Annotated in this window: 74 protein-coding genes (1 of these 74 running past the window's edge); 30 read left to right on the forward strand and 44 right to left on the reverse strand. The window is 44.1% G+C overall.

All coding sequences use genetic code 11. The features are described from left to right. The 16 genes from I2H39_RS23625 to I2H39_RS23700 all read right to left on the reverse strand — a co-directional run. Positions 1-493: the beginning of a glycosyltransferase family 2 protein gene (locus I2H39_RS23625; protein WP_227147418.1), read on the reverse strand. Its footprint begins 518 nt before the window's first position; only the first 493 of its 1011 coding nucleotides appear in the window; it begins with the start codon at positions 491-493; its stop codon lies beyond the left edge, outside the window. Beyond that, a complete protein-coding gene (locus I2H39_RS23630) occupies positions 486-2714 on the reverse strand; it encodes a glycosyltransferase (protein WP_138309900.1) in 2229 nt (742 codons plus the stop codon). The genes I2H39_RS23625 and I2H39_RS23630 overlap by 8 nt, the downstream gene beginning before the upstream one ends. Next, the gene (locus I2H39_RS23635; protein ID WP_138309899.1) at positions 2711-3676 is read right to left on the reverse strand and encodes a glycosyltransferase family 2 protein; all 966 of its coding nucleotides are present in this window, start codon (positions 3674-3676) and stop codon (positions 2711-2713) included. Before I2H39_RS23635 ends, I2H39_RS23630 begins: the two co-directional genes overlap by 4 nt. Before the next feature lie 6 nt (positions 3677-3682). Continuing rightward, positions 3683-4636: an NAD(P)-dependent oxidoreductase gene (locus I2H39_RS23640; protein ID WP_138309898.1), complete on the reverse strand. Its 954-nt coding sequence runs from the start codon at positions 4634-4636 to the stop codon at positions 3683-3685. Between the two features lie 13 nt (positions 4637-4649). Continuing rightward, a complete protein-coding gene (locus I2H39_RS23645; protein WP_138309897.1) occupies positions 4650-5783 on the reverse strand; it encodes a class I SAM-dependent methyltransferase in 1134 nt (377 codons plus the stop codon). Beyond that, entirely contained in the window at positions 5780-6730 is a 951-nt protein-coding gene (locus I2H39_RS23650) for an NAD(P)-dependent oxidoreductase (RefSeq protein WP_195627660.1), read from the reverse strand. Before I2H39_RS23650 ends, I2H39_RS23645 begins: the two co-directional genes overlap by 4 nt. 65 nt (positions 6731-6795) lie before the next feature. After that, positions 6796-8802, reverse strand: coding sequence for a thiamine pyrophosphate-binding protein (locus I2H39_RS23655; protein WP_138309895.1), 2007 nt, complete (start codon positions 8800-8802; stop codon positions 6796-6798). A 210-nt stretch (positions 8803-9012) separates the two neighbouring features. Beyond that, positions 9013-9759, reverse strand: coding sequence for an enoyl-CoA hydratase/isomerase family protein (locus tag I2H39_RS23660; protein ID WP_138309894.1), 747 nt, complete (start codon positions 9757-9759; stop codon positions 9013-9015). Positions 9760-9799: 40 nt separating this feature from the next. Further along, a complete protein-coding gene (locus I2H39_RS23665; RefSeq protein ID WP_195627661.1) occupies positions 9800-10510 on the reverse strand; it encodes an ABC transporter ATP-binding protein in 711 nt (236 codons plus the stop codon). Beyond that, the gene (locus tag I2H39_RS23670; RefSeq protein ID WP_138309892.1) at positions 10497-11231 is read right to left on the reverse strand and encodes an ABC transporter ATP-binding protein; all 735 of its coding nucleotides are present in this window, start codon (positions 11229-11231) and stop codon (positions 10497-10499) included. The genes I2H39_RS23665 and I2H39_RS23670 overlap by 14 nt, the downstream gene beginning before the upstream one ends. A 2-nt stretch (positions 11232-11233) precedes the next feature. Further along, the gene (locus I2H39_RS23675; protein ID WP_195627662.1) at positions 11234-12262 is read right to left on the reverse strand and encodes a branched-chain amino acid ABC transporter permease; all 1029 of its coding nucleotides are present in this window, start codon (positions 12260-12262) and stop codon (positions 11234-11236) included. Then, positions 12259-13131 (reverse strand): branched-chain amino acid ABC transporter permease, encoded by an 873-nt coding sequence (locus I2H39_RS23680; protein ID WP_138309890.1) that lies wholly within the window; start codon positions 13129-13131, stop codon positions 12259-12261. Before I2H39_RS23680 ends, I2H39_RS23675 begins: the two co-directional genes overlap by 4 nt. 254 nt (positions 13132-13385) lie before the next feature. Continuing rightward, positions 13386-14708 carry an ABC transporter substrate-binding protein gene (locus I2H39_RS23685; protein WP_195627663.1) on the reverse strand — a complete coding sequence of 441 codons (1323 nt, stop codon included), beginning with the start codon at positions 14706-14708 and terminating at the stop codon, positions 13386-13388. A 53-nt stretch (positions 14709-14761) separates the two neighbouring features. Beyond that, positions 14762-15187 carry a MaoC family dehydratase gene (locus I2H39_RS23690; protein WP_195627664.1) on the reverse strand — a complete coding sequence of 142 codons (426 nt, stop codon included), beginning with the start codon at positions 15185-15187 and terminating at the stop codon, positions 14762-14764. A gap of 8 nt (positions 15188-15195) precedes the next feature. Beyond that, the gene (locus tag I2H39_RS23695; protein WP_138309887.1) at positions 15196-16236 is read right to left on the reverse strand and encodes a LacI family DNA-binding transcriptional regulator; all 1041 of its coding nucleotides are present in this window, start codon (positions 16234-16236) and stop codon (positions 15196-15198) included. 102 nt (positions 16237-16338) lie between these two features. After that, the gene (locus tag I2H39_RS23700) at positions 16339-17148 is read right to left on the reverse strand and encodes a DUF169 domain-containing protein (protein ID WP_138309886.1); all 810 of its coding nucleotides are present in this window, start codon (positions 17146-17148) and stop codon (positions 16339-16341) included. Positions 17149-17878: 730 nt separating this feature from the next. Here I2H39_RS23700 and I2H39_RS23705 point away from each other — a divergent pair. The 8 genes from I2H39_RS23705 to I2H39_RS23740 all read left to right on the forward strand — a co-directional run bounded on the left by I2H39_RS23705 (position 17879) and on the right by I2H39_RS23740 (position 27322). Next, on the forward strand, positions 17879-19375 hold the full coding sequence (locus I2H39_RS23705; RefSeq protein ID WP_178332281.1) for a class I adenylate-forming enzyme family protein: 1497 nt from the start codon (positions 17879-17881) through the stop codon (positions 19373-19375). A gap of 34 nt (positions 19376-19409) precedes the next feature. Further along, the gene (locus I2H39_RS23710) at positions 19410-20999 is read left to right on the forward strand and encodes a CoA-transferase (RefSeq protein ID WP_195627665.1); all 1590 of its coding nucleotides are present in this window, start codon (positions 19410-19412) and stop codon (positions 20997-20999) included. Positions 21000-21021: 22 nt separating this feature from the next. Further along, positions 21022-21765: a 3-oxoacyl-ACP reductase FabG gene (fabG, locus tag I2H39_RS23715; RefSeq protein WP_138309883.1), complete on the forward strand. Its 744-nt coding sequence runs from the start codon at positions 21022-21024 to the stop codon at positions 21763-21765. A gap of 52 nt (positions 21766-21817) precedes the next feature. Further along, a complete protein-coding gene (locus I2H39_RS23720; RefSeq protein WP_138309882.1) occupies positions 21818-23005 on the forward strand; it encodes a thiolase family protein in 1188 nt (395 codons plus the stop codon). Positions 23006-23034: 29 nt separating this feature from the next. Then, on the forward strand, positions 23035-24216 hold the full coding sequence (locus tag I2H39_RS23725) for a CoA transferase (protein ID WP_195627666.1): 1182 nt from the start codon (positions 23035-23037) through the stop codon (positions 24214-24216). A 272-nt stretch (positions 24217-24488) separates the two neighbouring features. Further along, on the forward strand, positions 24489-25865 hold the full coding sequence (locus tag I2H39_RS23730; protein WP_138309880.1) for a cell wall-binding protein: 1377 nt from the start codon (positions 24489-24491) through the stop codon (positions 25863-25865). A 192-nt stretch (positions 25866-26057) separates the two neighbouring features. Next, on the forward strand, positions 26058-26579 hold the full coding sequence (locus tag I2H39_RS23735) for a hypothetical protein (protein WP_195627667.1): 522 nt from the start codon (positions 26058-26060) through the stop codon (positions 26577-26579). A gap of 137 nt (positions 26580-26716) precedes the next feature. Further along, positions 26717-27322: a cytidylate kinase-like family protein gene (locus I2H39_RS23740; protein ID WP_138309878.1), complete on the forward strand. Its 606-nt coding sequence runs from the start codon at positions 26717-26719 to the stop codon at positions 27320-27322. Between the two features lie 79 nt (positions 27323-27401). Here I2H39_RS23740 and I2H39_RS23745 read toward each other — a convergent pair whose 3' ends face one another. The 15 genes from I2H39_RS23745 to I2H39_RS23810 all read right to left on the reverse strand — a co-directional run bounded on the left by I2H39_RS23745 (position 27402) and on the right by I2H39_RS23810 (position 40941). Next, positions 27402-28130 (reverse strand): LytTR family DNA-binding domain-containing protein, encoded by a 729-nt coding sequence (locus I2H39_RS23745; protein WP_138309877.1) that lies wholly within the window; start codon positions 28128-28130, stop codon positions 27402-27404. A 110-nt stretch (positions 28131-28240) separates the two neighbouring features. Further along, positions 28241-28864, reverse strand: a complete 624-nt coding sequence (locus tag I2H39_RS23750; protein ID WP_138309876.1) for an undecaprenyl diphosphate synthase family protein — start codon at positions 28862-28864, stop codon at positions 28241-28243. A 79-nt stretch (positions 28865-28943) separates the two neighbouring features. After that, positions 28944-29813, reverse strand: a complete 870-nt coding sequence (locus I2H39_RS23755) for a glycerophosphodiester phosphodiesterase family protein (protein WP_195627691.1) — start codon at positions 29811-29813, stop codon at positions 28944-28946. After that, the gene (locus I2H39_RS23760) at positions 29794-30777 is read right to left on the reverse strand and encodes a DUF1848 domain-containing protein (protein ID WP_195627668.1); all 984 of its coding nucleotides are present in this window, start codon (positions 30775-30777) and stop codon (positions 29794-29796) included. The genes I2H39_RS23755 and I2H39_RS23760 overlap by 20 nt, the downstream gene beginning before the upstream one ends. A gap of 184 nt (positions 30778-30961) precedes the next feature. Then, positions 30962-31339 (reverse strand): cupin domain-containing protein, encoded by a 378-nt coding sequence (locus I2H39_RS23765; protein ID WP_138309874.1) that lies wholly within the window; start codon positions 31337-31339, stop codon positions 30962-30964. Positions 31340-31357: 18 nt separating this feature from the next. After that, positions 31358-32359, reverse strand: coding sequence for a LacI family DNA-binding transcriptional regulator (locus tag I2H39_RS23770; protein ID WP_138309873.1), 1002 nt, complete (start codon positions 32357-32359; stop codon positions 31358-31360). 23 nt (positions 32360-32382) lie between these two features. Then, the gene (locus tag I2H39_RS23775; RefSeq protein WP_195627669.1) at positions 32383-34365 is read right to left on the reverse strand and encodes an FAD-binding protein; all 1983 of its coding nucleotides are present in this window, start codon (positions 34363-34365) and stop codon (positions 32383-32385) included. A gap of 16 nt (positions 34366-34381) precedes the next feature. Further along, positions 34382-35131: a 3-ketoacyl-ACP reductase gene (locus I2H39_RS23780; RefSeq protein WP_330641083.1), complete on the reverse strand. Its 750-nt coding sequence runs from the start codon at positions 35129-35131 to the stop codon at positions 34382-34384. A 56-nt stretch (positions 35132-35187) separates the two neighbouring features. Beyond that, complete coding sequence (locus I2H39_RS23785) at positions 35188-36456, reverse strand: TRAP transporter large permease (RefSeq protein WP_195627671.1); 1269 nt, start codon at positions 36454-36456, stop codon at positions 35188-35190. Between the two features lie 22 nt (positions 36457-36478). Next, entirely contained in the window at positions 36479-36958 is a 480-nt protein-coding gene (locus I2H39_RS23790; RefSeq protein WP_195627672.1) for a TRAP transporter small permease, read from the reverse strand. Positions 36959-37017: 59 nt separating this feature from the next. Beyond that, complete coding sequence (locus tag I2H39_RS23795) at positions 37018-38079, reverse strand: TRAP transporter substrate-binding protein (protein ID WP_195627673.1); 1062 nt, start codon at positions 38077-38079, stop codon at positions 37018-37020. A 14-nt stretch (positions 38080-38093) separates the two neighbouring features. Further along, complete coding sequence (locus tag I2H39_RS23800) at positions 38094-38993, reverse strand: hypothetical protein (RefSeq protein WP_195627674.1); 900 nt, start codon at positions 38991-38993, stop codon at positions 38094-38096. Between the two features lie 37 nt (positions 38994-39030). Beyond that, positions 39031-39177, reverse strand: coding sequence for a hypothetical protein (locus tag I2H39_RS29535; RefSeq protein ID WP_264469681.1), 147 nt, complete (start codon positions 39175-39177; stop codon positions 39031-39033). A gap of 7 nt (positions 39178-39184) precedes the next feature. Then, positions 39185-39445 carry an SDR family NAD(P)-dependent oxidoreductase gene (locus I2H39_RS29540; RefSeq protein WP_264469680.1) on the reverse strand — a complete coding sequence of 87 codons (261 nt, stop codon included), beginning with the start codon at positions 39443-39445 and terminating at the stop codon, positions 39185-39187. 212 nt (positions 39446-39657) lie between these two features. Beyond that, positions 39658-40941, reverse strand: coding sequence for a 4Fe-4S dicluster domain-containing protein (locus I2H39_RS23810; protein ID WP_195627675.1), 1284 nt, complete (start codon positions 40939-40941; stop codon positions 39658-39660). A gap of 335 nt (positions 40942-41276) precedes the next feature. Here I2H39_RS23810 and I2H39_RS23815 point away from each other — a divergent pair, with 335 nt between their 5' ends. Together I2H39_RS23815 and I2H39_RS23820 are read left to right on the forward strand one after the other, a co-directional pair. Next, on the forward strand, positions 41277-41696 hold the full coding sequence (locus I2H39_RS23815) for a sigma-70 family RNA polymerase sigma factor (protein ID WP_138309856.1): 420 nt from the start codon (positions 41277-41279) through the stop codon (positions 41694-41696). Positions 41697-41842: 146 nt separating this feature from the next. Next, entirely contained in the window at positions 41843-42607 is a 765-nt protein-coding gene (locus I2H39_RS23820) for a LytTR family DNA-binding domain-containing protein (protein ID WP_195627676.1), read from the forward strand. 142 nt (positions 42608-42749) lie between these two features. Here I2H39_RS23820 and I2H39_RS23825 read toward each other — a convergent pair whose 3' ends face one another. From I2H39_RS23825 to I2H39_RS23860, 8 genes are all read right to left on the reverse strand, one after another. Beyond that, positions 42750-44039, reverse strand: a complete 1290-nt coding sequence (locus tag I2H39_RS23825; RefSeq protein ID WP_195627677.1) for a glycoside hydrolase family protein — start codon at positions 44037-44039, stop codon at positions 42750-42752. Positions 44040-44062: 23 nt separating this feature from the next. Beyond that, positions 44063-46135, reverse strand: coding sequence for a clostripain-related cysteine peptidase (locus I2H39_RS23830; protein WP_195627678.1), 2073 nt, complete (start codon positions 46133-46135; stop codon positions 44063-44065). A gap of 153 nt (positions 46136-46288) precedes the next feature. Further along, positions 46289-49468 (reverse strand): hypothetical protein, encoded by a 3180-nt coding sequence (locus I2H39_RS23835; RefSeq protein ID WP_195627679.1) that lies wholly within the window; start codon positions 49466-49468, stop codon positions 46289-46291. A gap of 70 nt (positions 49469-49538) precedes the next feature. Continuing rightward, positions 49539-50087, reverse strand: a complete 549-nt coding sequence (locus tag I2H39_RS23840) for a hypothetical protein (protein WP_195627680.1) — start codon at positions 50085-50087, stop codon at positions 49539-49541. Between the two features lie 170 nt (positions 50088-50257). After that, a complete protein-coding gene (locus I2H39_RS23845; RefSeq protein ID WP_227147412.1) occupies positions 50258-51418 on the reverse strand; it encodes a hypothetical protein in 1161 nt (386 codons plus the stop codon). After that, the gene (locus I2H39_RS23850; RefSeq protein ID WP_195627681.1) at positions 51346-51888 is read right to left on the reverse strand and encodes a DUF4231 domain-containing protein; all 543 of its coding nucleotides are present in this window, start codon (positions 51886-51888) and stop codon (positions 51346-51348) included. The genes I2H39_RS23845 and I2H39_RS23850 overlap by 73 nt, the downstream gene beginning before the upstream one ends. Before the next feature lie 234 nt (positions 51889-52122). Continuing rightward, positions 52123-52368, reverse strand: a complete 246-nt coding sequence (locus tag I2H39_RS23855; RefSeq protein WP_138309848.1) for a spore coat protein — start codon at positions 52366-52368, stop codon at positions 52123-52125. Positions 52369-52382: 14 nt separating this feature from the next. Continuing rightward, a complete protein-coding gene (locus I2H39_RS23860) occupies positions 52383-52556 on the reverse strand; it encodes a hypothetical protein (RefSeq protein ID WP_171042667.1) in 174 nt (57 codons plus the stop codon). A 178-nt stretch (positions 52557-52734) separates the two neighbouring features. Here I2H39_RS23860 and I2H39_RS23865 point away from each other — a divergent pair, with 178 nt between their 5' ends. After that, positions 52735-53667 (forward strand): hypothetical protein, encoded by a 933-nt coding sequence (locus I2H39_RS23865; protein WP_138309847.1) that lies wholly within the window; start codon positions 52735-52737, stop codon positions 53665-53667. Between the two features lie 101 nt (positions 53668-53768). Here I2H39_RS23865 and I2H39_RS23870 read toward each other — a convergent pair whose 3' ends face one another. Both I2H39_RS23870 and I2H39_RS23875 read right to left on the reverse strand, forming a co-directional pair. Continuing rightward, positions 53769-54563, reverse strand: coding sequence for a hypothetical protein (locus I2H39_RS23870; protein ID WP_138309846.1), 795 nt, complete (start codon positions 54561-54563; stop codon positions 53769-53771). A gap of 26 nt (positions 54564-54589) precedes the next feature. Continuing rightward, on the reverse strand, positions 54590-56518 hold the full coding sequence (locus tag I2H39_RS23875; RefSeq protein ID WP_195627682.1) for a hypothetical protein: 1929 nt from the start codon (positions 56516-56518) through the stop codon (positions 54590-54592). Positions 56519-56757: 239 nt separating this feature from the next. On the opposite strand from I2H39_RS23875, the gene I2H39_RS23880 reads away from it, so the two are divergent. Continuing rightward, entirely contained in the window at positions 56758-58971 is a 2214-nt protein-coding gene (locus I2H39_RS23880) for a hypothetical protein (RefSeq protein WP_207746949.1), read from the forward strand. A gap of 146 nt (positions 58972-59117) precedes the next feature. Here the strand turns inward: I2H39_RS23880 and I2H39_RS23885 are convergent, their stop codons facing one another. Then, the gene (locus I2H39_RS23885) at positions 59118-60515 is read right to left on the reverse strand and encodes a hypothetical protein (RefSeq protein ID WP_195627684.1); all 1398 of its coding nucleotides are present in this window, start codon (positions 60513-60515) and stop codon (positions 59118-59120) included. Positions 60516-60532: 17 nt separating this feature from the next. Then, positions 60533-61951 carry a sugar transferase gene (locus tag I2H39_RS23890; RefSeq protein ID WP_195627685.1) on the reverse strand — a complete coding sequence of 473 codons (1419 nt, stop codon included), beginning with the start codon at positions 61949-61951 and terminating at the stop codon, positions 60533-60535. A 304-nt stretch (positions 61952-62255) separates the two neighbouring features. Here I2H39_RS23890 and I2H39_RS23895 point away from each other — a divergent pair, with 304 nt between their 5' ends. After that, positions 62256-63548 (forward strand): hypothetical protein, encoded by a 1293-nt coding sequence (locus tag I2H39_RS23895; protein WP_138309841.1) that lies wholly within the window; start codon positions 62256-62258, stop codon positions 63546-63548. Between the two features lie 26 nt (positions 63549-63574). Then, entirely contained in the window at positions 63575-64807 is a 1233-nt protein-coding gene (locus I2H39_RS23900) for a hypothetical protein (RefSeq protein WP_195627686.1), read from the forward strand. Between the two features lie 140 nt (positions 64808-64947). Here I2H39_RS23900 and I2H39_RS23905 read toward each other — a convergent pair whose 3' ends face one another. Further along, complete coding sequence (locus I2H39_RS23905; protein ID WP_138309839.1) at positions 64948-67461, reverse strand: YfhO family protein; 2514 nt, start codon at positions 67459-67461, stop codon at positions 64948-64950. Between the two features lie 149 nt (positions 67462-67610). On the opposite strand from I2H39_RS23905, the gene I2H39_RS23910 reads away from it, so the two are divergent. The 16 genes from I2H39_RS23910 to tnpB all read left to right on the forward strand — a co-directional run bounded on the left by I2H39_RS23910 (position 67611) and on the right by tnpB (position 85485). Next, positions 67611-68549 (forward strand): tyrosine-type recombinase/integrase, encoded by a 939-nt coding sequence (locus I2H39_RS23910; RefSeq protein ID WP_138309838.1) that lies wholly within the window; start codon positions 67611-67613, stop codon positions 68547-68549. A 763-nt stretch (positions 68550-69312) separates the two neighbouring features. Then, positions 69313-70320, forward strand: a complete 1008-nt coding sequence (locus I2H39_RS23915) for a kinase (protein ID WP_138309837.1) — start codon at positions 69313-69315, stop codon at positions 70318-70320. Between the two features lie 515 nt (positions 70321-70835). After that, positions 70836-71576 carry a WecB/TagA/CpsF family glycosyltransferase gene (locus I2H39_RS23920; protein ID WP_138309836.1) on the forward strand — a complete coding sequence of 247 codons (741 nt, stop codon included), beginning with the start codon at positions 70836-70838 and terminating at the stop codon, positions 71574-71576. Between the two features lie 9 nt (positions 71577-71585). After that, positions 71586-72554: a GDP-mannose 4,6-dehydratase gene (locus tag I2H39_RS23925; protein WP_138309835.1), complete on the forward strand. Its 969-nt coding sequence runs from the start codon at positions 71586-71588 to the stop codon at positions 72552-72554. After that, positions 72551-73753 carry a glycosyltransferase family 4 protein gene (locus I2H39_RS23930; RefSeq protein WP_138309834.1) on the forward strand — a complete coding sequence of 401 codons (1203 nt, stop codon included), beginning with the start codon at positions 72551-72553 and terminating at the stop codon, positions 73751-73753. The genes I2H39_RS23925 and I2H39_RS23930 overlap by 4 nt, the downstream gene beginning before the upstream one ends. A gap of 2 nt (positions 73754-73755) precedes the next feature. Further along, positions 73756-75117, forward strand: a complete 1362-nt coding sequence (locus I2H39_RS23935) for a hypothetical protein (RefSeq protein WP_138309833.1) — start codon at positions 73756-73758, stop codon at positions 75115-75117. Further along, a complete protein-coding gene (locus tag I2H39_RS23940) occupies positions 75083-76186 on the forward strand; it encodes a polysaccharide pyruvyl transferase family protein (RefSeq protein WP_138309832.1) in 1104 nt (367 codons plus the stop codon). The genes I2H39_RS23935 and I2H39_RS23940 overlap by 35 nt, the downstream gene beginning before the upstream one ends. A gap of 5 nt (positions 76187-76191) precedes the next feature. Further along, the gene (locus I2H39_RS23945) at positions 76192-77385 is read left to right on the forward strand and encodes a Coenzyme F420 hydrogenase/dehydrogenase, beta subunit C-terminal domain (RefSeq protein WP_138309831.1); all 1194 of its coding nucleotides are present in this window, start codon (positions 76192-76194) and stop codon (positions 77383-77385) included. Next, complete coding sequence (locus I2H39_RS23950; RefSeq protein ID WP_138309830.1) at positions 77382-78488, forward strand: NAD-dependent epimerase/dehydratase family protein; 1107 nt, start codon at positions 77382-77384, stop codon at positions 78486-78488. The genes I2H39_RS23945 and I2H39_RS23950 overlap by 4 nt, the downstream gene beginning before the upstream one ends. 4 nt (positions 78489-78492) lie before the next feature. After that, complete coding sequence (locus tag I2H39_RS23955) at positions 78493-79926, forward strand: oligosaccharide flippase family protein (RefSeq protein ID WP_195627687.1); 1434 nt, start codon at positions 78493-78495, stop codon at positions 79924-79926. 5 nt (positions 79927-79931) lie between these two features. Continuing rightward, the gene (locus I2H39_RS23960; protein WP_138309828.1) at positions 79932-80654 is read left to right on the forward strand and encodes an acyltransferase; all 723 of its coding nucleotides are present in this window, start codon (positions 79932-79934) and stop codon (positions 80652-80654) included. 27 nt (positions 80655-80681) lie between these two features. Then, positions 80682-81803, forward strand: coding sequence for an FAD-dependent oxidoreductase (locus tag I2H39_RS23965; protein WP_138309827.1), 1122 nt, complete (start codon positions 80682-80684; stop codon positions 81801-81803). 13 nt (positions 81804-81816) lie between these two features. Beyond that, complete coding sequence (locus I2H39_RS23970; RefSeq protein WP_138309826.1) at positions 81817-82758, forward strand: glycosyltransferase; 942 nt, start codon at positions 81817-81819, stop codon at positions 82756-82758. Between the two features lie 2 nt (positions 82759-82760). Then, a complete protein-coding gene (locus I2H39_RS23975; RefSeq protein WP_171042664.1) occupies positions 82761-83741 on the forward strand; it encodes a glycosyltransferase family 2 protein in 981 nt (326 codons plus the stop codon). Then, a complete protein-coding gene (locus I2H39_RS23980) occupies positions 83738-84655 on the forward strand; it encodes an NAD(P)-dependent oxidoreductase (RefSeq protein WP_138309824.1) in 918 nt (305 codons plus the stop codon). Before I2H39_RS23975 ends, I2H39_RS23980 begins: the two co-directional genes overlap by 4 nt. Before the next feature lie 647 nt (positions 84656-85302). Next, positions 85303-85485: an IS66 family insertion sequence element accessory protein TnpB gene (gene tnpB / locus I2H39_RS23985; RefSeq protein ID WP_171042663.1), complete on the forward strand. Its 183-nt coding sequence runs from the start codon at positions 85303-85305 to the stop codon at positions 85483-85485. Positions 85486-85669: the final 184 nt, after the last annotated feature.

Here is an 85669-nt window from a genome sequence, read left to right on the forward strand (position 1 = left end):
GGCAGGCCCTGTTATATTTTGCAGAGGAACGTCCCACGCCCCTCTGGTATGCCCAGCCCAGAAGGCTGTACATATCCCCTGCATCGTCCATCAGCTCCTTGTGGCAGAGCTGAATCATCTTGCAGCTGACGGAAAATATGTTTGGAGAGCGCTCCATTGCCTTAATCATTTCCCCCACATAGTGGCAGTCCGGCTCCGTGTCATTGTTAAGCAGGATTACATAGGGTGTTTTCGAAGCCCTAATCCCCACATTTACCGCCCCTGAGAACCCGGTGTTCCCGGGCAGGAAAATGGCGGGAATCCCGTGCTCCTTCAGCCACTCCACACTTCCGTCCGTGGAGCCGTTGTCCACCACCAGGATGTCAAAAGCCCGGCAAATCTGCAGGTCCAGGGCCCTGAAACAGGGCACCATGAATTTCAGCCCGTTATAATTCGGTATGATGATGGTCACTTTGCTGTGTCCCGCTTCATAATCTATTCTATGGTCACTCATGTGCTTTCGTATCGTCCTCCGGCGCAAACTGTTCGTAAGCCTTAAGGTCATAAGGCTCACCGATTTTTTCCTTCAGAAGGTCCCTGAGCGCAAAATTGGATTTGCGCAGAGTCAGGTTGGGGTTGTAATAGGGGTCGCCCTTTTTGATGATATCCGGCCATTTCCGTATAAAAAGAGCCACCTCCCGGTTAAAGCGGGCAATCTTTTCAGGCGTGTCCTCCAGCCCTCTGGACTTGGATTCATAATGGTAAAAACATGAATAAGGCGCATACACTACCAGTTTCCCCAGGGCGCGTACTTTCATGCAGTAATCAATGTCATTAAAAGCCACCGCCAGCTCCGGGCTTAATCCGCCCACCTGGTCAAAGACGGATTTCTTTGTCATAAGGCAGGCCGCTGTCACGGCGCTGTAGTCCTGGGCGCACATGGCCCTGTGGAAATAGCTGTTCTCCGCCTTGTGAAGGCCGATGAATGTGTGGCCGGCAATGCCGCCAAAGCCAATGACCACTCCGGCATGCTGTATGGTGTCATCTCCATACAGAAGCCTGGCGCCCGCAATTCCCACATCCTCCCTCTGGCAGAATCCCAGCATTTCCTTTATGCTGTCCTCCCCAATCAGCTCCGTGTCATTGTTGAGCAGCAGCAGGTATTCACCCTTAGCAAAGGAAGCCCCATAGTTATTGATGGCAGAATAGTTGAAGCCCTCCTTCCAGGTAACCACCCGGAAATTCTCATGCTCCGCCTGCATCTTATCATAGTAGGCAAAGGTTTCTTTCTGGGAACTGTTATTTTCCACAATAATAAATTCCAGGTTCTGATACGACGATTTATCCATCAGGGAACGGACGCACACATCCAGGTCCTGGCTGTGGTCCTTATTGGGAATAATGACGGACACCAGCGGTTCTCCCTGTATACGGAAGGCGGTGTGGTAAATACCGTAATCCACGCCTTTTTCCACCTTCTCCGCCTGGATTCCCATCCGTTCATAGTGGGCCATAATAGCTCTGGAGCCAGCCTCAAAGGCGTACATCTTGCTCTCCGGGTTACTGGCCGTGGAATTCTGGTGGCAGCGCCAGTGATAGAGAACCTTGGGAATATGGAATACTCCCTTTGCCGCTTCCGTACAGCGGAAAATAAAATCATAATCCTGGGCGCCGTCAAACTCCTGGCGGAACCCTCCCACCTGCTGGAGCAAATCCTGCCTTATAACAAACAGATGGCATATATAGTTGACACTGGTCAGCAAGTCCGGGTTGAAATCAGGTTTGAAATGGGGGTCAAACAACGCCTTCCCATCCATATCCAGCTTATCCTCATCCGAATAAATGACCTGACAGTCCGGATTCTCATTGATTGCCTTTACCACCTCATAAAAAGCATTGGGCGTAAGGGTATCGTCATGGTCGGCCAGGATAACAAAGTCTCCCCTGGCCATATCCAGGGCGGCATTGGTGTTGCCTGAGATTCCGCGGTTGCTTCCCAGAATCTCATAGCGCACCCGCCGGTCCCTGTCCGCGTACTTCTTAAGCACGCGCTCCAGCCCTTCTCCCCTGGGACTTCCGTCCGCAACGCATATCTCCCAGTTGGTATAGGTCTGTCCCATGATGGAGTCCAGCATTTCCCTGAGATAGCGCTCCGGGGTCTTATAGGCAGGAATGACCACTGACAGCATGGGTTCAAAATCAAATACATGCTTTCTCTGTTCCGCCAGTTCCTCGTCCGTTGGCTTTGTCAGCTCATACCACTCGCCGTAATCATAATCATTGTCAATACCCTGGAGCTTATGTTTTGATTTGACCACAAGAGCCTTAAGGCCATGCTCCTTCCAAAAGTCCATGGCCACATGGACTGTCTCCATATTCATCAGGTCCTTAAGCTTTTCCATCCGCTTATGGGCCACGCTGGCACGCTTTGCAATCAGTTCCTCATTGTATTTGATTTTTACCTGGCGTCCCTCGCAGCGAATCAGCAGGTAATAATCCTTTCCCCTCTCATAAGGGAACTGGATATCAAAACCAAAATCCCGGTCATAAACCTTCTTAAAATATATCTGGCTCACATCATCCCTGCGGGTATTTACGTGCTTGAATTTTACCGGCTGGCGCTTCTCATCCTCCACCCGGAAAGTGGCCTTGCTGTCAGGGGATTTACCGATGGCCCATCCGTTAAGTGTAATGGAATTCTCCCGGATGCGTACCACGTCTATCTTATATTTCATGCTTCCTTACCGCCCTTTTTCTCTTCCTCGTTAAAATTAATCCGTTCTTCCTCAATGACCAGCGGGCGCTTCATGACCCGCTGGTTGATGCTCATGATATACTCTCCCAGAAAGCCGATGAAAAACAGCTGCACCGACCCCAAAAACAGCATTCCGATGAGCATGGGCGCCATGCCGGCCGGAAAACGGTCCCACCAAATCAGCTTCATCACCAGGTAGACCAGGGCAATAAGCATGCTGACAACGGCGCATATGCTGCCGAAAATCGTAGCAAGGCGCAGGCCCGCCTTTGTATAGGAAGTAACACTGAGCATAGCGGCATCGTACAGACGGTAAAAATTATTGTGGGTCTTGCCGGCCCTGCGGCGCGGCTGCTCATAGGGAATCTCCTTGCGGCGGTAACCCAGCTCAGCCACGATTCCCCTGAGGAAAGGCGTGGGGTCATCCAGATTCCGCAGGACCTCGATGAATTCCCTGTCATAGAGACCGGAACCAGTGAAATGCTCAATCTGCTCCACATCCGACAATTTCTTAATGGTCTTGTAATAGCAGCTCCGGAGCCAGTACATCAGCCGGTTTTCCTTGCTGCTTGTCTTGATGCCGATGACGATTTTATATCCCTTCTCCCACTCATGGACGTATTTGGGAATCATTTCCACCGGGTCCTGGAAATCCGCCACCATCTCAATGACACAGTCTCCCGTAACCTGGAGCATGCCATAGTACGGGGAATTGAACTGCCCGAAATTCCGTGCATTGAGTATGGCCTTGATGCGGGGGTTGTCTGCGCACAGGCCCCGGATAATATCCCTGGTGCCATCCGTGGAATCATTATCAATGAATACCAGCTCGTAGTCGTACCGGGACAGCTCCCTTTCCACAATTTCCGTTACCGCCTTGCTGATAGGGCCTACATTTTCCGCTTCATTATAACAAGGAATCAATATGCTGATTTTCTTCATATCTCTCTATGCTTCTTCCTTCTCTATGGTTTCTTCGATGCCTTGGCGGAAGGTATACTGTTCCTCCCACCTGCCGCCTGTAAGTCTCTTAAGTCTGGTAATGTCAGGCCGGATAGACAGGGCGCCCTCCTTGGCCTGTACAAAGGTCCCGTACTCCAGCGTTCCCTTAAATCCCACAATCTCATGGATTTCTTCCACAAAGGAACGAAGGGGCCTGGTATCCTGGCTGGCTATGTTGACAATGGAGCTTATGAGTCTCAGGGAACCGTCCCTTTTCCAGTCAGGCGCTTCATCCGCGGCCTGCCTGTATAATTCATATACTGCCTGTACCGCATCCTCAATATACATAAAATTCCACATATGCCTGCATGCGCTTAAGGAAACCTTCTTATCCTGCCTTAAATCCCGCACCAGGGTGGATATGATGGACCAGGGATGATCCCCGTAACCGTATACGCTGAAAAACCTCAGATGGTAATAGTGAAGTCCCAGCCGGCTGCAAAGGGGAGCCGCCTTTTGATAAAACTCCCATTTTGCCTTTCCATATTCATTGATGGGACGGCAGGGAGCATCCTCCTCCATCATCCCGTCCACGGCACCGTATTCCACCCTGGAACCTGCATCCATGAACACGCGGCAGCCCAGACGCGCTGCCGCCTCCACACAGTCCAGGGAACCAGCCACATTGCGGGCCTGGACCTGGGGAGAATCTATCTCCTCCCGGTTCACACCGCCCCAGGCCATATGGAAAAAACCGTCCGCCTGTCCCACTGCCGGAACACAATCCAGCACATGTGCCAGGTCGCAGGGCACTGCATGGAGTCTCTCATGAACCGGAAGCGCTTCCATATGAAGAGAACCCGGACGCACCAGGGCGTACACCTGCGCCCCCTGTTCCAGAAACACCCTGGCCAGATTGCTCCCGATAAAACCGGTTGCCCCGGTAATTACAATGCGCATTTTCTCATCCCTCCTACACCATCTCCAGGTGGTTGGAACGCATGGCCCTGATTTCCACGTTTGTCCCAAACTTCCGGCGTATGCTGTCTGCAATCTCATCCGTATATCCGGGCGCCGTGATTATGATGGCATCCACCGGATGGTCATGAAAATAGTCCGGACCAACAATGGGAAGATGGGATGAGGGTGCAAATTTTCCCTGCTTAAAGGGAGCGGAATCTATGATATACATTGCCTTTTCCCCCAGCCTGGTGGTGGCTGCCAGGGTAAAGCCCTGGTGGCTGGCTCCCCAGACAGCCACCTTCTTATCCCATGCATCCAGATATTTCATGTAGGACTCCATCTCCCGCTTCAGATTTACATAACACTCCAGCAGGTTTTCCGCATCCATCTGCGGGCGCTTTTTCACGATAACGGACAGAGTGTCCCGGTTGATGACCTCGCACTCCTCCACCTGGAACCCGTTGCGCTCCAGCAGAGGGGTAAGAGTCTCGAAGGTATAGTAAGCCAGATGGTCCCGTATCAGCTCATAATAGCTGTTATGGTCCATGATATATTCAAAGCTGGGAACAGTAATAAGCCCCATGGCATCGTCCTCCAGATTGCGGTATATGGCCTGGAGCATGGTGCTGGGGTCGGGCTGGTGCTCCAGGAAATTAAAGGACAGGAACACGTCATACAGTCCGCCCGGGAACCGCGTATCCTCTGTCTCCGTAAATCCCTGCGTCACATTCAGTCCCTGGGCCCTGGCCAGCTCCACCAGATGGGAATCATGCTCTATGCCGTGGGCCTCCACCGGGAACTCCGACAGCACCTTTAAGAATTCTCCCTGGCCACAGCCAACCTCAATGAACTTCTTTCCCTCCAGATGATAGCTCTCAATGAGATGCTTATACTGGTATCTGCGCAGTTCCACCATGGTCCTGGAAAAACCGCCGGCCCGGATTACATCCCGGTAATAGTCCACCGGCTCACAGTCAAACTGGACCAGTCCGCAGCCCATACACTGGCATAAATCCAGGGTCAGTCCCCGGTCCTCCTTTACCCCCTGTGCATCCGGCATGTGCTGGGCCGAGGCAGGCATATTATCTAACGTAAGCAGCGGCGTCTCCCATAAAGGGGCGCCGCAGGCGATGCATCGTTTCATAGACAATTCTCCTTATACATTCCAATCATTTCCCTGATTCCATCCTCAAACGAAATCTCCTGGGCGAATCCCGCTGCTTCCTTAAGCTTTCCGGTATCCGGCACCAGGGACACCACCCCCTCTGCATTGGGAGGACGTTTTCCGTATTCATAGCTGCCCTTCCCCCCGCAGAGCCGATGCATCTGCTCGATGTAGGACTTAAGGGGACGGGTATCATCTCCTGCCACATTATACACGCCGGCCGGTACTTTGGCAAGCAGAAGCCCTGTAAGGGCCCTGGCCGCATCCCTTACATGAAGGAAATTCCACTGCTGGGTACAGGCCCCAAGCTCCATGCGCCCTTCCTTAAGGAAGGTATCCAGGCAGGTTGACACCAGGGACCAGGGGTGGTCCTCCGGGCCGTAGACACTGAATATCCTGGCGTGGACGTAATCAATGCCCAGGGCCCCGGCGGCCTGCTGCGCCCGGCGGCATACCTCCAGCTTATCCTTGCCGTATTCAGACACAGGATGACACACGATTCCCTCCCCCATAACGCCGTCCACAATGCCGTACTCGGCCTGGGAGCCGCTGAAAAGGAACCTGGTGCATCCCAGGCGGGCCGCTGTATGAAGGGAGTCCAGGGCATACCCGATGTTGCGGGCCTGTACCTGGGGGTCCTGGCGGTTGGCGCTTCCGGCGCCCTCCCAGCCCAGATGAAGCCATAGGTCCGCCTTTTTTGGGGGGATAGGGCAAAGCTCCGGGCAGGACTCCAGTTTTCCAATATCCTTCAGGGCAAACGGCAGAAAGGTGAGATTCTCCCTTTGTTCCCCTGCAAGCATTTCAAGCCGGCTGCGGCCAGGAGAATCCGGCCTTACCACTGCAAATACATGATGGCCGCCTGCCAGCAATTCTTTTGTAACAGCCTTTCCGATAAAACTGGTAGCTCCTGTTACGATTACACGCATAAATCATACTCCTTCTCATCCCAGCTGCCTTAAGGCAGGTCTGTCTATCCATATCCAGCCAGGCTCTAATCCTTTATCCTGGGAATAATCATATTCTCATCCATCTCTTCATCCGGCAGGAAGGGTGACAAATCCTCTAACGGCGGCGACACCATGGTGCCGTCAGGCAGTCTCTTCGCGGAAGACTTAGGTTCAAAGTTCTGGTCCGTGGACACAAACACCTCACAGATAACCGGTCCCTCTGCTGCCAGTGTCTTCTCCACAGCTTCTCCAAGCTGGCTGTTATGTCTGGCCGACACATAGGGGTAGCCGTAGGCCGCTGCCAGCTTATCCAGGGCCGGGAAGCTCAAATCCCCGCTGTCCACGCCGATTCCAATCAGGGGCTCGCCAAAGAAATTCTTCTGGGTCTGGCGGATGGAATGGTATCCTCCGTTATTAATCACAAATATCTTGATTCCCATTCTGTGGTGGATAATGGTCTGCAGCTCCTGAAGATTCATCTGCATGCTTCCGTCACCGGTCACAAGTATCAGGTCGTCCCCGCTCCTGTCCCCGCCCTGGCTGTAGCAGCCCTTATCCCTGGAGGCAATCCAGGCGCCGATGGCTGCAGGCAAATCATACCCCATGGAGGCGATGGCGGAGTTGGTGATGAAACGCTGGCCCTTCTTAATGATGTAGGCATGTCCACCCACCACACAGGCGGAGCCGTTTCCCACCACAGTCACCTGCCCTTCCCTCAGGCGGCTGCTGACAGCATGGATGAACGCATACACATTGGCCGGTTCCTGGTCTGTATGGTCAAAATGCCCGGGCAGAATAACAGGATATTTCTCCTTCCACATGGCGCAGGTCCGGCTCCATGTCATATCCCTCAGACCTTTTCCTCCATCAAATACCTGTCTGCGCCCGGGACAGCTGATACTCTCCGGAAGATTTCCTTCTTCCTCCGATAAAATACAATCCAGAACCAGGTCCAGCTGCGCCAGCAAATCCTTTGCATCGGCATGGACCCTCATATCGCTGTGGACCGACGGCTTCTTAAGCTCTTCCTCATCTATATCATTGACAATGACATAAGCCTCCCTGGCCCATGTCTCAAAGTTATATCCCACCTGCCGGATGCTCAGACGGCTTCCGATGGAAAGTACCAGGTCACTGTTCTGAACAGCAAAATTCCCCGGCCTGTCCCCCATGTTGCCTGCACGGCCAACGTACAGGGGGTGGGTATCATACATGATATCCTCGCTGTCCCAGCCTGTAACCACAGGAATTCCCAGCTTTTCAGCCACATCCATGAACAAATCATGGGCCCCCGCTATGCGGATGCCGTTTCCCGCATTGATGACAGGGCGCTTTGCCGCCCTTATCTTATCAATAATGGTCCGGGCAGTGGAAAGCTCTGCCTTTCCGGGCAGCACCTGGCGGTGTTCTCCCTTTCCGGCCTCATCCTCTTCAATTTTATGCCCACCGTGGTTTCCGGCCCAGCCGTCCCCTCCGGCCTCGTAATCAGCTGCGTCAAAGCCAGCCAGCTCCTCTGTCTCAACAAATGCCCCCTGGACATTCAGGGGTATATCCAGCCAGCATGGGCCCGGGCGGCCGGACCTGGCCAGATATAAGGCTTTCTCCAGACAGTAGCGGACCCGCATGGGGTCAATGACCATCTCTGAATACTTTGTCATGCAGTCAATGGCTTTACAGATATCAAATTCCTGGTCCCCCATGGCGCGGATGCCTACCCCGGACCACCTGGCCGTGGTATCGTAGCGCACCTGCCCGGACAGCACCAGCATGGGAATGGAATCCAGCCATCCCCCCACCACGCCGGTAATGGCATTGGTTCCCCCCGGACCAGTGGTTACGCACAGGGCCGCAATCCTGTTATGAATCCTGGCATAGGCCTCAGCAGCCATGGCACAAGCCTGTTCGTGATGATTATAGATACAGTGAAGCCCCTCCTGGTGCCCCAGTCCGTCATCCAGATGCATGGCTCCTCCCCCTGTCACCATAAATGCCTGGCTGATTCCCTCCTCCACCAGCTTGGCTGCTATATAATTGGAAATCTTCATTTTCATAAATTAAGGTCCCCCTTCCGGTCTATCAACTATGGAGAGTATAGCATAAAACGCCTTAAAATAATACTATATTTTCTCTTACAATAACATGGCCCTCATGCCTTTACAGAATCTCCAAAGCCTGTCCAGACAAAATGCAAGAATGCCCGAAAAACCTCAGAATCAGTTTTCGGACATTCTTAAAATCGCTCCAACATCAGGCATCTTCCATCATTTTCCCAGGAATCCTTCTATCAATGCCAGCCGGTCCGGCTGGTCAAACATCTCATGCTGGGCAAAAATCCCCAGCTTACGGCGTACGCCAACAGGAATAACCGGCTCATGAACCTGATTAAGCAGTTCCTTCATCAGTTCGACTGCCCTCGGATGATTTGCTGCAATCACTTTACCCAGGGCAATACACTCGTCAAGCAGCGCTTCCTCAGGGACCACTTTGTGAATCACTCCGCAGGGAACCAGGTCTTCCACCGGCACGGCTGCGCCGGTGTATGCCATATACCGCCCTATTTTATCCGGAACCAGAAGGTCCAGGAAATCCGCCCCTCCTATGGAACCCACAAGAATTTCAGGAAATTTGAGCACTGCCCCTTCCTCTGCAATGATAAGGTCACATGCATATGCCAGGCCTACCCCCAATCCCACGGAAAAACGGTTCAAAGCCATGATAACAGGCACACGGCAATTCTTGATGGAATCCATGATACGGCAGTCACCCTCCAGATAATGGGCAATATTTTCATGTGAAAAATCGCCGAACCCTTTTACATCACTGCCGGCAGTAAATCCCTTGGCCATGGAATGAAGTATCAGCACATGGATGTCATGATTGGCATTGACCTGGTCAATCATGTCACCAAATGCAAACTTTGCATCACGGTCCATTGCATTTACTTTTCCCCGCTGAAAATGAAGTACGCCCACATGGTCCTGTATTTCCAAATTAAATTCAATATTCATTTTCTCCTCCTATAAACCAACCAATAAACAGCGCTTTTCATTATATCCCGAGATAAGCTTCACGCACCGAGGGATTATCAAAAAGTTCCTTTGCCGCCCCCGACAGTACAATGTGGCCATTTTCAAGAACGTATCCCCTGCTGGCAATGGAAAGAGCCTGTGACAGGTTTTGTTCCACCAGCAATATCCCGATTTTTTCCTCCGCTACCTTGGAAATCAAATCAAACACTTCCTCCGTAATAATGGGCGCCAAACCAAGGGACGGTTCGTCCATGATGATGAGCCTGGGCTCCATCATCATGGCCCTGGCAATAGCCAGCATCTGCTGTTCGCCGCCGCTCAGGGAACCTGCAATCTGATTTTGTCTTTGTTTTAGTTTTGGCATCAGCTGGTAAGCATACTCAATATTTTTAGGGATGTTCTTTCGCTTGCTGCGGCAATAGGCCCCCATTGTAAGATTTTCTTTTACCGTCATCCTCCGCAGCGTCCCGCGTCCCTGAGGAATATGGGCAATCCCCAAATCCGCCAGATTATGGGTTTTCTTTGCAAGGAGGTCAATACCATCAAATATAATGGAACCGGACGTGACCGGTGATAACCCGCAGATAATGCGCAAAAGCGTTGTCTTTCCCGCTCCATTGGAGCCCACAAGCGAGACCACCTCACCACTGTCAACTTCCATACTTACATTGAAGAGCACTTTCAAATCACCATATCCTGCAGAAATATTCTTAACCTCAAGTAACGACATTGAACTTCCCCCCTCCAATATAAGCTTCGATGACCTCCGGACGCTTAAGAACCTCTGACGGCTCTCCCTCGCAGAGCAGTGAACCGTCATTCAACACAACAACACGGTTGCACAGTTTAACCACTGCCCGCATGATATGCTCGATGAAAAGAATGGTAACCCCATCATCATTAATCTGACGCACAAGTTCAAGACTCTCATCCATCTCAGCGGAATTCAATCCGGCCAAAGCCTCATCCAGCATAATAAAATCCGCCCCTGTAACCAAAATACGAGCCAGGTCCAGCCATTTACGGCGTTCAATAGGTAGTTTAGAACTCAGCATATCCTGAACTGATGCCAGTCTGGTGCGTTCCAGTACATCATTGGTTTTAGCCACAGCCTCACGGAATCCGTCCTTAAGAAGGGCAATGGACAGAACGTTGTCAAACACAGTAAGGTTTCCAAAGGGTTTGGGCGTCTGGAAAGTACGTCCCATACCCAGCCTGGACCTGTGGACAATATCCATATTCGTGGGAATCTTCTCGCCTTTAAAGTATATTTCCCCGCCGTCAACCCTATAGACCCCGGAAATAAGATTGACTGTGGTGGATTTTCCCGACCCATTGGGTCCAATGAGGCCTACCAGCTCCCCTCTTCCTATATCAAAGCTCACATGATTCACAGCATGCACACCACCGAATGATATAGAGACATCTTTTAAGCTAAGAATCGTATCCATAGTTATTTGCTCCTTTCTGTGTCAGAAGAGGATTTTCTTATATGCATTTTTGAGGCAGCATTGGACCATGTTTCTTTATCAAACAGCGAAATCAGCCCCTGCGGTCTGAGAATGACCACAATGATTAAGATTAAACCATAAAACAACTGAGTACCGCCAACACCCCCCATATTGCCCATATATGCACTTGCAAATTCAATGGCTGGAATGACGATGAAGGCTCCCAGGATTGGTCCCCATACTCTGCCCACGCCGCCTATGATGACAACTGCACCAATTCTGATTGAAAGGTCCAGTCCGCACATGGTCTGAGGCTCTATGTATCCCATGTAGCATCCGTATACCATGCCTGCAACTGAAATAATCGCTGCACTCAGCTGAAACGCATGAAGTTTTACCGCAGGCGTATCCATTCCAAGGGACTGGGCAGCGTCCTCATCCCCTTTGATTGCCCTGAGATAATACCCCATCCTAGAATTCTCCACATATTTTGTGACAAGAAGCACGATTACCAATAATAAAAGGGCAATATAATAAAACGGCTTGTCGGAACTGAATACCAGGTTCCATGGCTGTTCCCCGTTGTAGCGGACATACAGACCTGCAGAACCCCCGGTAATAGTGTTAAGGTTAAGCAATAAAACACGGAGGATTTCAGCAAATGCTATGGTAGTAATTGCAAAAAACGGTCCTCTGTAACGCAGCGTCACTTTGCCCAGAAGAGTTGCAAACCCATAAGACAAAAGTACGCCGATGGGCATGGACAAAAGGGGGGATATTCCAAAAAAGTTATAGAAAATAAGCGCAGTGTATGCGCCTATTGCCGCAAAGGCAGAATGGCACCAGGAAATCTGTCCCCCGAATCCTCCCAGAACATTCCATGACATACCAAAAGAACCATATAAAAAGCAGGTCAATATAATTGATACAATATAGTTATCTTTTATAATAGAAGGTATCAGGAAAGCCGCTGCCAAAAGAACAAGGGAGGCAATTGTCTCCGTGCGGGAAAAACTGATTTTTTTTCTCATGCCACACGTTCCCCCTTTCCAAACAAACCGGCTGGCCGGATATAAAGCACCAGAAGCAGCAGGACAAATATTCCCAGCGAGCCCATATTCGTGTCAATATAGCTGGCAACAAGGGCTTCAATAACCCCAAGCAGAATACCGCTTAAAAAAGCGCCCCTGATATCACCCAATCCCCCTAAAACCACTGCCATCAGGCCTGTGGTCCTGAACGTGGCTCCCGTACTGGACTGAATTGCATAGATAGGCGTCAGAAGCAGACCTGCAATGGATGTAAGCACGATGCCCAGAACCCATGCAATGGCAAACATATTACGTGTGTTTACTCCCAACATTTCAGACACCTCCACATTTTCCGAAGTGGCACGGATGGCCTGGCCAAACATGGTTCTGTTAAGGAGCAAATGAAAAACCAGAACAAGGGCCATGGAAGCCACAAAAGCAATCAAACGCGGAAGGCTTATGATAAACGGACCAACCATAAGGGACTTGAGCTGAATCTCCGTGGGAATGGTCAGGGGATTTGCTCCGAAAATAAGGATAACCAGGTTCTGAAAGAAAAAGGACAGGCCTACCGTTACTATGATAGCCGTGGTTTTATCGCGGTTAAGTATTGGACTGATTGTCAGTTTGAATGATGCCCATGCAATGACTGCAGAGACAACCACCGTAAAAGGAATCAGCATGTATGCATCCCATCCGGTCAGGGCATAGCCCAAGTAAGTAATGTACATCCCAACCATCAGATAAGCACCACTTGCGAAGTTAATCATACGCATAACGCCGTATATTACAGTAATACCAACGGCAATCAGGGCATACACGCCACCGGCAAATATTCCATTAATTATATTTTGAGTGAAATACCACATAGATTAATTACTCCCATCTGTTGACTGAACTGTAATGCTACAGTGTTTGTGTGAAGGGTGTTATAGTATAAGACGGCCGACGGCCAAGAATCATGATTTATACAAGAAGGCTGTATCAACTGATAGAGGCGGGATGCCTGTACCTGCCATCCGGATTGCTTTCAGATGGCAGGCCGCATATATCCCCGGCGGACAGGGTACAGGCATTCGGCTGTCTGTGCAGATTAAAGCTTAACTCAAAGCATGAAATTCATTTACTCTGAACGGTAATCAATAAATTCCCCGGAGCCAAACTCAGGCGGATACACCAGCCTTGGAGTAAGGGTACCGTCCATATCCTGCCACTGTACCACAACATTGACGGCTGATGTATTCAATCCATTCTCGTCAAATTTAATGTGGCCGTCTCCTCCCACAGGATATGCCTGGATATTGCACTCGCGTATGGCGTCACGCAGTACCGTCCTGTCCGTGGAACCGCACCGTTCAAGGGCATCCACGATAACCATACATGAATCGATGGCTCCCAGGGCATTTTCAGGCGCCCAAGGCTCACCGGAAGCTTCGCAGAAACGTTTTAAATGCTCCATCAGTTCGGGATTATCATAGTTTTGTTTCTGCTCCCAGTTAAACTCGGCCGTTGAGCACATTCCAATGACAGAGTCGCCCAACGCATCTATCATCTGGGATGTAATCATGCCCTGTCCTCCTCCCACTACAACAGGGTGGAAATTCATGGATTTCATGGTACTGAATATAAGCTTTGCATCCTGATATTGGCTAGTGGCAAACACTGCCTCTGCCCCGCTCTGTATGATTTTGGTAACTAGGGCAGATGCATCCGTAATGTCTGGAGGATACGCCTCATCAACCACAAGTTCAAGGCCTGAACCTTCAATGGTTGCGCGCACACCCTTGGCATTATTGGTACCAAACTCTGTATCCGCATAGATAAGGGCAACTTTGTCAGTATTATAGCCGTACTCATCCTTAAGCCAGTTCAAATAATCAATCTGCAGCGGTCCTATGGTAGATGATTTTGCCGCCAGTGAGAATATCCACTGGTAACCCGACTCGGTAATGACATTGGAATAGTTCATGGTTATACAGGGAACCTGGTATTTTTCAAAAAGAGGGCATAAAGCAACTGTATAATTACTTCCGTCATTGCTCATGACGGCACAGATTTCCTTGTCCTCAAGAAGGCGCTGGGTTGCAGTCTTAATCTGGGTATTGTCACTCTGTCCGTCAGCCACAACAATCTCAATCTTTGCTCCGCCCATGGATTTTATACCGCCATTGTCATTAATCCAGTCTATGTAAGATTGAGCCGCCACTTTATGCCAGTTACCGGATTGCGCACCCGCACCGGTCAGGTTCGTTATCTGGCCGATTTTAATAGTTGGGACATCCGTGCCGGCGGAATCGCTGGCTCCTTCTGTCTTCTCAGGTGCCGCCTCCGAACTGCCGGCCGCCCCCGAGGTTTTGGTATTATTTCCGGACTGCGCTCCGCAGCCTGTACCTGTCAACGCAATGATTGATGCCATCAGTATTGCTAACATTCTCTTTGGTTTCATAATCTACCTCCGTTTACTCCCTCTGCATCTTCCGCATGCAGACAAACAGTAAGTTACATAAGCTCAGGCGGAATCTCACGGGCCAGTCTTGTAACCGCCTCACCAGTCAGTACCAGCGTCCCCTTTTGATTGAAACATTCGGTCTTCATCCTCACCCGCCCCTTTTCCAGTTTCTCCACACAGGTCACCACGGCCCGTATGGTATCCCCTATATATACAGGTGAACAGAATTCCGTATATTGGGAAATATAGATGGAAGTCGGAAAGGCTCTTGTCAGAGCAGTGGAAATCAAACCGGACGTAAGTGCTCCGTGAACAATCCGCTGCCCAAATTTACTTTTTTTAGCAAACTCATCATCTGTATGCATTGGATTATTGTCACCAGAAACCGCGGAAAAAAGAAGAACATCTGCATCCGTGATTGTTTTTTCAAATGCATTACTATCACCAATGCAAAGCTTTTCGTACGTATATACCATAATTTACCTCATTCTCCAGCCAATGCGGATTCCTGCGTATACCGGGCAGTCGTACCGCGAACCACCAGGGTGGGTTCTATCATAGTACGCAGAATCTCTGTATTGCCGGGGTTCTCAATTTGCTGCAACAGTGTTTTCACGGCACAGGCACACATTTTCTTAAGATGCTGGTCAACGGTTGTAAGTTCCATTCCATACAAATCCGCATACGTAATATTATCAAAACTGATGACCGATAGCTGTTCCGGTATCTTTATTCCATGTTTTTTAGAGTAATCAATAAACCCCATAGCCATCAGGTCATTGCATATGACAATCCCGGTTGGATTTGTTTCTAAATTGCGGATATACTGTCCTGCAATTTTGACTCCGGTTTCAAACTTCAAATCTCCGTTATAAACCTGTTCCTCTTCAAATCTGATATCATAATTTTCCAGAGCCTGCTTATAACCCATAAAGCGCTGATAACCGGCTGACGACTCCATGTTTCCTGTTATGAAAGCCAGCCTCCTGTGGCCAAGTTCAATCAAATGCTTTGCAGCCATATAACCTGCCTGGAAATTATCTACCGACACAAAACTTCCGTTGAAATCCTTCAGTGTCCTGTTCACCAATACAAGAGGCATTTTGGCAGCCCGTATGTTGCTGATTGCCTGGAGCATGGAATCCCCCTTGGCTGTAATCAGCATCAGTCCTGCATATCTGGATTGTATGGCCTGGTTGATAAACTCAACTTCCTTTTCCGCTTCATAATCACTGTTAAAAGCCATTACCATATAGCCGTGCTGCCTCAGTCCCTGCTGGATATAGTACAGCAGGTCAGCATAAAAAGGATTTCGTACATCCCCAAAAACCAGGCCCACTATATTGGTCCGCCCTTTTATCATACTCTGTGCAATGGCATTGGGCCTGTAATTGACTTCCTCAATATAATCACAAATACGTTTTCTCAGTTCAGGTCCTACCCCTGCCCGATTATTTATGACCTTTGAAACTGTAGAAACAGAAACTCCTAATTCATTTGCTATATCTGTAATTGTTTTTTCCATGCCGCCCTCCACGATTTATTGAAAAGGTTTTTGTGTTTTCAAACCGTATTGTATCATGTTTCACGAAAAATGTGGAGGGAACAGCTGGAATAATCTGCGAAATCAGTCTAGTTCTCTGCGCAGGGCATTAAGATTGTAAAAAGCTCCCATTCCAGCCTGTACATCGTTTTGTATACCATAAGGAGAAGCCGGATAACGCATACCATTTCTGCTGAGATTCCTGATTCCGTCAAGCATCTTACAAATATACCGCGGCGGAAAGGCCATCAGCATCTCGTCTTCCAGGACTCCCCCAAATCTCCTTTCTCCATAACAGGGTATGGTAAAACAGGGTTTGTCAGTTACCAGCGCCCTGACCCATGAATCAGAGCAGGAACTCTCACCTACAAAACTGCTGTCAAAGCTTTCATACCCCTCATACTGCAGACCGCAGCACATGAACACAACCTGCTGCGGCGTGGCATATACCAGACATACATCCGGCTCCTTTATGCGGCCTGACACCATAGGGGATGAAGCAACCGCTTCATAATGCTTTTGAGGCAGGTAAGCAGAACGCTGATGCCGCAGAGCATCCTCTTCTGTCTTAAACCACTTCCCGGCCAGGTGGGGGGAATCCTTAAAATGGTGTCCGCTTATCAGTCCCAAAATGCCGGAGCACTGAAGGGTAGGCATATGTTCATTGGTAAACCCCACCGTATAATTCAGCCGTGTTGTCTGGGCAACCATCTGACAGGCAGTAAACATTGCCCCCGGCGTGGGAATCCGGATTTTAGGCACCGCCTCCATATCCTCCTTTTTTTCAAAGAATTTAAGGGCAGTAGGGGTGGAACGCAGCCGCAGCAGTTCAATAAGTTCCCGCGTATACTCGGGAAGCCTGGCTGAATCGTAATTACTAGTTACATCATCCATGGCAGCACCTCTTTCATTATGTAGTAAAAGAAAATAGTTTTAAAAAACGGTTCCGCTTTTGTAGCAACGTTTTCTTTAAATCCCCCCTGGTATTTATATGAAATTAGGAAAAACGTTTGCCATAGATATAATATAATCTCAGAAAAGGCATCTGTCAAGAGGAAACATGTGTGAAAAGTTTAATTTACATGCACATATTCCATTTTATTGAATAAATTGCACAATACTTTCCTCTAGAAAAAGAGATAATATGAAATTTATCCCTAAATAGCCGCTTCAAACCGCATACTTATCGTCTATTTTTTCACAATCCCACCCTATTCTCCCCTGTTATATAAAGCTGCCCATATAAATCCTCCTGCGATATCCAACCAATACATAATACAGGCCAATTCTTCTGCAAAAGTATCAAAAACCCTTATTATACAAGCATTTCCTCAGTTTTTCCCCTTCATTTCCAGCTCCTGACGCGATAAATTCAAGTTGTCTATTGACAAAAACGTATTCTTAATATATTATCTGAATTAAAAGAAAATAAGAAAAACGTTTTCGCAATATTGCTGTTTTATATTTCAGAGCTGCGTATTTAAACTCATGTGTACGAAAGGAACAAGATATGATAAAAGGTAATGATTGCTGGAGTGCTGATAAAATTTCCGGCATGCGTACAGTCAGTATTTCCGGCAGGGAACTTTCTGTTTTCTGCGGAGTACCCGTGTCCCCTTATTCAATGCTGACAGAAACAGCGAAAAGCCATGGAAAGAAAGCAGCTATTATAGACAATTGGAACCGGAGCTATACTTACTGTGAATTATTAACGAAGGTCAACCAATTCTCTTCTCATTTACAATCAATGGGAGTCAATAAGGGTACGCATGTAGGCCTGCTTCTGTATAATTGTGCAGAATTTGCGGTGGCTTTTCTGGCCTTAAGCCGTCTCCGGGCGGTAACGGTTCCCCTGCCTGGCAAATATCAGAAGCCCGAAGTGCTTTCCCTGATAGAGAGAGGGGATGTCACAGCCCTGATTTGTGATGAGCACTTTGGGCCATGGTTCAATGAATGTCCGTCTTTAGACATTATCCTCTGTAAAAATTGTGCACAGAATTACGGTTTTTCCCATCTTCCAATTCCTGCAGGACAAGGAATCCGTGAATACAGCCAACCATCAGAATTGGATACGGCCATGATTCTATTTACATCCGGCACCACTTCCCAAAGCAAAGGAGTCCTGCTGAAAAATTATAATATTACGCACAGCATTGAAGCATACCGCCGGGTGTTTCAAATAACAGACCAGGATAAAGCTTTACTGGCTACGCCCATGTATCATGTAACCGGCATCATTGCACTTTTAGGTTTATTCATTTATACGGGCGGTACTCTCTGGTTATTAAATAAAGTGGAGCCCCGCCGAATGCTTCAATGTGCAGTCCACAATGACCTCACCTTCATCCACGCCTCGCCCACTGTTTTTCATCTTCTCCTGGAACACCGGGATGAATTTAGCAGCATTCCAAGTTTAAGAAAATTTGCATGCGGAAGCAGCAACATGCCCGTCGGCAGCATAAACAAGATTAAGGCATGGCTTCCTCAAGTTGATTTCCATACGATTTACGGCATGACCGAGGTTTCCTCACCAGCAACCATTTTTCCAACAGGGGCTGCCCAAAGCCCGTACAATACATCTTCAGGAGTCCCCATACCTGGTCTAAACATTAAAATTATAGACGAGCTGGGACACGAAGTGGAAAACGGACAGCTGGGTGAAATCACCATGTACGGAACAAATGTCCTGGAGACTTACTATAACTTAAAATGCCCCAGCCTGTCCGAAGACGGATGGCTCCGCTCCGGCGACATCGGATACCTTAATGACGATGGTTATCTGTGGGTCATGGACCGGAAGAAGGACATGATAAACCGGGGAGGAGAAAAGATTTGCACGGTTGATGTTGAGAATGCCCTCTGCAGTATTCCTGAAATAAACGAAGCCATTGTAGCCGGTATTCCTGATGAAAAATACAGCGAAGTGCCGGTGGCTGCTGTCAAATTTGAAAAAGGATGCTCTATCTCGAAGGAAGAAATCCGTATCCGGCTCGGGACCCAGCTTGCAAAATATATGATTCCTACCCAGTACATTTTTCTTGAAGACATACCAAGAACAGTAAACGGAAAACCCGATAAAAAAGCTGTCAAACAATTATTCATGGACAATGAGCAGCCATAATTTAAGAAGCCAAGGAGGCAAGGAGGAAAAGCCATTGAAAAAACCATTATTTCTGGACGGAGATGAAGCGGCTGCCTTGATTGATGACAATAAGACTGTTGCCACCATCGGTATGACGCTGGTATCTGCATCTGAAACCATTTTAAAGGCACTGGACAAGCGTTACCTGGAAACAGGACACCCCTGCGGCCTGACGCTGGTACATTCCTGCGGCCAGAGCGACCGCGACAGAGGCATCCAGCACTTTGCTCATGAAGGAATGCTCAGCCGGATTATCGGAGGACATTGGGGACTGCAGCCAAGGATGATGGAGCTGATTGCCAATAACAAGCTGCTGGCTTACAACCTTCCCCAGGGACAGTTTGCCCAGTTATACAGGTCCATGGCCGGCGGGGAACCCGGGAAAATCACCAAAGTCGGCCTGGGTACATATATGGACCCGCGTCTGGGCGGAGGGAAAATGAATGAAATCACCCAAAACGCACCCGACCTTATGGACGTGCTTACCATTGACGGAGAAGAATATATGCGCTACAAGCCCATTCCCATTGACTACTGCATTATACGCGGAACAGCCATCGATGAACTGGGCAATCTTACTACGGATGAGGAAGCTATGATGCTGGAGGTCTTTCCGGCTGTCATGGCCTGCAAAAAATACGGCGGAACGGTAATAGCCCAGGCAAAGTATAAAGTAAAAGCAGGTTCCCTGCACTGTAAGCATGTTACCATTCCCGGTGTGTTCATTGACGCTGCCGTGATATGCCCCAACCCCGAGGAGGACCATCGCCAAACCCATAGTTTCGCCATGAATCCCGCTTACTGCGGCGATATCCGGACACCGGAAGAAGCAGGGGAAGCACTACCGCTTTCCGTCCGCAAGGCAATCGGCCGCCGCGCTCTGATGGAGCTTCAGGAAAACGACATACTAAACGTAGGGACAGGTATACCCAATGATGTGGTAGGTCCCATCATGTCAGAAGAAGGAATCAACGACTTATGTCTGATTACAGTGGAATCCGGCATATATGGCGGTGTTCCCATGGGAGGTATCGACTTTGGCATCGCCAAAAACAACTTTGCATTAGTGCGCCATGACGACCAATTTGATTACTACAATGGCGCCGGTGTGGATGTCACTTATATGGGGGCCGGCGAGCTAGACGAGGACTGTAATGTGAATGCAACCAGACTGGGTCCTAATCCCACGGGCGCCGGCGGCTTTATCGACATCACCACCAATGCGAAACATGTGGTCTTCTGCTCTACCTTTACCGGGAAAGGCCTCAGATGTTCCTTCAGGAATGGCAACCTGTATATTGACCAGGAAGGCAGTATAATCAAGCTGGTCAAAAAGGTGCAGCAGATTTCATACAACGGCAGACTGGCAAGAGAAAAACATCAAAAGATGCATTACATAACAGAACGCGCAGTGTTTGAACTGCGGCCCGAAGGCCTGACTCTGACTGAAGTGGCGCCTGGCATTGATTTAAAGACCCAGGTACTTGATTTGATGGAATTCGAGCCAATCATTGACCCGGAACTCAAAATCATGAATCCAAAACTGTTCCAGGACGACGGGCCCTTCGGACTAAGAGCTATCATTACCACAAAACATAAATAAAAATTTCAAGGAGGAATGCAAAATGAGGCTGAAAGACAAAGTAGCAATTGTTACAGGAGCAAGCCGGGGACTGGGCCGGGGTATTGCAAAAAAACTGGCCGAGGAAGGCGCATCCGTGGTTTTGGCTGATATGCTGCCCGCGGACCAGGCAGTAAGGGAAATCGAGGAGGCCGGCGGAACTGCCTGCAGTTATCAGGTAAATATCAGCAGCCAGGAAGAGGTCGCCGCCCTTGTGGCCTTTACAGTGGATAAATATGGCAAGCTGGATATCATGGTAAATAATGCAGGTATCAACAGAGACGGCATGCTGCACAAAATGCCCAAAGAAAATTGGGATACTGTCATAGCCGTGGATTTAACAGGTACATTTTACGGTACACAGGAAGCCATCAAATATATGCGCAACCAAAGTTATGGCAGAATCATAAATATTTCCTCCGGCAGTTGGCTGGGTAATATCGGTCAGGCCAATTACGCCGCTGCAAAGGCGGGTGTGGTGGGTCTAACCAAGACAGCTGCCCGCGAAAATGCCCGGAAGGGTATCACCTGCAATGTAATATGTCCCGGCTTCATCGAAACCGATATGACTTTGCAGCTCAAGGAAGTCAACGACGGCGCTGCATGGAACAGCATGATGCAGCGGATACCTATGGGATATGCAGGAAAACCCTCGGACGTTGGTAATATGATTGCCTTCCTTGCCTCCGATGAGGCGTCCTATATCACTTCTGAAGTAATCAATGTGGGCGGCGGAATGATTGTATAGCCAGTTACATATCTGATACCAATGTTTATGAAAAAGAGAGATGGAGGTTTACATGGATACATTAAAAGAAGTTGTAATCGTGAGTGGAGTTCGGCTTCCCGTAGGTAATTTCGGCGGAAGCCTGAAAGATATTTCTGTCATTGATATGGGCGCCATGGTGGTTGCCGAAGCCGTGAAGAGAGCCGGTATTGAACCTTCACAGGTAAATGAGGTGATTGTGGGCGAGGTCGGACAGGTTGCGCAGGATGGGTTTGTTGCGCGGGCCATCAGCCTGAAGGCGGGTATGCCCAAGGAGTGTACCGCTTATTCCGTAAACAGGCAATGCGGTTCCAGCCTGCAGGCAATTGCCGACGCCTGCATGGAGATTCAGACCGGGTTTGCCGATGTGGTGGTTGCTGCCGGTGCAGAAAACATTTCCCAGCTTCCGTATTATGTAAAAGATGCCCGCTGGGGCGCAAGAATGGGGCATAAGACCTTTGAGGATGGCGTCATTGATATACTGACATGGCCTCTTGACGGCAACCACAATGGTGTGACCGCAGAAAATGTTGCAGAAAAATATAATGTCACCCGGGAAGAACAGGATGCCTTTGCACTCCGCTCCCACCAGAGGGCCTGCGCCGCCATAGAAGCAGGTAAATTCAAAGATGAAATCCTTCCGGTAGAATTAAAGGACCGAAAAGGAAACATAACCATATTTGATACAGACGAAGGTCCGCGAAAGGGTCTTACAATTGAAAAACTGGCCAGACTCAAAGCTATCTTCAAACCGGGCGGCACAGTGACGGCAGCCAACTCATCCAGTCTCAATGACGGTGCGGCTGCAGTCGTAATCATGTCCAGAGAGAAGGCAGATGCTCTGGGTCTTAAGCCGCTCCTGAAGATTGAGGGATATACTGTGGCTGGTTTTGATGCAGAATTAATGGGATACGCCCCCAAATTCTCCAGCGAACAGCTGGCAGCTAAATTAGGACTGGACTTAAAGAGTATTGACATGTTTGAGATAAATGAGGCATTTGCCAGCCAGGCCTTCGCCGTATCCCGCGATTTGGGATTGGATGCGGAAAAGGTAAATATCTACGGCGGCGGCATCTCCATCGGTCATCCTCTGGGCGCCACAGGCTGCGTTCTTACGGTCAAAACCATGTATGAACTGATGCATAGCGGTAAAAAGGATGCCATGATAAGCATGTGTATCGGCGGAGGACAGGGAATCTCTATGTATTTCACCAAACTTTAATTTGATTCATACCACAGAAAGGAGCTTAGATGACAAAAGCACTAGAAGGGATACGGATACTTGATTTTACCCGTGCTTATTCAGGCCCCTATTGCACCATGCTGCTGGGAGATTTGGGAGCCGAGGTCATAAAGGTCGAAAGGGCAGGCAGCGGAGATGATACCAGAACCCTGTTTCCGGTCAAGGACGGGGAAAGCGGATATTTCGCCTATCTCAATAGGAGCAAGAAAAGCATTGCCCTGGACCTCAAATCAGAATCCGGCAGGAAAATAGCACTGGATATTGCCGCAAAATCAGATATCCTGATTGAAAATTTTTCTCCCGGAACCATGGGCAGGCTGGGGCTTGGTTATGAAGACATAAAGGCCGTTAATCCGGACATCATTTATGCTTCACTATCCGGCTTTGGCCAATATGGACCTTATAGCAAAAAACCGGCCTATGATGGTGTGATTTCCACCATGGCAGGGCTTGTCAGTCTGTCTGGTTTTCCGGAACAGCCGGTACGGCCGGGACCAGCCATAGCAGACAGCGCCACGGGAGTGCACTGTGCGCTGGCAGTTTTAGCTGCCTTATGCTGCAATCTCAGAGGAGGGCCCGGACAGTATGTGGATGTATCCATGATGGACACCATATTTTCCATGTTGGAGGGCTTCATTCCCATGGCGTCCATGCTGGGCATACTGCCGGAACGCTTTGGCAATGGAAATGCCAGTTCCGCACCATACAATATGTACCGGACAAAGGATGGTTTCGTGGCCATTGCAACGGCAAATGAATCTCTTTTCATGCGCCTGGTCAAGGTAATGCAGCGCGAAGACCTTGTGGATAACCCAAAATTCTGCCGGAATTATCTTCGTAAGCAGAACGTGGACGAGCTGGATGAAATCATCGGCACCTGGGCCGGACAATTTGATTCAGACACCCTGGTTTCCATGCTTGATGAAGCCAAGGTCCCTGCCGGGAAAATGAACACTGTATTCGATTTGCTTAAAGACCCTCAGATTAAGGCGCGCAACATGCTCATTGACCAGGAGATTCCCGGACTTGGCACATTTACATTCCCCGGAAATCCCCTCAAATTATCCCTGACACCGCCGGATACCAGCCAAAGAGCGCCCAGGCTCAATGAACATGCGGAACAGATATTGGCCGAATGCGGATATAACGAAGAAAGCATCAGCCAGTTAAAAGGCAGCGGGGTTATTTAGAACAGGCATATTTCAAGTTTTTTATTAAAACAAAAGAATAAACCAATGGAGAACGGCGTCATGGCCGTTCTCTTTTTTGGGATAATAATCTTCATTCTATTCTGTAATCTTCGCTGCATCTTCTTTAGGGGCCCCCCACCAGCACCTTCCATAACTTCCAGCAACCATCACTATCATTACACATTCATGTCCGTTATAATAAACCACGTAATGCAACACCGGATTTTCGGCCACAGACAAACACACATATCAAAAAGGAGAGATTCATTATTATGAAAAAACAGATTAAAGTTCTGGCTGTATTATCCACTGCCATGTTCATGGCAGCAGTAACCCCTAGCTTCGTTGGCACTGCTTCCACTGCTTACGCAAAAAGCGTTGGCTGGACAGAAGAAAACGGCAACTGGTATTACTATGATTCTTACGGCGAGGCAATCACCGACACCTGGAAGAAGAATGGCGATGACTGGTATTACCTGGATTCAGACGGAATCCGCGCCGCTGACAGGCAGATTGATGAGTATTACGTAGGAGAAGACGGAAAACGCGTGAGCATGAAGTGGGTTTCCGTGGAAAATGAAGATTTCTGGGATGAGGACGATGCTCCTGAATTCCTGTATTACTATTATGGAAGGGACGGCAAGGCCCTGACCTCCAGATGGGCTTCCATCAACGGAAGCTGGTATTACTTCAACGAGGACGGCATCATGCAGACCGGCTCCATCACAGTAGATGGATATAATTACTATCTCGGTGAGGACGGCAGCAGAAAGACCGGCTGGATTCTTCTGGCCGATGAAACCGATGACCCGGAATACGTTGAGTCATGGTACTACTTCGACAATACGGGCAAGCGTATTGAAAATGAAGTTGACAAAAAGATTGAAGGCCAGTACTACACCTTTGTGGACGGCCGCATGCAGACCGGCTGGTACAAACTTCCTGCCCAGGCAGCAGCAGAGTCCGGCGAAGCCCAGACAGCAACCCCTTCCGAGGCAGCTCCTGCAGCGGAGCAGACAGTAGCGGGCTACCAGTACTACGATGAGGATGGAAAGCGCGCTTCCGGATGGAGAACCATCGAAGGCGTGGAGGGCATCAGCGAGGAAGCTGAGCTTTACCGCTTCTATTTCAAGAACGGCAAGCCTTACCATGCAGAAAAAGGCCTTGAACTGTTCACCATTGAATCCAGAAAATATGCCTTTAACACAAAGGGCGAAATGCAGACCGGCAAGAAGGTGGTAAACCTGGAGGACGGCAACGTGGCTAACTTCTACTTTGACGAAGAAGGCGTCATGAAGACCGGCAAGCAGGTCATCTTTGACGAAGACTTAGGCGAGACACAGAACTGGTACTTCCACACCGACGGCTCCAGAAAGGGCCAGGGCTTCCACGGCATCAAGGACAATGTGCTGTATGTATACGGCCTGCGTCAGGAAGCCGATAAGGACCTGCGCTTTGCGCCTGTAGAGTTAAACGGCAACCAGTATCTTGTAAACAGCAACGGCGCAGTACAGAAGGCCACCTCTTCCTCCAAATCCAGCGCAATGCCTGAGCTTGGCAGCGGCTACAAGGATTTCAAGGACGAGAATGACAAAGTATGGACTGTAAATACCGAAGGTATCATCCAGTCCCAGAACGCCTCCCTGTAACAGACACACAATACAATCATAAAACCGCCCCATCATCCGTTCACTTAACCGGCGGTTCACGGCAGACTAACCAATTAGTCTGCCGTTTTTTTGTCCATTCTGACGAATTTACAAAAATTGCGGAAAAAAGTGGTATATTTTGCGATTTAAAACGTTATATATATTAATAAGTATTAATCAGGAGAGGACATTATGAGAGAACTTGCTGTTTTTTATTGCCCCAAATGCGGACACTATGCCTATTATCAGACATCCCGTCATCCCCAGTGCCCCAAATGCGGCACCCAGGAAGCCATGTACATGGTCAGGATGCATTATACGGAATTCATGCGCATGTCCTGTGATGAACGTGACGAATTCCTCTCCAGGGAAATCCTGAAGACCAATCCGTCTCTTATCACCCGTCTGACTGAACCCCACAAGCGCTATAACAGCCGGGAAATCATCGCAGAAATGAACAATGTAATTATGAACCTGGATACAGAAAATAAGATTCTCAGCGATACCGTGAAATGGATGCACGATACCATATGGGAACTGATGCATGAGAAACGGGAAGCAGCCCAGGGTAAGGCTGTTCAGGAAGAACCGGCGCAGAGTGGCGCTGCCCAGAGAGAGGCCGCCCAGAGTGGGGCTGCCCAAAGGGAGGCCGCCCAAAGAGAGGCTGCCGCCGCCGATATATCACAGCCCGGCGCCGGAAAAACAGAGGGATAAATCTAACCGGCTCCCAATCTGAAAAACATATAAATTTCCAACTTTATATATCTTTTGTGCAAATAGTGCGTTATAATAGTACATATAGAAGATGTTTTGTGCACAATTGTATTGTAAGGTTGGAAAGGAGTGGAACTATGAGCCATAAGATTATCACTATAGCCCGTCAGTTCGGCAGCGGAGGCCACGAAGTCGCCCAAAGGCTGTCAGACCAGCTGGGGATTCCTCTCTACGACCGGAATCTGGTGGAGATGGCCGCCGAAAGGATGGGACATTCTCCTGTAAGTATTGAAAAGGCAGATGAGTCCGCACTGTCCTCCTTCCTGGCCAGCTATCAGATTCCCAAGGAGCCCAATTCCGTGACCGGATACGGATTATCCCTGAATGACAGCACTTATGTTACCCAGACCATCATGATAGAGGCGCTGGCCCAGAAGGGTCCATGCATCATCGTAGGCCGCTGCGGCGATTATGTGCTGCGCAGCTATCCTGATTTGATTGACGTATTTATCTGCGCCGACATGGATGACCGGGTGCGCCGGATTATGGAACGCTACAGCTTTTCGGAGAGGGATGCTGTCAACGCCATCAAGTCCACGGACCGCCGCCGCAAAAACTATTATGAAAACTACACCAAACGCAAATGGGGCAGCATTGAATCCCATCAGATGCTCTTAAACATCAGCAAAATCGGCATGGACAGGACCGTACAAATCATCAAAAGAATTTATGAAACTCCATAAATTTATTACCATTCAAAAGGCAGGCGCCTGAAGGTATTTCCTTTGGGCGTCTGCCTTGCTTTTAAATATTTATCTTTCCTCACCGTCCAATCCCTGTCTTGGAAATATACGCCTCATACTGCCTCAGGGCATTCTCCTTAAAAGGCGCGCTGACCGTAAACTCTGAACCGTCAAACAGGGTCACCATACGTACGCTGAAGGTTGCCACATATCGGAGATTTACGGCATAGGACTTATGCAGCCGTATGAAACCAGCCTGCTCCATATTAATTTTGGAAAACAAATTTTCTAAGGTGGAATAGCAATGATATGTATGGCCGGCAGTCACAATTTTCACCCGCCGGTTGTCACCTTCGAAATAGAGGATGTCTTTTAAGGGTATTCTGTATACTGTCCGGCTTGATTTGAATTCAAAGGTTCCGGCATCACCCTCTATCTTTTCACAAGCTTTATAAAATATATTCTGGAAATCCTCCGGCCTGATTGGCTTCTTTAAAAAATGAAAGGGCTGGAACTGGAACAAATCCAGCGCATATTCATCCCCGTAAGCCGACATATAGACAATCATGCTCGTATCATTGCCCAGCTCCTCCCGGATGAACCTGCCCAGTTCAATTCCGCTCCTGTCCTTCATCACAATGTCCAGAAAAATCAAATCATAATGCCGTTCCTGCAGTGCTTCCTCAAATTCCTTACCGGTGTTGAATATCTCCACCTCCAGCCTACGTCCCTCTTTCCATCGCCTGATATAGTCCTCCAGCTGGCTGCACACCTGAAAGTCATCGTCACATATTGCTATCTGTATCATGCACCTATCCCCGTACTGCAATTTTAATCCTTAATATTTTACACCCCCCTGCTGTTGTTTCTCATTACATGTTGAAAAAAGACGTTTACACGTTGAAATTTGTCGAAAAATCATCCTCCCAGGGTAATATCCTGGGCTGCATACCATTTAAGGGCATCTTCCACATGCTCCCTCTTAAAGTCCGGCCAGTATTCATCAACCACATAGAAATCCGAATACACGGACTGCACAGGCAGAAAGCCGGAAAGCCGCCTCCGTCCTCCCCACCGTATAATGAGGTCGATTCTGGAAACCTCAGCTGTCTTAAGCCCTGGCCCAATGGCTTTGTCCTTAAATCCCAAATCCCACTCCCAGCTGTAATTTACCAGGAAATTAATCTTCATCCCGCCTTTCCCAAAATCCTGTCTGGCGGTAAAGGGAAGCAGCTCACGGGGAAACATGGGGGATTTTGTATTTCCCAGCACCAGCAGGCTGGCATCTTCCTTTGCCAGCTCCTCCACCGCTGCCACACAGGCTCTGGTAAATGCCTGTCTCTGGACAGAGGGCCGCTTTGTATTATCCGCCGTAAACCCGTAAAAAGACATTTCCCCAATGCCCAGTTCCCGGCACATGCGGTACAGGGACATTCCGGGCGAAATTCCGTGTCCATATCCTTCTGATTTATCCATTCCCTGGCCTTTGGCCCATCTCCGGTTTCCGTCCGGAATGATTCCGATGTGTTTTGGCAGCCTCATACCATCTCCTCCGTTCTTGCTTGTATATGGAAAGTATGGTCGTAAATGGCAAATCTATACCGCAGCCCGGTACAGGCAATCAGTCTTCCATTATTTTCTTTGGCTTATCCGTAATCAGGTTATCCGCCCCGGCTCTTCTGCATTTGTCAACCGAGTAGGCATCATTGACCGTCCAGGCTATGACTTCTTTGCCCAGCGCATGGATGTAGCTCACGGTCTCGGGGTTTATGAGGTCAATGCTCAGCACAAAATTGTCGGCACTGGTAAATGCCTCGGGCTGTTCTATGGCCTTGGAGGAGATAAATCCAGTCTCCAGGCCCGGGTCCAGCTGCTTTACCGTCTGAAGGGATTGATAGTCAAAGGACGTAATCATACACTGGCCTGCCATGCCCTTTGCCTGAATCATCCCAACCAATACCGGAATAAAGTCCTGGGTCTGGTGGCCATTGACCTTCACCTCTATATTCAGCTTTATCTTATCCTTGCAGTAATCCAGCACTTCCTCCAGGGTTGGTATCCTGACATCCTTAAAAAACGGGCCCCAATGGCTGGCAGCATTAATACAACTCAGCTCCTCATAACTCAAATCCCATATCTTGTCTGCTTTTCCTGTCATGCGCATCAAGTCAGCGTCGTGAAAAATCACCAGCACCCCGTCCTTTGTCTGCGTCACATCCAGCTCAATCCAGTCCGCCCCGTTTTCCACGGCTGCTTTAAAAGCCGGCATGGTATTCTCCGGCGCCTGGGAGTTATCCCCTCTGTGGGCAGTGATTTCCACCTTGCTCATCCATCCGTCCCCTGACCGTTCCTTTGCCAGGCCCCGGGCAGGCATCATGGATGCAATCACCGCAGCGCCCAAAAGGGCTGCTGTTATTTTTCTTTTATTTATTTTAACCATACTCCGTATCATATCAACGCTCCATATCATATCAATATTCCGGCCGCCCATCCTTTTCAGCGTCAAAAACAAGGCGCATCTGGCCGCCGTCAGCAGGACAGACAATTGATTTCATCTCCCGCACTGTAATCCGTTCCTCCCCCGTAAGCCTGCCGCACAGAAGGGGCGAGTCAGGGTCGTATATCCTGCGTCCGGCTTCCACCTGGGCCGGACTGAAATTCGCATAGCAGTACCTGCAGAAATGGGAGCAGGTATTGTAAGCGCCGATATCCACACTCCTGACGCAGCCGCATTCCTCTCTCTGGGTATGGTCCTTCTTTACATCCAGGGAACGGCCCAGCAGTCCGGCAATCAGTTGGTCATCAATACATTTGCCCTTACGGATATGGAACCCGGACAAATCCGCTGCCTCTGAACAGGTCCTGACGGTCATGCCATGCCTCTCTGCCTCCGGCCCCATGAAGGAGGCCAGGACCTGTATGTCCTCTCCCGTCATGGCATGGGCCTGAATCCGGTCCATCCTGCCCTTTATTTTCTGGTACATATCCAGGAAACTGATGACGCAGGTATCGGTGTAGCCTTCCAGGCAGCTGCACAGCCTGGAAAACCATTGGAAATGGTATTCCCTTGTATGGGACGGACTGAGAAGCACAGGGTCATATCTCCATATAACCCGCTCAGGCCCCAGCCTGGCGGACAGCTCCCGAAACGTCTTTACCAGTTCATTTTTATGGGGAAGGCCCGGTTCCACGTCCGTCCCATAGGGCGTCAGGGTAAACTGAAAATAATAGGGATATCCCATCCGGTCTAACAAAGACAGTTTTTCCATCATGGGACCCGGGTCCTTTGTCCAGAACACAAAGCAGTCCGCCGTATCCCGGTTCAGGAGAATCTTACTGACCTGCCTGGGATTCATGGGATTCCTTACATACAGGTACCCTTCCTCCAGCCGCCTGAAAAACCAGTCTGAGTAAAACGCAGGGATGTCTGTTCTCCTGCTGGCGCTGATAATCATGGCTGGACCTCCCTTCTCTGGCTGACACGGCAATCTGTGTAGTATAATATAACATATGGGGTGGCAGGAAGCAATCTGTGAGAAGCCTAAAATCCTTACATTTACAGTAAGATATAATAAAATCCATCCAGAAAGGTAGGATTTCATCCCCCTGACTAAATGGATTTAACGGCTCTTGCCCCTATTATTTTATCTCACCGCTCTGCTCCCTGGCCCAGTGGTCCACGATAATACTTGGCGCATACACAAACATCATATGCAATTCCCCTTCTCCGGTATTATACAGAGAGTGTTTTAGATTACTTGGAATAAAGATACAATCGCCTTCCTTTACCTGCTGCTTCTCCCCGTCTACCTCCATCTCTCCATGGCCCTTCAGAATCGTATAAGACTCCACTGTCTCATGGTCATGCTCCGGTATCCCGCCGCCTTTATACACCACCACATAGCCCTGGCAGAATTTCCCGCCTTCCATGGCTCCATTCTGGCCCAGGATGACCCGGGTACGCCGGCCGGCCGGAAATTCCGTCCCTTCTATATCCCATATGTTCACTTTTTCCATTTCATTCCTCCAGACTGCCTAGGAAATCAGATTCTTCACAGACTCCCGTTCAATGAGCCTGCCTTTAAAATAGGTCTGGCTCTTATGGGCGCAGGTCTGCGTCTTTATCTGCTCCATCAGCTGTTCAAATATGATTCCTGCCGTATCTGCCAGGGAATGGCGCAGCGTGGTCAGCGGAGGGTCCAGGTATTTTACCTGGGGAATATCATCAAATCCAACTACGGATATATCATCCGGTATCTTTAGTCCGCTTTTGGTGATGCCTCTGTATACGCCGTAAGCCATAAAATCATTGAACATGAATATGCCTGTGGGCCTTTCCTCCTGGCGCATTAATTCCAGGGTTTTATAATAGGCATCGTCCTCGGATTCCACATCGCGGACAATATATTTCTCGTAGTCCTCTATCCCGCATTCCCCAAGAGCCTTCAGGGCCCCTGCCAGACGCTCCCTGTTATACTGACGGTCCTTGTCGTTAATATACAGGGCAATCTTCCTGTGTCCATTGCCGGTCAGGCACCTCACCGCCTGGCAGGCCGCATCTTCATTGTCAATATTAATACAGGGGGCATCCACATCAAAGGTACGGTTTACAATCACCATGGGAATCTCCCCTATGTATGGCTTCACATGTTCCACATCCTCTGTGGATGCAATATACAGTATGCCGTCTACAAACAGGTATTTAAGGGTTTTAAAGTACTCCTTCTCCTTTTTCACATCTCCCAGTGCATCACATAAAATCAGGGAATAACCTGCCTTTGTAGCGCATGCCTCCATATATTTTACTACCTCCGGATAATATGGGTTCATGATATCCGGTATGATGAGGCCAATCAGCTTGCTTCCGCCTTTTTTCAGGCTCCTGGCCGCCAGATTGGGCTTATAGTTCAAATCACTGACAGCCTTCATCACTTTCTCTTTTGTCTCTGGCTCTACAAATGCCACGCCTGACAGCGCTCTGGATACTGTGCTGGGAGAAACCCCTGCATATTTTGCAACATCACGAATTCCTACCATTGGTATTCTCCTTTAACCGCCTTTTACCTTATAATACCATCTTCACGGTAATCTTTCCAGACATTTTCAAACCAGATTTCCTCGTCGGGAAGGGGTCTTACAGGCCTCCAGGATACATGGCAGACCTTCGTTCCTGCATCATAATAAATCTCCTGGAGCACGGATGCATCCGTTTCCTCTGTCCTGTTCCTGAACCGTTCATCCAAATGGGGGTTAGGTATCTGCCCCTCCGGATTATATACCAGACAGGACCCTCTGCTGACGCCGACCCTGGCGTCATAATCCTTCATGGCCTCCAGGTAAACAAACTGGCTTATCAGAAGATGCTTCAGTTTATACAACTCCTTAAGCGCTTCCGGTCCCTTAATACGGACCTTGCGCTCCAGCTGTTCCCTCTGCCTCCGGTTTTCCTCAAGAGCTGTCCCTATCCCTTCCCCTGAGCGGATACACGCCCCGTATTTGGTCATCCTGATTCCCAGCAGCCTGAGCTGTCCTGCCACATCCGTCAGGCAGTCCTGTGTGCTCTGCAGGGCGAGTTCTCCAAAGGCCGTCTCCTCCTCCACCTCCTTCATGTGGGCGCTGAGGAACTGCTCCCTTTGGCAGGGTTCCCCCATGTAACGCTTCACAATATACTGGCTGGCCCGTATGGCGCCTACCTGACCTGCATTCAGTGCACTCCCGCCCGGACGGTATATGCCGTGGGAACCATTTACCTCACCCACGGTGAAGAGGTGCCGGATATTGCTCTCCCACCACTGGTTTCCTCCGATTCCGCCGTTGTTATGCTGCGCGCACACTGCAATCTCCAGATACTCCCCGGACAAATCAATATGATGGCTGCTGTAAACTTCAATGGCCGACGGATTCATATGCTTCAGCCGTTTATAAGGCGTATCCAGAAGAGCTTTGGAATTCTCAAGATACTCCCTGGCCTCCCCGGCCAGATACCGGAACGTAACATGTCCGTCTTCCATCAATGCAGACGGATTATGCATAAAATCCAGATAAACCCGTCTTCCCTTCAGCACAGTCTCCTGATAAACAAGCAGGTCAATGAGAGAGGACCCCTGGGCTTCAACCTTTCTGGGGTCAAAGGGCCATTGATACCCTTTTAAGAAAACTGCCGTCAAAAGCTGTCTGGGCGTATCAAAATAATCATTCAGGAATTCCCTCTCATTGCCGCCGTCCTGGTCGGCAGACAGATAACGGGGCAGGCATTGCTGAAAGGTTCCCGACAAATTCCATCTGTGCTTTACAGATGCAATTCCAAACTGGGACTCAGTCAGATTCTTTGCGGCAGCTCCTGCCTCCAGCAATATTCCCATCCCGCCGGTCTGACTGACCGGATATACACTGGCCTGATACATCCCTGCTTCCCCGCCCGTGGCCCATATGACGTTAACGGCCGAAAACACGGCATACCGTTCATCGGGTGAGGCGGCCTTCCGTTTATTCAGGGCAATGATGCCCGCCGCCCTCTTTACGCCGTCCTCTTCTTCCGTGAGCAGGCGTACTGCCTGATAGCCGTCAAAGAACGGGATTCCCCGTTCCTCTGCCTGGCGTTCCAGGCATTCGGTCATGTATTTGGATGTCAGCGGGCCTGCGGAAATCCCCCTTTTTAACGGGTCGTGGTCCGTCTTATACCCCACATATTCCCCGCTCCTGTTAAAAGGAAAAGGCACGCCGATATCCACCAGATGGTAAAATGCCCGGAGAGAGCCGGCTGCCTCAGCCATGGCAATATCTCCATCCACACATCCCCCCTCAAACAGGGTCTCCGCCATTTTCCGGATGCTGTCCGGTTCACTGCCGCACTGGGTCAGTTTATAGTAGGTCTGTTTGTCTGAACCCGTATTCCTGGACGTCCCCATATACCGTCCTTCTGTAATCAGGGCAATGTTTTTCTGCCCCAGCTTATGAAGGGTTACGGCTGCATTAAGACCTGCTGCCCCGGTTCCGACTATGATTGTATTGTATTGGTAAAAAGGTATCCTGTTAATATCCATATGCTGAAACCACATCCTATAAACGCCGGATGTGGAACCCTCCATCCACATCTATGTAATTGCCTGTCGTGTAACAGAAATCGTCGGAGCAGAACGCCCTGACCGCCTTTGCCACATCCTCAGGAGTTCCCCATCTCGCGATGGGGAACATCCCCTGACTGATAAGTTCTGTATACTTTTCTTCCACCTGGCTGGTCATATCGGTGCGGATGACCCCAGGTCTTATTTCATATACAAAAATCCCCTCCGGGGCCAGCCGGTCCGCATACAATTTAGTAAGCATAGATATACCTGCCTTTGAGACACAGTATTCTCCCCTGTTTACAGAAGAGACTTCAGCAGAGCAGGACGAAATATTGATGATGGTTCCACGCTTGTCTCCGTGTAAAGGCTGTTTCATCATCTGCAGCGCCACTGCCTGCGTCATGAACATATTTGCTTTTGTATTGGTCCCTATTACATAGTCAAAGCTCTCCTCTGTCATCGTCAAAAGGTCAGCCCGTACCTTTGGAGCAACACCCGCATTATTCACAAGTACATCAAATGTTCCTAATGCTTCTAATGCTTGTAAAACTACACGTTTTCTATCTTCCGAGTTACTTATATCTCCCGAAAACCAGAAATAGTCTACCCCGGCTTTTCTCAATATCTCCGTACTTTCAGGATACTCTTCTTCAGGCCGGGTTGCCATTAATGCTACGCGATATCCATTTAACCCTAATTCCTTTACAATAGACAGACCTATTCCCCTGCTTCCTCCTGTCACTAACGCAGTTCTCATGGTTCACTCCCCCCTATCTATAGTTATCCAAATTTAAGGCTCTAAAATAAATTCGGTAAAAACATTGTAACTTGCGGAACAAATGTAATAACCATCAAAAACGCAAACATTGCAATCCACATGGGGATTAATGGTCCTATCATTTTCGAAAGAGGCGTTTGTGAAATCCCAGACGCTACAAACAGTGTTATTCCTACCGGAGGTGTGCTCATTCCTATCGCCAGGTTTGCTGTTACTACTAACCCAAAATGTACTGGATTAATTCCAAGAATTTTTGCCACTGGCAGTAAGATTGGAACAATTAGAATAATTGCAGGCGTGGAATCCAAAATCATGCCAAGGAACAATAAAATAACATTAGAGATTAAGAAGAAAATGATTTTGTTGCTGCATAATGCCAACAATGCATCTGTTATCGCTGTAATAATATGGTTAGCAGTCAATACCCATGATAATGCATTTGTTACAGATACACAGAACATAACTGCAGCTGTCGTAAACGCGCTGTCCTTTAAAATTTCAGGAATATCTTTCAATTCCAGCTTTTTATATACAAAACGCCCGACTATAAATGCATAAACCACTGCTATAACCGATGCCTCCGTTGCAGTAAACTTTCCGCTTAATATTCCGCCCATAATGATAACTACCATTATAATAGCCCAAATGGAGTCCTTCAATGCACTCATTAATTGTCCAAAGGTTGCCTTGGGCTCCACCGAATATCCTCGTCTGCCGCAATAACCAATGCATACCAGCATAAGTGAAATTCCAATTATAATTCCCGGAATATAGCCTGCGAGAAACATATCACCCACAGATACCCCTGCGGTTGTCGCATACACAACCATAACAATACTTGGCGGAATAATAATGCCTAATGGCCCGCTGGTTGCAGCTATGGCTCCCGTAAAAGCTTTATCATATCCTTTTTCATGCATTGCAGGTATCAAAATAGACCCAATTGCAGAAGTAGCAGCCGCACCGGAACCAGATATTGTCCCAAAAAACATACATGCTACTACACACACCAGTGATAATCCTCCTTTTATATGACCAACTAAAGCAGAAGATAAATCAACCAGCTTTGTGGAAATTCCTCCCTTTGCCATCAGGTTTCCCGAAAGAATAAAGAATGGAATGGCAAGCATAGAAAAGGAATCTATCTGCGTAAACATTCTTTGCACCACTGTCTGCAGAGTATAGCCGCTTAGCAATAATCCTGCTATGGATGAAAAGCCAATGGAAGCTGCAATAGGGACACTGAAAAAACAAAGTCCAAATAATATTAAAAAAATAATCAATCCCATAATCCCCTATCAACCTCCTCTTCTATATATTATTAGTTGCAGATTTTCTAAACATATCATAGAATTTTTCCAGTTCATGAATCATAATCAACATCCCAGATACAGGAAGCGCAGCATAGGGAATCGCTAAAGAGATATGAAGCGCTGGCGATACCTGTTTTGCAGCTATGCTAAGCATATTAATTCCATAAGCCAGAATGACCCCTCCAAAAGCAAGCATTCCCACATGCGAAATAAAGGTGAATAATCTTTCTGTCTTAGGAAATAACGCTATCATAAAATCAACTCTGAAATGCGCATCTCCAGAAACCGCCCAGCCTCCTCCAAGGAACACCAGCCACACAAAACAATATCGGCAGGCTTCTTCACTCCACGCCAATGGGCTTTTTAATATCAGACGGAATATAACCTGAGCAAACGCCGCAGAAATCATTCCACCAAAGGTTATATAAATTACAAGCAATTCTATTTTATTCAGAACCTTTAATGCTTTCTTTACCATTGTTTTCCTCCTAATGCGGCTTTCGCCCACCATATAGGCGAGCGGAAGCTAAATTCAATCTATTGCAAAGAAACACACAGGTCTATCATATCTTCGCCTACAACGTCTTTAAACTTTTCCCATACTGTTTCCGATGCCTTAACAAAGTCCGATTTGTCAGCCACCTCATTAATCACCGTACCGCCCTTCTCTAACTCTTCAAGGCATTTATCATTATAATCCGCCCAATTCTGACGTTCTACTTCCTCCAGATAAGCTCCAGCCTCCCACACAGCATCCTGAATTTCCTTTGGCAGTGACTCAAGATAGCTCTTTGACATTATTAATACATCGGGTGTACGAATATGCTCTGTAAGTGAGAAATACTTAGCAACTTCATAATGCTTCATACTATATAATACGGGAGCGGCATTTTCTGCGCCATCAATTACGCCCGTCTGTAATGCTGAGTATATGTCTCCCATTGGCATAGGCGTCCCCGTTGCACCGAATGCGGCCATTGATGACATAAACACATCGTTTTCCGGAACTCTCAGCAGCAGTCCATTCATATCTTCCATTTTATTAACTGCATTCTTTGAATTATAAACACTTCTGCTTCCTGCATCCAGCCAGGCAATCACAACTAAATCTTTCTCAGCCAGCAGATTATTGAACCAATCCTTTAAGCCCCCATTAAGGCAGGCATCCATGTGTTCCAGGCTGGTGAAAATGTAAGGCAGTCCAAATATTGCTGACTCTTCTACATAAAACGATAAGTCCGTAGACATACATTTTGTAATTTCCAAATTTCCCATCTGAACACTTTCCAGCATCTCCCTATGATTTCCTAATGCTGAATTTGGATAAATCTCAACTTGAATCTGGCCATTCGTCAAGTGTTCAAGCTTTTCACCAAACTGTCCAAAAGATACAACCTCCGGATGGTCTTCAGCCTGCGTATCTCCAAGTTTCCAGACCATTTTTTCAATGCTTTCTTCTTTTTCCGTTGTTTCTGCACTTTCTTTTTCCGCTGTTGTGCTACTCGCCTCTGAAACTTTCCCGGTTTCTGGTTTTTTGCCGCATCCTACAATACCAGAAATCATGCATACTGCCAATACTGCCGCTAACAATCTCTTCATTCTTAATTTCCCCCTTACTCTTTGATATTTAAAAATTCCATTATATCTTCTTTCATCTGATTTGATTCAACCTTTATGCCTGTCCAGTTATTAAATGAACACATACCCTGATGAACCAACAAATCTATTCCGGAAACTGTTAAAAATCCTCTTTTCTCTGCATTCAGGCAAAATTCCGTCTGCATGGGTTCATAAATAGCATCAAAGAAAACCGCATTCTCACAAACTGACTCATATGGAAAAATAACCCCCAAATCTCCCCTCCCCCCCATTCCATTCGGTGTACAGTTTGCAATGAGCCGGCATGAAGGCAGTTCCTGTTCCCACTCATCAGTTTTCCAGTCAATTACCTTAATATTAACTGATGGTACTTTAGTCTTAAGCCTCTTAATAAATGCATTAAAGCTTTCCATGAAGTGAATCTCCGTAAATTTATTCGATACTACAATTTCCTTCACTCCCTGTAAAGCTGCCTGCGCCGCTGCTGCTCTGGCCATTCCTCCCGCACCTAAAATAAATACCTTCTGGATTTTTTCCTGCGTTTCATCTCTGGCCTCATTTACTGCGTTCCAAAAACCCAAACTATCAGTATTATAGCCGATAATCCTCCCCTCTCTCAGGCATGCGCAGTTCACGGCTCCGATAATCTCCGCTTCTTCTGAAAGTTCGTCCATATAACGTAAAGCCACCTCCTTCACAGGCATAGTAAACACATATCCCTCCAGATTAGAAGCTACGAGTCCCTGCATGATTACATCAAAATTTTCCAGATTACCTTTTATAGCTACAAAGACATTATCCATATCCAAACGGTCAAATGAAGAATTCATAATAACCGGAGACATTGAATGCGATATGGGATCTCCAATAATAGTAAAAATCTTACTTCTTGCATTTACTGTCTTCTTTCTCATAATAACCTCACATTATCTGTGTACAATAATTAACCTGTTACCTGGCAGAATACCCTTTAATCCCTTTGTCCCGAAAGTGAATGGCTGCCTTCTGGGACAACCGGTACGGCGCCTTCAGATTAACAGCACTCACCTTATCAAACATCTCTTCAGGATATTCAAATGCGCTCTTCCGAAACTGCATACCTGCATTATTGCACAGGATATCCACATGACCGGCTTCTTCCAAAAGGCGTATCCACATCAGAAGAAACTGACAAATCCACATGGTAACACCGGCCCTCCCGCCCCAGATTTTCAACCGCCCTTCTGGTATCTTCCAAATCCCCGATATCCAGCGCAATGATATCTGCTCCTGCCCTGGCAAACCCGGCCGCCATGCTTTTGCCGATACCTGTTGCACAGCCTGTAATCACTGCCTTTTTCCCTGCAAGAGAAAACAATAAATCCATGCGAAATCTTAACCTCCCCTCCCATGAAAACGGTTTCTTGTATCGTTATATACATATTAACTCATGAAAACGATTTCGTCAAGAGAAGATTGTGGATTTTTCAAATTACAAAAGCCAATATAATAAAAATGGAAAGGGATGAAGATTTTACCCTTCGTCCCTTTCCGTCTCTCCTGTAATCTCTGAAATCTATTTTTAAATGGTTCTCCCTTTCAATCCTTCTCCCGCTTCGCCGCCAGCAGCCGGTCCAGATAAACAGACTTAAACTGCCTGCTGGCCATGGCCTGCTTAAGGGGCGGCAGTTCCAGGATAGCACTGAACAGGGCGGCCATGGCCCTGTGGTTGGAAAACGCCTGATTGTCAAACACCAGGTTTGCCAGGGTTCCCTTCTCAATGGCCTGAAGCACAAACCGGTGGGTGCTGTTCACCGGCGTAATAATCTGCTCTGGCCTGCGCTCCATCCGGACAGCCTTGAAGCTGCAGTTCCTGGCGCACACGCCGCAGCCCAGACAAATGTCCTTATCCACCACAGCCCTTTTTCTTCCGTTTCCGTCATCCTCCATGGAAATGGCCAATACCGGACAAACCTTGGCGCACTTACCGCAGCCAGCACACTGGTCCCCGGTAATATCAGGAATATAATTGGTGGTGGCCACGGGCTGCATGGGGCTGAAATGCCTGGCAGCCTGAAGTGCCTCACAGCAGCACCCGCAGCAGTTGCAGATAAAAGCCGGGTGCTCCCGCACATTTTCCCCTATCTGTACCAGATTGCTGGCGTAGGAGCGTTCCAGGGCATCCAATGCTTCCTCCTTTGAGATGAGCCTGCAGTAATCCCCGTGCTGGGCCAGGGAACGGGCCACATTGTCAAAGGTCAGGCATACATCCCAGGGAGCGTTAATCTGGCAGGGATGGCCTGCGTGGGACATCTTATGGCGGCAGTAGCAGAGTCCCAGTCCAATGTATTCTGCCTCCTCTACAATGTGGGTGGCTCGCTCGTAATCCAGGATGTGGTTCATCTTATCATTGGTCAGGACCGGTTCCTGGACGAACACGCGGCCCAGCTTTGTCTCGGTGGCGTAGAACAGGTCCTTGATGAAATCCTCCTCCACATTCATGTACTGGTAATACAATTCGCTGAGATATTTCTGGTCAATATCTCCCCTTGTCCGCATCAGGGCAAATTCAATGAATCCTGCCATTGGCGGGGGCATCACGAATTTCCGCACTCCCTTGTCCCAGGAGTCCACCAGCAATGCCTTGCCGCACAGGTGGTCCAACAGCTTTTCCGCCTTGTACTCCGAGGTCCCCCATATCTTTGCCGCCTTTTTAATGGTAAACGGACGGACCGGCAGCAAAGCCACCCATTTGGCCTCCTTTTCAGAATAGAGGACCTGCAGTATCTTGTACAGCGTCTCAGAGGCCGGGGCCCCCTGGGTAAACCAGTTGATGCGTTCTCCCAGATTCCGGTATGCGTCGCGGGTTGTAAGATGTCCCATTGTCTTTACCTCCTCCTTGGATTTTCCTTGATTGTTCCCATTTTTTTCCCTGTCATACCGGAATGCGCCTGAACATATACGCTGTCAGCTGCGCCAGGTTCCGGCAGGGCATGGAACAACCCCTTCTCCGTCTACTTTAACACTGCAAAAAATAATATTCAACTGGAAGTACATCACATGCTTCCTTTCCACAAAATCCCATTTTGATTTTCTGTCTTATACTTCTTATCCGCCTAATCGAACATGTGTTCGAATTTTTCTTGACAAAATCCCCCCTCAGTGATATCTTTAAACTACATCACAGATTCCCTTTTCCACATGAGAGGTGGAAAAATATGCTATATTACATACGTATTGATAACCGGAATATCTATGTCTCAAAAGAAATTTATAAATTATACTGCAAAGGCCAGCGGAAGGAGCGGTATTTCCGGGAGTCGGATATCCATAATAGGACATTTTCTTATAATGCATTGGACACAGAGGATTTAAACGGCTGCGACCTGTTTCAGGACACCCGCTCCAAATCTGTGGAGGAGCAGGCTGAGGAGGCATTGGAGCGCTCCCTGCTCCTTAAGGCCATGAAGGGCCTGGACCCCAGAGAGAGGGATATGATACGCCGTATTTACTGTTACGACCAGTCCCTGCGCCAGATTTCCAGGGAAACCGGAGTTCCTGTAACCACGCTTCATTACCGCCACGGAAAGATTCTCAGGAAGCTGAGAAGCCTCATGGAGCAGCGGCAAGAAGAATGAGAAGGACGGGTGCTGCACAGATTCACACCGTTATTTGGGCCGGACGGCCTTTTCTATTCGGTTTTAATCGAACATACGTTCTGTATAACGGATGAATCTTGTAACCACCCATGATTACTTATACTGGAACAAAGGAGGAATCTGGTTTGAATATTGTTATATCAACAGAACATAGTCAGCTTTTCAGTCAACTTTATACAGCCGCAGACTCAGCCATTTCCACCAGGCGTCTGAGGGGCATGGAGCTGTATGCCTTCAGGAGCCTGACACCGGACGAACTCATCAAGGAAGCTGCCGGCTCTCCCACAGAGCTGTGGCTCATGTTCTTTGACAGCGACAGCCGTCCTGACTGGCCCGATGTCCTGGACAGGCTCACGTCCTGCAGCAGCCGGATAATGGTCTGCATGGTGAGCAGTGATTACCGCACCGCGGCCCGTCTGGTCAACAGCCACTCCGTCCGCGGCATTGCAGGCTACATCCATCCTGCCCATGATAATTTAGAACGCTCCTGCCTGAATATCCTGACCTACCTGAACCGCCGCGTGAATTCCACGGACGGATTTCTGCTTGTACACGGAAACCGGCAGGAAGCCCGTGTCCCCTTTTCCGGAATCTATTATATAGAAACCGTAAAAGGGACCCACATGTGCAATGTACACTGCTCTGACGGGGTATATACCTTCCGCTCCGGTATCAAAGAATTGTCAGAAAAGCTGGCTCCGCCCTTCCGTCAGGTACGGGCGTCCACCATAGCAAATCTGTCCAATGTCCGGTCCTTTGAACCTGACCAGGGGATTCTCTCCTTTACAGGCGGTATTTCCTGCTGCTGTTCCCGCAGCTACAGGCGCGGTTTGTCTGATTATTTCCGCAGGTATCCGCTCCGCGCGGGCCTGGACGCAAGCAATGGATAGGCACGGGGCAGGATTCATCCGCCAGGATGCATTGGCCGGGACGCAGCGGAAAGGGCAGAGAATCATGCCTCTGCCCTTTCTTTCCGTATCAATATCCATTAGCGGTTATTTTTGCCCTATAATCAGAATTGCTGTCCCCCTATCAGGATAAGAATAACTGCCGTTCCTGCATCCGCCGCCTGGTAAGTCCTTCCAACACCTTTCCGGCTGCTTTGTTCCATTTGGGAAATTCATCGGCCGCCCCCTTTACATCCCCTGCATTCAGACATTTTAAAAGCGTACTGTTCCTGAGCGCGCCTGCCCCCAGATTATATGCAAAGCTTACCAGGGCATCAAACTGGTTTTGGGTTACGCTGCATCCCAGCACGTTGATTACCGCCTGTTCGAATTTTCTTAAGTCCTCCCTCAGATATGCCTCTGCCTGTGCCTGGGTAATCCTCATCCCCATGGTCACTCCGGCCGTATGTCCGTACCCGATGGTTGGCACACCGGCTGCGCAGCGGTATGCCTCCAGACGGCATCCTTCAAACTGTTTAATCAGGCAGATACCTGCATCCGATATTCTTAGTTCTCCCCGGGCCTGTTCTGCTTTATGGTCTGCTGGTGCTGGAATGACGGGAAGCTCCGGTGATTCCTCCTCCGGAAAATGCAGTACGCCGTTTTTATCCACCTGTACGATAAAGCTTGTCCCCAGCTTTGCCATCCGGCCGTCTTTGTTAAAATAATAGGGCTTCCCTTTAATGAATTGGAGCCCCTTAACCATCGCAAAGTCCGGGCCGAAATAATACCAGTCGTCTTTATAAAGGTACCAGTTATCCCTCACAGCATGGCCTGAACCATCAAACCAGAACCACTGCCCGCGGTCCTGATACCAGTCATTGACCACATACCGTTCCGGCTCCAGATAGAAACGGACCCCGCCGTCTTCCTTTACCCAACCCGTGGGGTGGGGTAAAGGAGCTGCTGGTTCACATACCTGCTCTGTATAATCAATGTCCTTGAGTTTCAGAACATTGGCCCAGGGCGTATCCCGGACCCGTGTCTCCACTGTACCGTAATTGATGCCCTTAGCCTCAATGCATTTTCCATTTCCAATGTAAACCCCGATATGTCCAGGTTTCCAGAGGGCCCAGCCTGTCATTGATTCATTTAATGCGCCTATGGGCTGCACCTCCCGGGCAGTCTCCTTATAATTGGCGCTTCCCCTCAGGATACCGGTGCACCAGGTAATCAGACCGGAACAATCCGTACAGTGCTTACCCATGAAACACCGCGCCTTGGCTATGTACTGGGGTGTGTAGACCTTGGGATTTTCCGCTGCCAGCTGCAGCAGCAGCGCCTCCGTCAGAACCTGTCCCTTCATACCGAACACATACGGCGTGCCCAACTTCCCCCTGCAGAATTCAATCAATTCCCTGCTCGTCTTACTCATGATTCATTCTCTCCTTTCACTGTTCATGAACCGGCATCCTCTGCCTCCATGCCGATAAAATCCGTATAATAAATATGCTGCCGTACATCCGTCAGCATAAAACCATAGAGATATCCATCCCCGGATATTGGTACTGTCTCCAGCAGCATGTCATCCGGTTCCTCTATATAAAATTCCGTTCCCATGTAATAGCTGTCTGTGTAATACCGGCTGTCCGGAAGGCAGCCCGGAACATCGCTGGCAGCGCTGGCGGAATCTTCCGGTTCAGCCGCTGCTTCCCCGGAACCATCCACAGCTTCCCCGGACTCAGCCAATGCTTCCCCGGGCTCAGCCGCTGCTTCTCCTGCCTCCTCTGCATCTTCCATACATTCAACCGGATACAGCGGTATCATCCGGTCCCCCTCCTTCAGCTCATAAATCTGTTTTGCAGCCTCAGAGGACAGGCCCGCCGGCGTCACGGAAAGAATCTGCCCGTCCCCATGCTCCTCGTCAAACCCAATCCGCAAGGTACACAGCTCCCCGTTATAGAGCACCGGAGCCATATATTCCGTGTATGCCTCCAGATTCATGGTTTCAATAAGGCAGAGCACCTGTCCCTTCATTCCCATATAGCTGTCCTCCGGCACTGCACGCAGCGTCCCGTCCACTCCAATGGCCACATCACTGTCCGTGCAGAGAAGATAATAACTCCCCTGGTCCCCCACGGGGCAGAACACAGCCAGGTATGCTCCTGTCACGGAAGAAATATCCTCCGGGGAAATACTGATTTCCACAGCGCCGTCCTTATGTGCACGTATGTCTCCCCAATCCACACCGCTTTCCCTGGCCAGATACGCTGCATATCCGTCCGTCAGCTGCCTGTAGGCACTGCAGAATCCTGCGGCGTCATACGTTTCAAGGTCCTCCTGCAGATATGGATTGGAACCGCTGGGCAGGTATATGGTCAGGCCGCTTGGATTCACAGGATAGCCTGCGGCCGACTGTTCTGCCACCAGTTTCCCCATCCGCTCCTTTAATGTCTGTAATGCCTGTTCGTCCGGATATACCTTCTGACAGGCATCCAGAAAGTCCATCACATCCACCAGCTCCGAAGCACTTCCCGCCTGTCTGCTGCCAAATGCCAGCATCTTCAACCTGTCCCTTCCCAGTTCACCGTACAGCTCTTCCCGGCATTCCGCCGGTATTCGGTCCACATATTGGTGAAAAACCTCATGAAATGCCCGGTATTCCTTCATATCCATAAGAGTCATGGCAACAGGCGCAGTGCCTGAGGCATAGCAGGCATCATAAGCCCTCACCATGGACCGGCCTGCCGCCTCCCCCCACTCACTGTCAGGCGGCAGGCTGTCTCCCAATGCCGTCATCCAGCTGTAATCATAACCATCCTGAGGTTCCAGCTCCGGCGATGCAATGACATAGTCAGCCTTTCCTTCCAGACAGCCAGCAATCTCCACGCTGCCCATAAGGCAGGCGTCAAAGGCCACAAAATCAAAGGCGCTGTCCGCCATAACAGAGTGGTCCGCAGCCTCCCGTATCTCCTCCAGTGAAAGCCCATCTCCGTCAAAATGGCTGTCGCTCCCATATCCTCCCACCGGGCCGCCTCCGTGATTCCACAGAATCAGCCCGTAATGGCTGGCCGGATAAGATTGGACACCATAGTTGATAAAGTCCGTCAGGGTATCTGCCTCCCCCATGTTCCTGATTTCCATGGGTTCCATGGCGGAAACCCCGTCCTCTGTCAGGACAAACCTGGCATAGGACACGCCATCCATTTCTTCCAGTTCCCACCGGGTGGAACCGCCTGCTTCCACCACCACATGGAGGGAGGGAGCCCTCCCCTCCTGCCCCATTTTTACCAACGCCGCCATCATTTCCTGAAGGTCCGCAGTGGCGGCGCCATAATCTCCTTCCAGGTCGCTGCCGTTCATATATACCATGATTGTACTGTCTGCGGCCTCTGTGGCAGCATCATACTCCATCACCTGAATACCCTGACGCTCAGAACCGCTTACCGTATAGAGGGTCGCCCCTGCCAGCAGGGCGCTTAGGGTCGCCGCAATCCGCGGCGCAGTGACCCTCTTTTTTCTTTCTTCCATCTGCCATTCTCCTTTTCGTTATTACACACTCTCTTTACTGCTTTGCCCCGTGATGCTTTGCCTCATGATGCTTTGCCTCATGATGCTTTGCCTCATAATGTTTTGCCTCATGATGCTTTGCCTCCGGACACTCACTGCCTGCTGCTATGCAGCCTACAGCCTGCTGTCATACCGTCCCTTACGGCTCCTGCTTCTCATTACCCGCACGTTCTCAGATGTCTCAGCACCAAATTCCTGCCTTGCCTCGTCCATGTACTGGTGAATCAATCCCTCCCTGGAAAGATTAATGTAATTCCTGCCGCTGCGGTCCACGGGGAAACTGCGGTACATGGCCTCCTCGGTCTTGTTCAGCACCCGTTCCATGCTGCCCTCTGCCGCGGACAATGCTTTCTTCTGTTTTTGTTCGCCTGTTTTCTGCTTTTGAAGGTCTGCATAGGCCAGCATCTGTTTTCTCTGGCTCTCCACAGCAGACATACTCTTCTTTACCTCGTCATACAGAAGCCTTGCCTGGTCGTAATTGTGAATAACATCCTTCAGCTCAGACAGTTCCTCATCCCGGAACACGCCTTCCTTCTCTTTCAGTGTAATCCTGCGTTTTAAGCCGCCCATGGAGCCGGATAATGCCTTTACATCCCCGGCCTGCTCCCCTGTCTTCAAAATGCCGCCCACACAGTCCAGGGCATTTACATACTCCTGGTTCATCTGGTCAAAATCAGACATGGGTTCGCTGAACTCCCGGACATACGCTTCCTGCATGGAACGCATCAGCCTTGTGGATGACCTCATCTGCTCCCTGGCCCCCGCCAGGCGCCGGCACTGTTCCTCTATGGTATACGACTCATGGCTGTACCGCCTGAAATTGCTGCGGAAAGCCCCGTCCTCAATATGGTCCAAATCATGTTTCATCTGCCCGTTCATATTGCCTGACACAGTACCGGCCGCATCGGACTTCAGGGCAGAGTGCCCCATTTTTGTCTCATACCGGTAGGTCTTTCCCAGGGCAACAAACTCAATGGAAGCCCTGAATTCCTGCTCGTTCATGCCGGCCCTGCCGTACAGCTCCAGACGGTTGATGTAGAAGAAGGATAAAGCCCCCTGTATGACGGCGTTCACCGCCTTCATGACGCCCTCGCCAACCTTGCCGGCCAGCTGCACCGCTGCTTTAGCCACCTGAAGGGCTGCCGTGGCCACTCCGATTGCCACATATACACCGGCCTTTGCCACCTCATAGGCTCCTATCTCGATTCCCTTTGCAATGGCCACAAATGCCTTTTTCCACCACTTCGCATTCCGGATGGATTGCCTGCAGTCCTCAATTCTACGGTTCAGGGAATCAATCTGCCCATACAGCTCGTTTACATGGGCCTGGGCCCTGTCAATTTCCCTTGTGGCATTCCTAATCTTATCCCTCAGCCGGTCAATGGCCCTGTTAATGCTCTCCTGCACCGCCTTCAGCTTCTCAGCCAGCCCGGACGTATCAATCACCAGGCGGAACTCAAACCCGCCCCGGTTGAAATCCTGGTAATTCACCTTCAGATGAATGCTCACATCAAAAATAGCCAGCCAGTTAAAACGCACATCAATGGATATAAGCCCCTTACAGAAAATAATCCTGGTCTCGTAATACAGAATGGACAGCAATTCAATGCGTCCGTCCAGATAGAAGGTCACATCCTTTTTGCCCGCGGACAGGAAGAACACGATTCCCTTTTGTTCCTTACACATAAACTGCCTGAGGACGCTGTCCGCCGGTACGGGAAGGGCTTCCCCGGACTCCTGCCCTGCCCTGGAGGGGCCTAACTTCAGGAATCCCAGATTTACCTCCGGTATCCGGCCATATGCCAGCACCCCGTCTCCCTCCCGAAAGGAAAACAGGACCTCGAACCGCACCTTGAAAATCTCAATCACGCCGCAGACAAAGATTCCCCGCTCCACCGTGTAACTGCCCAGCCTGGTATTCACATCCGCATAATAAAACTGGGCCGTAAGCTTTATCCTGCCCGAACTGTCTATGTAATAATGACGCATCCGCCGCTGGTCCACCAGGTCCACCCCATCCCCAAAGGGAGAAGCCTTTACCTGCTCCTTTTCCAGCACCAGACTGTTGTCATGAATCCTCTGGTTAAATGCCTCTGCCAGCCGGCCCCCGTCTGCGCTCTTAACCATTTCCATGTCAAATGCCTCCATGTCCTGGAAAGGAAGGCCCAGTATTCGAATAAAATCAATGCTGTCAAGGCCTTCAAAGGAAAGCCCCAGCAGATTCCTCACCAAAATAGGAACAGACAGGTCACTGACCGCCGCGGACAGCAAATCCAGCTTGGGGACCGACCCTGCCACGGTAAGCATCACAGCCCCGAACAGATGTATTTCCCGTATATAGAGATTGGCAAACATGGCAAAGACCGGACCCCGGTCAAATCCAATAGCCAGACAGGTGTCCCCTATGGAAAAGGGACCGGCCAGGTGAACGGGCTCCCTGACCTCCCCAAAAGCCTCCACCATGAAGCGGGTCTTTGATATGCCGCAGTTTACATGGAATTCCATATCCGGCACAAAGGCAAACCGGAAAGAGCCCTGAAGCGCCAGGGACAAGGCGCTGCTCTTAAGCTCCGCTGCCAGGCACATGTTCCTGGTTTCCATAAAATGGTTCTTGTATGCCGGGATTGCTGCCATGCACAGGAATCCGCCTTCACCCGCTCCCAGAAAAAGCTGTGTCTCCTCCAGACCGAACAACTCCCTGACCGCCCTTTCAAACACGCTGTTCCCGTCAAGCCTTAAACGGGAATATACAAGCAGGCTGCACCTTTCAATCCGGGCCGGAAATGCCTCTGTTCCCGGCGCCCCGGCCATCAAATCCCCGGGACCCAGTCCTGTTCCCACACGTCCGAAAAAATAAAACTCCTCCATTCCGAAAAAGTCCCCTGCTTTACTCACTGCATTCATAAGGGAGGATACCTGCGGCGGCTGCGCCGGATTGGGGGCTGGGGCTGCGGTGCACACTGAAAACGAAAAGAGAATGGCTGCGCTTCCCCTGCCGGCAGCTGCCTTGAAATACAGCCCCGGTTGGCCATAACCCAGGGCTGTGATTCCATGAATGCAGGAAAAGGCGGCGCATTGATTTGAAACACGGACCAGACCGGAAGCATAAGCTCCGAATTTGGAAGCCATTTCACTGTCTACAGCCTCCAATATTCCAGCGGGCCCTCTCCGGTCCATTTGCAGCTGCCCGCAAAATGACATTTCGCCCTTATCATACCAGACAGCCAGCCTGGCCGGACAGCCTCTGACTGCCCCCTCCACGGCCATGCTGCATGACAACTGACTTTGGTTCATTTCTGCCGCTCCTTTCCTGCGCTCACTCCATGCTGCTTAGTTTACTGATTCCTAAACCGTGCTTCCCACCCTATTTTGCTGCCTGGCTCTTGTCCGGAAGCGCGGCCGCACCCAGGTATTCGTCCACAGTAATCAGAGCCATCTTGTCCACTACCTTCTTTCTGTCCGTATTCCAGACGGAAATAGAAAGGTTCGTTACATCCACAATAGGCTTGATGGTTTCCGGCACCAGACCTTCCGTCACCACCTGCAGCTGAAACGCATATTCCAGAACAGAGTTCTCTCCCTTTTTACTGATGTACAGATAAGCCATCTGAAGCTTGATTACAATATCCTCCAATTTCATGGATGTGGAGCCGCTGCCCTCCTTGGCGGCCTCGGTCATGGCAGTCTCAAGCTGGGTCGTATCCACAGCAGTATCGCTGCCGGACACTCCCTTGGCCATCTTCTTGATGTCATCAATCAAATCCTTTACGGAAATACCGCTGTCCGGCGTCTGTTCCGACGGTATTAAAAGTACTGCGTACCCTCCTTCATTTTTTTCATACATGGCATGAAGCTGTGTCCCAATCAGGGAAAATTCAATGCCAATCGAGGCTTTTAATGTGTTGTTTTCCATCCTGTGATTCTCCTTTTCTTAATTGTTATATGGTTTTGCCTGTTATCAGCACAGCCCTCCGGATGACTGCAAAGCCATCATACCGTGAAAACTGTACCTCTGCGCCATGACGGCATCCTTTGAACGGTTACTGGCATAACTGGTGTATCCCGCCTCCGGATTTCAGACATTCAAGGCATAGTTCCAACAATCCGCACCATTCTTCCCGGCAAATAAAACGGAGTTCTGGATGCAATGACCAGCTCCACCTCATCCATGGTTTTCTGCAGCTTGCGCGCCCATCTTTCCAGTTCTTCCCATGTCTCCCTGTTCCCGCCCTCTGCATACAATATACATTCCTTCTCCGTCAGCTCCATCTCCTTTACCGTGTCATGGGTCCTCCATACCAGTCGGCTGTAAGCATCGGAAATCAGCTGTTCCTCCCCTCCAAGGGTACTGTTTCTGTCACGGCACAGGTCCATCTCATCTGCCAGGCGTATGATTCCCGCGATATAGGGAAGGCAAATAGACTCTGCCCCGGTCTGAAATACAGCGGGAAAGGCATTTTCATCCCATAAATCCGCTTTCCTATGACCTCTCACTGCCTGCATCACAGGAAACACATACTCCTTCCTGATTTCAAAAATCCCGCTGTATTTTTCCACCAGCAGGGCGCCCAACTCCTGATGGTATTCCCGAATCAGTTCCCCTTCACTGCCCTTGACGGGATATCGTTCCCCGCACAGGGCGGGGGCCAGCTTCTCAAAATCAGCCTTTGAAATACCCATCCCCAAATCATGGAACAGGATTCCCGTCAGAAGCACATACAGTTCACCTCCATTCATCTGCTGCAGGCAATTCCCCACAAGCTGCCCGGCCAGATTCATGATATTAAGGCAATGAAGGCTGCTGTGGTCCGTGTATTGGGGAAATACAGTCTTGTACCGGTCCAGCATCATACAGGCTCCTGCGGAAGCTTCCAGATAATTTCTGTGAAGGCCGGGTGAGCATTGCCGCAGGCGTCTGTGCAGTGCGAAATCATTCTGCGAATTGGTATGGCTTATATTCTGTTCTCTGTGGTTCATATGTATATCCATATGTATATCCCTCCATCTGTTCATCCTAAATCCACATTCTGTAATCCCGGCAGACAGTTCTGCCAGTAGTTCCGCCAGCAGTTCTGCCAACAGTTCCGCCAGCAGTTCTGCCAACGGTTCCGCCAACAGTTCCGCCAGCAGTTCTGCCAACGGTTCCGCCAACAGTTCCGCCAACATCCCTGTCACACATTGGGCTTTCGCTTTCCACTCTGTTCCTGTCTGTATGCCGGATGGCTGCTCTCCTCCTTCTGCCACATCTGATTCTCCTTAAGGGACAAATCTTCCAGTACGCTTAAAAACAGCCGGTCGCTCTGTTTCCTGTCCCTATAGCCTCCCACACCCAGCATGTAAAAAGAAGTCTCGCTTTTTAACCGCTCTGCATTAGCCCGGTACCGGATCATATTTTCATGCCACCCGAAAATACCGGACAGGCCTCCGACGATTCCCGACAAACCGGATAATGCCGTAATACACAGCTGCCGCATTCCATCAGAAAGCATATCTCCCGGGATGGAATTCAGAAGAAGTATAAGGGTAGGCATAACAATTCCCATACAGGCAGCCATATAATAAAAACACTGGCACCGGTTCGCCATAACCATGTACCACTCCAGTCTGTTGACCAGGCGTTCCTTGATATACGGGTCTTTGACATGCTCCTCAATACTTTTTAGGAAATCCCTGTCATTACCCATGTTGTAGGTGTCCATTCCTGATAATCTCATCTCAATCTATAGACCTCCTTTGGATTATACTCATACTGCCATGATACACCAGGTCCCTGCAGTACCGTATATAAGCGGCATGGATGGGCCAGCGGGCGGCACAATTGGATTGGATAACCAGGTGCGGTCATCATAGCGCAGGGCCGGCGCACAAAAAGAACGTCAGGCCACGGACCATTCCATGACTTGACGTCCTTTCATCCAATCAGGTTCCCAAAACCCAATCAGGTTGGATTACATACCTGCAAACTGATTCTTTACTTTCATGATTTTCTGCTGTTCCGCCTGCTCTGTCTGGTACCAGCCCTTGGCGGACATCTGCTTATAGATGTCATCCTGCATACACAGGCTGTCATTCAGCGCCTGGTTAAAGGTCTGGTGCACGTTGGCAGTGGAAGACTCGATGGTTCCGTGAACATACAGGTCGCATACGCCCTTCTCGGTCAGGAGAAGGTTCTCCATAATACACTTGTCATCCATTCTCTGCTTCCTCCTTATACGAGATTATAAAAACTGTCAAAAATCTGCTGATGCTTCTGTTCCATCTGCTGGGCCTGATTCTTAAGAACAGGGTCCTGCAGATTCTGGATGGCTTCCTGGCACTGCGTCATTAAAAACTGCTCATGGCCTAGTGCATCCTCAATATAATTTAATTCCTTCGGACTCATAATATATCACCTCCGGGATTAGTATGCCGCCCATCTTTTCAGGATATGCACGAATCCGCATCTCACTTAATATTATTATCAAATAAAACTTGTAATTCCACCCTAAAATACAGTACAATAGTAATAGTAACACGTATACCGGCAGTTAATTTTCCGGAACCACAAGGAGGGATACACAATGGCAAAAAAATCACTCATTATTGCAGCCTTGGCAGCATTCCTTTCCATAGGTACCCTTTTCTCAGCCTATGGGCAGGACAAAGCAATCACATCCATACCTTTGACATTTTCCTGGGACTCAGCCCCAAAGGGCGGCGAACTGGTAGGCAATGTATATGCAGTATCCAGCAACAGTGAATTCAAGGTAGAAGGAGCTGTGTACGACAAAAAGGACGACCAGTGGGACTACGGCGAGAGGCCCGTGGTGGAAGTGGAACTCTCTGCCAAGGACGGATACTATTTCTCCGGCACCCAGCGCAGTATCTTTTCCCTGACCGGCTGCGGCGCCCAGTTTAAAACCGCGGAAAAGGACGGGGACGGAAGCGCCTTAATCCTTCAGGTCTATCTGCCTGCCATAGACGGCAATCTGCCTGTTACCACATCCATCAGCTGGAACCAGACCACCGCTGTTTGGGATAAGGTAAACGGAGCCAAAAACTACGAAGCGCGCCTGTACCGGGATAAAATACTGGTGACCACCCAGAAGACTGCTGAGTCCACCTATGATTTCAGCTCTTATATTAATGTGGAGGGAAATTATACCTTTACCGTAAGGGCATTAGGCACCTACAGCTCCCAGGCCGGTCCATGGAGCGGCAGCTCCGAGCCCCTGACCATCCGAACCGAGGACGCCTGGTTCATTGCCAACGGAAAATGGGATAAAACATCCTCCGGTTGGCGCTATGTATATCCGAACAATGTTTATCCGGTGAACAGCTGGCGCTGCATCAGCGACAACTGGTATTACTTTGGACATAACGGATATATGGAATCTGACTGTTATGTAAAATCATCTGACCAGGATTTGTATTACTGGCTGGGAAGTGACGGAATCTGGAATACTGAGAAGGACACGGCTGCGCCGGGGACCGGCAGCAGAATCATATCATAATCCATGCAGAGAGCCTCACCGGTTAATTGACATCATTACCGGCGAGGCTCCTTTTTCAATTTACTTATCCTATTTCACTTTACTCATCCTATTTCACTTAATTAAATAGCACTTTCATATAAAGCTGCAAAGGACATCCGGTCACATGCATGCTCCACATAATCCAGCAGCCAGGTGGAAAGCTCTGTACACAGCAGGTATTGGTTGTTGTCATCCAATTGGGCGATTCCTATATCCAGCAGGCTATACAGCTGGGTCTGGAATCCATAGTCCTTTACAATACTCTGTGACAGTACAATCCTGATTTCCCCATTGTCAGTCCTTACCGTATCAGCCTCCTCCAATAAATCCAAAATATCCTTCAGGTTCCTTCCCTCTCCCATCATGGTGCGGAAATTAGATAAGTCACTGGGAATATTGGACTTCTTTTCCAGTACATTCTGGAAATTAATATCAAGATAGATATATTCACACAGGTCATCTAAAAAAGCAAGATTCTTTCGTATCAGCTGAGCCATAATCTGAATACAGTTATAGCGCCGCACTTCCTTTTGCGACAGGCGGTGAAAAATACCCTTGTGCTCATCGGAACGGTAACACAGAATCTCACTCTGGTTAATCATTGTCCTGAATGCGTCGGACTTGACATTCTGCAGCAGCTTTCCATCCCGCCCCGGCCGGTCGTACATCTGATAGTAGGGGTCAATATAGATGTAACCGGAATCCCGGACAGCCTTTTTCTCATTTAAAAGTCTGGAGACAATATCGCTGAATCCGGATTTGCGTATATCTGTCTCAGCTGCCCGCAGGGAATAATCACTGCCGCCTACACTTTTTGCGGCAATCTCCTGCTGCGCTATCCATTTTCCAAACTTCTCTTTTCGATTGTTAAACATACTGCCTCCTCCTTTCGCAGGAATCATCACGCCCTCTTAGACGGTTTACTGAATAAATGTTCCAATACAATCCGCTTTTTCTCAGGCTCCGCACTCATGATATTCTTAAAAAATTCCAGCTGTCTGGGACTGATAAAGCCCACAAATAAAATAAGGTTGTCTACCATGACCGCAATAAGGGCTGATAATATACCCGGTACCTTTTTCTTCCAAAATGAGGTCAGGTTCTGCTCAAAAATATGCTTATCCATATTTGTATCCGCGTAGTCCTGCTCCAGAGCTGCCAGATACTCTTCGGCATTAACCGGAGAGACTTTTATCTCCTGTCCGTCTGCCGTAAAACCATAGCTTCTTTTCGGCACTGAATTGATAATCATATAACCATTCTCAAACAGGGTATTCCTCAATTCCCCATACCGTGACTCTATCTCCTCCGCCCGTTCATTCAGATGCAGTTTTGTAATTGCATCCATACCTGCAAGATACTGGAATTGAAACCATTTATATTCGCCCAGAACAGCTGCCCCGCTTAACAAAGATACTTCAGGGTAAGCCAATTGTATGTTTCTGCAGGATTCCTGAAATCCGTCCCGGTCTGATTCACTCCATGCATCCTTCTGCAATAAAGCGGATGCCGATGCAATATCCCGGAGCAGACTGTCATCATCCCCGTCTCCCGCATCACCGTTTACAGCGCCCTCATACTCCGCCAGAAGCGCAGGCTGGCTGGCAAACAGATTTCCGGCTAACAGCGTCTTCTGCTCCGCAATGATATCCTCCTGTTTCCTGACATCCTCATCATGTTTGGTTTCCAAATCATTGATAAGTTTCTGTGTATAAAAGCCAACGGTATTATTGGTATTTCCTAAAATGCTGTTCTTATCACTACTCAGCTGCTGGTCCAATTCCTGTATTTTATCAGTGGCCTTGTCAATGGCACTCATCCCTTCAGAATATTCCTGATAACTCTGGCCGTACTGGCTGATATAGGACTCCCTCTTTGTCCTGGCCGTCTGCCCGGATGTTTCCAGCTGGTCTTTAGCCTGCGACAGCTGTTCCTGGACATCCGCCGACAATTTCTGGTAGAAATCCGAATCCATGTCCTGATACAGCAGCGAGACAGAACGCACCACTGACTGCTTTGCCTCCGTAAATGTGTCCATCCTTCTGATATTCTGCGGATACAACGTAGTAAAAAATGCCTGGAAGGAAAAAAAGGATGACACTGCCAAGGTTCCGAAATAAATGGTAAATAACATCCGCGCTGTTTTTTTATCCTTCATCCTGTAATGGCTGACAGAACTGATGAAAGAGAAGAAGATGTAAATAACAAGGACCAGGCTGAAATAAACAACCACATAATTAAAAATCTTCCGGTCATAGTAATGGTGCATGGGGAGCCGGTTGACAATGTAGCCTCCGCTTACCAGCACAAGCAGTGCAATTCCGGCCACAGAAACATGGAGCATGCTGTTATTGCCCGGATATCCTGACTGGCTGTCCCAGTCCATCTCCAAACCAATCCGCAGGCTTGTCCTTAACAGCAAAGTCTGTATCCCGATTGTCAGCAGTCCTGCGATGAGCTTGTTATTAATGCAATAGCACCACCCTAAATATGTAGTATAAAAAGAGGCGATGGACAAAGCACTGCTGGCCAATACACACACTTTCTGTTCAGATGTATGTTTCCCCGTCAAAACATCCAGCAAAAGGACCATATAAAGCTCCACAGCCTGCAGGAGCTTAAATGTAAGCTGAAAGCCTGCAAGAATCAATGAGCAAACCTGCTGGATAATAAAACTGATTGCCTGCTCCAGCAACGGTACCATTCCCGTTGTCCTGAAAATGATGGTAATAATCCATACCACCGCCAGAGCGGCTCCTGCCAACCCCAACAACTCCTTCCAGGTAAACAGGTTTGAAGCCTGTGTCACAAGCGACTGCAAGAATAACATAAATAAGCCCCCCTTCTTCACGTTTTCCCATTTCAAAACCAGATTTATATGCTATAATCATATTATACGCGGTGAAACATGCTTTTGGAAAGTTCAAGATAGGCCGCTGAACACCAAGTTTGTCAAACCTAATATTTGTATAAGTATATGATTCCATGGGGGGATTACATATGACTAATAGCAAAACACTAACCGCAAAACAGGAAAACCTGGAAGTAATGCAGGTTCTAATTAATTCCATGTACGAAGCAGGAATCACATATGTGCAGATAGCCAATCTGGCTGAATGTGCCAAAAACAGTGTGACGAACTGGAAGAAAAGTATATCCTCTCCGGCTCTCCACTATTTTCAGAAGATAGAAAAAAACATTATGCCCCTGCTGGCCGCCAACAAAGAGGACCTGGATGTCAAAATCATGGCAAATATACGCTCGAAAGGCAAGGACGTCAAGACGGTCCAGTTCATATTGGAACGCTTGTCTCCGGAAGCCGGTATCTGCCGTTTTCTCCAGTACTATGTTTTCAATTATCAGAATGACCGGAAATTAGATTTGCTGGAAGAACTCATTACCAATCCCGAATATTTAGAGTATATACGAAAAGTATTGCTTAAAAAACTGCAAATTAAGGGTAAAGGGTACAAATTTTTTGATGCGGATTTTTGGGCCTTTAGCCGCGGCTCTGATATTGACACAGAGCCCATACTAAAAGACGGCAATTGGCTGATGCTGAGATTTGCTGACTCTGAAAGTTCCTACGGCTACCGCACCCTGCTGCATATCAAATATTCCTATTCCAAAGAAGAACTGCTGCAGCTCTCCCTGTTCATGCGGGATAACCCGGACAAGGTAAACATGATGGTCCTGATAACTGCCGACAGGGTTTCCCAGAAAGAATTACATTATTGTATCCAGGACAATATTTATGTGGAAAAGCTAAAGGTAAAAGACGTGGCAGAAGAATCCGCCAGTGAGAATTTCATATACGAGGAAGGACCGGATGCCGAAAAACTGCTGCCCATCAACCGCTTCTGCGATACCATCTGGAACCGCATCAGCAAATACTTCAGCGTTATCTATAAAAACATTATATTCAGCCATCTGGATGAAAAGCTGAAGGAAGGCAAGCGTGCCGAAAGAGGAATCCTGTGGGAGGACCATTTTGCCAACCGTCATGAAATCAATTTCGAATGCGAGCGGATAAAAGAAATCCTATCCCGTGAAAACAGCTCCGGCGTTTCCCCCTGCAGCCGTGATAAAGTAGCCGTATCCATTGGGTTTGTCAGCTTTCCTGTGCTGTTAATGCTGCGGGAGCATTTCCAGAAAATCATCTGCCTGGATAATGCCATGGACTGTATCAATGAGTATAAAAGAAAATTCGGAGGACGGGTAGATTTTTCCATATTCACCTCATCCATTGCAGACTATATAACCAACCGCTGCTCCCTGTATCATAGTGTGGACCTGGTGGTAATCGGTACCGGCTATGCCAGCTTTCTGAGATATCCCTCTGTTTACTACCAGTATATCAATACCTGGCTTAAAAATGACGGAATCGTTTATATATCGTACTATAATTCGGAATTCATATATGACTATATAGACTGGATAACCCTGAATCAGAATATGGATTTCCTTCCAGTTGCCGACACAAAGACAGCCAAGGTCAACATAAATAAAGCAGGAAAATATTATATATACTGTGAAACCAACAATTATAAGGACGCCAAAAGCTTTGTAGGCAGATACTTTAAACTACAAAACATATACTCCTATCCAGTTGCATCCGTATTATTTGAACAGGGAAAACACTTTCTGCAAAACATCCTGAAAGAGCTGGACAAAGAATATGCCAGAAAAGGCGTATCACTGGACAACATGACCTTCAGCAACTGCCGCGGATGTTTCCTGGATATTGTGGCTCAGAAGAAAACCAAGCCCCTGGTCTGCAGCAGCGGCATGGAACAACACCTTATCCATCACGCCTATGCAAGGACCTGGGACAACCGCTATGAACAGCTGAAAAAGGAGGGTCTGCGTGAGGATGGCCATAACTACGTAAAAGTCCTCATCTGCCAGGACAGAAACACATCCGGCAGCATGACCCTGCCAGGGATAAAATGTTACTACGCCATCGCCCTTCCCTATAATAAACAGATTGAAGAGACCACTGATAATGAAGTGGTGGTATTCAGCAAAAAGCTGAAGCTTTTAAACATACAGCAGCTAAACGAACTGGGCTTTGAAATCGGGAACATTACGCCCTTCTTTACCTTTAAGAATGAGAATGTAAAATGGATAAAAATCTGCGACCACTCCCTGCTGAGCAGTTCCTATCCTTATATTTTTACAGGAAGCGGCCGGTGCGATGCATCGATAAAAATGTCCAAGAGAGAGTTCCAGGGTTATTTGGAACAGTATTCTTATGATTATAGTCAGGTGCTTGGGGGGTGAAAAGGAAGAGGACTCAACGGTTTGGGGTTGAGTCCTCTTTCATTAATTATGGTTTTGCCTCTTATATTTACCATTTATCTTAATCATTTATCAGCGATAGAACCTCTAAAACTCCTTGTCAGCTTACAACCAACAAGTCATCTCCCTTAGCTTACCACAACACCTATCACTTCGCATCCAATATTCGAAGCTAATTCCAACTCCTGGGCAATCAGTGAATATTTTGATGTATTCCTTTCTTCTACCAAAATAATTCCTTCACATTCAGCAATGGCCTTTCTCACAGATGCATTAGAAATCATATCACGCGCTGTTTCTACGCACAATTCCGGTAAGTCCTTATGAATCTGTTGGCACACTTTATCCATAGTATCCTGTGATGCAAATCCTGTAATGAACAGCCGAGTCTTTCCCGATGCATAGTTACCTATATTCGTAGTAATCATTTCCAGCACTGCATCATCCGGCCACACCTTATCATCTCCTGCCATTCTGCGGAGCCAGCTGTCTATAAATCCTAACATCCTTTTGCGTGGTGCTTGATAGAAAGCCCCCAAACTTTTTAATCCAAATCTGTTTCTTATTTCTTTATCAGAGGTTACTTTATCATTTAATATATACTGTACACTCACTGCAAATACAGCCATAAACCCTCCAGCGAAAAAACCAATTATAGCGTACTTGACACTACTCTTTATAGAATGTTCCGCTGACGTTGATACAACAGGTTCCTTCAGACTATTTAGACTTTTCTGGGATTCCTCCAGCTCTTTTTTCAATGTCCCCGCATTACTCCGCACTTTCTGCTGCCAGTCCAGAAGATCTGTATCTACCGTTTCGCTCACCGGCATCTTCTGTATATCTAACTCATGTTCTCCCAGCTTTGTTTTATATAAGGCATGAAGTGTCTCCAATTCATTTAAAACTTCTTCTAAAATTTTTTCTGTTGCCTGAGAATCAGTTCCTTTTACCTTTATATGCAATAATTTTATCTCCTGATGGTTTTCATATAAAGGCGATACCATCATCGATACATGTGACAAATCTGAATTCATACTTTCTTCTGTAATGCTCAGAAGTTCCCTCAGGTGTCGGCTTTCATATCCATTCTCATCTGCCAGCTTATCTAAATAGTCTCCTCCAAGCAGAAAAGACTTATAAAGTGCAAGCAGACTATCCATACTGCTTTCTGTAGAATCCTTGCTCTTAACCACCACATCTGCTGCAGATATAACTTCATTATATGGGTTAATCTGCATAAGCGGGGCATTCGCTATATAGTAATTCTGCTCATCTATACTCGCTTTAAGATTTCGAACCGTTTTCTCAACTGCTGCCCTTTCTTCCATAAATCGTGTGAATTCTTCCTCATAACCTTCAGCTGTCTCTGTTGCAATCTTGTCTCCTGTGACTTTTAGCGCTTTATATCCACCTATCAGTATCATGCCTGCAACAGCAGCAAACAACAATATCCTCCACCTGTACAGAACAGAAAAAAGTAAGTCCTTTAAATTAATTTCTTGTTCATAGTTATCTGTATACATCTCTTCTCTCCTATCACTTATCTTGATCCTTTTCCCGTTAAAACAACACCAATTGTCAAAAGCAAGATTTTGATATCCTTCAAGATACTCCAGTCATCAATATACTGCATATCCAGCTGAACTACTTCATCAAAATCCTTTATATCACTTCTTCCACTAATCTGCCATAATCCAGTCAGACCCGGAGTCATACTCAGTCTGCACTTATGCTTTGCCTCATAGCGCTCAAACTCATCCACTGTGGGCGGCCTTGTCCCAACCAAACTCATATCCCCTTTTAAAACATTCCAGAACTGTGGTAATTCATCAATACTTGTCTTTCTTATAAACCTTCCTACTTTTGTAATCCTTGGGTCATTCTCCATCTTAAACATCAAGCCCTGGACCTCATTTTGCTCCATAAGCTCCTTTTTTCTCTGTTCTGCATCCTGATACATAGACCTGAATTTGTAAAAGGTAAATCTACGACCGTTTTTTCCAATTCTCGTCTGACCAAAAAAGACCGGTCCTGGTGACTCCAGTTTTATGGCTGGGGCTACAATAATAGTAACAATCCCAAGTATAATCATCCCAACCAGACTTCCAACTATATCCAACAGACGTTTCATTACCAGGCCTCTGGCAGAAATGATGTTCCTGGCAAATGTAACAACTGCATACTTTCCCACACGATTCAGTACCTTATTGCCCCGGTTCAGCAAATCAAACGCATCAATATTTACATCCACAATAATTCCCATTTGTTCCATATCTGAAACCCAGTCTTTTAATACAGAAATAGGCAGCATCTCTGTATGTGTTATAAATACCTCATCTATATCATTGTGTATAACATAATTTAACAATGAATTCCGGGAAGCCACAATGGGATATCCCATAAATAATTCTTCATCCACCTCTTTATCAAGAAATACAATCCCTTTCAAAATACGATTCCATTCCTTATACTCAATTAGGTTACCAATGACATCTGCTGCCCTCCGCGAATCTGTAACCAGGAGCATGCGGCTACTATATCTGCCATGTTTATAAATCTGCACCATATACTGTTTAAAACCTATACGCACCCCATAAGTAAGGATTAGGTTAATAACAATAAAATAGCCAAATACAAGCCTTGACAAGTCTTCTGTTCTATGAAGGATAAACAGAAGCACCACCCAGCAGATTGCAAAAACCACTTCCATCTGAACAACACTTACTAATTCTTCAAAAGGACCTCTTCTAAAAAAATGGTGATTAAAATCCACAAACACATTAATCATTATATAGATAAAAATCATAAAAGCAATTTGCCAAATTTGGTCCCAGTGACTTATAGCCCCATAAAACCGTTCAAAACGAATCCAGAATGCCGCCGCGCAGCTGCATAGTATGCAAACAATATCCAACGTCCATATCAGCATCGTTTCAATGCTTTTTCTTTTCTGGTACATTATCCTTCGCTCCCCATGTACGTCCTATTACAATCTATTCACCTTTATGATTTGCTGTCAACGTGAACATTATAGCATATTCAATGCAAAAAGGCCTTACTATTCGCTTAATTTTAGGTTTTTTCTCTGCTAAAAAAGCGGAAAAATGTAAAAACTATATATGGCGCAAAATTTACGGTTATAATTGCTGTACTCAAGAATACTAAAAATTATGGAAAAAATCAAGTAAATCAGCCTAAACTATGATATAATAGCGCCTAGAATCGATAGTACAATAAAATATAAAAGGAGCAAAGGCCGCATTATGAAATCAGTTTATTTTAGTAACTTAATAGAGGACTTATACAAAAAGAGAATAATCATTGGTATTTTTGTTTTGGCTTGCACTATGCTCTTTGCAATCCTAGGATATAGAAAAGCCGTTCCTAAATTAAGTCTCAATAAACAGCAACTAGACGAGGTAGACAAGTATAACGAGCGTTTGGCTGAATATGATTCAATGATTGCAGATATAGAAGACAGTCTTTCCCTAACCAACCAGCAGATTGATTCGCTGCAGACATATATAGATAATTCAATCTATATGAAAATTGATTCTCAAAACATCCAGACAGCCTCTGTACAATATGGCATTCAGTCAGATGGAGAGATAGATAATATACTAAGCGCTTTAACTCTATATGTGAATGAGGGTGGATTAAAAGAAGCATTATCCGAAGAATTTACCAATTTAAATACAGAATATTGGAAAGAAATTATATCCTGTTCTACAAACGGCAATGTCTTAAACATATCATTAATTCATTATAACGCCGATGACGCAAAAAGGATTCTTGATATCATAAAAACAAGGCTGCAAAATCAGGTTGCCACGATTGCTTCTGTTCAAGGTACTTTTTCCCTGTCCGAAATAGACAGTTCATACTATATCAAATCAGATATTAGTGTAGCCAATACACAGAACAGCACCCGAAACAATCTGAAAAATTATATAACAAACCGCTCGGACTTAAATAACAAATTAATTTCCCAGAAGAATGCAAAAAGCGCCTATATAGAAAAGAGCAAGCCTCAATCCCTTCCCGATACCTCGGTAAATAAAGCTGCCAATATAATAAAATATGCAATATCCGGATTTCTCTTTGGTATCATCCTTCCATGCATATGCTTTATGCTTCAGTATATACTGGGAAACCGCATACGGTCTGCAAAAGATATAGAAAACTATAACGTTCCTGTTTTGAACATTGGCTTGATGCCGGATACCTATATCCATTCTCTTGATAGAAGCCTGATTGATATAAAACTGCTTCTTCAGCAACATCAATTATCTTCTCTTTTCTTAAACGCACTCTCTGAGCAGCCAAGAGTTCGAGAAGCAGTTAATGATTATAAGACACTAACTGAGCAGGCAGGCATTCCCACCGTGGAAGGTTATAATACATTTGAGGATGCTGACGAACTGCAACAAATGATATCTATAAAGAATTGTATCCTATTTATCAAGGTTGGAAAAGATACGTATCCACAGTTAGAACAGCAACTCAACCTATGCCGTAGTTTCAAAATAGATATATTAGGATGTATTATCGTTTAATAATGCATTCTATTTGGAGATTAATTATGCAGACAATTAAAAACAATTATCGAAACTATATCCATGACTTTCATATGGGGGAAATTCTGTTTTTTACTGGTTATATTCTATATCTTGGAAGGGGTGTCTGGGCAACTACCACATTTCCCCTTCCAGGCATCATCAGCAAATTGTGCCTTTTGCTTCCAATTATTTTTATAGGTCTGAAAGTTATACTGTATGACGGTTATACTATCAAGCCCCTTTTATTTATATTCATAATGATATTATGTTCTGTGTGTGTACTTTACTATACTGGATACCTTAATATCGTTTTCTGGATTCTTCCTATCATAGGAAGCAGGCACATTTCTTTTAAAAAAATTTTAAAAGTTTATTTGCTTATAGTGGGTGCAGTTGTATTCCTGGCTTTTGCATCATCCCTTTTAGGTATTATTGATAACTACAAATACATTGCTGAAGATCGCGGAATACGGCAGTCCTTTGGCATTGTCTATACAACCGATTTTGCCTCCCACATTTTCTTTTTGATAGTAACTGCGTACTACCTGGGGGCTGAACATCTGAATTATCATCACCATATAGTGACTATTATAACCGCCTATTTAATCTATCGTTTTTGTAATGCCCGTTTAGACTCTATATCCATACTACTTACAGTCCTGTTATTTGTAAACGGACCGTTTATAATTCATTCACAACATATACCCAGAAATTTCAAACAATCCTGGATATATTTTTGGAAAACAATAAGCCCGGTTTTTATGCCGATTCTGGCAGCAGCCTCATTTGTACTTACTATATTATACACAGAAAGTATCTCTGTACTAGCAGTAATCAACCAATTGCTTTCCAACCGATTAAGGATTGGACGGTCTGGCATAGTAACTTATGGAATTCGCCCATTTGGCCAGACAATTGATATGATTGGAGCCGGAGGCGGGCTTACCTGGCCACAAGAATACAATTTCGTAGACTGCTCTTATATCCATATCCTTTTGAGATATGGCATTATAACCGTATTTATAGTTCTAATCACATATGTTCTCTGTTGTATCAAAAACAGGCATGACCTTTACTTTTTATATGCAGTGGCCTTAATCGCCTTAAACTGTGTTGTTGCACATCATCTGCTTGAACTTGAGTACAACCCTTTTGCCCTAGCTCTTTTTAGTAGTTGCGCCCGATTGTCTCCTAAACCCTTGGAATGTTGCGGCAGCTATAGTTCGTCCAAGGAATGGTATGGCAATTGTCAATAAGTCATAAGGTACTGTCCGAAAAAGTTTGAATACACATCCAAAAAGTCAAGGAAAGCCTCCAAAATAGGATTCTTTCCCTGACTTCTATTTTTGTCAAGCGCTCATCTCCACATCAATTATCCTATTTTCATTGCATAGAATCATTTATTCATTAAACCTTTCCTAAAATATAGATAATACGCACCCACGCAAAGCATTGTACCAATGGATATAATAATCCCTATCTTAAAATACGGAACCTGATAGTCTATTTCGATATGATTTTTTCCGGTATTAACCGGTACAAGCATCAAAGCATTAGCTCCCTCTTCTAAATCAACCTTTTCTCCATTTACTCTGGCGCTCCATCCTTTTTCCATTGGAATTGTCAACATTGTAAAGCCAGCCTTTGGCGACACAATTTCAGCTTCAACATACCCCTCTTCTATTGTATTAATCTTCACGGAATTGGACCTTATGCTTTCTATCACCTTATAAAAAAGTTCTAAATCCAACTGATAAAATTGAGGATGAATCTGCTCTGATAATCCATGAAATTTTTCAAACCTAACTGTGTGATTTCCCGGATTCTGACCAACACTAAATACTTTATAAGTCAGCCATCCTTCATAATCGCAGCGGTACTCATTATCAATAAATACCTTCAAATTCTGAACTTCTGAATCTGCATATCCGTAAAGAATGTGCCCAGGCTCCAAATTAATTTCATATGAAATTTCGTCTGATGTATGGGATATCATACGATATGGCGCAGGTTTAAATATTTCCACCTTTTCACCCAGTATATTTGAATATATTTCATTCTGAAACTGAAAATGATTAGATTCAGATATCATCTTCTTGCTGTCCTGCGATGCCCAAAATCCCAAAGGAAGCACATAAGGATTTTCGTATATACTTTTCCCATTAATTTCGACGTCTGATTTCTGCACCAGCCCTGGATAATCATTGTCAGCAAACACATACTTGATTCCTAATAAACTGTCAGATGGCAGAATTGGTTCCTGGTATAAACTCACAGTATCATTCTTGCCATATCCCAATAATTCACTAAACAATCTAAGTTTTTCATTAAAAGCTGAACTATAATGGGAAAATCCATTATAATTAAAGCTCATATTCTCCAAAAAAAATGCTGAGCTTTTGTTCTTGTCAAATCCCCTGTTTAATGTCTGCTCTATTCTATAAAATGGAGATTCATCTGTACACTTCACTATATCTACCAATTGTCTCTGAGCTATTACATAATCCCGAAATTTTATATAGTCCCCCCAGTTATATGCTTTACATAGCGCAAACCCATTCATGCATAATTCACTCAATGTAAATATTAGTATCGCAATAAATCCCGCTTTACGTTTTATATTCTTAGGATGCAAGAGCCAGGGAGAAAACAAAGACACTATTGCCATAGAAAAAATGGTCATATAGAGCATTTGTTTTTTAAAGGGTGATATAAAGTCTAGTATTATCCACAGAGCAGTATATACTGACCAAATAAAGATTAAAATACGTCTTGATACATATGAATTTGTCTCTGCCAAACCGATTGCCGCCAAATAAATAAAAAGCCATGTCTGCAGATACGAAAAGCGATACATATCACTATATGCACAGCGAAAGCCATTCCAAATATTCTCTAATGGTTTAATAAGAAGAGACGCTGCCATAATTCCCACAAAAAGCAAAGACAATTTAAAATCGCGCCCAGACCTTTTGTACATGGAAACCAAGGAATATGTGAACCATGCCAAAACAAATGTACCGCAAAAAAGGCTAAGTGACCGACTCCCTGCATCATTCCCTATTACTAGTCCCCGAATCATATTGATTGGAGTTCCATTGATATGCAATGCAAAAATATTTCCCCCGGTAGATCCCCCTTTCCCTTGAATTAAGGCATAAACATTTGGAAAAAACAATAGTGCACTTAAAAGAACGCCAAGAATCATATCACCACAAAAATGAATGCATTCAATACAATATTCTTTCCATTCCTTTTTTCCCTGTTTGAGCAACTCATATCCAAAATAGAGAACTGCAAATAGACAGTTCATATAGGCTGTGTACCAGTTGAATAAAATCGCAGCAAAAACCGTGGCAGCAAGTGCTCCCCCTTTTTTCTGTTTAACCAGCCTCCACACTCCATACATCATGAGCGGCAGCATATAAACCCCATCCATCCACATTATATTTTCCACCTGCAACACACAATAGTACGAGGTGGCAAAACAAATGGACAGTAAAAATACTAACTCCTTTTTCAACTGAGGAAAACGTCTCCGTAAAAAAAATGTCTGGGTTAGGCCGCACATTCCCAGCTTTAATGCTGATACAACAAAGATAAATATTTGGAGATTTTCTTGTAAAAAAAGAGGCAGGAGAATATTAAATGGCGAAGACAAATAATATGCGAAAAGCGCAATTGAGCTTCCCCCCAACCCTTTTGTGAAAGTATATCCTAACCCTGCATCGCCATCCATCACATGCTTTAAGTAAGAAAACAATTCTACATACTGATATCCTAAATCGTCCTTCATATTACTAATTGGCCCAAATGGATATATATGACCAAACCACCATATTAAGCTGAATACAAGTACTGGCACTCCAAACGACAGCAAATATAGAGACACTCTTTTTATTTTTCTCATAATATTTTATTTGATTACTCCTATAAATTTAATATTGAACTTATAACTAACGTAAATATTATATCATAGACCGCGAAAAAACTCTTTCCTATTTCTTTAATTCACTACTTTTTATATAATATATCTACTAAAATCAAGGAGGACTCTACATGAAATTTTATTATGAACATCAATCAAAACTTACTGAACAATTTCTTTCTACCATTTCAACGGAACGTAACCTATCCCCAAAAACAGTATGTGCATATCGCTATGATTTAACACATCTGAACAGATGGATTCAGACTCAAAAAAAGCCGGCATTCAATGCTAATACCCTCCTGGAGTACTTCTATTTCCTCCAAAATATTGTCAAATTGAAACCCCGCTCCATTTATAGGAAACATGTAGCCATCCGACAATTTTGCGATTTTCTTATTCGTGAAGAATATGCCAAAGAAATTTTCTTTCGATTTTCAACAAGGCATTTCCAGCTTCCCGTCAATCTCCCCCGCACCCTTACCAAGCAAGAAATTACATATCTTATCCAATCTACAGAGCAGGAATATATCTCTCTAACCTCCCCCTACCGCCAATTAATTTGTCTGCGAGATATGAGCATTATTGAAATGCTGTTTTGTCTTGGTCTTCGCATAAGCGAGATCTCCAATCTTTTATTAGAAGACTTTGATTCTGTCTCCAAGAGTATTCTGATTCGTGGGAAACGGAATAAGGAACGGCTTCTTTTTATTTCTGCTCCCACTGTTCAAAAAAAGCTTTTGGCTTGGCTCTCTGTTCGAGTTAATTTAAATCCATCTACTAACCATATATTTATTAACAGATATGGGAGGCAGCTATCCATATATGGTATTGAAAATATTTTCAGCAAATACAAACACATTTCCCATATCAACCCTAAAGCTACCCCTCACTATTTGCGTCATACTTTCGCATGTCATCTTCTCAATAATGGAGCTAATCTAAGAGATGTACAGGAATTGCTTGGACATGCCAGCATTGCCACCACACAGATATATACAGAAGTAAGTATAGAGCGGAAAAAGGAGGTTTTAATAAAGTATAATGAAAGAAACTTTTTAATGAATTAATATAAGCCTAAAAGATGTAACGGGTTACCTAACAGCACTATTTGCTGTCAGGTAGCCCATTTTTGATGGTCAAAATAATAGCAATTATTTAAAGTTTGCTTTTGCAAAAAAGTCACTGTCCATTATTGAATGAACAACAGTTGAGTAAAAACGTAAATAATTGATAATCATTAAGGAAAATATAGCTAGCTTTGTAACCTGAATTATTTTTATGAATTCATAAGTTACATTCATAAGAATAAAATGCAATCCCCATGAGTTTCTTATGGATATACGAGGTTTCCCAGTTCAAAAAGTTACCGTACAAATACACAAAAGGAATTAATTTGTCAAATAATTTATATGGTGTAGAAGACGATGAATGTCATCCATTTTATCTAGTATCATTTCACCATTCATTAAAACAATGCCAGAAATAAGCAGGTTTTAACGGTGATTTACGTTTGAGTTAAGGCTTATGGAGGGGATAGCATAAGTAAGTAGTATTAGCTAAAATAGATGCTACAATAGACATTTGGTAAGTTGAACAGTCAACTACTAAGAAAAAGCTGAGTTTAGCAACCATCAAGCACTACATAAACTAAGAGTTCCCATCTCTCTTTTTAAAGCTCTGTAACATGATAAGAACACTAGATGGTAATCTACTCCAGCTGAGTAGCCTAGCTATTTGTGAAATCTAAAGTCCACAGTAACTACAACATAGATTAAGAAAAAGGAAAGGAATATGATGTTTTGTGCTTTATAAACATCATACATAATTATAATGATTATTACAAAAACACCATTTAGAATGTCATTTTTTGGCGGTGGTACAGATATGGAGGATTACTTTAAAGAAAATAACGGAGCTGTAATATCCACTACTTTTGATAAGTACTGTTATGTGAATGTTCGACACCTGCCACGTTTTTTTGATTATAAAACAGAAATAACATATTCTAAGATAGAGAAAGTAAAAAATATTGAAGATATTAACCATCCGGCTATTAGAGAAGCTATGAAAATGTTGAATATGCATGAGATAAGGCTAATTTACGAAGCAGATTTGCCGGCTCGTTCAGGGTTAGGAACAAGTTCTTCTTTTTCAGTTGGAATGCTAAATGCCTTTTATGCACTAAAAGGAAAATATGCTGATAAAAAGAAGTTAGCTAACGAGGCCATATATTTGGAAAGGGTTCTTTGCAATGAAGTTGGAGGATGGCAAGATCAAATAGCGGCGTCATTTGGTGGATTTAATAGAATTAATTTTAAGGAAAATGATTACGAAGTCCTTCCGATAATCATCTCACCTGAAAGAAAAAAGAGGTTGAACGATAATTTATTAATGTTTTTTACGGGTTTTACTAGATTTTCATCAGATGTTCAGAAAACAAATAACGTAAGTGGTACTGATGAGAAAAGAGCCAGACTAAAACATATGTATGAACTTGTAAATGAAGCAGAACAAGTTTTAGTAAGCAAAAGTAGAGATATAGATGATTTTGGACGACTTCTTGATATCACATGGCGATTAAAGAAAGGAACAGGTGCTGCAATTAGTACTGACACTATTGATGAATTATATGAAAAAGGAATTGCAGCTGGGGCTATGGGCGGAAAACTTTTAGGAGCTGGCGGCGGGGGATTCCTTGTGTTCTATGTTCAACCGGAAAAACAAAAGGCTGTAAAAGAGGCCATGAAGAATCTGATGTATATTCCATTTAAATTTGAAGATGGTGGTACAAGAGTTATTCATTATTCTCCTGAAGCATATGAAGCAATAGTAAAATAGAAGTTCATGGAAATGATACTAAAAACATATAGATTTTTTAACTGAAGGTAATAACAGCCAGTAGTTGCTCATGAATAAATCGCAAGTGAGTTAACGAGTCACTAAAAGCTCTTCTCTCCGTTCAAGTAGTATGTGCTGAAAAGTTGTAAATTACTTAAGTAAGAACCGACAATCTTACAGATAACTTAGAAATAGGTGGAATAGCAAAGCTGTTGGTGGTGTATGAAGTATTGCTTTTATTATGAATTACATAAATAATGCTAAGGGGCTAGGGGTATTGGTACAATGGTTGTATTAACTCAATAGATTAAGCGATTTTTTTGAAATAACTACTTTGGATTATAAACAATTGGTTTTACCAATTAAGATAGATGAAAGGTTGCTAAAACTACAGATTTAGCATTTTTTGTTTTAGTAACAGAGACTTATATAATACTGGAACTATATTTATCTGTATGTAACTACTTATGTTGGATGTAAGATAATCTTTTTTGAGAAAGATAAAGTAGACAAATATGAAGAAACAGCCTTTACTAAATACCTACATAAACAATATGGATATGCAAGAAACCATACATGCAATAGAAAGTATGATTGAGTGTAAAAAGAAAAGTTATATTGTAGCACTCAATGTTGATGTGGTAATGAAAATTGAACATGATACTAGACTTAAACTAATAGTAGACGAGGCAGATATAGTGATTGTTGATGGACAGCCTCTTGTTTGGATAGCAAAATGGCATAAACAGCCAGTCAAAGTAAAAGTATCGGGTTCAGATCTTGTGCCAGAATTGTGTGAGCTAGCTGCTAAGAAAGGATATACCATTTTTATTATTGGAGGAAAAGAGGGTATCGCTGAGAAAGCAAAATCGAATTTGGAAAATAAGTATTCAGAAATTAAAATTGTAGGAACCTATGCTCCGCCATTTGGATTTGAAAATGATACAAGAGAACTAGAAAAAATTAATAAAGTGATTTCTAGAGTACATCCAGATTTACTTATAGCTTGTTTTGGTTGCCCTAAGCAAGAAAAGTGGATATATGATAATTATATGAGATATGATGCAACAGTATCGGTGTGTGCAGGAGCAACTGTGGATTTTCTTGCAGAAAATGTACGAAGATCACCGAAGTGGATGAGTGAGCATGGATTGGAATGGTTTTATAGGTTTTTAAAAGAGCCTAAGCGTATGTTTAAAAGATATTTTATTGATGACATTAAAATTATCAAACTAATTATTAAGTATAAGAAATAGAGGAATACAATGAATGTTTTAGTTACAGGTGCAGGCGGAATGGTTGGTTCACATTTGGTGGAATTTTTATATGAAAAGGGTGACAATGTACTTGGCATTTGGCACAAAAACAAAAAGAATATAGAGCAGATTAAAGTTCCTGTAAAATTTATTCAATGTGATTTGCGATATGGAGAAGGAATTGATGAGATTGTTATGGACAATCTTCCAGAACAGATATATCACCTTGCTGCTCAAAGCTATCCGACAGTTTCTTGGGTGAATCCCGCGGAGACAATTGACGTAAATATTAATGGGACAGTTTCAATCTTTGAGGCAATAAAGAAAGCAAGAAAGTACATAAAAACAGACTATAATCCTATTGTTATAGTAGCTTGTTCCAGTGCAGAGTATGGGCAAACATTAAATAAACTTGAAGGTGATAAAATATATGTTAAGGAGGAGGCCGAATTATTACCACTACACCCTTATGGTGTAAGTAAAGTCGGGCAGGATTTGATTTCGTATCAGTACTTTATGAATGATCATATTCGTTGTATACGTGCTAGAATTTTCAACTCAACGGGTACCAGAAAAGTAAATGATGTTACATCTGACTTTACGCGTCGGGCAGTAGAAGCAGAAAAAAAAGGAGTTTATGAGCTTAGAGTGGGCAATCTGGAAACCAGAAGAGCTATTATGGATCAAAGAGATCTTGTAAAGGCACTTAATCTCCTTGCTGAAAAAGGGAAATCTGGAGATGCATATAATATTTCTTCTAATTATATTTATCAAATGAGAGATATTGTTTCAATGATTGAAGAACAGATTGGGCATACTCTAAAGCTAAATGTTGATCAGTCGCTAATCAGACCTACAGATGAAAGAATCATAGTAGGTGATGTTTCAAAGCTTAAGAGGCATACAGGATGGAAACAGGATATTCCAATGAAACAGACGATTGCTGACATGCTACAGTATTGGAGAAACATGAAATGAATATTGCGTGGTTGACACCAGAGGTTCCTTTTCCGCCGATAGGTGGTAGAAATGGTGTATATAATAGAATAGTACAACTTTCTAAGAAAAATAATATTTTTCTTTTTTCAATAGCATATAATTCAGAAGAAAAAAATAATACAACAGAGATGGAAAGGTATTGCACAGAAGTACACTTCTATGATAGAAGTACGAATAAGGTTTTAACTCTTTTCAAGAGTCTTTTTATGCCGTATTCAGTAGCAAGTAGATACAGACAGGATATTGTAAATGAACTCAACCAATTGGTTGAAGAAAAAAAAATCGATATAGTTATTGTAGACTTTCCTAACATGGTCAAAAATGTTGTTGCAATAAAAAGGAGTAATCCTACCTTAGTGATAACAATTAATCAGCATAATGTCGAGTATATTCGTATGAGAGATATGAAGCATGTGAAAAGTATATCTGGCATTAAAAGACTAGCATATTATTTGGAATCTTTTAGATTAGAACGATATGAAAGAAAAATTTACAAGAGCAATATTTTTTCGGGAATCACCTTTTTTTCGGAAGAGGATTATAAGTTCTTCGAAAAAAAAATAAATACAGGAAATGCTATACTTAAAACAATTCCCTTGGGAGCAAATGATTATAATCAAGAAATATCTGGACTAAATAGCAAAACATTACTGTTCGTGGGGCGTCTGGATTATATAGCTATTCCAAATATAGAAGCAATTATATGGTTTGTAAAAAATGTATTTCCAAAAGTATTGCAGATTGTACCAGATGCAAAACTCATAATTGCGGGTTCAAATCCAGAAGAAAAAATACTTAATATGGCTAATAGTAACATTACAATAATACCTAATTTTTCAAGTATGAAAGAACTTTATGCTCTGGCAAATATAGTGATTCTTCCGCTATTATCTGGTGGTGGTGTAAAAGGGAAATTATTGGAAGCAGTAGCCTTTAGAAAGCATATTATTACAACTGACCATGGAGTAGAAGGGACTGCTTTCCAAAATCAGAAGCATCTATCTCTGTGTAATGATTCGGATACCTTTGCTGAAAAGTGCATAGATATTTTAATTAATCCAGAAAAATATAGGGAGCAAGAGTTTCAAGCATATCAATTGTTCAAAGAGAAGTATGATTGGAATTCTATTGGTAAGGACTATAATGACTTTATTAAAAAACTAATAAGTGGTGAATAATTATGACAAGTTTTCTATTGGTGACGATATGGTCCTTATTTGCATTATATGGTATCAAGAAGTTGAATTACATTAGTATTAATATTCTTGTCTTAATGTGTGTATTTCAAAATTTTATACTAATTATTGCATCATCTAATCTTAGTAAAGAAGGCTTTAATTTATTTATTATGGTAAAAGAAGCATATGTAGTGTTATTGATTGCAAATGGTTTAATAAAGTATGGGCAAATTAGTAAATTTCAATTTGGATGTATTATTTGTACCATTATGATTGTGGTTTATGGCTTTATCCATGGAAGTAGTAGTATGACTGGCCTGCTTGCATCAATTAGACAACTCTATTTGCCTTTTATTTTCTTTGTCTTAGGTTCTGTTTGCCTTAAAGATTCAGCACAGATAAGAAAAGTATTATTGTTTTTTGTAAAGCTAATGGTTGTATCTGCTGTTTTTGGATGGATTGAGATGGCCATTGGTACAAATTTTTGGTTAAAATTAGGATATAAATCTTTTGCAACACTAAAAGGTACTGAAACCGGTCTTTCGCCTGAGGGAGTGCATGGCGCATTTTATTCATGGGATTTAGGAGTACGTCTTAGAAGAATGGCATCTTTTTTAGCAGAGCCAGTTATCTTAGGACAATTGTTTGCATTTGCTTTAATTGTATCCATATTTATAAAAGGAATTTTCAAAAACAAACTGCTGAAGGCAATTACAGTTGTTATATTATCTTTAGCACTTTTAAGTACATTGGCTAAAGGTGGAATAATTATAGCTTTATTTGCATTTACATTTGCACTAGGTGAGATTTGGCATCAGAGAGAACTGTCATTTTGGACTAGATGTGCGTTTGTATTAATTTTAATAGGTGGAATTGGATATGTTATTTGTAGCGGCACAAATGGGGTGATGCATATCGCTGGATTAATAGATAATCTTAGGTGTTTATTTGTTTATCCATTTGGTCGAGGTGTTGGAACTGTGGGAAACCTAGGATACAATTATGGAGGCCGTACAGAGTTATTGGCAAGTGGAGAAAGCTTTATTGGAGCGGCTATTGGTCAGATGGGGGTTTTTGCCATTGTATTATATACTTATTTTTATAATAAGTTATTTATATCCTTGTCTAAAGCATCGCAAGGAAAGTTCTATAATGTAAGTCGGGTAAGCTTATGGCTGAATGTAGGTCTTTTAATTACCTCACTTGTAAACAATACGGCGATTAGCTTCACATCATGTTTTATATTTTATATTGTTGCAGGAAGCGTTTACAGTGCCCATAAATATGATAAGGAATTAACTTTGAATAATAAATTAAAGGACGTTATTTATGAAAAAAAACATTGGAATAATAACATTTCATAGAGTATACAATTACGGTGCTGTAATTCAAGCATATTCTCTTCAAAACATCATAGAGTCCTATGGATATAAAACTAAAATAATTGATTTTTCAAAAAAGAAACAGCTTGACTATACTGATATTTTTAGTACTAAAAATGGAATTAAGAGATTTGTTAAGACAATACTATTCTTGCCAATACTTAAAGGACGAATAAGAAGAAAAAAACGATTTAATGATTTTATTAATAACGATTTGAACCTTTCAAATGAGAAATACAATGAAGAAAAATATTTAACTAAGATAAGGAATGATTATGATTTTTTTGTATGTGGAAGCGATCAAATTTGGAATCCACTGAAAACTTCTGATTTTAGCTTAGCGTATATGCTTAACTTTACTAAAAAGGAAAAAATTGCTTACGCACCTAGTATTGGATTGGCATCTAAAGATGATTTATCACCATATAAGGATTTACTACTAAGCTTTAAGGCTATTTCATGTAGAGAAAAAGGCGGCTCAAAAGTGTTATCTAAGATTACGAAAAAGGATGTGGCCGTTGTTTTGGATCCAACCTTATTAATAGAAAAAGAAGTATTTCTTCAATTTACTGAAGAAATGAATTGTGATCCATATCTTTTTTATTATTCTTTAGATGGTTATGGGAATTCCTCTAGAAATATGGATATAATAAGCCGGTTGGCAAATAAATTTAATCTGCAAATCAAAATGATAACACCGGAATGGCCATACCACAATAATATTGGAGAGAATATAATTGATGCAGGACCTAAAGAGTATCTCACACTTATTAGAAATGCTGCCTTGGTATGTACTAATTCATTTCATGGAACTGCATTATCACTTAAGTTGGAAAGGCCAATTTTTGTACTGGAAGATGTTAACATAAAAGATGAAAGAAAGCGTAGTATATTAAATCAACTTGGATTACAAAACCGGATTTTATCTACATTAAAACAGGTTGATAATCTGGAAGAATATACATTAGATTATGTGCCAGTGCTAAGTAAGATGAACGATTTAAAAAATGAATCCGTATTATTTCTTAAAAATGCGTTAAGGGATGATTAATTATAATGATAGAGAACAAAAAGTGCCCCGTCTTTGAATATATGCCTGTTCAGAAATGCTCAGGATGTGAGGCTTGTGTAAATGTATGCCCAGTTTCAGCACTATCATTAAAAGACGATTCTATAGGCTTTTTATATCCAATAATACAAGCAGACAAATGTATTGGTTGTAACAAATGCTTAAAGATATGTCCGATGTTAAATATTGTTCCATCAATAAATAGTGAAGAAACTTATTATGGTGTTAGTCATGTTAATAACGATATCTTATTGCAAAGTGCGTCTGGAGGAGTATTTTCATTTTTGGTAGATTGTTTTAAGAAGATGTATCCGGATGGAAATATAGTAGGGGCTGTTTATACAGATGATTTCAAGAAAATAGAGCATTGTTTAAGCAAGGATTATAAAGATATTTATAAAATGAAAAGTTCTAAATATTTTCAAAGCAATAAGAAAAGAATATATATTCAGGTGAAGGAACGACTTCAAAATGATGAAGCAGTCTTATTTACAGGAGCGCCATGTGAGGTAGCCGCACTTTATTATTATCTAGATCGAAAAGATTATGAAAAGCTTTGGACTATGGATTTTATTTGTAAAGGTTCATCAAGTCCGCGTATTCTTCAAGAATACGTTGAATATTTAGAAAAAAAATTCAAGTCTAAAACTGTATATTTAAATATGCGATATAAATGGCGGGAACTTGATAATTGGATTCCACAGTTTTTAATGGTTAGATTTGAAAGTGGGAAAAAATTATTTAAAGAATTCTATAATACAGAATTAGGTATTGGGTTTCAGATTCTTCAACGTGATAGTTGCCACAGCTGTCCATTTAGAGAGTGGAGACACTATTCTGACTTCACAGTAGGCGATTTACATGGAGCAGATAAGAATAGCACGATTTATAATCATTTAGGAATATCTACTCTGATTATAAATAATGAAAAAGGACGCATACTTTGGAATGGATTCGATAAAAGAAATCTAAAAATAGAAGAACTTGACAAAAAATTAATTTATTCTAAAAATAGAAGCTCAATTGATGCTAGATATGAAAAATTGAAAAAACGAATTGAACTTTTGAACAGTATAAAAGCTATTAGACGTAGTGTGGGAATCAAGACGAAGATTAAGATGATTATGCCAGTAATGTTACTGAGAAAAATCACAACATGGAGAAGAGAACATAGCCGATGAAAGTATTGTTGATTGGTGGAACAGGTGTCATTAGCACCGACGTCTGTAAGGCGGCAATAGAAAAAGAATATGATACTTATATTGTTAATAGAGGCAATAGGAAAAATAGTATAAATGAGAAGGCAACACTTATTGTAGCAGATGTTAAGAACGAATCAGAAAGGTATATTAAAGAGAAGGTTGGAAATACTAAATATGATGTTGTGGTTGATTTCCTTTCTTACAATACTAATCAATTGAGTAAAATGCTGAATTGTGTAAAGTGTAATCAGTATATTTTTATATCAACGGCAACGATATATGATAATCATAATAATGGAAAGCCTTATACCGAAATTGACTCTAAAGGGAATAAAGGTTGGAAATATTGCGCAGATAAGTATGAGTGTGAGCTTCTACTAAAAAAGATTGCGGCAGAAAAGTGTATTAATTATACAATCATCAGACCTTATGTTACTTTTAATATGACCAGGTTTCCGTATCAAATAGCACCAGTCGAATACTATACAATTGTTGATAGAATATTTAGAGAGAAACCTATAGCGATTTGTCCTAATGAGTATACGACGGTTACTGACTCAAGAGATTTGGCAAAAGGTATTGTAGGATTATTTGGTAATAAAGATGCATTCAATGAAGATTTTCATATTACTTCGGATAAAACAACAACTTGGAAACATATTGCAGAACTTTTAGCTAATAAAAGTGGAGTAAAATGTCATTTTGTTGAAGTCTCTCGTGACTCCATAGAAAAGATGACAAACACAGTTATAGATATACCCGAGATTATTCTGGATAAATCCCGGAATATGAAATTTGACAATTCAAAGATTAAAAGGGCAGTTACTGGATATAATGCTGAATTGTCAATTGATGATTCAATAGGGGAAATTTATGATTATTTTAAATCAACTAACCATCGCATTAATTATCTGTGGGCGGGATGTCTAGATCGAATATTATATCAATATGGAGTTAATTGTGATGGCAATTACAAATTTGAGAATACTAAGGATAAATTAAAATATAAAATAGGATATTCTGCACTATTATGTTGGCTGTACATGACTATCAAAAGAATTAGGCAGAAATTAAGAAGGTAAAATAATGGTGAACCTAAAAAAAAATTTTGCATATCAAATTGCGTATCAAATTTTGACAATTATTTTTCCCTTAATAACATCTCCATATTTATCCAGAGTTCTTGGCCCTGAAGGGTTGGGGGAATACTCTTATACATATTCAATTGCCTATTATTTTTCGCTATTTATTCTTTTAGGAGTAAATAATTATGGAACACGAGAAATCGCTAAAGTCAAAGATAATAAGAGTGAAAGAACAGTAGTTTTTTGGTCAATTTACTATGTGCAATTTATTGCTGGAATTATTATAGTTACTCTATATATTTTAACTCAGATGATTTTTAGACAAGATAGTGCATTAGCTTCCATACAGTTGCTATATGTTTTGTCTGCAGTTCTAGATATTAATTGGCTGTTTTTTGGACTTGAAAGATTTAAAGTAACAGTTACCAGAAATTGTATTGTCAAAATCATTACAGTATTATCAATCTTTATATTCGTCCATGATAATGGTGACACAACGGCATACGCAGTTATTATGGCTCTGGGATTTCTGCTTAGTCAACTAGTACTTTGGCCTTTTGCAAAAAGTGTGATAGTTTTTAAAAAGATTGAACGAGCTACTATTGTGGCAAATATTAAGCCCTTACTAGTTCTATTTGTCCCAGTAATTGCAGTTAGCCTTTTCAAGTATATGGATAAAATAATGTTAGGTGCAATGTACAGTAAAAGTGAACTTGGACTTTATGATAATACCGAAAAAATAATGTCCATACCTACTAGTGTAATCACAGCTGTTGGTACAGTAATGCTTCCAAGAATTTCTTATTTACTTGATAAGACAGATTCTGAAAGCAAAATCATGAAATATATAAAATTATCAATGTCAGGTTCGCTTATGGTTGCAAGTGCTCTGTCTTTTGGAACGGCAGCTATAGCAGATAATTTTTCGATTTGGTTTTGGGGTGAAGAATTTGCAAGCTGTGGTAATCTAATAAAGGCTATCTCTATTACAGTGATTTTTCTTTCATGGGCAAATGTAATTAGAACGCAATACTTAATTCCATATGGCAAAAATTCAATTTTTGTAAAAGCTACAATATATGGTGCAACAATAAATATTATAATTAATATTTTGCTAATAAAAAAGTATGGTGCTATGGGAACTGTGATTGGAACAGTAGTTGCAGAATTTGTGGTGGCATTTTATCAAACTATAAAGTGTAGAAAAGATTTACCAGTTTGGAACTATTTTATTCAGTGTATTCCATATATTTCTGCTGGAATAGTGATGTACATAACAATAACATGCGTATCACTTTTTAATCTGGCAAGTTTACCAATGCTTATATTGCAGATGGTTTGTGGCGGACTTGTTTATATATGTTTAATTCTAATATATATTGTAGGTTTTAAAAAGATTACTGTGAAAGAAATTATTAAGTTTGTAAAGGGGTGATAGAAATGCACAAGCGTTTAATGATATTGTGTTCTATAGCTATTAATTGGTTATTGATGGCGATATATTGCCGAATAGAAAGAAAGATTGACAATAAGAAGTTTGTACGGGATGAAACAAATAAATTAAAAACAGACAATTCCAAGATACAAAATAAAATATTTTTTAAATCTATTTATAATTGGATAAATGCCTATATTTATGGCTGGGTTAGATATAATACCTTATTAACTGGATATATCCCAAGCTATAGAATCCGAAAATTATTTTATAAGTATATTTTTGCAATGAGAATTAGTAAGAAAACAGTGATTTTTGGAGGTTGTGAATTTAGATCACCTTGGAATATCACTATAGGGAACAGTACGGTATCCGCAAATTGTATTTTGGATGGAAGAGGAAGGATAATAATTGAGAATGATGTTGTTCTTGGATCCGGAGTACATATATGGACAGAAGAGCATAATGTTAATGATTCATATTTTAGGGTTTTAAAAGAAAACCTACAGGCGGTTTTGATTAAAAGACATGCTTGGATTTGCTCAGATGCAACAATTCTACCAGGCGTAATAGTAAATGAAGGAGCTGTGCTTGCTTCTAGAGGGTGTGCTGTGAGAGATTGTGATGCTTTCAAAATTTATGGTGGTGTACCAGCAAAATTTATCAGTGAAAGAAATACAGATTTACAATACGAACTAACTGGTAAAGTGTCATGGCACTTTATGTAAGTTATAAATTATAAAAGAGGATAAGATATGGTATATGAGCGAGTAATAATTGGTGCGGGATTATATGGATTATATTCAGCGTGGATTTGCGGAAGAAAAGGATTAAAAACTTTAGTTATAGAAAAAGAAAATGCTCCCTTTAAGCGAGCTACGTATATTAATCAAGCAAGAGTTCATATGGGATATCATTACCCAAGGTCTTTAACAACGGCAAAAAAATCTGCAGATTATTTTCATAGATTTTGCGATGATTTTAACTTTTGTATTTTGAGAAAATTCGACCAAATATATGCGACTTCAACAAATTTTTCTTGGACATCTGCCAATCAATTTGAAAAGTTCTGTAGTGATGCTAATATATTCTGTGAAAAACAAAGTACATCAACTTTTTTTAAAGATGGAGTATGTGATGGAGCTTTTCTTACGGAAGAATATACTTATGATGCAATGCTTTTGCGTGATTTTTTTATTGAAGAGATTAAGAAACTTACAACAGTTGAGATTACGTATGAATCGATAATAACTGATATAAAACAACAAAGAGATTATTATCAAATTGAACTTAATGGTGAGAAGCAGATTGAATCAGATTTTATTTTGAATGTTACATATGCATCAGTTAATCAAATATTATCAATGCTTAGTTATGAAAACTTTGGAATTAAGTACGAATTATGTGAGATTATTTTGTGTAGTGTAAATGAAAAATTAAAGAATATTGGATTAACAGTTATGGATGGCCCCTTTTTTTCTATTATGCCTTTTGGAAAAACAGGTTTGCACTCTCTTACGTCTGTTTCGTTTACACCTCATGTTACTAGTTATTCAGCTGTTCCTATATTTGATTGTCAACTGGAGAGCAACATCAGCTATTGCAATTTAGGCGTTCTTGGAAACTGCAATGAATGTGGTAATAAACCGGTATCAGCTTGGGCTTACATGTCAAAGCTAGCTAACAAATACATAAAAGATGATTATAAATTTCAATATAACAAATCATTGTTTTCTATGAAACCAGTATTGAAGTCATCAGAAGTAGATGATTCTAGACCAACCGTGATTAAAGTATCAAATGAATCTCCTAAATTTGTAAGTGTTTTATCGGGAAAAGTAAATACAGTATATGATTTAGATCAAATTTTACTGTAAGGAAGGAACAAAGATGGTAAAAGAATATAAGTTTGTTTCTGCAGTTATCTATATACATAATCAGCAGAAAAATATACAGACATATCTTGGACTCGTACATAGTTTCTTACGAGAACATTTTATAAAATATGAGGTGATTTGCGTAGATGATGCATCATCAGATGAAAGTGTAAAGAGAATACACGAGCTTGTAGAAAAGGAAAAGCTAGATAATGTTTCTTTAATTTCAATGAGTGTTTTTCATGGTAGAGAACTTGGAATGGAGTCCGGGGTAGATTTAAGTATAGGGGATTATGTGTATGAATTTGAATGGATTGATATGTTTGACCCGGAAACATATGCTGATAAGCTATGGAGGGCTTATGAAGAAGCGATATCTGGATATGATATTGTAACCTATTCTTCAAGCAGATATAAAGGATTGGGAAGTGTTTTGTTTTATAAATTATATAATCGCTCTAATAGGAGCTATATGGAACTTACACCAGAACGGTTTAGAATCGTTACAAGACGAGCAATTAATCGTGTTTCACGTATGAATAAAGCTATCGTATATAGAAAGGCTTTATATGCGAATTCTGGTTTAAAGGTAAAAGATATAGGTGATAAGAAACCTGAAAAATCATTTAAAAACAAGAATGTTATAAGGAATAAGAGCAAGATGGGAGTTAATGTTTTACTAGCTTATACGGGTCTGATTCCTAAAATTGCTTTTGTAATAGAATGTGTATTACTTGTATTATTTTGCTGCTCATTCTTCTATTTGGGCTTCAGCCAACAGCCTATGACAAACAAGTTACATTTATTTGTAATATCTTTAGCTGCGGCGCTGTTAGGCGCAATTGGTTTAATTATAGTAAAATATTGTGAGCTCCTTTTAGAGTTAGTACTGAAGAAAGAAAAGTATTTGTTTAGTTCTGTTGAGAAGCTAGTCAATAGTAAGGAGAATAAATAAAAGTGGGTCGTGTAAAACTATCAATTTTATCGCCATGCTATAATGGAGAAAAATTTATTGGAAGATACTTAGAAAATATATTAGAACAATCATTTCAAAATTATGAATTGATAATCGTCAATGACGGGTCAACAGATAAAAGTGATGAAATTATAAAAAAGTACAAAAAAATTTTTGAAGAAAAAAAAATTACATTTAAATATTTATCTAAGCTCCAAAATGAAGGACATGCTAGGGCTATAAATGATGGTCTAAAAATGGTAGATGGGCAATATTTGATGTGGCCAGATATTGATGACTATATGCATATTAATCATTTAGAAAAACATGTCGAATTCATGGATAGGCATACAGATATTGATTTGGCTATTGGAAAAACAGCAGTATATAATGTTAATGACTTAAGTAAACCTTTATATTATGCTTGGAAAAAATTTCCGAAAACAAAAAAAAAATTAATAAATAAATTTATCCTCTCTGAAAATAAAAATATTGGTTTTATGTCCGGAAATTTTATAATTAAAACTGATTTTCTTTGGACAATCTATACGGATAGAAATATTTATTCCGATATTCATGTTGGGCCGACTATTCAGCTGGTTTTTCCAGAAATTTATCTTGGAAAAACAGGATATATAGAAGAGTGTACTTTTGCTTATTACATACATGGTTCTAATCAACATTTAATTAATGAACATAGAGATTTTAGTAGTATACAGGTAGTATATGAAAATGTTGTAAAACAATTAAATATTGAAAGCAAAGAAGCTAAACGTATTATGACGATGGCTCGAAATGTGACAAGTAGACTGCATTTAAGTTATGCAATAAAGCATGATAAAACCCAAATAGGGATAGATGCTTGGGAACATCTAAAGAAAGATAGAGGAGTACGAACTAAAGAACTTATTAAGTATCTAATACTTAAAAACCATATTTTAAGAAAAATATACGTAAAATACTATAATGAGGATAAGAGATGATTTTAGTAGGCTCTACTGGCTTTGTGGGAAGTAATCTAATAGAATATGGTGCTTTCGATAAAAAATATCATAGCACAGATGTAAATGAAGCATACGGTAGTAAACCGGATGTTTTAGTGTACGCCGGAGTAACAGGAACTAAGTTTTGGGCTAATATGTTTCCCGAAAAAGATGCAGACATAATATGTCAGGCAAAGACTAATATTGAAAAAATTTGTCCAAAAAAAATTATACTTATTTCAAGTATAGATGTAAATTCGTCTTTGGACTCTGATGAACAAAAAGAATCCGACAAAAGTTTTTTTTGTTCATATGGAAATAACAGATTGGAACTTGAAAAATGGATAAGCAGCAATTATGAAGACTATCATATTATTAGGCTTCCAGCCATTTATGGCAAAAATATTAAAAAGAATTATATACATGATTTGATATCACCTATTCCACCAATTCTAACTTTAGACAAGTATAACGACATACTTAAAGTGATTTCGGAAATTACTGATGCATATAGTTTACACGCTGATGGATTGTATCATTATAATGAAAGTTATAGCGGTAAGAAAAGTTTAGAAGAAAAATTTATTAAAAATCCATTTAATGCAATTTCTTTTACTAATCCTCGTAGCAGCTTCCAGTATTATAATTTAGCATGGTTATGGAATGATATAAATAGGATTATGGAGCAAAAAATAAAAAAAATAAATTTAGTTACTGAGCCAATATTTTCAAATGAATTATTTGAACTAGTATATCATTGTGAGTATTGGTATGAAAGTTCTGCACCTTTAGTTAATTATAATTTAAAAACCGCATTTGCAGAAGCTTTAGGCGGACATAATGGGTATATATACAAAAAAGAGTATGTGTTAAAAGATTTAATAAATTACATAAAAAAGTATAAGATGAGATAGTGCAGTTTTTAAATGATAGATTAAAATCCTGTAGCACAGAACAGAAAGCTATATTTTTTTGTGTTCCAGGCCTTGCCCTTTGCTTGTATTATAATGCTGATTCCGGGGATGTCAAGCAGCGCCACTTAAACGGCCCTGCCTCCATCCAGAACAGTTTATAATCAAAGATAACCGTTCTTCAAAAGTAAGCGTCAAATCTCTCGCCTAGATATTTTTTAAATTCTGTGGCAAACTTGAAAAAACTACTAGTTTTTTCAAGGAGGGTGTAAAGTTGGATACTTGTACTCATAAGGTTCGCCTCAATCAATGTAAACTGATTATCGAGCAGTGTCAAAGCCGTCCCGATGGGCAGACAGCCAGGCAGTGGCTGGCAGAAAACGGGGTTCTGGAAAAAACTTATTACTACTGGCTCAGGAGAGTCCGTAAAGAAGTCTACAGCCAACTGAGTGATGGAAGTACTTCTCTTCCTGCAATGCAGGGATAAGGAACAGTTATCTTTGCTGAAGTCCCCATGATACCGCAACAGAATCCGGAAATTCCTTTTTCTTTCCAGCCCGCAGTCGTGATTAAAACTTCCCATGCAACTGTGGCAGTGTCTAACGAAGTTTCCGATAGGCTGCTTACCAGACTTCTGCAGGAGGTGTCCGATGCTTGAGGACGCCGGTGGAATCCGGCGCGTGATACTCGCATGTGGTTTTGTTGACCTGCGCAAAGGAATTGATGGACTGGCTCAGGTCATCGGTTCACAGTACAACCTGAATCCATTTGAAAAAGGAACCCTTTTTCTGTTCTATGGAAGGCGTTCAGACCGTATGAAGGTAAGCGCCTAAATTTCGGACGGTAGTTCTTATGGTAGGTAGTAGGTGGCTCTCAAACTTCGAACGGTAGCTCAATGAAGGCGAGTGTATGAAAATTTTTCTGTAAATAGGTATTAGCCAAAGGTCTTCTATGATAAAATAAAAAATCATAGGAGGCCTTTTATTATGGCAAGAGAAAAGAAACCGGTACACCAGG

This window comes from Clostridium sp. 1001283B150225_161107_B6 (genome assembly GCF_015556325.1).
GTDB lineage: Bacteria > Bacillota > Clostridia > Lachnospirales > Lachnospiraceae > Enterocloster.

Bases quoted from the DNA above. Each gene is read 5' to 3' on its own strand.
- I2H39_RS29540 (WP_264469680.1), bottom strand. From the start codon at position 39,445: ATGGATTTATTGTTTTCTCTTGCAGGGAAAAAGGCAGTGATTACAGGC.
- I2H39_RS23630 (WP_138309900.1), bottom strand. From the start codon at position 2,714: ATGAAATATAAGATAGACGTGGTACGCATCCGGGAGAATTCCATTACA.
- I2H39_RS23855 (WP_138309848.1), bottom strand. From the start codon at position 52,368: ATGGATGACAAGTGTATTATGGAGAACCTTCTCCTGACCGAGAAGGGC.
- I2H39_RS29535 (WP_264469681.1), bottom strand. From the start codon at position 39,177: ATGCAGTTTCGGAAGAGCGCATTTGAATATCCTGAAGAGATGTTTGAT.
- I2H39_RS23810 (WP_195627675.1), bottom strand. From the start codon at position 40,941: ATGGGACATCTTACAACCCGCGACGCATACCGGAATCTGGGAGAACGC.
- I2H39_RS23925 (WP_138309835.1), top strand. From the start codon at position 71,586: ATGAATGTTTTAGTTACAGGTGCAGGCGGAATGGTTGGTTCACATTTG.
- I2H39_RS23675 (WP_195627662.1), bottom strand. From the start codon at position 12,262: ATGAGAAAAAAAATCAGTTTTTCCCGCACGGAGACAATTGCCTCCCTT.
- I2H39_RS23785 (WP_195627671.1), bottom strand. From the start codon at position 36,456: ATGGGATTGATTATTTTTTTAATATTATTTGGACTTTGTTTTTTCAGT.
- I2H39_RS23755 (WP_195627691.1), bottom strand. From the start codon at position 29,813: ATGGGCGGCCGGAATATTGATATGATATGGAGCGTTGATATGATACGG.
- I2H39_RS23705 (WP_178332281.1), top strand. From the start codon at position 17,879: ATGCTGACAGAAACAGCGAAAAGCCATGGAAAGAAAGCAGCTATTATA.
- I2H39_RS23900 (WP_195627686.1), top strand. From the start codon at position 63,575: ATGCAGACAATTAAAAACAATTATCGAAACTATATCCATGACTTTCAT.
- I2H39_RS23835 (WP_195627679.1), bottom strand. From the start codon at position 49,468: ATGAACCAAAGTCAGTTGTCATGCAGCATGGCCGTGGAGGGGGCAGTC.
- I2H39_RS23935 (WP_138309833.1), top strand. From the start codon at position 73,756: ATGACAAGTTTTCTATTGGTGACGATATGGTCCTTATTTGCATTATAT.
- I2H39_RS23690 (WP_195627664.1), bottom strand. From the start codon at position 15,187: ATGGTATATACGTACGAAAAGCTTTGCATTGGTGATAGTAATGCATTT.
- I2H39_RS23980 (WP_138309824.1), top strand. From the start codon at position 83,738: ATGATTTTAGTAGGCTCTACTGGCTTTGTGGGAAGTAATCTAATAGAA.
- I2H39_RS23680 (WP_138309890.1), bottom strand. From the start codon at position 13,131: ATGTGGTATTTCACTCAAAATATAATTAATGGAATATTTGCCGGTGGC.
- I2H39_RS23830 (WP_195627678.1), bottom strand. From the start codon at position 46,135: ATGGAAGAAAGAAAAAAGAGGGTCACTGCGCCGCGGATTGCGGCGACC.
- I2H39_RS23735 (WP_195627667.1), top strand. From the start codon at position 26,058: ATGAGAGAACTTGCTGTTTTTTATTGCCCCAAATGCGGACACTATGCC.
- I2H39_RS23955 (WP_195627687.1), top strand. From the start codon at position 78,493: ATGGTGAACCTAAAAAAAAATTTTGCATATCAAATTGCGTATCAAATT.
- I2H39_RS23700 (WP_138309886.1), bottom strand. From the start codon at position 17,148: ATGGATGATGTAACTAGTAATTACGATTCAGCCAGGCTTCCCGAGTAT.
- I2H39_RS23725 (WP_195627666.1), top strand. From the start codon at position 23,035: ATGACAAAAGCACTAGAAGGGATACGGATACTTGATTTTACCCGTGCT.
- I2H39_RS23770 (WP_138309873.1), bottom strand. From the start codon at position 32,359: ATGGTAGGAATTCGTGATGTTGCAAAATATGCAGGGGTTTCTCCCAGC.
- I2H39_RS23760 (WP_195627668.1), bottom strand. From the start codon at position 30,777: ATGATTATCAGCGCCAGCAGGAGAACAGACATCCCTGCGTTTTACTCA.
- I2H39_RS23950 (WP_138309830.1), top strand. From the start codon at position 77,382: ATGAAAGTATTGTTGATTGGTGGAACAGGTGTCATTAGCACCGACGTC.
- I2H39_RS23825 (WP_195627677.1), bottom strand. From the start codon at position 44,039: ATGAGTAAGACGAGCAGGGAATTGATTGAATTCTGCAGGGGGAAGTTG.
- I2H39_RS23970 (WP_138309826.1), top strand. From the start codon at position 81,817: ATGGTAAAAGAATATAAGTTTGTTTCTGCAGTTATCTATATACATAAT.
- I2H39_RS23890 (WP_195627685.1), bottom strand. From the start codon at position 61,951: ATGTACCAGAAAAGAAAAAGCATTGAAACGATGCTGATATGGACGTTG.
- I2H39_RS23645 (WP_138309897.1), bottom strand. From the start codon at position 5,783: ATGAAACGATGCATCGCCTGCGGCGCCCCTTTATGGGAGACGCCGCTG.
- I2H39_RS23640 (WP_138309898.1), bottom strand. From the start codon at position 4,636: ATGCGCATTGTAATTACCGGGGCAACCGGTTTTATCGGGAGCAATCTG.
- I2H39_RS23910 (WP_138309838.1), top strand. From the start codon at position 67,611: ATGAAATTTTATTATGAACATCAATCAAAACTTACTGAACAATTTCTT.
- I2H39_RS23685 (WP_195627663.1), bottom strand. From the start codon at position 14,708: ATGAAACCAAAGAGAATGTTAGCAATACTGATGGCATCAATCATTGCG.
- I2H39_RS23775 (WP_195627669.1), bottom strand. From the start codon at position 34,365: ATGGATATTAACAGGATACCTTTTTACCAATACAATACAATCATAGTC.
- I2H39_RS23720 (WP_138309882.1), top strand. From the start codon at position 21,818: ATGGATACATTAAAAGAAGTTGTAATCGTGAGTGGAGTTCGGCTTCCC.
- I2H39_RS23860 (WP_171042667.1), bottom strand. From the start codon at position 52,556: ATGAGTCCGAAGGAATTAAATTATATTGAGGATGCACTAGGCCATGAG.
- I2H39_RS23905 (WP_138309839.1), bottom strand. From the start codon at position 67,461: ATGAGAAAAATAAAAAGAGTGTCTCTATATTTGCTGTCGTTTGGAGTG.
- I2H39_RS23750 (WP_138309876.1), bottom strand. From the start codon at position 28,864: ATGAGGCTGCCAAAACACATCGGAATCATTCCGGACGGAAACCGGAGA.
- I2H39_RS23945 (WP_138309831.1), top strand. From the start codon at position 76,192: ATGATAGAGAACAAAAAGTGCCCCGTCTTTGAATATATGCCTGTTCAG.
- I2H39_RS23885 (WP_195627684.1), bottom strand. From the start codon at position 60,515: ATGTATACAGATAACTATGAACAAGAAATTAATTTAAAGGACTTACTT.
- I2H39_RS23965 (WP_138309827.1), top strand. From the start codon at position 80,682: ATGGTATATGAGCGAGTAATAATTGGTGCGGGATTATATGGATTATAT.
- I2H39_RS23795 (WP_195627673.1), bottom strand. From the start codon at position 38,079: ATGAAGAGATTGTTAGCGGCAGTATTGGCAGTATGCATGATTTCTGGT.
- tnpB (WP_171042663.1), top strand. From the start codon at position 85,303: ATGCTTGAGGACGCCGGTGGAATCCGGCGCGTGATACTCGCATGTGGT.
- I2H39_RS23895 (WP_138309841.1), top strand. From the start codon at position 62,256: ATGAAATCAGTTTATTTTAGTAACTTAATAGAGGACTTATACAAAAAG.
- I2H39_RS23790 (WP_195627672.1), bottom strand. From the start codon at position 36,958: ATGGTAAAGAAAGCATTAAAGGTTCTGAATAAAATAGAATTGCTTGTA.
- fabG (WP_138309883.1), top strand. From the start codon at position 21,022: ATGAGGCTGAAAGACAAAGTAGCAATTGTTACAGGAGCAAGCCGGGGA.
- I2H39_RS23940 (WP_138309832.1), top strand. From the start codon at position 75,083: ATGAAAAAAAACATTGGAATAATAACATTTCATAGAGTATACAATTAC.
- I2H39_RS23665 (WP_195627661.1), bottom strand. From the start codon at position 10,510: ATGTCGTTACTTGAGGTTAAGAATATTTCTGCAGGATATGGTGATTTG.
- I2H39_RS23730 (WP_138309880.1), top strand. From the start codon at position 24,489: ATGAAAAAACAGATTAAAGTTCTGGCTGTATTATCCACTGCCATGTTC.
- I2H39_RS23880 (WP_207746949.1), top strand. From the start codon at position 56,758: ATGTACGAAGCAGGAATCACATATGTGCAGATAGCCAATCTGGCTGAA.
- I2H39_RS23875 (WP_195627682.1), bottom strand. From the start codon at position 56,518: ATGTTATTCTTGCAGTCGCTTGTGACACAGGCTTCAAACCTGTTTACC.
- I2H39_RS23815 (WP_138309856.1), top strand. From the start codon at position 41,277: ATGCTATATTACATACGTATTGATAACCGGAATATCTATGTCTCAAAA.
- I2H39_RS23745 (WP_138309877.1), bottom strand. From the start codon at position 28,130: ATGATACAGATAGCAATATGTGACGATGACTTTCAGGTGTGCAGCCAG.
- I2H39_RS23650 (WP_195627660.1), bottom strand. From the start codon at position 6,730: ATGCGTGTAATCGTAACAGGAGCTACCAGTTTTATCGGAAAGGCTGTT.
- I2H39_RS23960 (WP_138309828.1), top strand. From the start codon at position 79,932: ATGCACAAGCGTTTAATGATATTGTGTTCTATAGCTATTAATTGGTTA.
- I2H39_RS23635 (WP_138309899.1), bottom strand. From the start codon at position 3,676: ATGAAGAAAATCAGCATATTGATTCCTTGTTATAATGAAGCGGAAAAT.
- I2H39_RS23840 (WP_195627680.1), bottom strand. From the start codon at position 50,087: ATGGAAAACAACACATTAAAAGCCTCGATTGGCATTGAATTTTCCCTG.
- I2H39_RS23800 (WP_195627674.1), bottom strand. From the start codon at position 38,993: ATGAGAAAGAAGACAGTAAATGCAAGAAGTAAGATTTTTACTATTATT.
- I2H39_RS23740 (WP_138309878.1), top strand. From the start codon at position 26,717: ATGAGCCATAAGATTATCACTATAGCCCGTCAGTTCGGCAGCGGAGGC.
- I2H39_RS23765 (WP_138309874.1), bottom strand. From the start codon at position 31,339: ATGGAAAAAGTGAACATATGGGATATAGAAGGGACGGAATTTCCGGCC.
- I2H39_RS23865 (WP_138309847.1), top strand. From the start codon at position 52,735: ATGGCAAAAAAATCACTCATTATTGCAGCCTTGGCAGCATTCCTTTCC.
- I2H39_RS23695 (WP_138309887.1), bottom strand. From the start codon at position 16,236: ATGGAAAAAACAATTACAGATATAGCAAATGAATTAGGAGTTTCTGTT.
- I2H39_RS23670 (WP_138309892.1), bottom strand. From the start codon at position 11,231: ATGGATACGATTCTTAGCTTAAAAGATGTCTCTATATCATTCGGTGGT.
- I2H39_RS23660 (WP_138309894.1), bottom strand. From the start codon at position 9,759: ATGAATATTGAATTTAATTTGGAAATACAGGACCATGTGGGCGTACTT.
- I2H39_RS23850 (WP_195627681.1), bottom strand. From the start codon at position 51,888: ATGAGATTATCAGGAATGGACACCTACAACATGGGTAATGACAGGGAT.
- I2H39_RS23915 (WP_138309837.1), top strand. From the start codon at position 69,313: ATGATTATTACAAAAACACCATTTAGAATGTCATTTTTTGGCGGTGGT.
- I2H39_RS23655 (WP_138309895.1), bottom strand. From the start codon at position 8,802: ATGAAAATGAAGATTTCCAATTATATAGCAGCCAAGCTGGTGGAGGAG.
- I2H39_RS23930 (WP_138309834.1), top strand. From the start codon at position 72,551: ATGAATATTGCGTGGTTGACACCAGAGGTTCCTTTTCCGCCGATAGGT.
- I2H39_RS23870 (WP_138309846.1), bottom strand. From the start codon at position 54,563: ATGTTTAACAATCGAAAAGAGAAGTTTGGAAAATGGATAGCGCAGCAG.
- I2H39_RS23920 (WP_138309836.1), top strand. From the start codon at position 70,836: ATGAAGAAACAGCCTTTACTAAATACCTACATAAACAATATGGATATG.